The sequence below is a fragment of the Paenibacillus mesotrionivorans genome (genome assembly GCF_046098205.1).
In the GTDB taxonomy this organism is placed as follows: Bacteria; Bacillota; Bacilli; order Paenibacillales; family NBRC-103111; genus Paenibacillus_AR; species Paenibacillus_AR mesotrionivorans.
Map to the genome: position 1 here is coordinate 56,814 of NZ_JBJURJ010000006.1, position 115,343 is coordinate 172,156.

Annotated in this window: 109 protein-coding genes and 1 tRNA gene (1 of these 110 only partly in view); 22 read left to right on the forward strand and 88 right to left on the reverse strand. The window is 48.9% G+C overall.

Annotated elements, in window-relative coordinates; all coding sequences use genetic code 11:
* Positions 1 to 60: the final stretch of a magnesium/cobalt transporter CorA gene (corA, locus tag ACI1P1_RS10240; protein WP_416216289.1), read on the forward strand. Its footprint begins 876 nt before the window's first position; the window shows 60 of its 936 coding nt (coding positions 877-936); its start codon lies beyond the left edge, outside the window; the stop codon is at positions 58 to 60.
* A gap of 654 nt (positions 61 to 714) precedes the next feature.
* On the opposite strand, the gene ACI1P1_RS10245 is transcribed toward corA, so the two are convergent.
* Together ACI1P1_RS10245 and ACI1P1_RS10250 are read right to left on the reverse strand one after the other, a co-directional pair.
* Positions 715 to 803 (reverse strand) — tRNA-Ser (locus ACI1P1_RS10245).
* A 105-nt stretch (positions 804 to 908) separates the two neighbouring features.
* Positions 909 to 1,397 (reverse strand): SprT family protein, encoded by a 489-nt coding sequence (locus ACI1P1_RS10250; protein WP_416216290.1) that lies wholly within the window; start codon positions 1,395 to 1,397, stop codon positions 909 to 911.
* A 145-nt stretch (positions 1,398 to 1,542) separates the two neighbouring features.
* Between ACI1P1_RS10250 and ACI1P1_RS10255 the strand changes: the two genes are divergently transcribed.
* Positions 1,543 to 1,890 carry a hydrolase/acyltransferase gene (locus tag ACI1P1_RS10255; RefSeq protein WP_416216555.1) on the forward strand — a complete coding sequence of 116 codons (348 nt, stop codon included), beginning with the start codon at positions 1,543 to 1,545 and terminating at the stop codon, positions 1,888 to 1,890.
* 73 nt (positions 1,891 to 1,963) lie between these two features.
* Complete coding sequence (cmpA, locus tag ACI1P1_RS10260; protein ID WP_416216291.1) at positions 1,964 to 2,083, forward strand: cortex morphogenetic protein CmpA; 120 nt, start codon at positions 1,964 to 1,966, stop codon at positions 2,081 to 2,083.
* 140 nt (positions 2,084 to 2,223) lie between these two features.
* Here the strand turns inward: cmpA and ACI1P1_RS10265 are convergent, their stop codons facing one another.
* From ACI1P1_RS10265 to ACI1P1_RS10385, 25 genes are all read right to left on the reverse strand, one after another.
* Positions 2,224 to 2,409 (reverse strand): hypothetical protein, encoded by a 186-nt coding sequence (locus ACI1P1_RS10265; protein WP_416216292.1) that lies wholly within the window; start codon positions 2,407 to 2,409, stop codon positions 2,224 to 2,226.
* A 78-nt stretch (positions 2,410 to 2,487) separates the two neighbouring features.
* Positions 2,488 to 4,731 carry a Tex family protein gene (locus ACI1P1_RS10270; RefSeq protein ID WP_416216293.1) on the reverse strand — a complete coding sequence of 748 codons (2,244 nt, stop codon included), beginning with the start codon at positions 4,729 to 4,731 and terminating at the stop codon, positions 2,488 to 2,490.
* A 180-nt stretch (positions 4,732 to 4,911) separates the two neighbouring features.
* Complete coding sequence (locus ACI1P1_RS10275; protein WP_113022859.1) at positions 4,912 to 5,262, reverse strand: type II toxin-antitoxin system PemK/MazF family toxin; 351 nt, start codon at positions 5,260 to 5,262, stop codon at positions 4,912 to 4,914.
* 3 nt (positions 5,263 to 5,265) lie between these two features.
* Positions 5,266 to 5,544, reverse strand: coding sequence for a CopG family ribbon-helix-helix protein (locus tag ACI1P1_RS10280; RefSeq protein WP_113022860.1), 279 nt, complete (start codon positions 5,542 to 5,544; stop codon positions 5,266 to 5,268).
* A 300-nt stretch (positions 5,545 to 5,844) separates the two neighbouring features.
* Positions 5,845 to 7,020: an alanine racemase gene (alr, locus tag ACI1P1_RS10285; protein ID WP_416216294.1), complete on the reverse strand. Its 1,176-nt coding sequence runs from the start codon at positions 7,018 to 7,020 to the stop codon at positions 5,845 to 5,847.
* Positions 7,021 to 7,182: 162 nt separating this feature from the next.
* Positions 7,183 to 8,334 (reverse strand): LolA family protein, encoded by a 1,152-nt coding sequence (locus ACI1P1_RS10290; RefSeq protein ID WP_416216295.1) that lies wholly within the window; start codon positions 8,332 to 8,334, stop codon positions 7,183 to 7,185.
* Between the two features lie 281 nt (positions 8,335 to 8,615).
* Positions 8,616 to 8,990, reverse strand: coding sequence for an O-methyltransferase (locus tag ACI1P1_RS10295; RefSeq protein ID WP_416216296.1), 375 nt, complete (start codon positions 8,988 to 8,990; stop codon positions 8,616 to 8,618).
* A gap of 154 nt (positions 8,991 to 9,144) precedes the next feature.
* Entirely contained in the window at positions 9,145 to 9,480 is a 336-nt protein-coding gene (locus ACI1P1_RS10300) for a hypothetical protein (protein ID WP_416216297.1), read from the reverse strand.
* A gap of 368 nt (positions 9,481 to 9,848) precedes the next feature.
* Positions 9,849 to 9,977 carry a hypothetical protein gene (locus ACI1P1_RS10305; RefSeq protein ID WP_416216298.1) on the reverse strand — a complete coding sequence of 43 codons (129 nt, stop codon included), beginning with the start codon at positions 9,975 to 9,977 and terminating at the stop codon, positions 9,849 to 9,851.
* 149 nt (positions 9,978 to 10,126) lie between these two features.
* Positions 10,127 to 11,533, reverse strand: a complete 1,407-nt coding sequence (locus ACI1P1_RS10310) for an undecaprenyl-phosphate glucose phosphotransferase (protein ID WP_416216299.1) — start codon at positions 11,531 to 11,533, stop codon at positions 10,127 to 10,129.
* Between the two features lie 9 nt (positions 11,534 to 11,542).
* Positions 11,543 to 12,409 (reverse strand): glycosyltransferase family 2 protein, encoded by an 867-nt coding sequence (locus ACI1P1_RS10315; RefSeq protein ID WP_416216556.1) that lies wholly within the window; start codon positions 12,407 to 12,409, stop codon positions 11,543 to 11,545.
* A gap of 147 nt (positions 12,410 to 12,556) precedes the next feature.
* Positions 12,557 to 13,483 (reverse strand): glycosyltransferase family 2 protein, encoded by a 927-nt coding sequence (locus tag ACI1P1_RS10320; protein WP_416216300.1) that lies wholly within the window; start codon positions 13,481 to 13,483, stop codon positions 12,557 to 12,559.
* 100 nt (positions 13,484 to 13,583) lie between these two features.
* Positions 13,584 to 14,411 (reverse strand): glycosyltransferase family 2 protein, encoded by an 828-nt coding sequence (locus tag ACI1P1_RS10325; protein WP_416216301.1) that lies wholly within the window; start codon positions 14,409 to 14,411, stop codon positions 13,584 to 13,586.
* Positions 14,412 to 14,421: 10 nt separating this feature from the next.
* Positions 14,422 to 15,237, reverse strand: a complete 816-nt coding sequence (locus ACI1P1_RS10330) for a sugar phosphate isomerase/epimerase family protein (RefSeq protein WP_416216302.1) — start codon at positions 15,235 to 15,237, stop codon at positions 14,422 to 14,424.
* The gene (locus tag ACI1P1_RS10335) at positions 15,237 to 16,007 is read right to left on the reverse strand and encodes an NAD-dependent epimerase/dehydratase family protein (protein ID WP_416216303.1); all 771 of its coding nucleotides are present in this window, start codon (positions 16,005 to 16,007) and stop codon (positions 15,237 to 15,239) included. The genes ACI1P1_RS10330 and ACI1P1_RS10335 overlap by 1 nt, the downstream gene beginning before the upstream one ends.
* 13 nt (positions 16,008 to 16,020) lie before the next feature.
* Positions 16,021 to 16,998: a glycosyltransferase gene (locus ACI1P1_RS10340; RefSeq protein ID WP_416216304.1), complete on the reverse strand. Its 978-nt coding sequence runs from the start codon at positions 16,996 to 16,998 to the stop codon at positions 16,021 to 16,023.
* Complete coding sequence (locus tag ACI1P1_RS10345; protein ID WP_416216305.1) at positions 16,995 to 18,113, reverse strand: FAD-dependent oxidoreductase; 1,119 nt, start codon at positions 18,111 to 18,113, stop codon at positions 16,995 to 16,997. The genes ACI1P1_RS10340 and ACI1P1_RS10345 overlap by 4 nt, the downstream gene beginning before the upstream one ends.
* A 63-nt stretch (positions 18,114 to 18,176) precedes the next feature.
* Complete coding sequence (locus ACI1P1_RS10350) at positions 18,177 to 18,527, reverse strand: DMT family transporter (protein WP_416216306.1); 351 nt, start codon at positions 18,525 to 18,527, stop codon at positions 18,177 to 18,179.
* Between the two features lie 26 nt (positions 18,528 to 18,553).
* Positions 18,554 to 21,595, reverse strand: coding sequence for a hypothetical protein (locus ACI1P1_RS10355; RefSeq protein ID WP_416216307.1), 3,042 nt, complete (start codon positions 21,593 to 21,595; stop codon positions 18,554 to 18,556).
* 42 nt (positions 21,596 to 21,637) lie between these two features.
* Positions 21,638 to 23,596: an ArnT family glycosyltransferase gene (locus tag ACI1P1_RS10360; protein WP_416216308.1), complete on the reverse strand. Its 1,959-nt coding sequence runs from the start codon at positions 23,594 to 23,596 to the stop codon at positions 21,638 to 21,640.
* The gene (locus ACI1P1_RS10365; protein ID WP_416216309.1) at positions 23,593 to 24,891 is read right to left on the reverse strand and encodes a rhamnosyltransferase WsaF family glycosyltransferase; all 1,299 of its coding nucleotides are present in this window, start codon (positions 24,889 to 24,891) and stop codon (positions 23,593 to 23,595) included. Before ACI1P1_RS10365 ends, ACI1P1_RS10360 begins: the two co-directional genes overlap by 4 nt.
* A gap of 11 nt (positions 24,892 to 24,902) precedes the next feature.
* A complete protein-coding gene (locus tag ACI1P1_RS10370) occupies positions 24,903 to 26,717 on the reverse strand; it encodes a glycosyltransferase family 2 protein (RefSeq protein ID WP_416216310.1) in 1,815 nt (604 codons plus the stop codon).
* Between the two features lie 15 nt (positions 26,718 to 26,732).
* Entirely contained in the window at positions 26,733 to 28,358 is a 1,626-nt protein-coding gene (locus ACI1P1_RS10375) for a class I SAM-dependent methyltransferase (RefSeq protein WP_416216311.1), read from the reverse strand.
* On the reverse strand, positions 28,355 to 29,566 hold the full coding sequence (locus ACI1P1_RS10380) for an ABC transporter ATP-binding protein (RefSeq protein ID WP_416216312.1): 1,212 nt from the start codon (positions 29,564 to 29,566) through the stop codon (positions 28,355 to 28,357). Before ACI1P1_RS10380 ends, ACI1P1_RS10375 begins: the two co-directional genes overlap by 4 nt.
* Positions 29,567 to 29,579: 13 nt before the next feature.
* On the reverse strand, positions 29,580 to 30,944 hold the full coding sequence (locus ACI1P1_RS10385; protein WP_416216313.1) for an ABC transporter permease: 1,365 nt from the start codon (positions 30,942 to 30,944) through the stop codon (positions 29,580 to 29,582).
* Positions 30,945 to 31,115: 171 nt separating this feature from the next.
* Between ACI1P1_RS10385 and ACI1P1_RS10390 the strand changes: the two genes are divergently transcribed.
* Positions 31,116 to 33,614, forward strand: coding sequence for an O-antigen ligase family protein (locus ACI1P1_RS10390; protein ID WP_416216314.1), 2,499 nt, complete (start codon positions 31,116 to 31,118; stop codon positions 33,612 to 33,614).
* 49 nt (positions 33,615 to 33,663) lie between these two features.
* Here ACI1P1_RS10390 and rfbB read toward each other — a convergent pair whose 3' ends face one another.
* From rfbB to ACI1P1_RS10505, 23 genes are all read right to left on the reverse strand, one after another.
* The gene (gene rfbB / locus ACI1P1_RS10395) at positions 33,664 to 34,650 is read right to left on the reverse strand and encodes a dTDP-glucose 4,6-dehydratase (RefSeq protein WP_416216315.1); all 987 of its coding nucleotides are present in this window, start codon (positions 34,648 to 34,650) and stop codon (positions 33,664 to 33,666) included.
* A 5-nt stretch (positions 34,651 to 34,655) separates the two neighbouring features.
* Positions 34,656 to 35,507, reverse strand: a complete 852-nt coding sequence (rfbD, locus tag ACI1P1_RS10400; protein ID WP_416216316.1) for a dTDP-4-dehydrorhamnose reductase — start codon at positions 35,505 to 35,507, stop codon at positions 34,656 to 34,658.
* Between the two features lie 4 nt (positions 35,508 to 35,511).
* Positions 35,512 to 36,072 carry a dTDP-4-dehydrorhamnose 3,5-epimerase gene (gene rfbC, locus ACI1P1_RS10405; RefSeq protein WP_416216317.1) on the reverse strand — a complete coding sequence of 187 codons (561 nt, stop codon included), beginning with the start codon at positions 36,070 to 36,072 and terminating at the stop codon, positions 35,512 to 35,514.
* A gap of 27 nt (positions 36,073 to 36,099) precedes the next feature.
* Positions 36,100 to 36,978, reverse strand: a complete 879-nt coding sequence (rfbA, locus tag ACI1P1_RS10410; RefSeq protein ID WP_416216318.1) for a glucose-1-phosphate thymidylyltransferase RfbA — start codon at positions 36,976 to 36,978, stop codon at positions 36,100 to 36,102.
* Between the two features lie 94 nt (positions 36,979 to 37,072).
* On the reverse strand, positions 37,073 to 37,966 hold the full coding sequence (gene galU / locus ACI1P1_RS10415; RefSeq protein WP_416216319.1) for a UTP--glucose-1-phosphate uridylyltransferase GalU: 894 nt from the start codon (positions 37,964 to 37,966) through the stop codon (positions 37,073 to 37,075).
* A 334-nt stretch (positions 37,967 to 38,300) separates the two neighbouring features.
* Positions 38,301 to 39,644: a sugar phosphate nucleotidyltransferase gene (locus ACI1P1_RS10420; RefSeq protein ID WP_416216320.1), complete on the reverse strand. Its 1,344-nt coding sequence runs from the start codon at positions 39,642 to 39,644 to the stop codon at positions 38,301 to 38,303.
* A gap of 137 nt (positions 39,645 to 39,781) precedes the next feature.
* Positions 39,782 to 39,910 carry a hypothetical protein gene (locus ACI1P1_RS10425; RefSeq protein ID WP_416216321.1) on the reverse strand — a complete coding sequence of 43 codons (129 nt, stop codon included), beginning with the start codon at positions 39,908 to 39,910 and terminating at the stop codon, positions 39,782 to 39,784.
* A 133-nt stretch (positions 39,911 to 40,043) separates the two neighbouring features.
* Positions 40,044 to 41,003, reverse strand: coding sequence for a copper amine oxidase N-terminal domain-containing protein (locus ACI1P1_RS10430; RefSeq protein WP_416216322.1), 960 nt, complete (start codon positions 41,001 to 41,003; stop codon positions 40,044 to 40,046).
* A gap of 46 nt (positions 41,004 to 41,049) precedes the next feature.
* Entirely contained in the window at positions 41,050 to 42,078 is a 1,029-nt protein-coding gene (locus ACI1P1_RS10435) for a hypothetical protein (protein WP_416216323.1), read from the reverse strand.
* A gap of 176 nt (positions 42,079 to 42,254) precedes the next feature.
* Positions 42,255 to 43,136 (reverse strand): glycosyltransferase family 2 protein, encoded by an 882-nt coding sequence (locus ACI1P1_RS10440; RefSeq protein ID WP_416216324.1) that lies wholly within the window; start codon positions 43,134 to 43,136, stop codon positions 42,255 to 42,257.
* Between the two features lie 67 nt (positions 43,137 to 43,203).
* Positions 43,204 to 44,673 carry a flippase gene (locus tag ACI1P1_RS10445; protein ID WP_416216325.1) on the reverse strand — a complete coding sequence of 490 codons (1,470 nt, stop codon included), beginning with the start codon at positions 44,671 to 44,673 and terminating at the stop codon, positions 43,204 to 43,206.
* A gap of 54 nt (positions 44,674 to 44,727) precedes the next feature.
* Positions 44,728 to 45,939, reverse strand: a complete 1,212-nt coding sequence (locus ACI1P1_RS10450; protein WP_416216326.1) for an O-antigen ligase family protein — start codon at positions 45,937 to 45,939, stop codon at positions 44,728 to 44,730.
* 395 nt (positions 45,940 to 46,334) lie between these two features.
* Positions 46,335 to 47,507: a glycosyltransferase gene (locus tag ACI1P1_RS10455; protein WP_416216327.1), complete on the reverse strand. Its 1,173-nt coding sequence runs from the start codon at positions 47,505 to 47,507 to the stop codon at positions 46,335 to 46,337.
* 38 nt (positions 47,508 to 47,545) lie between these two features.
* Positions 47,546 to 48,562: a polysaccharide pyruvyl transferase family protein gene (locus tag ACI1P1_RS10460; protein ID WP_416216328.1), complete on the reverse strand. Its 1,017-nt coding sequence runs from the start codon at positions 48,560 to 48,562 to the stop codon at positions 47,546 to 47,548.
* A gap of 31 nt (positions 48,563 to 48,593) precedes the next feature.
* Positions 48,594 to 49,673 (reverse strand): glycosyltransferase, encoded by a 1,080-nt coding sequence (locus ACI1P1_RS10465; RefSeq protein ID WP_416216329.1) that lies wholly within the window; start codon positions 49,671 to 49,673, stop codon positions 48,594 to 48,596.
* Positions 49,674 to 49,683: 10 nt separating this feature from the next.
* Positions 49,684 to 50,178, reverse strand: a complete 495-nt coding sequence (locus ACI1P1_RS10470) for a glycosyltransferase (RefSeq protein WP_416216330.1) — start codon at positions 50,176 to 50,178, stop codon at positions 49,684 to 49,686.
* A gap of 25 nt (positions 50,179 to 50,203) precedes the next feature.
* Positions 50,204 to 50,674 (reverse strand): PssD/Cps14F family polysaccharide biosynthesis glycosyltransferase, encoded by a 471-nt coding sequence (pssD, locus tag ACI1P1_RS10475; protein ID WP_416216331.1) that lies wholly within the window; start codon positions 50,672 to 50,674, stop codon positions 50,204 to 50,206.
* A gap of 27 nt (positions 50,675 to 50,701) precedes the next feature.
* Complete coding sequence (locus tag ACI1P1_RS10480) at positions 50,702 to 51,379, reverse strand: sugar transferase (RefSeq protein ID WP_416216557.1); 678 nt, start codon at positions 51,377 to 51,379, stop codon at positions 50,702 to 50,704.
* 139 nt (positions 51,380 to 51,518) lie between these two features.
* Complete coding sequence (locus ACI1P1_RS10485; RefSeq protein WP_416216332.1) at positions 51,519 to 52,223, reverse strand: CpsD/CapB family tyrosine-protein kinase; 705 nt, start codon at positions 52,221 to 52,223, stop codon at positions 51,519 to 51,521.
* On the reverse strand, positions 52,198 to 53,013 hold the full coding sequence (locus ACI1P1_RS10490; RefSeq protein WP_416216333.1) for a YveK family protein: 816 nt from the start codon (positions 53,011 to 53,013) through the stop codon (positions 52,198 to 52,200). The genes ACI1P1_RS10485 and ACI1P1_RS10490 overlap by 26 nt, the downstream gene beginning before the upstream one ends.
* 68 nt (positions 53,014 to 53,081) lie before the next feature.
* Positions 53,082 to 55,190 (reverse strand): S-layer homology domain-containing protein, encoded by a 2,109-nt coding sequence (locus tag ACI1P1_RS10495; protein WP_416216334.1) that lies wholly within the window; start codon positions 55,188 to 55,190, stop codon positions 53,082 to 53,084.
* Positions 55,191 to 55,373: 183 nt separating this feature from the next.
* Complete coding sequence (locus ACI1P1_RS10500; RefSeq protein ID WP_416216335.1) at positions 55,374 to 56,135, reverse strand: tyrosine-protein phosphatase; 762 nt, start codon at positions 56,133 to 56,135, stop codon at positions 55,374 to 55,376.
* Positions 56,136 to 56,260: 125 nt separating this feature from the next.
* Positions 56,261 to 57,574, reverse strand: a complete 1,314-nt coding sequence (locus tag ACI1P1_RS10505; RefSeq protein ID WP_416216336.1) for a UDP-glucose dehydrogenase family protein — start codon at positions 57,572 to 57,574, stop codon at positions 56,261 to 56,263.
* Between the two features lie 265 nt (positions 57,575 to 57,839).
* Here ACI1P1_RS10505 and ACI1P1_RS10510 point away from each other — a divergent pair, with 265 nt between their 5' ends.
* From ACI1P1_RS10510 to ACI1P1_RS10525, 4 genes are all read left to right on the forward strand, one after another.
* The gene (locus ACI1P1_RS10510; RefSeq protein ID WP_416216337.1) at positions 57,840 to 58,130 is read left to right on the forward strand and encodes a hypothetical protein; all 291 of its coding nucleotides are present in this window, start codon (positions 57,840 to 57,842) and stop codon (positions 58,128 to 58,130) included.
* 140 nt (positions 58,131 to 58,270) lie between these two features.
* On the forward strand, positions 58,271 to 60,055 hold the full coding sequence (locus tag ACI1P1_RS10515; RefSeq protein WP_416216338.1) for a hypothetical protein: 1,785 nt from the start codon (positions 58,271 to 58,273) through the stop codon (positions 60,053 to 60,055).
* Positions 60,052 to 63,081: a DEAD/DEAH box helicase gene (locus tag ACI1P1_RS10520; protein ID WP_416216339.1), complete on the forward strand. Its 3,030-nt coding sequence runs from the start codon at positions 60,052 to 60,054 to the stop codon at positions 63,079 to 63,081. The genes ACI1P1_RS10515 and ACI1P1_RS10520 overlap by 4 nt, the downstream gene beginning before the upstream one ends.
* 108 nt (positions 63,082 to 63,189) lie before the next feature.
* The gene (locus tag ACI1P1_RS10525; RefSeq protein WP_416216340.1) at positions 63,190 to 63,681 is read left to right on the forward strand and encodes a hypothetical protein; all 492 of its coding nucleotides are present in this window, start codon (positions 63,190 to 63,192) and stop codon (positions 63,679 to 63,681) included.
* Positions 63,682 to 63,986: 305 nt separating this feature from the next.
* On the opposite strand, the gene ACI1P1_RS10530 is transcribed toward ACI1P1_RS10525, so the two are convergent.
* The 16 genes from ACI1P1_RS10530 to ACI1P1_RS10605 form a co-directional block, all read right to left on the reverse strand.
* Complete coding sequence (locus ACI1P1_RS10530) at positions 63,987 to 64,118, reverse strand: hypothetical protein (protein ID WP_416216341.1); 132 nt, start codon at positions 64,116 to 64,118, stop codon at positions 63,987 to 63,989.
* 45 nt (positions 64,119 to 64,163) lie between these two features.
* A complete protein-coding gene (locus ACI1P1_RS10535) occupies positions 64,164 to 64,619 on the reverse strand; it encodes an XkdW family protein (RefSeq protein ID WP_416216342.1) in 456 nt (151 codons plus the stop codon).
* A gap of 3 nt (positions 64,620 to 64,622) precedes the next feature.
* On the reverse strand, positions 64,623 to 66,773 hold the full coding sequence (locus ACI1P1_RS10540; RefSeq protein WP_416216343.1) for a hypothetical protein: 2,151 nt from the start codon (positions 66,771 to 66,773) through the stop codon (positions 64,623 to 64,625).
* Positions 66,774 to 66,788: 15 nt separating this feature from the next.
* The gene (locus ACI1P1_RS10545; protein ID WP_416216344.1) at positions 66,789 to 67,340 is read right to left on the reverse strand and encodes a putative phage tail protein; all 552 of its coding nucleotides are present in this window, start codon (positions 67,338 to 67,340) and stop codon (positions 66,789 to 66,791) included.
* A gap of 23 nt (positions 67,341 to 67,363) precedes the next feature.
* A complete protein-coding gene (locus ACI1P1_RS10550; RefSeq protein ID WP_416216345.1) occupies positions 67,364 to 68,413 on the reverse strand; it encodes a baseplate J/gp47 family protein in 1,050 nt (349 codons plus the stop codon).
* On the reverse strand, positions 68,406 to 68,828 hold the full coding sequence (locus ACI1P1_RS10555) for a DUF2634 domain-containing protein (protein ID WP_416216346.1): 423 nt from the start codon (positions 68,826 to 68,828) through the stop codon (positions 68,406 to 68,408). The genes ACI1P1_RS10550 and ACI1P1_RS10555 overlap by 8 nt, the downstream gene beginning before the upstream one ends.
* Positions 68,828 to 69,103, reverse strand: a complete 276-nt coding sequence (locus ACI1P1_RS10560; protein ID WP_416216347.1) for a hypothetical protein — start codon at positions 69,101 to 69,103, stop codon at positions 68,828 to 68,830. Before ACI1P1_RS10560 ends, ACI1P1_RS10555 begins: the two co-directional genes overlap by 1 nt.
* A 1-nt stretch (position 69,104) precedes the next feature.
* A complete protein-coding gene (locus ACI1P1_RS10565) occupies positions 69,105 to 70,160 on the reverse strand; it encodes an XkdQ/YqbQ family protein (protein ID WP_416216348.1) in 1,056 nt (351 codons plus the stop codon).
* Positions 70,157 to 70,801: a LysM peptidoglycan-binding domain-containing protein gene (locus ACI1P1_RS10570; protein WP_416216349.1), complete on the reverse strand. Its 645-nt coding sequence runs from the start codon at positions 70,799 to 70,801 to the stop codon at positions 70,157 to 70,159. Before ACI1P1_RS10570 ends, ACI1P1_RS10565 begins: the two co-directional genes overlap by 4 nt.
* Positions 70,798 to 72,702 (reverse strand): hypothetical protein, encoded by a 1,905-nt coding sequence (locus ACI1P1_RS10575; RefSeq protein ID WP_416216350.1) that lies wholly within the window; start codon positions 72,700 to 72,702, stop codon positions 70,798 to 70,800. The genes ACI1P1_RS10570 and ACI1P1_RS10575 overlap by 4 nt, the downstream gene beginning before the upstream one ends.
* 223 nt (positions 72,703 to 72,925) lie before the next feature.
* Positions 72,926 to 73,324, reverse strand: coding sequence for a phage tail assembly chaperone (locus ACI1P1_RS10580; protein ID WP_416216351.1), 399 nt, complete (start codon positions 73,322 to 73,324; stop codon positions 72,926 to 72,928).
* Between the two features lie 285 nt (positions 73,325 to 73,609).
* Positions 73,610 to 74,044: a phage tail tube protein gene (locus tag ACI1P1_RS10585; RefSeq protein WP_416216352.1), complete on the reverse strand. Its 435-nt coding sequence runs from the start codon at positions 74,042 to 74,044 to the stop codon at positions 73,610 to 73,612.
* Between the two features lie 43 nt (positions 74,045 to 74,087).
* A complete protein-coding gene (locus tag ACI1P1_RS10590) occupies positions 74,088 to 75,152 on the reverse strand; it encodes a phage tail sheath C-terminal domain-containing protein (protein WP_416216353.1) in 1,065 nt (354 codons plus the stop codon).
* Positions 75,153 to 75,202: 50 nt separating this feature from the next.
* Positions 75,203 to 75,652 (reverse strand): hypothetical protein, encoded by a 450-nt coding sequence (locus tag ACI1P1_RS10595; protein WP_416216354.1) that lies wholly within the window; start codon positions 75,650 to 75,652, stop codon positions 75,203 to 75,205.
* Positions 75,633 to 76,016, reverse strand: a complete 384-nt coding sequence (locus ACI1P1_RS10600) for a hypothetical protein (protein WP_416216355.1) — start codon at positions 76,014 to 76,016, stop codon at positions 75,633 to 75,635. The genes ACI1P1_RS10595 and ACI1P1_RS10600 overlap by 20 nt, the downstream gene beginning before the upstream one ends.
* A gap of 407 nt (positions 76,017 to 76,423) precedes the next feature.
* A complete protein-coding gene (locus ACI1P1_RS10605) occupies positions 76,424 to 76,885 on the reverse strand; it encodes an ArpU family phage packaging/lysis transcriptional regulator (protein ID WP_416216356.1) in 462 nt (153 codons plus the stop codon).
* 222 nt (positions 76,886 to 77,107) lie between these two features.
* Between ACI1P1_RS10605 and ACI1P1_RS10610 the strand changes: the two genes are divergently transcribed.
* The 3 genes from ACI1P1_RS10610 to ACI1P1_RS10620 all read left to right on the forward strand — a co-directional run bounded on the left by ACI1P1_RS10610 (position 77,108) and on the right by ACI1P1_RS10620 (position 79,832).
* A complete protein-coding gene (locus ACI1P1_RS10610) occupies positions 77,108 to 77,416 on the forward strand; it encodes a helix-turn-helix domain-containing protein (RefSeq protein ID WP_416216357.1) in 309 nt (102 codons plus the stop codon).
* 496 nt (positions 77,417 to 77,912) lie between these two features.
* Positions 77,913 to 78,539: an ImmA/IrrE family metallo-endopeptidase gene (locus tag ACI1P1_RS10615; protein ID WP_416216358.1), complete on the forward strand. Its 627-nt coding sequence runs from the start codon at positions 77,913 to 77,915 to the stop codon at positions 78,537 to 78,539.
* A gap of 144 nt (positions 78,540 to 78,683) precedes the next feature.
* The gene (locus tag ACI1P1_RS10620; protein ID WP_416216359.1) at positions 78,684 to 79,832 is read left to right on the forward strand and encodes a glycoside hydrolase family 88 protein; all 1,149 of its coding nucleotides are present in this window, start codon (positions 78,684 to 78,686) and stop codon (positions 79,830 to 79,832) included.
* A gap of 417 nt (positions 79,833 to 80,249) precedes the next feature.
* Here the strand turns inward: ACI1P1_RS10620 and ACI1P1_RS10625 are convergent, their stop codons facing one another.
* From ACI1P1_RS10625 to ACI1P1_RS10685, 13 genes are all read right to left on the reverse strand, one after another.
* Positions 80,250 to 80,792, reverse strand: a complete 543-nt coding sequence (locus tag ACI1P1_RS10625) for a P-loop NTPase family protein (protein WP_416216360.1) — start codon at positions 80,790 to 80,792, stop codon at positions 80,250 to 80,252.
* Between the two features lie 19 nt (positions 80,793 to 80,811).
* Complete coding sequence (locus ACI1P1_RS10630; RefSeq protein WP_416216361.1) at positions 80,812 to 81,417, reverse strand: DJ-1/PfpI family protein; 606 nt, start codon at positions 81,415 to 81,417, stop codon at positions 80,812 to 80,814.
* A 51-nt stretch (positions 81,418 to 81,468) separates the two neighbouring features.
* Positions 81,469 to 82,428 (reverse strand): phosphotransferase family protein, encoded by a 960-nt coding sequence (locus ACI1P1_RS10635; protein WP_416216362.1) that lies wholly within the window; start codon positions 82,426 to 82,428, stop codon positions 81,469 to 81,471.
* Positions 82,429 to 82,442: 14 nt separating this feature from the next.
* Positions 82,443 to 82,922: an NUDIX hydrolase gene (locus ACI1P1_RS10640; protein ID WP_416216363.1), complete on the reverse strand. Its 480-nt coding sequence runs from the start codon at positions 82,920 to 82,922 to the stop codon at positions 82,443 to 82,445.
* 84 nt (positions 82,923 to 83,006) lie between these two features.
* Entirely contained in the window at positions 83,007 to 83,597 is a 591-nt protein-coding gene (locus ACI1P1_RS10645) for a DUF4269 domain-containing protein (protein WP_416216364.1), read from the reverse strand.
* On the reverse strand, positions 83,594 to 84,109 hold the full coding sequence (locus ACI1P1_RS10650; RefSeq protein WP_416216365.1) for a GNAT family N-acetyltransferase: 516 nt from the start codon (positions 84,107 to 84,109) through the stop codon (positions 83,594 to 83,596). Before ACI1P1_RS10650 ends, ACI1P1_RS10645 begins: the two co-directional genes overlap by 4 nt.
* A gap of 106 nt (positions 84,110 to 84,215) precedes the next feature.
* On the reverse strand, positions 84,216 to 85,856 hold the full coding sequence (gene groL / locus ACI1P1_RS10655) for a chaperonin GroEL (protein ID WP_416216366.1): 1,641 nt from the start codon (positions 85,854 to 85,856) through the stop codon (positions 84,216 to 84,218).
* Positions 85,857 to 85,944: 88 nt separating this feature from the next.
* Entirely contained in the window at positions 85,945 to 86,229 is a 285-nt protein-coding gene (groES, locus tag ACI1P1_RS10660; RefSeq protein ID WP_416216367.1) for a co-chaperone GroES, read from the reverse strand.
* A 580-nt stretch (positions 86,230 to 86,809) separates the two neighbouring features.
* Positions 86,810 to 87,589 (reverse strand): twin-arginine translocase subunit TatC, encoded by a 780-nt coding sequence (gene tatC, locus ACI1P1_RS10665; RefSeq protein WP_416216558.1) that lies wholly within the window; start codon positions 87,587 to 87,589, stop codon positions 86,810 to 86,812.
* Between the two features lie 55 nt (positions 87,590 to 87,644).
* Positions 87,645 to 87,893 (reverse strand): twin-arginine translocase TatA/TatE family subunit, encoded by a 249-nt coding sequence (gene tatA, locus ACI1P1_RS10670; RefSeq protein ID WP_416216368.1) that lies wholly within the window; start codon positions 87,891 to 87,893, stop codon positions 87,645 to 87,647.
* Between the two features lie 112 nt (positions 87,894 to 88,005).
* A complete protein-coding gene (locus ACI1P1_RS10675) occupies positions 88,006 to 88,512 on the reverse strand; it encodes a MogA/MoaB family molybdenum cofactor biosynthesis protein (protein WP_416216369.1) in 507 nt (168 codons plus the stop codon).
* Positions 88,512 to 88,979 carry a cyclic pyranopterin monophosphate synthase MoaC gene (gene moaC / locus ACI1P1_RS10680; RefSeq protein ID WP_416216559.1) on the reverse strand — a complete coding sequence of 156 codons (468 nt, stop codon included), beginning with the start codon at positions 88,977 to 88,979 and terminating at the stop codon, positions 88,512 to 88,514. Before moaC ends, ACI1P1_RS10675 begins: the two co-directional genes overlap by 1 nt.
* A 19-nt stretch (positions 88,980 to 88,998) precedes the next feature.
* Entirely contained in the window at positions 88,999 to 89,643 is a 645-nt protein-coding gene (locus ACI1P1_RS10685; RefSeq protein WP_416216370.1) for a 5-formyltetrahydrofolate cyclo-ligase, read from the reverse strand.
* Between the two features lie 341 nt (positions 89,644 to 89,984).
* On the opposite strand from ACI1P1_RS10685, the gene ACI1P1_RS10690 reads away from it, so the two are divergent.
* The gene (locus tag ACI1P1_RS10690) at positions 89,985 to 91,988 is read left to right on the forward strand and encodes an ABC-F family ATP-binding cassette domain-containing protein (protein WP_416216560.1); all 2,004 of its coding nucleotides are present in this window, start codon (positions 89,985 to 89,987) and stop codon (positions 91,986 to 91,988) included.
* Between the two features lie 781 nt (positions 91,989 to 92,769).
* Here ACI1P1_RS10690 and tsaD read toward each other — a convergent pair.
* From tsaD to thiL, 5 genes are read right to left on the reverse strand one after another with little or no spacing between them, the layout of a single operon-like run.
* On the reverse strand, positions 92,770 to 93,831 hold the full coding sequence (tsaD, locus tag ACI1P1_RS10695; RefSeq protein WP_416216371.1) for a tRNA (adenosine(37)-N6)-threonylcarbamoyltransferase complex transferase subunit TsaD: 1,062 nt from the start codon (positions 93,829 to 93,831) through the stop codon (positions 92,770 to 92,772).
* The gene (rimI, locus tag ACI1P1_RS10700) at positions 93,828 to 94,331 is read right to left on the reverse strand and encodes a ribosomal protein S18-alanine N-acetyltransferase (RefSeq protein WP_416216372.1); all 504 of its coding nucleotides are present in this window, start codon (positions 94,329 to 94,331) and stop codon (positions 93,828 to 93,830) included. The genes tsaD and rimI overlap by 4 nt, the downstream gene beginning before the upstream one ends.
* 25 nt (positions 94,332 to 94,356) lie before the next feature.
* Positions 94,357 to 95,292: a tRNA (adenosine(37)-N6)-threonylcarbamoyltransferase complex dimerization subunit type 1 TsaB gene (gene tsaB / locus ACI1P1_RS10705; RefSeq protein WP_416216373.1), complete on the reverse strand. Its 936-nt coding sequence runs from the start codon at positions 95,290 to 95,292 to the stop codon at positions 94,357 to 94,359.
* Positions 95,270 to 95,776 carry a tRNA (adenosine(37)-N6)-threonylcarbamoyltransferase complex ATPase subunit type 1 TsaE gene (gene tsaE / locus ACI1P1_RS10710; RefSeq protein WP_416216374.1) on the reverse strand — a complete coding sequence of 169 codons (507 nt, stop codon included), beginning with the start codon at positions 95,774 to 95,776 and terminating at the stop codon, positions 95,270 to 95,272. The genes tsaB and tsaE overlap by 23 nt, the downstream gene beginning before the upstream one ends.
* Positions 95,777 to 95,789: 13 nt before the next feature.
* Entirely contained in the window at positions 95,790 to 96,869 is a 1,080-nt protein-coding gene (gene thiL / locus ACI1P1_RS10715; protein ID WP_416216375.1) for a thiamine-phosphate kinase, read from the reverse strand.
* 624 nt (positions 96,870 to 97,493) lie between these two features.
* Here thiL and ACI1P1_RS10720 point away from each other — a divergent pair.
* The 8 genes from ACI1P1_RS10720 to ACI1P1_RS10755 all read left to right on the forward strand — a co-directional run bounded on the left by ACI1P1_RS10720 (position 97,494) and on the right by ACI1P1_RS10755 (position 108,155).
* The gene (locus tag ACI1P1_RS10720; RefSeq protein WP_416216376.1) at positions 97,494 to 98,450 is read left to right on the forward strand and encodes a carbohydrate ABC transporter permease; all 957 of its coding nucleotides are present in this window, start codon (positions 97,494 to 97,496) and stop codon (positions 98,448 to 98,450) included.
* 32 nt (positions 98,451 to 98,482) lie between these two features.
* Positions 98,483 to 99,316, forward strand: a complete 834-nt coding sequence (locus ACI1P1_RS10725) for a carbohydrate ABC transporter permease (protein WP_416216377.1) — start codon at positions 98,483 to 98,485, stop codon at positions 99,314 to 99,316.
* 143 nt (positions 99,317 to 99,459) lie between these two features.
* Positions 99,460 to 100,824 carry an ABC transporter substrate-binding protein gene (locus ACI1P1_RS10730; protein WP_416216378.1) on the forward strand — a complete coding sequence of 455 codons (1,365 nt, stop codon included), beginning with the start codon at positions 99,460 to 99,462 and terminating at the stop codon, positions 100,822 to 100,824.
* 121 nt (positions 100,825 to 100,945) lie between these two features.
* Positions 100,946 to 102,748 carry a cache domain-containing sensor histidine kinase gene (locus ACI1P1_RS10735; protein ID WP_416216379.1) on the forward strand — a complete coding sequence of 601 codons (1,803 nt, stop codon included), beginning with the start codon at positions 100,946 to 100,948 and terminating at the stop codon, positions 102,746 to 102,748.
* A complete protein-coding gene (locus ACI1P1_RS10740; RefSeq protein ID WP_416216380.1) occupies positions 102,741 to 104,486 on the forward strand; it encodes a response regulator transcription factor in 1,746 nt (581 codons plus the stop codon). The genes ACI1P1_RS10735 and ACI1P1_RS10740 overlap by 8 nt, the downstream gene beginning before the upstream one ends.
* Before the next feature lie 721 nt (positions 104,487 to 105,207).
* Entirely contained in the window at positions 105,208 to 106,191 is a 984-nt protein-coding gene (ku, locus tag ACI1P1_RS10745) for a non-homologous end joining protein Ku (RefSeq protein ID WP_416216381.1), read from the forward strand.
* Positions 106,192 to 107,136, forward strand: a complete 945-nt coding sequence (locus ACI1P1_RS10750; protein WP_416216382.1) for an ATP-dependent DNA ligase — start codon at positions 106,192 to 106,194, stop codon at positions 107,134 to 107,136.
* Positions 107,137 to 107,231: 95 nt separating this feature from the next.
* Positions 107,232 to 108,155, forward strand: a complete 924-nt coding sequence (locus ACI1P1_RS10755) for a DNA polymerase domain-containing protein (RefSeq protein ID WP_416216383.1) — start codon at positions 107,232 to 107,234, stop codon at positions 108,153 to 108,155.
* Positions 108,156 to 108,162: 7 nt separating this feature from the next.
* On the opposite strand, the gene cls is transcribed toward ACI1P1_RS10755, so the two are convergent.
* The 3 genes from cls to ACI1P1_RS10770 form a co-directional block, all read right to left on the reverse strand.
* Positions 108,163 to 109,590, reverse strand: coding sequence for a cardiolipin synthase (cls, locus tag ACI1P1_RS10760; RefSeq protein ID WP_416216384.1), 1,428 nt, complete (start codon positions 109,588 to 109,590; stop codon positions 108,163 to 108,165).
* A gap of 172 nt (positions 109,591 to 109,762) precedes the next feature.
* On the reverse strand, positions 109,763 to 110,713 hold the full coding sequence (locus ACI1P1_RS10765) for an ABC transporter permease (protein WP_416216385.1): 951 nt from the start codon (positions 110,711 to 110,713) through the stop codon (positions 109,763 to 109,765).
* The gene (locus tag ACI1P1_RS10770; RefSeq protein WP_416216386.1) at positions 110,697 to 111,620 is read right to left on the reverse strand and encodes an ABC transporter ATP-binding protein; all 924 of its coding nucleotides are present in this window, start codon (positions 111,618 to 111,620) and stop codon (positions 110,697 to 110,699) included. The genes ACI1P1_RS10765 and ACI1P1_RS10770 overlap by 17 nt, the downstream gene beginning before the upstream one ends.
* A gap of 442 nt (positions 111,621 to 112,062) precedes the next feature.
* Between ACI1P1_RS10770 and ACI1P1_RS10775 the strand changes: the two genes are divergently transcribed.
* Together ACI1P1_RS10775 and ACI1P1_RS10780 are read left to right on the forward strand one after the other, a co-directional pair.
* Positions 112,063 to 113,283: a sensor histidine kinase gene (locus ACI1P1_RS10775; protein WP_416216387.1), complete on the forward strand. Its 1,221-nt coding sequence runs from the start codon at positions 112,063 to 112,065 to the stop codon at positions 113,281 to 113,283.
* A gap of 63 nt (positions 113,284 to 113,346) precedes the next feature.
* Complete coding sequence (locus ACI1P1_RS10780) at positions 113,347 to 114,042, forward strand: response regulator (protein ID WP_416216388.1); 696 nt, start codon at positions 113,347 to 113,349, stop codon at positions 114,040 to 114,042.
* Positions 114,043 to 114,062: 20 nt separating this feature from the next.
* On the opposite strand, the gene ACI1P1_RS10785 is transcribed toward ACI1P1_RS10780, so the two are convergent.
* Positions 114,063 to 115,250: a class I SAM-dependent methyltransferase gene (locus tag ACI1P1_RS10785; protein ID WP_416216389.1), complete on the reverse strand. Its 1,188-nt coding sequence runs from the start codon at positions 115,248 to 115,250 to the stop codon at positions 114,063 to 114,065.
* Positions 115,251 to 115,343: the final 93 nt, after the last annotated feature.

Here is a 115,343-nt window from a genome sequence, read left to right on the forward strand (position 1 = left end):
CTGATGGTGGCGGTGTCCGTGGGGCTGTATTGGTTTTTCAAACGCCGGAAGTGGATGTAAAGGCAAACCTTGCAATCGGGCAGCTGCACATCGCGGAGTTGCGGCGCTTCTGTAGTTACGGTGGGCGCGACTGGGCTGTGGGCCACGGTAACGGGGGGCTGTACCGGAACTATGCGGCGCTTAGACGCCTTGTGGGGAGCTCGGCTGCTCTAACGGAACTTAAGAGCGCTTAGAGGCCTTTTTGGAGGGGCCAGGTGATTCTAACGGAACTTAAGAGCGCTTAGAGGCCTTTTTGGGAACTCAGCCAACTGTAACGGAACTCAGACGCGCTTAGAAGCCGTTGGCAGCCTCCAGAGGGGCTTTTTTTCTGTCTAAGGGCGTCTCAGTTCCGTTAGTTTTGCATAATGCCCGTTTTCGGCTTCTAAGAGTCAGTGAGTTCCGTTACAGCTCCCGAATACGCTCGTTCTTCCGCCAACCCGTTACCTTATGACCTATGCTCGTTCTTTCGCCATCCCGCTACCTTATGACCTACGCCCGTACTTCCGCCATCCGGCTACCCTTATGACCTACGCTCGTACTTCCGTCCTACTGCCGCCTGACTACCTCCCCATTGGCCCCATCCGCCCTCCCGACACCCCTCTGAAAAGCGCTGCTGCCTCCGAAAATGCAAAAAAGAAACCTGCTGCACGAAGCAACCGGTTTCTTGGTACCATACGGAGAGAGAGGGATTCGAACCCTCGCACCGCTAACGCAGTCTAACCCCTTAGCAGAGGGTCCCCTTATAGCCACTTGGGTATCTCTCCATAATTGTTGGACAATTTCAATTTTAGCGTGAAGTCCGGGCAGAAGTCAAGCGGATGAAAAAGGAGCCTGTACCAGCCCTCTTACAACCAGCAAAACCGACCCGGTTAGCATGGCGCGCAGGACGGTGCCGCTGTATCGGCCAGAACCGTCATCTCCAGCTTGCCTCTGCATCTGCCGCAGGCATAACGGCGCGGGTCCACGCGCCGCTTGCGCAAATATTCCATCCGGCAATTGACGCAGACAAGCCGGTAGCGGTGAGGCTGCACCTTCTTGTCGCCGGGCAGAGGTTTGCAGTAACGGGCGCCCCCCACCATCGCCAGCAGCTTCTTGAAATCGGCATCCCGGTGCCGGTAGCCGCCTTTGGCCAGGTGGAGATGGTAGTGGCACAGCTCGTGTTTGATGATCTTCTCCATTTCCTCCGTGCCGAAGCACTCCAGATGTTTGCGGCTGATCTCAATATGATGGGATTTGGTAAAATACCGCCCCCCTGTGGTCCGCAGCCTGGAATTAAAGGTCGCCTTGTGCCGGAAGGGAATCCGGAAACACGCAAGGGAGACCTGCTCTACCCATTCTTGCAGCTCTTCGTTTGTCATCAGGCATCCTCCCCCTTACCGGGTTACATTCTCCTTCTTGAATTTAAGACCAGCAGGATATACACTGTCAAGTATGAAAACATGGCAGAAGTTTATTCCTTGAACCATATTATGCTGCCATTAGAAGCGAGGGAAAATGATGGAAATGGAGAAACAGTCCTACGGTGTTCTCAAGCTCGGGGAACGCCTGGAGTTTGTGCAAATGCCCGAAAGCCACATGTACCAGCTGACCGCCTTAAACCGCCGGCTGCACAAGGAAATCGTCAAGCTTACCGCAGACAACCTGCCGGAGCTGCCCCGCCTCATTGCCGAATGCGATAATCTGGAGCTTGTGGAGCCGGATTATCCTCTCCTGAACGGACTGGAGTATATCAACCAGCTGGAGCAGGCCTTCGCCTCCATCCGGGAAACCACTTATCCGCTGGTATCCCTGCTGACCGAAATCCGTGCGCTGCAGGCTCAGCTTGAGCAATGGTACGAAGAGAACGCGTAGGTACAGGCACACCGCAGGCGTTTGCCCCATATGGTAAAGTACATCATGCCATAGACTGAAAGGGGCTGGCGGCATGCCGCAATGGCTTAGCAATCAATTACTACGCGCTTTCCAGAGCAAAAACCGCAGACAGATCCAGATGCTGAACGACTGCTGGTTTTTTTACCGGAACAAGTCGGGCGATAGCCGGTGAGGATTCATTCTTTGGCCGCTTCCCATTTATACGTATTTGTCAAAGCAAAACCCGCCAGGAGCACCTGACGGGTTTTGTTGTGTCGAAGGAAGGAATGCCCTGACTGATTCCAGTGCGTTCGGGCATATGAAGGGGAATACTTATCCCGCCGCTTTCATCCCATCGACAAATCCTGCCGCAAAGCTGATCACGGGCACCAAAATATCTATGGCCAGCACGGTCCAGCCCAAGACCGGCACAATCCAGACCTTGATTTGCTTTTTGCCGATGGTAACCGCCCAGATGCCAAGCGCTAATGATAACAAGTAAATGGAAAAAGGCGACATCCCTCTCACTCCTCCGCCCATCTAGATGAGCACTGTACCGGCCGCTCACGGCGGACCGGCAACCCGGCGCTCCACCTCTTAGGGCTGTTTCATGGTCAGACTGACCTTGCCCTTCTTCAAATCCACACCCAGTACCCAAACCGTCACCACATCGCCTACCGAGACTACATCCATGGGATGCTTCACGTAGCTGTCGCTCAATTGGCTGATGTGAACAAGGCCATCATTCTTAATCCCAATGTCTACAAAAGCGCCGAAGTCGATCACATTGCGGACCGTTCCCTGAAGCTCCATCCCCGGCGAAAGATCCTCGATCTTCAGCACATCCGTCCGCAGCACCGGCGGCGGCAGCTCCTCCCGGGGGTCACGGCCCGGGCGCTGGAGGCTGTCGAGAATATCCTTCAGGGTAGGCACACCTACCTGAAGCTTGTCCGCCATGGCGTTAGGATCTACCGCCTGGAGCGAGGCCTTCAGCTCCTCCGTGCCGATGCGGTTGAGGGGAATGGACAGCTCGCGGAACAGGCGGTCCACAACAGTGTAGGACTCTGGATGGATCGGCGTATTGTCCAGAGGCATTTCCCCGCCGCTGACGCGCATGAAGCCTACGCACTGCTCGAAGGTTTTAGCCCCCAGCCGCGGTACCTTCTGCAGCTCCTTGCGGCTGTGGAACTTGCCGTTTTCCTCCCGGTACTTGACGATATTCTTGGCCGTCGTGCCGTTAACTCCCGCCACATACGAGAGGAGCGATGGCGAGGCCGTATTCAGATCCACACCCACATGGTTTACCGCGGATTCCACTACGCCGTTTAGGCTTTCGCTGAGCCGCTTCTGCTGCACGTCGTGCTGGTATTGCCCTACACCGATGGCCTTCGGCTCAATCTTCACCAGCTCCGCCAGCGGGTCCTGCATCCGCCGGGCGATGGAAATGGCGCTGCGTTCCGCCACGTCCAGCTCCGGAAACTCCTCCTGGGCCAGCTTGGAGGCGGAGTACACGCTGGCACCGGCTTCGCTGACGATGCAGTACGCCAGCGACGGCAGCTTCAGCTCGCCGATGAGGGAGCTGACGAACTGCTCCGTCTCCCGGGAGGCGGTGCCGTTGCCGATCACGATAAGCTCCAGCCGATGCTCGGTGATGAGACGCCGGAACACTGCCTTCGCCTCCGCCACCTTATTGTTGGGCGGGGTTGGGTAGGTCACGGCAATCTCCAGCAGCTTGCCGGTATCGTCCACAGCCGCCAGCTTGCAGCCGGTGCGGTAGGCCGGGTCCACGCCAAGCACCCGCTTGCCCTTCACCGGTGGCTGCAGCAGAAGGCTGCGCAGATTGCCGCCGAAAATCTTAATGGCCTGCTCCTCCGCCTTCTCCGTCAGCTCTCCCCTTACCTCCCGCTCAATGGACGGAGCCAAAAGGCGCTTGTAGGCATCCTCAATCACTGCCAGCAGCACTTCACGGACAGCGGATTCCCGCTTCAGGAATTGGCGGGCCATATAGTCGTGAATTTTCTCAGGAGCCACCTCCAGCTTAACCTTGAGGACATCCTCCCGCTCGCCGCGGTTAATGGCCAGAATCCGGTGAGGGGGCAGGCGGCGAACCGGCTCGGAATATTCATAGTACATTTCATATACGGATTCCGCGGTTTTATCCTTGGCCTCCGTAGCAATGACGCCGTTATCGTGGGTGAACCGGCGCAGCCAGGCCCGCAGCTTGGCGTCATCGGCGATAGTCTCCGCCAGAATATCCATGGCGCCGGCCAAAGCTGCCTCCGCAGACTCCACCCCTTTGGATTCGTCCACATACCGGGCCGCCTCCACCATAGCCGCTCCCGTGCGGGGCTGGGACCACAGCCAGGCGGCCAGGGGCTCCAGCCCCTTCTCGCGGGCAACGCTGGCCCGGGTCTTGCGCTTTTGCCGGTAGGGGCGGTACAGATCCTCCACCTCCTGCAGCTTGGCGGAGGCCTCCACCGCAGCGCGCAGCTCGTCCGTCAGCTTGCCCTGCTCGGCGATCAGCCGCAGCACCTCGCGCTTGCGCTCCTCCAGGCCGCGGATATATTGCAGCCGCTCCTCGATATCCCGCAGCTGATTCTCATCCAGCTCTCCGGTCATTTCCTTGCGGTACCGGGCGATAAACGGAATCGTATTCCCCTCATCCAGCAGGCCCACCGTGGTTTTCACCTTGCCGGTCGGCAGTTTTAGCTCCGTCGCAATCTGACGGAGGATCCGCTCCTCCGCCCGCGCCTTCTCCTCAGGAGTCAGCTCCGCTACAGACACACCCTCCGCCTGCTCCAACCCGGTATTGCCAACCTTCTCTTTGGTCTCCTTCGCCATCTGTCCCTTCCACCTCTCCTATGTAATCCCCAAAAGTGACGCTACCCTTCGAAGCTTATTCCGATTACTTTTGGGGGAGCCCCCGAATCCATTCCCCCAATTCCAAAGCCCACTCCAACCTTTTCCAACCAAAATCTGCACAAAAAAACGAGGGCTCCCCCTCGCTTTACTGTTGCGCCGCTAAAAGTCAATAAGGCCCAAACTGATCTGCAGGGCATCGTCTACCTTGCGCATGGTGTCCTCATCCAGATGCGTGATCTTGTCTGTCAGGCGCTGCTTGTCGATGGTGCGTATCTGCTCCAGCAAAATGACCGAGTCTCTGTCGAAGCCATGGGTTTCCGCATCAATCTCCACATGTGTGGGCAGTTTCGCTTTTTGAATCTGGGCGGTAATCGCCGCTATGATCACTGTTGGGCTGAACCGGTTGCCAATGTCGTTCTGAATGACCAGCACCGGCCGTACCCCTCCTTGCTCCGAGCCAACCACCGGGGACAGATCTGCAAAAAACACATCGCCTCGTTTCACAATCAAGCGCTACACCCCGCTAACCAAACGATCCACCGTTGTACCTGCATCCTCTTCCGCATGGAAAGACTCTGAAGCAATGTTCAGGTTAATCTTCGCCATCTCCATGTAGCCGCGCTGCATGGAATCCCGGAGCTGGCGCTTCCGGCGCTCTGTCAGGTACAGCTTCATCGCCTGACGGATCAGCTCGCTTCGATTGGAATTTTCCTGTTCCACAATCCCGTCTACCTCCTGCAGAAGCTGATCCGGCAAACTGATCATGATCCGTTTCGTATTCACGTTGGACACTTCCTCGCACCTCCAAAAGCTACCCGCCCTGACTTCCCCATTATGATACAAATAAAGGCAAATTATACAACATACCCACGCTGGCGCAGGCTTATCCTGCCTAAAACGCCATACGCTAATATATGTCCGGCGTATATCAGGTATGTTATATGGTCGAGCTATCGTTTCCGATATAATCCTTACTTTATATATTTCGGCGGCAACCGGGAAAATCCTTTGCATTTTGGCACAAAAATCCTCAGGAAAGTTTCCCCATGGAAATTCCGAGCTGGCTCAGGAACAAAACCTGCCGCTCCAGTGCTAACTAAACTGATGCTGCAGCGGATTCACCGTGTTCTTCACAACGCCTTCTTCCGTGTACACGCGTGGCACCCGGTGGGAGATCATACACACAATCTCGTAATTCACGGTACCCAGCTTCTCTGCCAGCTCCTCCGCCGGCAAAACCAGACCGTCCTGCTCACCGAACAGCACCACTTCATCGCCGATTTCTGCACCTGTTACGCCCCGCAGGCTGATCATACATTGGTCCATACAGACCCGCCCTACTACCGGAACCCGCTTGCCCCGGACCAAGGCATGAGCCTTACCCGTCAGCATCCGGGAAAATCCGTCCGCATAACCCACCGCAAGGGTGGCGATCTCCTCGCCTTCGGAGGCATGGTACAAGGCGCCATAGCTGACCCCCGCCCCTTCCTCCATACTTTTCAGCATCACGATCCTGGTTTTGAGAGACATCACCGGACGCAGCTTCACCCGCTCCATATCCACTTCATCGGAAGGGTACAGCCCATACATGCCGATGCCCAAACGAACCATATTATAGCTGATTTCCGGGGTATCAATGGCGGTTGCCGTGTTGCCCGCATGGACATAAGGGAAGGAGATTCCTTTCTCCCGGAAATGTCCGGCTACCCGTTCAAACTTGCTGAACTGCTCCCGGGTGTAGGCTTTATCGGCCTCGTCCGCGCAGGCGTAATGGGTGAACAGCCCCTCGACCTCAACACCCGGCAGCGCCAGAGCACGCTCAATAAAGGCAATAGCATCCTCCGTCCGGTTCAGCCCCAGCCGCCCCATGCCCGAATCCACTTTAATGTGGATTTTCACGGAGGGCTCCTCTGGTCCACGCTTCTCCAGGGCCTCCAGCACATCCATGCTGTATACATTAATCGTAATTCTGTATTTAACGGCCAAAGGCACTGCCTCCGCCGGTGTATACCCCAATACCAGAACCGGCGATTCAATGCCTGCCCGCCGCAGCTCCAGCGCCTCATCCATAAACGCCACCGCCAGATAGGATGCACCCTCGGCAATACATTCCTTGGCAATCTGTACGGCGCCGTGCCCGTACGCATCCGCCTTAACCACAGCCATGATTCTCATCTCTGCGGGAAGAGCGGCCCGGAAAGCGCGCAGATTATGCCGCAGCGCGTCCAGCGAAATCTCCACCCACGTAGGACGGTAAAACGCATCCACTGCCCATCACCCTCTTTGAAATCGATAGGGGTACTGCAAGGAAAGAGCTTTCCTCTCCCGCAGTGACCCCTGGCTTGAACTTCTTCAATTATGGCAATCCCCAAAACCCATACGCTTTATGTTACTTGCTCCCCGTAAAGCTGTCAATGAACTTTCCGCCGATTATTTGCCGGACGAGCCTTGAACGGAGATGGCAATTTGGACCATTTCCTTGACGGGAAGATCTCCGGAGGACAGTCTGAACTCCGTGCCTTGGGCCATCCAGAGCAGGGTTTTCTTCTCCCCGCCGGTCAGCACCCCGAAGCTGTACCCCAGATCCACCAGCTCTCCATCCTGGTAGGAAACCGATTTGTCGGAGGGTCTGGACTCCAGTAGCGTATAGTTGTAGGTGCCGGTATATTTCAAAAGAATGGCTGCATTTTCACCCAATGTGGTTTCACTTGCCTTGGGTTTGCCCACCCCGGCCGGGATATAGGACGGCTCGACGAGCGAAACGCCCTGGGACTGGGGAACTGCCGGCGTTCCGGCTGCGTTGGCGGCAGGCTGCTGGGCCCCTGCGCTGCCTTGTACCGGTGTTGTGCCCTGTTTTGTTGTACCCTGTGCAGAAGTGCCGGTTTGTGCCGCTGCGGTTTCCTTCTGCGTCTCCAGCCCCATGGTGGGAAGGGTAATCCGGGCGCTGGTCATGTTGCGCTGCATATCGAAATAATCCTTCTCGAAGGTCTCATTAAACTTGAAGTCGTTGAAATTCATCACCACAACCGGCTTGTTCTGGGCATCATAAATTTCCACTGTCTGGGGAGCGAAGCTCTTCTTGTTGATCCAGATCTTTTGGCGCGAAAGCGAGGAATTCGAGTAGTTGGCCAGCACATCGAACACATACGAATCGCCGTCCGTTGTAAACTGCCGCTCCTTGTCCTGATCGATACTGTTCACCAGCGACTCATACAGGTACACCTGGCCCTGATTCTTCGGCCAATCGCTTTGGAACCGGAAGCTTTTGTTCAGATGAGGCGTCAGAACAAACACACCGTCGTCATTTTTCAGCACAATCTGGGAAATATCCTTCTTGTCATTGGAGAGCGAAATCCGGTAATACGACGGCTTCTGGAACGACACCTCCACCTGATATTCCTGAGGCTCCGTGCCTGTATGGAGGGTCATAGTCCCCGTGCTGGTGTAGCTTTCCAGCTTCTCCACTTGCTTGTCCAAATCCTTCACCACTGCTCCCGCGTCCTTCTTACCTCCGAAACAACCTGCCAGCGCCAGTACCACAACAAGCAGCACCACGCTCAAACCCCATATCCGACGACGCATCCTTCATCATCCCCTCTGCACCTGATTCAAACATTGGTACATGTCTATGAGGAGACTTGACCCATTATGCAGACTAGCATGACAAGCCTGGGAAAAAGTTTGTCCCTAATCGCACCCCGGCAATAAAAGCAAGAAAAAAGAGACTGCCGCGGCAGTCCCCCAGAAATGATACAGAAAATGATCATAGAAATGAAAGATGAGTATAATGAATGAGTTCAAAAAATGGTTTTACCTTAAGACCCTCTTTGTTTAGCCTTATTCGCCCTTATTTCCCCCCTATCTTATTGAGGAGGAAACTTGTTGAACAGATTCGCCATATTGTAGTTCGATTCCAATTGAATGCTTACGTTCAGCACATTCCGCCGCATTGCAAATTCGAAATACATTTCCCCGTATGTCCAATTCCTTTTATGACTCAACGAACCAACCGCCAATTGACGGAATGCCTTAATATGGCTGTCCGACATATGGATCTCGGGAGCAGGCAGCTCATCCCCGCTGATCTCGATGGGCTCATGCTTTACACCATACTTGCCCACCACATCATTGCGGATCTGCACAAAAACCGTCCCTGATGCCAAATAACGCAGTTCATCCTGCATTGTCCGGATCACCAAATCCATCTGCCTTGCGAGAGAAATCTGTTCCGACTGCATTACTAACCTCCTCAGATACTGTTGAAATATGTCATTCTTCTGTATGATTATGTAAGTATTGAGTCCTATTATAGTTATATTTTGTAGATTTATCAACTATTTTGTATTTTGTTCAAATAATTAACACATGTGGTACTTTATTCTTATAAATCTTCTATTTTTGCTCCTTATAATCCACAGAAACCTGAATGGACCCCTTCCGCATCACAAAACGGTAGGACATCATGCCTGTGTTCCAATGGGTCCTCCGCTTCACCACATCTGTCGCCATTTCCCGGAGCAGCTCCACCTGCCGCGGACGGACCGCCACAACCTGGGAATCCCCCTCAGCCCCCGGCTCCACCCGGTTCTCCAACCGATGACGGACGCCATAGGTCTTCACAATCCCATCCTCAATGTGCAGAAACACCGTGCCTTCCTTCAGGCCGCACAGCTCCTCCGTCAAATCCTCCAACACCATATCCACCTGCACCGGCAACGGTATGGACATCAACATTGCTCCATCATCTCCCTTTCGCATTTGCGTCTCTGCGCTAATAGGCATTTCTTCTCTTGCCCTTCTGTTAGCGTAGACAGCATCAGCTTCAAAAAGATAACGGAAAAGTTTTTGAATTCACACATTGTTCACAAAAATCATCAAAAACAAAGAATCTTAGCGTTATTTCGAGTTACTCCGACCAAATTTATTCTATTCGCACCCCCTCCACCTCGTCTAAAACAACGACTACCTCCTTCACTCTGCCACCTCCTTTCCTCAACACTGCCACCCCCTTCCCGTGGAATTAAAAAATGCGCGGAAAGATCCCCTTCGGGATCCATCCACGCATGCTTTGCGACGAATGTTCAATATGCAATTGCTTACCTCAGCCACCAAACAATTCCACCGATAATGCCGGCCCAAATCAACGCGCCCAGCACCACCCCATACACCATTCCTCGGCCAATACCCAACGGATCATCCTGAATCCATGAATCATCCTTTTCCATCGCCGGCCCCCCTGTAAGCATCCTATGCTTGCTCTTACCAGTGTGGGACAGTATGGTTGGAAATATACGCTAATTTTAATGCGGAATGATATGAAAAGTCAACAGGGATATCCTAAATTCCCCAATTTCCCCCATGACCACTTCCGGCATCAATAGGCATTTTTGTTCACAAACCCATTTATAATCGTCTTCAGAATAATCTTAATATCAAATAAAAGCGTCCAATTCTCAATATAGAAAATATCCTCTTTCACCCGTTCGCTGATGGACGTATCCCCACGCAAACCTTTGCTTTGAGCCAACCCCGTAATCCCAGGACGGATATGATGTTTTACCATATACTTCGGTATCTCTTCCTTAAATTGCTCCACAAAATAAGGACGCTCCGGACGAGGTCCTACCACACTCATATGTCCCAGAAGCACATTAAAAAACTGAGGCAGCTCATCCAGGCTGGTCCGGCGTAGGAATTCGCCAACCTTCGTCCGCCGCGGATCATTCTCCACCGTCCACTGCGTATTGGACATCGTCTCCGGCATAACCTTCATCGTACGGAATTTGTACATAAAGAAATTCCGTCGGTTAAACCCAACCCGCTCCTGCTTAAAAATCACAGGGCCCGGCGAGCCCAGCTTCACCAACGCGGCAACCAGCAGCATCACCGGCAGCGTAATCAGAATCGCCAACAGCGAAAAGCTAATATCGAATCCCCGCTTCAGAATTCGATTACCCAGATCATCCAAAGGAATACTCCGCACATTAATTAACGGCATCCCCGCAAAATTATCAAAATACGGCCGCGCCGGCAAATAATCAAAGAAGTCCGGAATAATAAGCGTGCGGACCCCCATCTTCTCACAGGTTGCAATAATTTGCCCGTACTTCAGATGCGCGGTTAACGGCAGAGCGATTACAACCTCGTCTACAAGCTCCGAACCAAGGACATGTTCCAAGTCCTCCAGCTTCCCGATAATGGGCTTGTAGGACCCGCCGTCAGCCTCAGAATCCGTGCTGTAATCATCTAGGAACCCAATCACTTCATAACCCAGCTCTTTGTATTGCTCCAGGTTATTGGAGAATCGTTTACCCAGACTGCCTGCTCCGAGGATAAGGACAAATTGTTTATTATACCCCTTCTTCCGAAGCTCACGGGTGGCTATTTTGACGGAGTAGCGGAATACACATTGACTCATAACACTGAACGACACGAATATCGCAAGAAACTCTCTGGATATATGAATCTCTTTATAAATAAATAAAAAGCTCAGAAGAATTAATAGGCTAAAAAAATGAATCTGCAAAATCTTAACCACTTCAAATGAAAAACGCTTCTTTCGTTTAGGCACATAAAAATTTAAAAAGAACCCCAACACCAACGCGAGCGCTCCATAAATCATAGCCCATATAAAGTACGTTTGAAGTGGCAAAAATCCACCAGAGCTAAACCAGCCTGATTCAAACTTTATCCACCAGGCTGCGGAGAAGGAAAACAAAAACAACACATAATCGCATATCGCAATCAGTTGAGAAAGAATATGCTGATTTCTGCGAATCATCGGTTACCTTCACCCCAAACGTTTCATGCCATTTTTGATTAACGCCATGAGTAGTTTAATCCCAATTCCAAGGTAAACCAAACCATTCACCAAAGGCAAGTACTTTTTTTTGTAATGCTTCCGATGAAACAGCCACATCGCCCGATGAAACTCATACACAATCTTAAAAGGCTTACGACGGCTCGATGCCCCTTTATAGTGAGTAATGGAGGTCTTCGGGTAATAATAGATCTCCCAGCCGGCTTGCTTTATGCGGTAGCACCAGTCGATGTCCTCACCGTACATAAAAAACTCCTCGTCCAGTCCCCCCACTTGATCGATTACTTCCCTGCGTACCATCATGAAAGCACCGACCAAACAATCAACGGGATACGATTCATCCGGATCCAGATATCCCAATTGATATTGATTGAAGCGTGGAACATTAGGGAAGAGCTTGGAAAAGCCAAAAGCATAATAAAAGGAAGCCGAAGGCGTAGGGAAGCCTCTTCGGCATGCTTTATCCAGTTCTCCGTTGGGAAGAACAACCTTGCAGCCGCTTGCTCCTACAGTAGGATGGGCATCCATAATAGAAACCATAAATTCAATCGTATCCTGACAGATAACTGTATCCGAATTTAACAGGAGGATGTAACGTCCACTAGCTATAGAAATACCTTGGTTATTTGCTTTAGCAAAGCCAACATTATTCTGATTTTCAATGGTAAGTATTTGAGGATAATTATTAGTTGCAATCTCAATAATTCCGTCAGAAGAGTTATTATCTATAAGTATAACTTCATATTTTCGCTCAGTAACAGATTGAAATACCGACTTAATTGCATCCATGGTTAATCTGAGAGTCCTATAATTAACGATAATTATACTAATATCTATAAGTAAATTTAGTTTTTGAGGTTTCATTTTTTGTCCCGAGGCTCCATTATCTATTTGTTTTATATCTTTACAAGGTAAACTCTGTAGCAGCAGGACGATACATTAATTTATAACATCTGTCTATGAATAAAAATTAAAAGTAAAATCTTATTTTCTTTTTTGAAATAATATTTTAGCTAGAAGTCCAAGGTTACGAAGAAAACCAATTTTATAAAATGAATGAGTAAAAATGATTTTAACAGCGTGTATTCTGTTTACGTATGATAAACGAATAAAGTCATTCAGCATTTTTCGTTGGCTTTCACTTAGTTTATCGGAATATTTTAAATAAAAAGCCTCAGCCTGCCTTGTATATTTTGACATAACGAAAGGCTCGATTAATTTCTTCATTGAAAAAAAGTATTCCTGAGCACCTATAGTATTTGAACTGTGTTGCCTATAATAAACTAGCGGCTCATTGATTGATTCAATTATCCCAAAAGCACTGGCGGTTAATGCAATCCACCAGTCATGCATGACTGCTTCTTCAGGTATAGGATATACCATTTCTGCCAACTTTCTATTTATTCCAATTGTACAGCCCGTGACAACATTTTGAATGAGTATTTGGTTTAAATTAATTGAATCTGAGTGTAAGTATTGGTACTGCCAAAATGATTCAGATATAATATCTAAATTCTCATTGACTACATACAGATCGCTGTGGACAAGTTTAGGCTTTTGAAGATCATTAGCTTTCAAGGAAGTTACTAGTTTATCAATCTTAACATCTAGCCACTTATCGTCTTGATCGGCAAACATAAAATAAAAATGATCACCCTCTAAAGATTTCTTTAACAAAAAATTAAATCCTGGTAAGATTCCAATATTTTTACCAAAATAAACTTGAATATTATGTTTATATTTAGCTCGGTATTGTTTCAGTATTCTTATTGTATTGTCTGTAGAACCATCATCTCTAATATATAAGAACAACGATTCAAGATGATTGGTAACAAGTATAGAATCCAACAACTCTTGAATAAACTTTTCACCGTTATATGTGGTAAGAAGAATTGCGATTTTTCTTTTCATTTGGTCACCATTATCACTACATTAATTTTTTAATTAATATAATAAATAATCCGGATTAATTAAATCCGGATAAAAACTAGTTAAATGTTAAACATATTAATTAACTGGACAAACCGTTATTGCCAGAGTCCTTATGATTTATTGGATCATATACCCCAAGCATTGTTCTCCAAAGAATTTTTATTAATAATAAGTTACCTTTCCATGGGCTTATTTTTGTAGGAATTTTACCTTCGGGGTAAATTCTTGATACTGGAATTTCCTTAACCTTATAACCAAGCCGCGGTGCTTTTACAGTAATATAGGCTAAAAGTTCATATGAATCAAAGATTGACCGAAATGGCTGTAAACGGTGATCCAATAGAAATCGAGATGAATGCCCTCTAAATCCATTTGTTGTATCTGTATAATGATGGCGAGAGAGTAGAGATAAGAATGGTGCATGCATAATTTTTATTGCAAGTTTTCTGCTTAGTGGAGTATTTATTTCTGTACCTCCTGGAATATAACGAGAGCCCTGGACAAAATCAAACCCCTGTTCCATGCTTCTTACAAATTCAGGTATTGCTTCTACTCCATCTTTGCCATTACCATCAACTGTTATAATACCCTTGTATCCTTGCTGTAACGCAAAACCAAACCCCATCCGAAGTTGTGCGCTGAGCTTCCCCTTATCTTGTTTTGTTAGCAATGCGCGAATTCCATTTTTCATAAGAAAATCGGGATTAAGGGAACCGTCAGTGCTTCCTCCATCCAATATAATAATATCAACCCATTCAGAAAACGGACTCATTCGAAGAATTTGTTTCTTAATTTTCTCACCTTCATTTATTACAGGTACACATACACAATAATCTTTTGATTTACTTTTAAACTCATTGATGGAGTGCAGTGGTATTTCCCAGCCTCGATCTTTATAATCAATCATTACGTTCTCCTTAACTTTGGTATAGCTCAGCAACAAAGTGGATTGCTTCATTGACGGCTTCGTAATTATTCAATTTTATATTATTCTTCATTTCAATTGATATCCAATTGCTATATTGATATTCCTTCAAAATAATAGAAATTTCTCTGTGAATGGACGTATTTGAGCCAATTAAATCGAGAAAAGGTTCGCTGATGTGGAAATGCTGAATGTAAGGCATACACTGTTCCAAAATATTAGCTGGACTTTCATTATTTATAATCATCGTCCCAGTATCCAAATGAAGCCCAAAGCCGGGATGATTTACAGCCTTAACTAACTGCAATGCTTCTATAGACGTTGTAACAAAATCACAACCATATTGTAAAGGGTTAGGTTCTATGCAGAAAACAACTTCCTTTTTATGAGCCAACTCCCCTATTTTCTCGAATAAAGAAACAGCTTCACTAAAAACTTCTTTTTGATCCCTGCCTTTAATTAAACGATTTTTGGGAGAACCAAAAACTAACTTTTGAACGCCGAGAACTTGGGCAATAGTAAAGATATCCCCAAAATAACCAATAGCTTCTTGCTGCTTTTCTTTAGAGTCAAATAATATAATATCCGGTCTACCAAACAGTAAAGATTGCATAGCATTCAACTGGATTCCATTACTGTTCCAAAAATCTCTATATTTTTGGAGCTGATCTTTTGTAATGGCTGATACTGGATTATTTATTTTTGTGGGTGCTACCTCAACCCCCAAAAATCCATACTCTTTTAATATCGGCAGGATTTTAGTATCCTCTTCTTTTTCCCAAGCAATGTTCGAAATTGATAATTTCATCAGTTCTTCACTCGCTCTGCTTCTATAAAGTCAATAATTTGATGAAGTACTTCTTCTTTAGTATACATATATTCCTTACTTTTATTGAATAATGATGCATATTTACTTTTCATATCGTAATATGCAGGGTTATTGTGAGGAATATTATTAAAAGGAACACCAAAACATTTCTGCGAAATTTCAGAGGCCGTAACAGGCTCACATGAAAAATTGATTAACTTAATATCTTGACTTAAAGAAAGTTCTATATCTCTCCATAAATTTTTTAAATCATAAAATTGAAACTGACTGTCTTTATGTTGCAAATCTAAACAATTATTATGAATCATATCATATATAAAATTCTTTTTTAATCCTTTTCCAAAAAGCCCCGGAAGTCTCACAATAGATACATCGCTAAAATTGCTCTTTGTAAATTGTTCAAGATAAAAACGGTGTTTACCATAAGGTGTATTTTCTTCCGGTATAATTTTCGAATCTTCATTTACCTTAACCGGCACTGGATAAACATCTACTGTAGATATCAAAACTAATTTTTTACAATAGACTTTTCTAAGATTATTCATTAGTCGGTTTAAATTCTGCCAATCTTCATCAGGATCCTGATTAGCTTTCCATTTTACAGCAGGAGCTCCCGCACAAATTAAAAGATCGAACTCTTTTCCACTAATCTGTTCAATATTTTTTGAATTAAATGTAGAGTCAAAGTATGTTTGATCCATCAGCGATGAACCAACGTAACCAGTATAACCAATAAGAGCTTTACTCAATGCATCTTCCTCCTCAGATACTATTCGTAACTGCAACCTCAGCTTCAGCATTATTTTTCGCACCTGGTTTTTCTTTATACAGTTCTACTGACTTGGTGCTGTAAAAAGGTCGATTTTGAGATTCAATGAGTATTCTAGAGATGTATTCGCCAAGCATGCCTATAATAAAGAATAACCCCGCAAAACCGGTTGAAATTAAAATCATAATTGTTGTCCAGCCCTCTACTACATTTCTATTAAAAACATAATTATAAACTGAATAACCTAACATAAAAATCGAGAAAAAGAAAAACAAAAATGAAAGATAATGCGATATTCTTAATCCAAAGTTAGAAAATGAAACCAACACATCCAAGGCCAGTGCTACATTTTCTCGATTTAGTTTCTTTTGAGGATAATTTCCTGTTGATAGAAATTCTACTTTTGCTTTTGCGTAGCCAGTATATGCGTATAGAGCCTTGCGGTACCTAACTTTTTCTTTTAAACAAAGCATAGCATTGAGCGCTCTTCTGGTGACCAATCGAATTCTTTCGGTACCCAAATCCAAATCCAAATATGAAATACGATTAATAACCTTGTAAAAAAGTTTTGAAAATGATGAAGATAGTTCCGTGGAAGCTGAAACAATGTCAAACCCAGTAACAGCCTTTTTGTATAATTGCGGTATTAGATCAATATTATAATCGATAATAGCGGAATCAAATTCATAAACAAAATCACCCATAGACTTGTTTAATCCGGCCATCATCGCATTTTCTACACCATGCTTCCGGGATAAGTTTATAACAATAATATTGCCGCGAAGGCTTGGAATTGTATTTCTAATAATTTGAAGTGTTTTATCTTCACTAAAGTCATTCACAATAACTATTTCATAATTTATAAAGGTCTTATTTAAAACAGTATCTATGCTTTCTAGTGTTTTTGAAATCTCCTTCTCATTATTTCGTGCATAAATTATTGCAGATACGAAAACATGTTCCTTCATCATAAAAGAGCGTCCTCCAGATCATAAATGGTATTAAATTTTCCTGAAAGAACTGAAATAAACGAGGGTAATTCTTCAAACTTTCTAATAACAGTTGGTCTGGAATCATCAAGCTCTGCTGCATTCATAATGGCCTTAACAGACCAGAGGGAGTCTATATAACTAATTTCTATATCCGGCACTAAATATTTTTTGGATAGCTGGTGCATTCTTGTCCATGCGGATTCCGGTTTTGCGGGACAAAGATTACAGTTTTGAAGTTGCGTTGGAGTACACATCTTGTTTTTACTTTGACAGCTGTAAGTCGGTAACGAATTATATGAAGTTTCATGCGGCGTATGACCAACCGAAGTAAGTGAATGTGTTCCTGAAAATCCAAAGGGCATAACCGAGAAAAAGGGTCCATCCATAACTGTAATTCCAACATTCTTAAGCTTTGAATTAACTCGTGTTAGAATTATTTCACATATTTCATATTTAATATTAAATAGATCATATTTAAAAAAATTCAAAATTTGATTTATACTGGCATAAGTTGCATTCAGCACACGAGGAGAAGAAATCTCTATTTGATTTTGAAAATTAACACAAAAACAATCATTGTCTTTTTGAAAATTCATTAATCTCATACCATAAAAAACATCAACATTTGTTAGTTTCTTCAGTTCCTCAACGAACCACTTTCTGATAATGTTTGCATCATAAGTAAATTCGGTTGTTTCATACGCGGCTTCAACAGTTCCTTTATTAAAGTAGTTTTTACTATTTATCTCTATAGCTGGAATATTGACATACTCACAAAAATTTTCAAACTGCTCCGAATTAGTAAGGGAATCTGTTGCTGAAATAGCATAAACCTTAAGAAACTCTTTATTTACTGCAAATGAAAATTCCTCACTAAACCGTTGGTAATAGTTTGCTGATTTTGCAGCTGTCGAGACACTTCTTGGGTAATGATAACCATTATGCACACGCGCTTGATTAATATAACTGGCACGGATTAAAGGTTCTTTATCGAATTCAATTAAAGCTACTTTTAAACCCTTTTCAGCCAAAAATTTTGTTGCATAGAGTCCATAGATACCAGCACCAAATACAAGGTAATCATACTTTTGCACGTTAGAAACTCCATTCTATTTGACTTTTCTAACTAACTTTAAATAACTATTTTAGTATACCATCTACAAGAAAATTACGATAGTTCCTCCCACTAATAGTAAAATACCAATTATTTTAAATAATGAAAGCGGCTCATTAAATAATAAAACTGACATCGCCACTACTCCCAATGTGGTGAGTGCTTGAGAAACAGGAGAGATTTTGCTTAGGTCGCCGCGGGATATTGCTAAAATGTAAAATAAAAAACTTCCTCCATATAGCAAGGCTCCTATCCAAATGGAAGGCAGGGTAAATAGTTTAATCAGCTGATATAAATCAAAACCTTCAAATTTAAATCCCAAGACTCCATTTTTCAAGAAGTACTGAGCAGTAAGATTAAAAATCATGGCAATTATTAAAAGTAAAATGGTCATTTAAATCTCCTTGTCTTATTAGTACATTAGTCTTCAATAAGTATTGCTAGATTTTCTTCTTGTTTAAACATTATTGGTCGGTCTAAAAATACGTGTATATAGGTGTCACCAAAATAAACGATGTCTTTTATTTTTGCCATACTTTCGTCATACTTTAATGTTCTACCTGTTTTTAGATAATACTGATTAATTGGATTTTTTTCAAACAACAAAATATCACCATTTGAACTAACTCCTCGCGACCAATTATCATCATTTATATCAGAAAGATTCAAATTTGCACTTCCTAAATGTTGACTTTGAAAATTTGAAAACTTGTCATCATATTTCCATACTATATTAGTTATAGAAATTGGGATTGTAGTTGAAAAGGTAAGGAATTCAACTTCTCCATTCCACCACTTTAAATCAGTACTTAGTAAAATTGCATATTGGTGCTTACCTTCTTTAAGATAAAAATTAAACTGTCCTAACAAATCTGATTTTGACTTTAAATTAATAAGCATATTGTCTTTTTTGCTACTATCAATTTCAATTATTAAAAATGTTGGTGTATTCTTACTATATTGCTTCACATTTAGATCGACTTCGGTTACCTGTTGAAACTGCTCAAATTGTGGACTTTGGGGGATATTGTTCATGTCATTAGCCCACAACAAAGGAATGTATCCAAGTTGTCTATTCCATACTTCTGGTTGCTTATCAATAAAATTGAAAGAGAGTTTTTGGCCGTTTAGACTTTTTTTGAACGATTCAGTTTTTGATTTTATACTGTACAAATCAATATTGTTTAATCTAATAAAAGGTTCATAATTCTCATAGATATATTCTGAGATTTTATAGTATTTATAATCAATAGAAATACTATCAATAGTATTCATGGATTTTCCTGGAATAGGCATTATAACAATTGGCGAATTGCTATTTTGGATCTGCTCAATTGTATAATTTTGCGATTTATCTCCGCTGATTAACAATGGTGACTGATTCACATATACCGGGTTTTTCCGTTCGACTAATGCATAATAATAATTGACAGAAGCAAAATCGAAGTAAGTTTCTTCTGGGGCCAAAATTGTATTTAAGATTTGTTTAAGATGATTTGCATCAATTGGTATACTTCCCTCCAACCTGGATCCCAAAAATCTTTTGGGTTCTTCATATTGCTCCTTATAACTGAGAGAATGAATAGCACTTTCATAAAAGGATTTATGAGTTTTTAAGTTCCCAGTGAAGAGCACAAATATCATTGAAACAGCTAAAAAAATTAGCAGCACTTTTTTATTTTGAGTAAACAAAAATATAAATGCTAATAAAGCAAATGAAAAAGTAGAAAGAACAAAACTCAATGAGCCTTCTAGAAGTGAATGTCTTACAATTCCCCTGGGAAAATTAAAAAAATAAAAACCCAGAAAAAACAGAAAGCTAATTATTTGAATTTGATTGTTTTGTTTAAATTTTCTTGACTGTAAACATTTCATTGAAACCCAAATTAAACCGAATAACCCCGAAAGCGGAATAATAAAATATCCTAATATAAACTGTATAGAACTGGGATCTCCGTAACTTGAATAAGCCCAATTTTGATTCGAGTTAGATATTTCCAAAAATTCAATAATCCTATTTATAGGGGAAATACCTTTTAATAAGCACAGTAAAGTAAATATCGATAGCCCGCCTAATAATGAAATAAATCCTGAAGTAATTATATTGAAAAAGTTAAATTGCTTTTTATCATAAAAGAAGCATAGGTAACAAAAAACTAAAAGCCCAGAAGCAATGGAGGAAAACCCTAAATCAAGTCTATATAAACATAATAAAATGGAAGACATCCAAAAAAGATAATAAGGTAGCTTCTTACCTTTAAACTTGATTAAAACCATAACCATTACATAAGAAAAAATAAATAACTGATTAAATAAATTAAAAAGCAAGGGGAAAGTTAGTATTAAAAAAAAGGACTTTTCATGACCTATAAATTTATTAAGAAAAGAATATAATAAAAGAATATGGAAAATAATGACCAAAGGGTCGTACAAACTAAATGCCCATGGTTCATAACCATTTAAAGCCGAATAAATATATCCAAAAATTTGATTATACAACATATGTGCATCATAATTCTCGATGAATGGCAAAGATCCATAACGAAATAAATGATCAATCGCTAACCCATGATTGGCGATTTCAAACATTTCTTCCCCACTTTTTATTGTTCTAAAGGGCTGAGCTAATAAAAGGCCAAAACTAATTAAATTTAAGGGGATATAATATGAATGAAATTTTTTCACTATTCCTTCTTCATCAATTTCTTGCTTATTTTTTTGTTTTTTGTATCTAAAAAATGATGCCGCCATGGCTAATATCATGATTATTGAGTAATTTATAACTGGAATATCTAGAACAATGTCTGCTCTAATATTGATAATATTATATACTTCCAACATTATACTTTGAAATATGCTGGTAAAAAGCAGTGGTATTGATGCTGTAATTAGTACTTTTTGATCGGATATAAACCTGAGCCCTATTATTAATGCTAAGCAAACAAAAAAATAAATTAAAATAAAACTTATTGATAAAATTACTGACAAGTAAGTTGCAAGAGGGAAAGAAATAAAAATAACCCAGTAATATGTTGTTCCTGCAGTTTGAAGTTGTTTCCGAATTAAGAATCTTATAATTATAACTACCGCAATAATCAGAGGAGCTGTCTCTAAAGAACTCGTGGAAGAAAAGTAACTTCCAATTATACTTGCAATACCAATAATTGCAAAATCGTTATATTGCTTATAATCCTCCAATAAATCTTTATTCATCATTTTGTTTATGATAAAAAACAACATAAAATTTAATAGAATGACGCATAAGAACAAAATATAGAAATTAGCGATCTTACTAGAGATATTTATATTTTCAAATGTTGCATTGGACATAATGTGTTTAGAAAAATTTTTAATTGTTGAATTGCTGTTATTTAAAAAAAACTTTGTGAAAAAAGAAGAGATTAATAAAGTAAAAAAAATGCACAATGAAAATGCTCTAAAATAGCCATTTTTTATATTCATTTTTCCTCCTGGTAAAATAAATATTCTTCTAGGTGTAAACTATTATTTTTCTAATGATATCCTATCTATAGAGAATTCACTTACGTTCTCAATATCTAGCCTAATTTCATTTATAAATTTTGAATTTACCCATCCACTTATTTGTCCCATTGGAAGGATGTATACTCCCTCAATAGAAACATCAAACAAAAGAGACATTTCTTCAGTGAACCCCGATCCATTATTCCAAAACAATTGCCCTTTTGCAATTTGATTTTCTTGGAGTTTAGTGAAAGTAATCAGTAAATAATCATACATTGAAGTTGTATGCTGGGGAATTTCAAATGTAAAATGAGGATCCTGATTGTTTACTAAAAAATTGATACCTCTATCATTATTTTTATTCACAGTTAAACTGTTTAACTTCAGATCAGCTGAATTTGAAATGAGATTCTTCATTCCTTCAAAGTTTATAAAAGAAATTGATTTTTCACCCAAATTATATGGAATATTATTTAAATTATGAACATCCAACATTCTTTTAAATTTTGGATCACTAAAATTCTTTGAACTAATCGAATCCTTCAGATGAGCAGTAATTATTTTATCCGGTATATTATTGGATGAATTTAAAAGTGTATGGATGTTATAGGAAGATAATAAACAAATAAAGATTAATAAAATAGCTAATACTAACCTTTGGTATTGAATCAGCACTACTTTTGTAATAAATAAATATGTTAAAAAAACAATAGGAAGAATAGAAATATACAAATACCTGCCTATCATAACACTAATATTTGTCGAGTAAGTTCCAAGTACTAGCATAGCTATATTACACAAGAACACTATTGAAAAAAAAGTCTGTATTGAAAGAGACTTTCCATAAATAATATCTTGTATGCCTGAAAAACACTTTGAAAAAGCATACATAAGTACCCAAAAGAAAAAGACCACTAAGGTTAAAGCGAAAAATAGGAATGGGTCTTTTCGTGGAATAACTTCTTGGGGACTCCAATAGGTCATCAAGAAATCAGTTGTATACTGTAATATAGACCCAAGATTCAGATCTTGGGAAGGCAAAAGACCTCTCACGAATTCTACATGTAACTTTGTAGCTGTGAATGCATGGTATTGATGCAAGTTAAAAAGTATCCATGGAGCTAAAATTAAAATACATATGGTTGAAAAAATCACCATCATCTTTACCTTTTTCTTCAATGCGGTATCCATGGTTAAAAGATAAAGTAAAATCACCGCGGCGATAAAGATGGTTGTTAATTTTGTTATGATAACCATACCTGTCAAAACACTAAAGCTAATAAGGTGTACAAATCGTTTATTAAAATGAAACTTAATCCAAAATGCAAAAATTCCAGTACACAACAAAACCGCCAAATGTTCATTACTTATTGTGATCATTCGTGTGATTATTCCTGGTGACATAAAAAACAGAATGAGAATGCCGTAAAAAAGAGGTGCATTTTCTGAAACAACTTTTTGTTCAACTAATTCCTTATAACTTTTAATGATTAGATAGATTGTTAGTCCAAAACATATAAGCCCTAACATTCTAATCATATAGAAGGAGACAGTTACATGACTAGAAAATAAGGCTATTACTGCAGCCATTAAATAATATAAAGGAGGATGGACTGCTTCATATTGAATTGTACCTGTAGGAGCATTAATGAGATTTGAAGTCTGAGAAATATAATCTAAATCTATTTTATCAAATAGTGTTGGAATATCCCGGTGTCTAACAATATGCATAATGTAATCAAAATGAGCATCCTCATCAACTGGTGAAAACGATGGGATAAAAATAAAATATACACTTGCAATAAGCAATAAAAATATAATGATCATTTTCATGTCAGTTTTCATTAAACATTGAGTAATACCAAACAAAAAAATGGCTGATGCTAATATAAGATAATTAATGTTACTATCATATAAAGATAACAATAAATAAATAAAAATAAGGATAAAAGAAAAAGCCATCCAATATTTCCTGCTCATTCCACGACTCCTTTTGGAAATAAATCTAAAGAATTTAAAAACAAGAACTGTGGCGAATTATTTAAATAATCATTCTGTTCAGAGTCACTGTGTTGAGATTCCAATTCATGATTTGCATCAAAGTCAATACAAAGCTTTGTTAACTCATCTGCTAAAGAATCCGGATCGTATTTTTGCATTGAATGAATATTCCTATGGTACACAGACAAATCTTTATTCTCGTAATTGTTGGTTAAAACATTCAACCCGAAGTAAGCCATCTCTAAAGGAGGATAACTTGGGTGAGGAGAGATCATTAATGAGATGCCAAGAGCAGAAACCTTAAGCGTATTTGCATACTCATCTAAAGTCATCTTTCCCTTTGATAAAAGACTAATTCCATTTCCCAACTCTACTTCAGGGTGGGCCTCTCCAGCTGATATAAGTGTCCACTCCGAAGCTGTGGGGCATTTCCAAACCCACAACCTTAATGCCTCAACTATTAGGTTAAACGCATTTCTCGGTACAGATGGTCTCCCATATATAAGAATCTGCTTGTTCTTCTTTAATTTATCTTTTTGTTCCAAGAGGATTTTTCTTAAATGATTATTTAGTTTTGGTTCAAAAAAATACTCCTCAGTAAAGGAAAAGTTATGATTGTGGAAATAATCACGAAGCAATGAGGAGTTAAATATTGCAATTTGCGGTCCTTCATAACGGTAAGTACTTTCAGCTAATGCATATTGGCTAGACCATTGATAAAACCCCGGTTCAAAATCTTGAATAAAATATATTACCTTATTAATATTTTGTTGGTACTGTTCGGCTTGCCAACCAGCTACCCTTTGTGCAGCATAGGCTGTCCACCATGACGTCGCCAAAAAAATATCCTCTTTACCTACAGGGATTGTTTTATTATATCGATCATTAAAAGGCACGATCAGCTTCATTTGATTTGGGTCTTCATCACATTGGCTAATAATGAAATCCTTAAACTTTTCTTTATCATAATTAGTGGGTCCAGCATCAGTAAGGATAATTCGCATCTTGCATCCTTCAATGTTTTCAACTAATTCCTCGAAAAATTTGATAGCAGTTGAAATCCCCCCAAATACATGCTCTAAATTTATTGAAGGAACTAACAAATTCAAACGCTTACCAGATAGCTGACTCATCCTTGGTGAAAAAGGAGTAATTTCTCCTATATGAGTGTTAATAACATTATTTATGACGGATTGTTTCGCTGTTGAATAAATTTTATTTAAAAGCGGATTTCTTTTGACTATCCGTCTAATTATTTGATAATAATCACGCATATTTATTACTCCTATTTTTGTATTGGAATTACTGAAGAGAGCGAAAGATTTGCATTAAAAAATGGATCTCCCTCTTCGCGATATGGGCTATAATATTTTTCCGACATAATAAAATCAATCTCAGGAATAAAGCTTGTTCTGGTTTTCGATTCCAAATGATAAAGTTTAACATGAGGATCATAAATATTATTTAAGCCATTTTTTATTGCCCTCAAGCTTAATTCTACATCACTTCCGCATATAATAAATTCTTCATTAAAGCCACCAATTTTGTCGATCGTTTTCCTAGATACGGCTAAACATGCACCAGTTGAAGCAGCAACATTTCGGGTGAGCATAGGGGAAACAAAGGGAGAACCAAAATGAACTGGCCTCATCCCCTTAAATATATGATCAGCCCATCCCCCCATCCCCATTACCACACCAGCATGCTGAATCGTATTATCTTCAAACAGCAATAAACCACCTACCGTACCCACATCGTCTCTCAAGGCCTTTTCAGACATTCTTTGCATCCAATCGCTGCTTAATATAACCGTATCGTTATTTAAGAAAATAAACACATTGCCGCGGGACTCTCTGATACCATGATTATTTAATTTAGACCAATTAAATTCATAATGAGCTTGAATTACACGAATATTTGCATATTCGCCTTGTATTTTTGCAAACCAATTCTTTGATTCTAATCTTTCAGAATTATTATCAAGAATGAGAATTTCGTAATCGTTTCCCTCAGTTACAGATAGTATGCTTTCAATGCACGGCTCGAGCAACTCGAGTTTGTCCTTAGTGGGAATGATTATGCTTGTGAAAGGAGCCTCATCTTCAATTTTATAACGTGCATCATAAACAAAATGAAATTCGTCTTCAACCGCCCATGCCTTTCCTTTACCGAATACACGGACTAGATGTTCATTAAGGGCCTTTAGGCCCGCCTCATGTGCGTAAGGTTTAGAATCTGGGTTACTGGCGGTAGATGTCTCTATCTCTCTCCAAGAGTACAAAACTTTAGGTATATGATGAATAAGGATTGCTTCTTCACTCATTCTTAAAGCTAAATCAAAGTCTTGTGCTCCTTCATAACCTAAACGAAACCGGCCCACTTTTTCAAACAATTTCCTTTTAAAAGCAAAAATATGCCCAATATACATTTGTGAGCGCAATAAGTCAGGTGACCAATCCGGCTTAAAAAACGGAAATCTATGATTTCCATTTAAGTCAATCTTATCCTCATCTGAATATATAAAATCCGCACTGGTTTGGTTAATAGCTTTTACAATTTCATAAAGCGCATTAATATGCAATTCATCATCATTATCTAAAAGAACAATATATTCTCCTTTCGCAATAGAAACTGCTTCATTTGAAGCTCCTGAGATGCCTTGGTTATTAGTAAGAAATTTCACTTTTACCCTTATATCATTAATTCCCAATAAATACCCTTTTATTTCTTGCTTTGTCGAGGCATCATCGACAATGCAAAGCTCCCAATTATAGTATGTTTGAGAAAAAACAGATTGAATAGCTAAACTCAACCACTTAATCTCAACATTATAAACAGGCATAATAATAGATATCAATGGTTTTTCAGAGAATGCACTTATTTCTTTTTCAATATCAGTATAATTAAGACTTCTACTATTTTCTGGAGGATTATATGTTTGATTAGAATAGAGAGCCCCTATCATTTTTTCTTTGAACTTTACAAAACCATTTTTCTTAATTTCATTTAGACCTTTTTTAATAAAATCTGGTTTTTTCCAAATGAGCTTTAAAAGGTGAATTGCTTTCCTTATATGACCAAATATCCTGCCAGCTTTCAAAGAATCATCACTCCATCATGATTTTCTAAATACTTTTTTTAGGAACCTTATAATGCGCCATGATCTTGAGGTATGAATACTATTTATTTCTTCCAGTGCTATTTTTAATTCTTTTTCAAATTTTTCATATTCTGATTTTTTCCATTCATTTTCCAATCTCAAATTCCCAGTTTCGTGAATTAACTCACTATTTTCTTGCACTAATTTATCAATCCTTGTCTTACACGCATCAAATTCTAAATTTACTTTAGTGATGTTTTCTACTAATTCAATATTGTTTTGCTTAATATCCGTTATTTCTGCTTTCAAGGCACTCATTATATTCGCTTTATTTTCAATATCACTTTTCGCCTCTTGGAGTTGCTCTTGCGTCCAAGTTAAGATAGATTTTACTTCATAAATTAACATTCTGAAATCAAGTGAGTAGCAAACAACATCAAATTGTATTTCATTTATTTGAGAATTACTAAAAGTAATAATACAATTGGGGTCATCATGTTCGAACAACATTAAGTTCATCCAAACGAAACTATAATTTCCCGATTGTTTCTGACACTCCACAGGCTCACCGTTATTATTAATAGCTTTTATATTTGTTATTTTATAGGCACCTGCGAAATCGGATGGGTCAATTCGTACTGAATTAATTGATCCAATTAATTCAGGGACTTTTATGGAACAATGACGGTAAATATCTTCTTTGTTAAAGTCCAAAGTTAAGCTATTGTTTTCTGAATACTCTCCATTCTGTCCAAAAAAAATCTGAATTCGATCTTTTGGGACATCTGCAATAGATACCTGATTTTTTAATAAAATAAACACCGTGGCCAACTGATGAAAGAATGAAACCATATCGTCAAATTGAGTTATATCTAAAGACTGCAAACTTTTTGTATTGGCCTTGGTTACATACTTTCTCAGGTTACTATTATCTTTTTCAATAATAAATATTTTTCTGTATGAATCCTCTACTGGAGTGTAATCTATTGTAAATAAGTGCTGGTTATAATAATCGTCCAAATTTTGGCGGTACTCAATTAATGAAGGATGAATAATAGAGATAAAGTGTAAGCCCATTAACTTTTCCCATATGCGAATATCACCGTGACTTAATACGTTGTAATTCATATTATTTTTTTTCAAATACTCTTCGAGATCACTCTGCAAGGGCAGGCCATATTCTTTATGTTCCCATAACCACGTATAATTTTGATTAAACAGTGTTCTAAATAGCGAGTTTAACCGTTTTTCGGCTTGAACCACTTTTAATGTTTGAAACGGGGCAGAAATGATAAATCCCTTTGCGCTAACTCTATAAAGCTCATCAATAAAGCTGTTTCTTCTCTCAGGGGGAATGTGCTCGAATACATCGAGAGCAATAATGATATCAAAAGCTTCGTCTTCAAAGTTCATTTCAGTAGCATCCCCTAGGACGTACTTGGGGTTATTTAGCAACTCTTCCGGAAGCTGTATATCCAAATACTTAATGTCATCATTAGGTAAAAAATACTCAAGATTCTGATGCTCATTTGCACCTACCTCTAATATCCGAAAAGATTCACCTGGATGTTGACGAGCATTATTAATTATTTCAGCGGCGTTATTATATCGCTGGTATTGGTCAAAAGGAACAGTCCTCATCTTTGCACTTCCCATCTATGCTCCATATATACTAAACCCTCAGAAAAGTAATTATTAGTTACTGTGAATCGGGCAGCTTCCTGTTTATAATTTAAACACACCAAACCCTCATTATTAAATGCGCCTACATCAATACAATATGTTCCGCCAAGAAGGTATAGCTTCGGAATAATATATTTCACCACATGTCGTCCTCGTTGCCGCGGAACTTGCACCTTCTCCAGATATGTGTTGGGTCCAAAGATGTACTCCCTATCAGGTGTATAAATAGCTACACCAATAAGAAAATCATCTATCTTCTCTTCATAAATATCATATACTACATCTACCTCGAGTGCATCGAATGTTTTAAAGTTGCCTTTATTTAAAGTTACATTTTGGACACTCGCCAGCAGATCACAATTTTCCGGGATTTCAAAGCCAACTTCAGGCGCTTCAGCAATTGGGGAAGACAACCCTTCGTCTTTCAAAAAAGTATCATATTTCATATAATCTTCATACAAATCAACAACCTCGCTAGCTTCCCCATCGGCCACCAACTGACCGTCCTTTAACCATACGGCTCTATTACAAAAACGTTTTACTTGCTCCGTGGCATGTGAGACGAACAGAATAGTAGTTCCTTTCGCCTTCAATTCCTTCATTTTATCAATGCATTTGGTTTGAAATCGTATATCCCCAACAGCAAGTGCCTCATCTACGATAAGAATATCAGGATCTACATTTATGGATACAGCAAAGGCGAGTCTAGCAAACATGCCGCTGGAATATACTTTCACAGGCTGCTCAATAAAATCACCGATATCAGCAAAATCTATAATTGCACTCATTCTTTCATTTATTTGTTCACGAGAATAACCCATCATTAATCCATTTAAATATATGTTTTCTCGGCCTGTATATTCCGGATTAAATCCTGCTCCCAGTTCAAGAATCGCGGATATTTTCCCATTTACCTTTAAACTACCGCTTGATGGAGATAACACACCCGTAATCAACTTGAGTAAGGTTGATTTCCCCGAGCCATTTTTCCCGAGTATGCCTAACGCTTCTCCTTTCATAACAGATAAACTTATATTATTTAGTGCATTAAAATCATGGTGGTATTTCTTTTTTGACAAGGAGAGGGCTTCTTTCAACCTATCCAGCGGCTTCGAATATAACTTATATGTTTTACTAATACTCCCTAATTCAATCATTGCACTCATTCAGTAGTCACTCCTATAGGACATCTGCAAAGTGCGGCTTTAGTTTTCTAAAAATCACAACACCAGCAGTCAGTATGGTCAAACAAGCAAACCAGAAATATAAAGTTTCTATAGGTCTTTGATAAAATAAAATGTGATCAATAAATGAATCCCTGTACCCTTGGACAATGTAATACATCGGGTTTCCTTGGAACAAAAAACGCCACTTATCAGATAATATAGAGAGGGGCCAACCAATAGGAGTAAACCAAAAACCTATCTGCAGAATAATCGCAATTATTTGATTGAGATCTTTGAAAAATAGAACAACAGCCGAAGTAAAATAACTTAATGAGACGACCAGTATAAACATGCAAAAAAGATAGTATAACACCTGAAAATTATATAATGAAGGATAATATCCATACAACGAATATACTATTAAGATAAAACCAAGGAAAAAAATTTGTACAAACAAAACTGATACAATTTTAACAACCGGTAAAAGCTCAATTTGGAATACTACTTTCTTAACTAAATAACCATACTCTGATAATGCATTGGTTGCACCAGAAAAAGCATCAGCAAAGAAGAACCATGGCACAATGCCTGCTATAAACCATAAAATGAAAGGGACTTCCGAGACGTTACCGCTACGTAAGCCAATCTGAAATACAAACCAGTAAGTAATTACAGTCAAAATAGGTTGGATAAATCCCCAGGTGACACCCAAATAAGAGGATGCATATTTTGTCTTGAAGTCGTTTCGGGCTAGACTTAATATCAATTGACGACCGGTGAATAGAATTCTTGATAGCTTGACAGTTATCTTTAAATATTTGAGAATAATAGAAGAAATAAAACATATGAACAAGACTATGATAATATCTCCAATTAGGTCTTTAGTGGATACTGTATTGAATGAATCCAAAATATAGGGGCCGATATTAACTAAAAAAAAAGGATCCTCCCCCTCTGTAAATAGTTCATATGAGTTTTCTTTGGTAAATGATAATTGCATTTGGTTTAAGGTTACCTCAAGCTGGTTTAGTGGAATCTTTACCTTAACATTCCCGGACACTTGGAAATCAACAAATTTAATTGAAGCTGGTTTAGTTCCAACGTCAACTCGAACTAGTTGTGTTTTTTGCGGCAAATCAAATACCAATTCTTCCCATTCTCCCACCTTACTGTAAAGAACGCTAATGGATCTTTCTTCCGCCCATTGTTGACCATCCGCAGCATAAAAAACCTGGTACTGATCGGACATCCCTGATTGTACTTGAAAGGATAGCTGCACAGTTTTGCCTTGTCTCTCATGATGATAAAAAATAAAAAAGGCCGAAAATCCAATGGTCAGAATTAAAACTCCAAATATAATTTTCTTCAAAAATTTCACAATAACTTCTCCCGCTATATGGAATTTTCGGTACATAATCAAGTAATATAAGGAAATGGAAGGATTTTATTTACCAAATAAGTATACGAGAAAATATGATCATTGTCGATAAACCGATAATTTGAGAAACTGCATTTGTTCTCACCAAACCAGAATGAAGGAGCTTTTCTTGTGAAAAACAAAAAAACGACAAAAAAAAATCTTGTGCTAAAAAGCGACCAACAATCCATTTTGTACTGGATCGTTATGTCAGCACTTATCTTCATTTGCTTCTATGCGGCGTTTCATACTGCGTTATTTAATGGTTATTCTACTATTTTTGATAAAAATATCAATACAGCTTTAATGCTTTCATCTCTTGCCTTAATAATGATTTCTATTAAACTTTTCTTCAAGTGGAAACTAGAGGATAATCGGGATTTAATCAGTATTTATGTCTGGCTAATCCCATTAACTTTTTGGATTTCCTCATTTAAAGCCGCTTCGCCGGATCTTGCTAAGAGCATGACCCATATACATATGATGTATATTACATTATTTCTTGCGGGTGTTTTACTAAACCGCCGCGAATTCGGAGCAAAGTTCTTGCAAGCTACTATTACCATAGTGGGCTACTTAGTAACCCTATACGGCCTAGCCTGTGCCTTCGGAAATATGTACTCTCAAGACGCGGTTATGTTCGACCAAGGACTTCGCCTTACTTCCGTATTCCAGTACGCCAATGCTTACGCAGCTTTCCTTATGGCAATTCTATTATGCAGTCTCTACTATACCACTCATTCCAGAAAGTGGTATGTGATTTTTGTCAACGGAATGATGATTGTGCCGATTCTTCTCTCATTTTGGCTCACGTTATCCCGCGGGGGCATTGTAGTAATGCCTTTTATCTTTCTCGCTGTTCTCCCGCTTATGACGATGTCCAGACAATTGATGTTCGCTCTTTATATGATGATTGGCGTGATAGGCTCTTTCCCCATCACCGGTTATATAACGGACAAGTCCACCCGCATAGTGAACCAATTGCTTACGACAGTCTCCCCTGACCGGAAATCCGCCCAAACCTTAAGTTGGTTTAATGGAGATAGCTTAAGCGGTTGGGCCGTGGTAATTGGGGTTTCTGTCGTATCAGGGGCTATCATATGGTTGCTGCAGTCCTATGTGTTCTCTCGCCTGGATAAGAAGTTGTCCGTTTTCTCCTCCCGTAAACGAACTCGACTGGTGCTGCCGGCTGCGTTGGTTGTTGTAGGAGCATTGGGAGCTGTGTTGTTGCTTGCGACTCCTGTAAAGTCCCTTCTTCCCGATAACCTGGAGACACGTTTAGAAAACATTAACTTCAATCAACACAGTGTTCTGGAGCGGGGAACCTTCTATAAGGATTCCATTAAGCTTTTCAAGGATTATCCCATACTCGGTACAGGCGGTGGCGGTTGGGCCGTTTTATATGAGAAGTATCAGAATAACCCCTACACAAGCCGTCAAGCACATAATTTCTTTCTTCAGTATTTGAACGAAGTGGGCATAATCGGACTTGTGGTATTTATGGGCCTATTAACAATCGTGTATACCTTATTTGTAAGAAAATCATTTTCAGAACACGTTGAGCATACGGAAAAACGCCTTATTTTCTACATGATATCCGTATCTATTCTCGTTCATAGCATTTTGGATTTCGAACTTAGTTATGTGTTTCTGGGAAGCTTAGTCTTCTTGTGTTTGGGAGGAATGGCCTCCATCCTGGACGGAAAGCCCAAATGGATTAGCAAGCTGTCTATACTTTCATCCAAAAGATTCATCTACCCGGCAGTTGTTGGTATTCTGGCATTGGTATTCTTCATCTTCTCCGTTATCAGAATCAACGCCAATAACTCATACGAAAAAGCCATCGCATATGCACAACAAGGCAAATCCTTCAATGAAGTTATGGCTCAGGTAGATTCGGCTATTAAAGCTAACCCTAAGCCTGACTTTTACGGGCTCAAAGTTGACTTTTTTATGCAGGTGGCTTCCCAAACAAAAGATCAACAACAGCAACAGTTTCTCGATCAAGCTGCTGCTACCTTAACAGAAGCTAGAAAGAAGGAGCCGAATAACCGAGCTTTATTAGAACGGCAATATTCCCTTTATATGACCGAACAAGACTATGCCTCTTCTATTCAATTATTGCATGAAGCATTACAGCAGTATCCGTGGGAACTCAGCTTCTATGAACGCATTGCTTCCATATATAATACGCAGTGGAATCAAGCCAAACAAGCTAACGACAAGGTGAGGATGGACCAGACGTGGGCAGCCCTACTAGACATTTATGACAAGGTTCAAAAAGGTGTAGATCATATCGCTACATTACCAAAAGAACAGCTGTCAGGCAGACCTTTTTACCATAGCCCCATCATCCGCTATTCAGTAGGACAAGTGAACATGGTGAATGGCGAGTATGAAAAAGCCTGGTTGCAGCTGCAGCCTGCCGGAGAAGAAGCCTTTGGGCTGCTAGAGAGTGTCAATCCGCAGGCAGACCCGGCCTCCTTCCAACAAAACCAGTTAATTGTCCAATGGTACCTGGCTCTCGTGAAAAAACAGGGGACTTTAGATCAAAACAGATACAACAGCTTTATAGGGAAGTATCCTGACTCAAAGGCGCAGATTGACAATATCGTATCCTCGCTGAAATAAAATTAAAGGTTGGACCTCCATCCCGGAAGTCCAACCTTTTTTCATTCCATCACACCCGCTTCAGCAACGGCCTCCACCAGTCCTCATTCTCCTGATACCACTGGATCGTCTGGGCAATCCCCGTTTCGAAGGAATATTGCGGCATCCAGCCCAAGGCCTCCAGCTTGGTGGGATCGATGGCATACCGCTTATCGTGGCCCAGCCGGTCGGTGACAAACTCAATGAGGTCCTCGCTCTTCCCTAACGTCCGGATAATCGTTTTGACCACGTCCAGATTGGTTCGCTCATTATGTCCCCCTACATTGTACACCTGGCCGCTTACACCTTGGTGCAGCACCAGGTCAAGCGCAGAGCAATGGTCCCAGACATGCAGCCAATCCCGGATATTTTTACCGTCCCCATATACCGGAACCTTCTGGTCATTGACAACCCGGGAGATGGTTAACGGAATCAATTTCTCGGGGAAATGATAAGGCCCATAATTATTGGAGCAGCGGGTAATGTTCACCGGCATGCCGTATGTCTCATGATACGCCCTCACCAGAAGGTCAGAGGCGGCCTTGCTGGCGCTGTAAGGGCTATTAGGCTGTATTGGTGTTTCCTCTGTAAAGAATGTCTCAGGGTCGAAATCTAGCTCTCCATACACCTCATCTGTAGAAACATGCAGAAACTTCGTGATTCCTGCTGCTTTGGCTGCATCCAGGAGCACTTGTGTACCTAGTACATTCGTACGCACGAATACTCCCGGGTCCGTAATCGAGCGGTCCACATGGCTCTCCGCCGCGAAGTGAACTACGTAATCGAATCCGGTTTTGCTGAACAGCTTGTTGATAACCGCCATATCGGCAATATCCGCCTGAATAAAGTGATAGTTTTCCTTATCCTCTATTGACTTGTGCTTCGCCAATTCTCCGGCATAAGTCAAGAGATCCAGGTTATAAATATCATAATCCGGATACTTGTTCACCATGTATTGGACGAAGTTGCCGCCAATAAATCCCGCTCCACCTGTTACCAGTACCTTTTTACGTGTCAATACGCTCATCCCTTCGCGTTTAGCTCTTCCAGATACCGCTTCAATGCATCCTGCCAGTGTGGCAGCCGCTGGAAGCCGCAAACCTCCAATTTATCCTTGGACATCCGGGAGTTCTTGGGCCGGACCGCCCGGGTAGGATATTCCTCGGTGGTAATATGGTTTACTTTCACGTCTTTCTCCGCTTGCCGGAAAATCTCCTCCGCAAACTCCGCCCAACTGCAGATTCCCTCGTTGGTAGCATGATAAATACCATATTGTTCCGATTGAATCATACTCACAATTAGCTTAGCCAAATCTGCCGTATAGGTTGGAGAACCGTACTGATCGCTAACCACATTAAGCTCAGCACGGGATTCAGCCAGTCTAAGCATGGTTTTGATGAAATTATTGCCATTGATACCGAAAACCCAGGAGATACGGATAACATACCAGTTTTCCAAGATTGATTGAAGAGCCAACTCGCCCTCATATTTCGTTAATCCATACTGACCGATTGGCGCTGGCTTGTCAGTCTCCTTGTAGAACTCCAAACCCTGACCGTCGTAAACATAGTCCGTACTGATATACATCATCTTGGCATTGATAGTCTTAGCTGCTTCAGCCAAATAACGGGTACCGTCCACATTCACCCGGCGGCACAGGTCCACCTCATCCTCTGCCTTATCCACGGCTGTATATGCTGCACAATGGACAATCGCATCCGGACGGATCCGGCTGACTGCCGCATGAACCGCCTGCCCATCGGTGATATCCAGATCATCTATGCCAACACCGACCATCTCCAGCCCCTGCGATAACCCCGCTTTTACCACATCGTAGCCTAACTGCCCGTTATAACCTGTCACCAGTATCTTCATTCCATCATTCCCCATACACAAAGTTATGCTCCACATCAGTAAGACGCGGCGCCTTCTCATCCTTGGCGGACAAAACCGGTTGAATATCAAGTGGCCAGTCAATTCCTAAATCGGGATCCGACCATAATATTCCTCCGTCACATTCCGGAGCGTACAATTCATCCACCTTATACTGAACCTCAACATCCTCGGTGATGGTCATAAACCCATGAGCAAATCCTTTAGGAATCAATAATTGCTTCTTATTCTCTGCGCTGAGCTCTATTCCGAACCAAGCGCCATACGTTGGACTTCCACGGCGGATATCCACGGCCACATCATAAATGGCACCCTTTGTGCAACGCACCAGCTTCGTTTGAGCTTTAGGGTTTAACTGATAATGCAAACCTCTTAACGTTCCTTTGGCTGCCGAGAAGGAATGGTTATCCTGTACAAACTCCAGCTTTAACCCTTCTCCAGAGAATGCCGCTTCGCTATACGTTTCCATAAACCAGCCGCGATGATCTCCGAATACCCAGGGTTCAACAACCAGCACACCTTCAAGGTTGGTCTTGGTAAATTCCATGATGCCGACTCCAATCTTTTAGCAAAATTAGTATTGAATTTGTCCGTTGGCAACCTTGATCAGGTATTGCCCATAACCGGTTTTACTCAGCTTCTCTCCACAGCAGCGCAGCTGCTCCCGCGTAATCCACCCATTAATATATGCAATCTCCTCAGGAGCGGCTATCTTAATACCCTGATGACCCTCTACCGTTCTGACGAAATTGGTCGCATCCACCAGGCTTTCGTGGGTACCAGTATCCAGCCAGGTATATCCGCGTCCCAGCAGCTCCACATCCAAGTCTCCAAGCTCCAAATAAGCTTGATTAACGGAGGTTATTTCCAATTCCCCTCGTTCAGACGGCTTAACCCGCTTGGCAATATCTAGAACACGGTTATCGTAGAAATACAGACCCGTTACAGCATAATTGGATTTGGGCTTTTGGGGCTTTTCCTCAATACTCAGTACCTTGCCGTCTCCGTGAAATTCCACCACACCGAACCGCTGCGGATCCTGGACATGATAGCCGAATACTGTAGCCCCTTTTTCCTTCCCAGCCGCCTTCAGGAGCCTCTTACGCAATCCGCTGCCATAATAAATGTTATCCCCGAGAATCATAGCCACGGAATCTTCTCCGATGAAGGATTCTCCCAATATGAAGGCCTGGGCCAATCCATCTGGGCTAGGCTGAACCTTATAGCTTAAGGAAATTCCAAACTGGGAACCGTCACCCAACAATCCTTCAAACCGGGGTGTATCCTCAGGTGTGGAAATAATCAGAATCTCCTTGATCCCCGCCAGCATAAGAGTAGTCAAGGGATAATAAATCATAGGCTTATCGTAGATAGGCAACAATTGTTTGCTCGTCACCATTGTGAGGGGGTAAAGCCTTGTTCCACTTCCACCTGCCAATACAATACCTTTCATGAACCAATAACCTCCCAATAAAAAAGCGTGGAGTCCGAAATGATACAATACTAGTGTATTATACCATTCTTCTTCCAACGCCGGAATAGTTGACTCACATGGTAGAGCCTATCGTTCTTTCCCCAATCAACTTCACTAATTCTTCCATCAACGGCCCCTTCAGCTCATCGTTAGCCAAAGCAAACTCCAACGTTGTCATGATGAAGCCCAGCTTCTCTCCCACATCATAACGTCTGCCCTCGAAGTTATAGGCGAATACGGGCTGCTCCAGGTTCAACTTCTGAATGGCATCCGTAAGTTGGATTTCACCACCCGCTCCTACCTCTTGAGAATCCAGAAGCTCGAAAATCCGGGGGGTCAGGATATACCGGCCCATAATGGCCAGGTTAGATGGTGCTGTACCTTTGGCAGGTTTCTCTACAAAATTACGCACTTGATAAAGCCGGCCGTTCTGTCCATCAGGATCCACAATACCATAACGATGGGTCTCCTGGAACGGGACTTCCTGCACGCCAATGATGGAGCATTCAGTTTTATCGTATTCCTCCATCAGTTGTCTTAGACATGGCTTCGGCTCTGCCTTGACAATATCGTCACCTAGCAGAACGGCGAAGGGCTCATCTCCGATAAACTTGCGCGCACACCATACCGCATGGCCCAAGCCGCGGGGCTCCTTTTGGCGGATATAATGAATATCCACCAGGTTAGAGGCACGCTGCACCTCCTCCAGGAGCGCCAGCTTCTGCTTCTCCAACAGGTTATGCTCCAATTCGAAATGGTTATCGAAGTGATCCTCGATGGCACGTTTGCCTTTGCCGGTCACGATGATGATATCTTCAATCCCTGACTCCACCGCTTCTTCCACAATATATTGAATGGTCGGCTTATCTACTATCGGAAGCATTTCCTTGGGCATAGCTTTGGTCGCCGGCAGAAAACGTGTGCCTAAACCGGCGGCTGGAATAATTGCCTTCTTTACCTTCCTCATTCAGCACTTCTCCTCCACCTAATCATCTATCTTTGCTGGAATGCTCATGCACTTGGCTTTGACTTAAATAGAGGCTTCCGGGGATTGGAACGAACCTTGATCCACAGGCGGGCCTCTTCATCCCGAAAGACCTTAATGCCAATTAACAGAAACGGAGTCCGAATTTCCTTAAAATAACGGCTGGCCATATGAATCGTTTCCCCTATTATAACAGTTTCTTTCTATTATAATAGATTTGCGGAGAAATGTAAGGCCCTTGGAACTATATTTACCAAACTCACCACCATCATTCCACCATTAGACCCAATTCGACTTTCTTCTTGTTGCAATTCTTCTATTCGACTTTCCAGGGGTCCTCAAACCGATAAATATCCGTTTCAGATAAACTGCTTCCAATTTGCGTTTCGATCATCTGCAGCTCATGATGGGCCAGGATAGAATGACGGATTCCCTGGGGAATACGGATGACATCTCCCACATGAACCTCCCTGCGCCTGTCCTCCAGCATCACTTCGCCCTTGCCTGCCGTAACCGTCCATACCTCTTCACGTTGTTTGTGCAGTTGGTAGCTTAGACTCTTCCCGGCCAGAATACATACACGCCTCACCAAAACCTCGTCTCCCCGGTCATTCGCACCGTACTCCAGCACCCGGTACCATCCCCAATACCGTTCCACATACATAGGACGGGGTTGGTCATCTGTCAGAATCTCCTTAATCCTGGGGCTTTCCTCCTTGTCGGCAATCAGGATACCATCGGGGCTGGCCGCTACAATCAGATTGGAAGCCCCTAAAACAGCGACCGGAATATCCAGCTCATTCACAATATGTGTATTCGTACTGTCATGGCTGCATACCCCTTTCCCGCTGATGGACTCGGTCATTTCTTCCGTTAGGGTGTTCCATGTGCCCAGGTCCTTCCAATAGCCTGTATAAGGAATAACACTGATGTCCTTCAAATGCTCCACAACCTCATAATCGAAGCTGTTCTTTCGTATATCATGATAACGATCATGCAGAGACTCATATTCCAACGGCAATTCCCGATGCTGCAGTAGCTCCATGAAAAACCCCAGCTTCCCAGCAAAAACACCGCAATTCCATAATGCCCCCTGCTCGAGAAAAAACCGAGCCACCGCTTCTTTGGGCTTCTCTGCAAAGCGCTTCACCGTTCTGACCTCGCCGGTACTCTCTTCCGTCAGTATATATCCATATTTTTCGGAGGGGTGCGTAGGCGCCGCGCCGATAAGTGCTAGAGAGCTTCCTGTGGATTGCAGTACCTCATCCAGCCTTTGAATAGTCGTAAAGAACTCCAGCTCCACATACGGGTCCACTGGCATCACAACGATGGTTTCATTCGAGTCAGCCCCCATGACCGAATTCACATAAGAAGCTGCAAGTACAATGGCAGCGAAGGTATCCCGGCGTTCGGGTTCAATAATAAGAGGGACTTGCTCGCCGATTTGGCTATGTATAATTTCAGCCTGGGCATTCCCCGTGACAATACAAGCATGAGAGGCAAGTCCAACCTCCCCGATTTGCCGCCATACACGTTGAACCATGGACTCTCTTCCACCATCCGGACCGGGAAGAACCTTCAGAAATTGCTTGGAACGGGAGTCGTTGGATAAAGGCCATAAGCGCTTGCCAGAGCCGCCAGACAGCAATACAAGTTTCACAGATTCACAACCCTTTTTGGTAGAGTGATAAATAAAATCCATATATAGCTATAGTAGCAAATAGCGACTCTCAAAACAAAGAGGCAATAGACAGGAACAACAGTCCCTATCTACTGCCAGATCCAAACCACAGCGGGTTACGAGCGCCACCGCCGCCGCGGCCGTGAACCCACCTTGATCCACAGGCGGTCATCATCATCCTTAAAAAACTTCAGCCGGAACAAGGAGAGCGGAGTCCGGATTTCCCGGAAATAATAAGCGGGCATAACAGCCACATCCCTTATTAACCATTTTGACTACAGTATATAGTCCAAATGCCGTGGGGGCTGTCGATCCTTCTTGTCGGCTTGACTTTTTTTATTTACAGCTTCAGCAGCATTCCCGCATAAATCGACGTGGTTATTGGCCAATCTCTGCTTTCTTCTGATCCACTTTGTCCTGGAAGGCATTCTTAAGCTCGTTCACGGAGGAGGTGTCATACCCATTCTGATTCAGCTGCGACTCATACGTATTCACCCGGGAATTAAATTGGCTCTCCACCTCGGAATAATACGCCCGGGCCTTCGCTTCAATAGCCGCCTTCTCCTCTGCCGTTTCGGCCGCAGCATAGTCCGTCTTGTAGCTATCCATAGTAGACTGGGCTTTGCGCTCCATCGCTTCTAGGTCCAATACAACCTGGAAGAAGAGAGTGCTTTGGCTAGGTTTGGAGACACCTCCTCCGCCTCCAGTCCCTCCGGCAGGTGCAGGCGTTGCCGATGGAGTCGGCGTTGGAGAGGGTGATGTCGATGGTTTGGGGGAAGCTTCAACAATAGCAGCTTTTACCGTATAGGTAGCAGGATCCCACTCAATCTTACGTCCCACGGACTCAGAGACGAACTTCAATGGAACATAGACACTTCCTTCAATAATCATACCTGGAAGATCGTCAGAAGGCTGCTTGGATGTACCATCAAAAACATACTTCACGTTCTCAAAATAAACAGCAAGAGAAGTTGGATGCAAAGCACTCAGATCAGGGCTGCCATTCAGCTTCTCGGTCTTGCGGTTCATTTTATACTCATCAATGGTGACCTGCTCCGCCTTACCGGGTTTGCGGATGGTAACCGTATAGGTATCCGGGTTCCACTCCACGGCCTTATCCAGGGCATAAGCCACAAACCGAAGCGGCACATAGGTTGATCCCTGATAGATAAACCCACGTTGATCGGAAGGCGGCGCCAGATAGCTGCCATCGAATTCAAATTGCACAGGAGCGTAATAGGCTTCAATAGTTGTCGATACCTGCTCGGCTTTCACTGTGTTGAAGCTTGGCATGGCAATTGCTACGGCCAAACCCAGTAATGCAATAGTCTTTTTCATATTCTCTCTCCTACTTTACGTTTTTTTACGAGATGATAGATTGAATCTACTTGGACATTATAGACATGAGCGAGTTCAAGGCTTCACTCTGAGCATTCCGTTTTGCTGTCTCATATTGGCTTTTCCAGTTTTCAATATCTTGTAGCGGCATTTCTTTCTCTTGATAAGATTTCGATGCATCATTCATCAAATTATTAAACTGACTATCACATTCCTTTTCTGCGGCTTCAATCCTAGGTAAAAACTTGGATTGTAATGATGCGATGGAAACTCCTTCTTTACTGGCTTGTCCTGCTTTGATCTCTGCCGAAAGCTCTGAAGCAAGTGAGCTAACCTTATTGGTACAGCCGTTCTGCAGTGAATCCAGCTCGCCTTGGTAAGTGGTGCGGAGTGCGGTCTGTTCTGAACTTAGAGTTTCATTCGGTATTGTTGGTGTTGCTGATGGAGGTGGAGATAAGAATGAATCTTCAGTGGGAGTAACTACACTCGTATTGGGTGAAGCGATTGTTGCAGTTGCTTGAGATTCGTTTTTAGCTTCTAATTCTTTCCTGATCCGAGTTTGCTCCGCCTCATCATATACACCTACGAGTTCAATAGGATATTCGGGGTCCAAAATAACTAATTTCTTCCCATAGTCATAGGTAATGGCCCGTAAAGCTTTTATTTCTTCCGGGGTCAGCTTCTTGAGTAGCAGATCGCGGATTTTTTGTTTTTCATCATTAGAAAGTTTATCAGTAGACTTACCTGTCAGGTAGTACATTTCCTTCATGCTTAGACCAGACTTTAGAAGGATAGCTGCTACATCCAGAGCATCTTGTGGGTCGATGCTCTTTGTTGTCAGGGATTCAGCTTTATCGATTGTACTATCCAGAACCCCAGGGATTTTGGTTGTACCATTATCAGATTGGGCATCTTGTTTACGCTCTTCGATTCTCTTTTCAATACCCTCAAGATCAACCTGATTAATCGCATAGTAGAGGAAACCACCGATTCCTATAGCCAGTAATAGAAACAAGGATACCCCCGTTATAACGAGCTTTTCCCATGTTTTCTTCGATTTCCAGTGAAACTTCATGAGAAAACCTACTTTCCTTTATTATACGATGATTATTTGTGTCTAGTAACTTTGCAGAAAAGTGATATATTCCGTCTTAACAGATAGTACACATAGAGAGGGTCATAAACGCCTTCCTAAATCATGCATTTCCAATTGCTACATCCCTCATAAACTTTTGATTTGAGTCTGTATTTTTATTTCCTTCTTTCTCCAAAACGCTTGTGATAATAATCTGTATAGGCCTCAAGAAATGTTTTAAACATAACTTTTTTCTGTAGAACTTTTTTTATATATTTAAGAATGTAATATACTCTTGCATAAGTTTTTCTTTTGGAATATCTTTCAGCAAGAATATAACTATTTCGCATCATATAATAATTTTGCAAATCGCTCCCGTTTCCTGTTGACGCACTAATCTTATGATATATGCGTGATTTTCCAACAAACAATATTTTTAGACCAAAATTCAAAACTCTTAAACAATAATCAGTATCCTCACAATATAAAAAGTAATCTTCATTCAATAAGCCCACGTTTTCTACAGTACCCCTTGGAACCAACCACAAACATCCTGTTGCAAAACTAACCCATGAATTTTGATGATATATCTCACTATCAAAATCCATATACCCGCAATGCTTAGTTGCAATATTTCTAAAGTCTATCTTACCACCTGCGAACCACAATCTATCTCTATTATCATAAAAATTTATTCTTCCACAGACAATTCCAGCGTCAACATTCATAATACTAGCTTCTACCAAAATACTCAAAAAATCTTTTTCTACAATAGTATCATTATTGAGTAACAGATAATAATCGGGATTATATTCTTTAGAATGTTTTATTCCGATATTATTTCCACCTGAGAACCCCAGATTTTGGCCTCCTGCAATATATAACGAATTACTTTTAATAAACAATAGCTCTGAATCATCAGGTTGCACTGTTGAGCCATTGTCAACTACAATAATTCGATAGTTATCGTAACTAATCTTCTTTAGACTTTTTATACACTCAACAGTGTCGTGAAACCCATTATAATTTACTAACACAATACACACTAATGGAGACAAAATTTTCACCTCACAAATTATCAACCGTTAAACTAAAACTCAACACCTTCACCCTCAATTCTGAAATCTAAATTCCCTTCCTTACTAATTTTTGCTTTACTTTATTTAATGCATTTCCAAATATTTCTGTTACAACTTCATTCTTTGTTGCTATTTGAAGAACAAAATATACAATCGCAGATAGGCCTACTTTCACTATTATGCGAACAATGATATTGCCCCCCATTGAAGAAAGTAATAATTGAACTACAATAATTCCTATACTTCCCGCAATTGTTTTTGTGAAAGTGGCCATTCCGTTTAGGTGGGTAAAATATTTTTTTGAAACAGAATAATATAGAAAAAATACTGTAGCCTCTGCTAGCAATGTCGTTAGTGCAGCGCCATTCTCCTGAAATAGTGGGATAAATACAAGGTTTAGAAAAAAATTTACACCTGCTCCTATTACTGCCCCTCTTAATGTAATTTTCTCGCGATTATTTGGAATCAATATACAACTGCTATGTGCTGTTGAAAATAGAGCAAAAAATAATGAAATACTTAAAATAATCATTGAAATATTTGCACTTGCATATTCTTTACCTGCAATAAATTCTATTATATCTGCACTCATGAATGCCATTCCCGTCATACAAGGAATTACAAATGTCATTAACATATTAAAACTTTTAGACAAGAAACGATTTATGCTTTCTACATCATTATTATTCGCTAGGATTACTGCGCGAGTTTGTAATACAGATGAAACAGCTAATAAACAATACTTCACCATATTATATACTTTTGTTGATACACTATATATTCCAACATTATAATCAGAACACATGAATCCTAACAAAGCTATGTCTGTCTGATTATAAATCATTATTGAGAGATATGCCGAAAACAGCATAACAATTGGTAAAAAGTGTTTTTTCCAATTTACACTAAATACAATTCTTAAATCACAATATTTTTTGCTATAGAAAAATGATATTAAACTCGAACCACCTGCTGATAAAACAGTAATAAAAGCATATATATACACATCTGATGCAGTCTTAACAAATAAAAACATTGCTACAATAGACAAGATATTCACAACGACACTCATCATAGTACGAAATGCATAATCTTCGTATATTACAAATATCCAGCTCATTCCAATCATCGTCAATGGAATGGTGATACTGAATATAATAATAAGACTTGTATATGCTTCTAATACACCTAATGAAAATGCTGATGTATATAGTATTATTAAAGCTGCAGCAGAAGAAATAAGGCTAATCGAAAGCATTTCACTCATGAATTTACTTATTTCAGCTCTGTTCTCACGTACTCTAGCGCCTTCTCTTGCCGCATATGTTGGTATACCTAGCATTGCAATGATGGCAAAAATCTCAACAAAATTTTTGGCAAAATTGTAATTCCCTAATAAATCAACTCCAAATATCCTTGATATATAAGGAAATGTTATCAAAGGAAAAACGACACTTAGAATAGACTGCAGCAAACTAAAGACAGCATTCATTTTAATTGACTTCTTCGCTGCCATTGCATCCTCCGCTTTTATTAACTTAATATCTTGTATAACCAACCATAGAATGCACTAGTATCTTTTCTGTTCCTCTGGTTGCAGATTCAAATCCATCAAAAGTAAAAATAAAGCTATGTTACTCTGTCTCCAAAGATCTGTTATTATCATTGAAAATCCTGTCACAAATACATAAACTACCAGACCCAATTTATATGGCATAATATATCTCTCTTTCCAAGCTCTTTTAAATAAACGAATAAAAATGAATGCATACATCATTAAGCCAAAAAGACCAAACATCATATAGAAGCTAAAAACCCCAACATCATCGTAAAAATATACCCCCCATGGGCCACGCATAATATAATTAAGATCATATAAACCATTGGAGGTAGCATTGGGGTTAATAATTCCTAAGCCCACAAATTTATTATTTTCGGCCATTTGTATGTAATGAGATATCGCACCTGTTCTTGGTATAATTGAATTATCAGTTCCAGCAATCACTCCTAAAACATTTTTTCCCAAATAATCTTGAATAGATGGAATCTGCAATATTACTAGTAAAGTAATTATTCCGGCTACTACAATCAATACTTTTCGACTAAGATTTTTTACGCAGAACACTATCATCACAACTATTGCAAGCCCAATACCGAGCATAGTCATTCTAGTCTGAGTAACTAGAACGATATAGATTATTGCAATGCAAAAAAATACGCAATCATTTAACGACATTTTTCGATTTATATTTTTTATATTAACAAATCGTCCAAAAACTACAATTATTACAAATGAACAAAACATCATACCGACCGTCATTCTTAACATACCATCTCTAGATAAGTAAACTGTGGAATCTAAAAATTTTATTCCCATATAATAGAAAAAAATGGAAAATATAAGTGATCCAAAAATTAGTCTTCCTATTTTGTTAAATGCTTTATAATACCATATATCATCATTAAATGCTGCAAAATAAATATATAGTAAAATACTATATATATTTGCTATATAGTATGCGGTTTTTAAAAAATCTTGTTGATATCGATTTAAACTAACCAAGATTTCTATACTTATGTAAAATAAAAAAACAAGAACCTCAGTTTTATAAGTTGCTTTTGATTTCTTCAATATTCCTATACAAGGAATTATTAATAATGTCACAGCTGCAGCTAATTGTTGACTACTAATTTCCTGGGATCGTAAAAAGAAAAAACTAAATAAAGCAATTATGTATATTAGAAATATCATTCGATGATATAAAAATTTTTTATATACCAACTTACCACACTCCCTCGGCAATTATAAATGAGCCTTCCCCATAATAAATTATATAAAATTAAATACTTTTCTTAACCTCGAAACTATCTTTTTGAACTCCCTGTTGTTACCTCACCCACAAAAATTTCGAGTTTTAATAATAAAGTCTGCCGAAATAGCCTTGGCTCCGACGATAATACCATTTTGCATTTCCACATTCTCTAGTATTTACGACCAGTTACCATGGTCATTAAAATTGCTTTACACATATAATAAGGTCCAAACTGAGCCTAAACATTGCTCGCATTCGATTAATAATGGAAACAAGCCCAATTATTTTCCAAATTGATAAATGCAATTTGAATTTTTTGTTAGATCCTATAAATTTCCAATATATTTCCCTACTTAGTTTGCTTTCAATGCATTTTTCCTCCATTAATATAATTTTTAATCGCTAAGCTTATAGCTAATTGAGCATAAGATGAAGAATAAAACTCTTCAAATATACTCCTTACTTGTGGATTATACCTAAATATCTCTTGCTTTGACGTTACCAGCTTATTGATTATATTTACATATTCATCAGCAACATTAGCTTTATAAAAATACTTATCCCAATATTCAACAGGAATATTTTCGTTATACCCTTCATAGCTTTCATTCGAAGCTATAATAATTTTCCCATACGCCATTGACTCAGCAACTTTAACCTTCATCCCTCCACCCTCAAATATAGGGCTTAGAACAACATCAGCTTCTTCATACAACGTTGAAGGACTTTCAACTCTCCCCAAAACAATTACATTATCAGGGTAGTTATTTTTCTGCAATTGCTCCATACCTCTTCCTGCTATGGTTAACTCCACATCTGCACCTAATCTTGGCATTACATTTTTTACAAACCAATCAATTCCACGTTTGTTCGGTAAATATGCTCCGCCAAAGAATAGAAGCTTTAATTTTTCATGTTCTTGAATGTTTTTTGTCTGTTTACTAGGCTTGGGTATATCCATATAGACACTTAGTTCAACCTCAGGCTTCTTCTTATAAAATTTTTCAAAGAGTTCGCTTTCTCTACGATTAAGTGTAAAATTGATATCACAATATTGTGCAGTCAGCTTCTCATTTTGTATCATAGCTTGGTAAATTGGCTTTTTATATAAACGCGACTCTTTTTTCCACGCCGCGGCCAAAGATGCTTTTACATCATGATAAAATGATGCAACTATTATATGTGGAAAACGTTTCTTTATTTTTTTAACTAATTTTCCAAATATAGAATTGTCTATAAATACAAATTCAATTTTTTCTACTTCTATAATAGAAATAATCCTTCTCATTCCGTGTTCATTTAAATAAGTAGAATAACCTAATAAACAACCTAAATACAAGGCAATAGAATTTTTGTAGCCAGTAATAGTGATATGTCCTTCTACAGTTTTCTCTGGAGCGTTTGCTCCTGGTAATGCAATGACCACGACATCTTTCTGATCAAATATTTCATTTAATGTGTTTAAATGCGCCCTAGCTAAAACCTTTGCTCCGCTATCAACAAAATAATAAAAATCTGTAATATATAATGTTTTCATTCTGTTCCACCTTGAGCGTATCAGATACTTAGTTCATGTTATGCAGTTAGTATTTTAGTCAGAAAATCTACCTGTTTTTGTTGCAACAAATCAAGATCATTCACTTTCATTGGTTCTCTAGTGATTTCTTTAATACCAACATTCCCAAATAGTGCTCTTCTAGGGCTATCAGACAACAAAACTGCTTTGTTCCCAAAAGACAAGGTGGGGATACATGCATGGACCCGATCAGAATAAACGGTATCTGCGTTTCTATAAATCAATAAATAATCGAGTGGATAATCAGAAATAATTGTTCTGCCCTCCTTAACCATTTTGCTGACCTTGGTATATGGAAAAGGTTTATGGTTAGTGAAAATTATATTTTTATTTTCTTCTCTAAGTTTCTCTACCAGTTTCGCTTTTTTATCGGCATTTTTGGGTTCCTCAATGTTAACAACAAAATAAGAGTCAAATTCAGTTTTGACTCTAGGAATATCAAGGTGGTTTGCAAAAAAGACGTTATCGATTCCATTATATACAAATTTGCTGTACTTATTATAATGACTAAATGCTATACTGTCCCGTGTTATTATGGCATAAGGTTTCAGCTTCTCCAAAAATCTCGATACAAACTCCACCTCATAATCTGTATAAAAATTCCCACTTACCCCAAGGAAAACAAGCTTGCACCCCTGTGAAACCTTCTTTTCAAGAAGACCCCCATAAATAGTAAAAAAGGGGACGGTTAATACACAACCTGGTATAATTAAATAATCAAGATCCACCATACTTACTGGCGAAAAAACATCTAATGTTTCAATAGCATTATAAGATTTATCATGCAGCTTATGAGCAAATTTTTGCATCGTATGTGTCCACACCCAATTAACAGCAGGCTTTTCCTTAAGCATAAAGAATCTTCCCATTGATGCAGCAAAATTTGCACACTGACTGATTTTTACTAATCCGCTTCCCTCTGGCAAAGCTTTCTTTATTGTTGCTTCGGCTCCTAAATCGATAAATGCATTACCAATATTGTTAAAGTAAACTGAAGTAAATAAGCCAACATTCATAACTATCCCACCTGTACGAGTTTTTAAAAATTTATCCTTCTAAGTATATCTTTTTTAATATTGCAGAAGAATCCCTTATATCAAATCCAGCTTCTTGCATTTTAAAAATTCCAATCCTTGCTCTTTCCTCACGATTATTATTTTTTGCTTTATCGATAATTCGAGTTGCCCAGACAGAAGCTCTTTCATTTAATGACATAAATTCCACTGCATCTGTTATGGCACAATCCTTTGTAATGGTATCAGCTAATAAACATGGCAAACCATTAATTTGCCACTCCAGAGCAACTAGAGGGAAACCTTCGAATAGTGAGGGCAACAACATCCCATCCATTGCCTGTAAGTAATCAGCAACCCTATCAGTTGTACCTGTGAAAATTACATTTTGCATTATGTCAGTTGCATCAAGCTCCATTCTTTCCTTTAACGGTCCATCACCGATCATAAATAACTTAGCCGTCGGTTCTTGTTGTAAGATAGCTCTATAGACTTCCAATAAAAATTTATGATTTTTCTGCTCAAAAAATCCCCCAACATGCCCAATCGCTAATTCATTTGAAATTCCATACTGATTTCTTACAGCATCTCTGGTCACAGAATTAAAAGCAAAGTTACCTATGTTTCGTCCATTCGCAAGTACGATGAACGGCTTATTATTAAATAGCCATTTCCCAGCCTCTACACCGCACGCTACTGCCTTTGTATAATTCAAATATAAAATGGGACGTAACATTTTATCAGCCATTACCTGATCACAACGGGTATTATGGGAGTGAGCAATTCTGTTATTACAACCCCCTAGCCAACCTGCTAGCATTTCAATGGCAAGAGTACCGCTATTTCCATGAGCGTGAATAACATTAACATGGTTTTGCCTAAGGAATTTTACCAAACTAAAAAAATAGTTAAAAGTATTTTTTCTCCTAGAGGGAAAATCAACAATTTTGAATCCTTGCTCCTCAAGTTTCTTCCTTATGCTTGCTTCAACTTTTATAGTACCGGCAATATATATTTCTATGTCTGATAATTCCATAAACTGTAGATATGATAAAATTACACTTGTAATACCATCATATATAAGACCTACGGTACTTACTATCATCACCTTCATGCGTATCTCCTCAATATAACTCCTGCACAATCTTTTCAAAATCACTACAGAAATTCTTATTGTTACTACCGATGCTCTTTTTCATATCAGCAACAATATAGTCATAATTTTTAATTGTCTCAGCAAGCTCTTCTATATCAACCACTGGAATAATAGATCCCAGTCTCTCGGCTATTTTCATCGAAAATTCTACTTGATGGTTATTGACATGTTCATTGAAATCAAGTTGTCTCGGAACTACAATTGGAATTTTGCCCACTTGAAGCGCCATAATAAAGCTTGCCGGCCCACCGTGAGTAATAACAATCCTTACATCTGCTACATTCTTCTCCATCTCACTGTAAGGAATCAATTTACTCCACTTGCAGTACTTGGGTTCATATGTACTGTAGCCAGTCTGAATAAACACCTCGTCATGTATTTTCCCATCTCTTTTTAAGTTATCTATATATTCCACAATGCGATTGAAGGGTTGTTCATGTGTACCCACTGTTACGAAGATCATCTTTCCTCACCCTCTGTATTCTACGCTAAAATATGCTTCCCAGGTTTATTGCTTTCTTATAAACTTGGGTCTGTTCTTTCCACTGGACAATGAATTTATCTGTAATCGGATATACCATTCTCCCCGTCAATGTTGGCTTATCGATTCTGTCAAACACTTCTATATAAATCGTTTTTGCACCGAACAGCTTACCCAAGTAGAAGAAGGGTACTGCTACTGCAGCACCGGATGAAATAATTAAGTCAGGTTTTTCCTTTCTCAACACCTTAATTGCTAACCTAGTATTTTTCAGGAGTGCCTTAAGGCTTCTATTGGTGGGATAATAACATGGGTACATTTTTTCTCCTTTTAGAAGACTTTTCGCATCCTCTTTATCAAATGTCACCCAAAACCGTTCTTTATTTCCCCAAAATGGTTTCAGCATATACAAATGGGACAAATGTCCTCCCGAAGAACCCACCAGACACACTTTCAGTTCCATTTTGTCCTTTTTCATAGCAGCACACCTACTCCCTTTTTCCCTTTAAAAGGCATCCTTAGATTTAATCATTACATACGCTGTGCGGAAAATAATTAGGACATCTTTTCCAATAGACTGTTCTCTTATGTATTTCAGATCGAGTTCTACCATTTCACTGAATCCGACACTGTTACGAGCACTGACCTGCCAAAGTCCAGTACAGCCAGGAGTTACAAGAAGCCGCTGCTTCTCGAATTTAGTATATTCTTCAACCTCACCCGGCAGGGGGGGGCGGGGGCCTACGAGACTCATGTCGCCGCGTAGTACGTTCCAGAATTGAGGAAGCTCATCAATGCTGGTTTTGCGGATAAATTTGCCTACCTTAGTAATCCGGGGGTCATCCTTAATCTTGAACATTGCTCCATCTACTTCATTCAAATGCATGAGGCTCTCCAGTTGCTGATCCGCATCACAGACCATGGAGCGAAATTTGTACATCCTGAACTCCTTGCCGTTCTTCCCTACCCGTGTCTGCTTGTAGAAAACCGGTCCTCGAGGGTCTTCCAGCTTATTCAAAACAGCCACAATTAAAAAGATAGGGAGAAACAGCACCAGCCCGAATGCTGCCCCCCCGATATCCATCACTCTTTTGGCAATCAGATAACCTGTCCTGCTCTGATTCACTATTTCTTGTTCTAATGGCAATGCTTTAGGATACGTTGTTTGTATCTCGGCATCCATGTGCACCTGGGGTAGGCTCATGGTGCTTCCACTCCCTCCCTGACTCTTATCCTCCTACAATTCAAATTCAATTTTACATCAAATTGCAATTAAAATTTGTCGAAACGTGCCAATTGGACTATGTCTTTTATATGAACATCTACTCCTCGCGGGAGCCGTAATAATAATAGTAATACCCTTCGCCGGATTTCCGGTCTACGTTATTGAGTACAGCGCCGATCACATTGGCTTTCACATGATCCATATTCGCCTTTACCTTCACAATGGCATCACGCTTAGTGCTTCCGGCGTAAATAACCAGAATCACTCCGTCACATTTGGTGGCCATGATTTGGGCATCGGCTACCGCCAATGCAGGAGGGGTATCCACAATTACCAGATCATACATGCCGCGCAGCTCGCCTAATACGGCGGTCATGCGTTTGGACGCAAGAATTTCCGAAGGATTGGGCGGGATCGGTCCCGACGGAAGAACATGCAGATTGGGAACATGTGTCTCGGAGATTACGTCGGAGAGCAGTGTTTTGCCGGTGAGGACATTGGTCAGACCCCATCTGTTGGACTTATTGAAGGTGTGATGCATGGTGGGCTTTCTCAGGTCCGCATCCACAATCAGGACTCTCCGGTCATTCTGGGCATACACCACGGCCAAATTCGTAGCGGTAGTGGATTTGCCTTCAGCAGGCCCGGCAGAGGTGAGCATGATGGTCTTCAACTCTTCGTCAATATTGGAGAAGTCAATATTGGTCCGGAGGGTCCGGTACGCCTCGGATATGGGAGACTTGGGATTTACATCTGCAATAATGGGACGTTTACTGTTAGTGGTTAATGGTTGCGTTGGCATGCTGAGCAGCGCCCTCCCCTATGCTTTTATTGGCAGATGCTTTTTCGTATTGCAAATCCTCAGGTTTTATCTTGCTGATCATAGTCAAGGTGGGAATGCCTAAGAGATGTTCAATATCCGCTTCGCTCTTCACCGTATCGTCCAGGTATTCCAGCAGAAATGCCAGGCCCACAGCGGCCATAAGGGACACAATCAGGCTAAGGGCAAGGTTTAACATTGGCTTGGGACTAACAGGTGTCGGAACCGGGGAAAGCTTGGCTTCAGTCAGGATAGATACATTGTCCACCTTCATGATATTGGTGATTTCCCGTTGAAAAATATGTGAAACAGCATTGACGATGCTGACTGCTTTCTCATAGGAGGGATCTTGCACAGCCAGGGTCATAACCTGGGTATTGTTTACGGAGCTAACAGATACTTTTGCGATCAGTTGCTCGGCTGTCATCTGGAATTGGGGGTACTCGGATGCCACCATCTCCATAATATGCGTGGTTTTGATCACTTCTTTGTAGGTGTCGATAATTTTGATGTTCAGGTTCACATCATTAATATTCAGCGCATTCACACCTGTAGCATCATTGGGTTTGTTCACAATGAGCTTGGTTGAGGCCTGGTATTGCGGCGTCAGCATAAAATAGCTCACAAGTCCGGTTGTGATGCAGGCAACCAGCACAATGGCGATGATTAGCCAAAGCCGTTTGCGGATAATCTTGAGATAGTCTTTCAAATCGAGTTCCATGGTTTCCCTCCACCGGTTGTATTCCCCATAAGCAGCAGTCTTCTTGAACAAAACAATAAGATCCTCCTCTCATTCGAGAGACTGAGAGGAGGATCTTATTGGACTAGCGGTATTACACCTTATTTATTCAACAGACGGTAAATGACTACTGCAGCTTCCGCACGGGTCGTAGCAGCGTTGGGGTTGAACTTACCGGCATCTTGCCCTACAACCAGAGCTTGTTCCGCAGCGAAGGCAACTCCGGACTTCAAGCTGGTGTTGACTTCATCGGCATCCGTGAAAGCGGCAAGTGCGGTGTCTACAGCTTCCACAGCCTTGTAGGATTTCACCTTGGTCAAAGCGCGGGAGGCGATGGTTGCCAGCTCAGCACGGGTGATGGTTTCATTCGGTGCGAAGATTCCTTCTGCACGGCCGTCAATCAGACCGGCTTCGGATGCAGCCGCTACATAAGGTTGGTACCAGTCGCCGACATTGACGTCAGTGAAGGCTTCCTTGGCGGTGGTGCTCTCCAGACCGAAGGTCTTGACGATGAGCTTGGCAAATTCAGCACGGGTTACATTGCCTGCAGGAACGAATGCCCCTTCTTCACGGCCATCGATAATGCCCTTGGCTGCGGCAACCGCAATTTGGCGTCCTGCCCAATCCTTCACACCGGCGATATCGTTGAAGCTGATCTTGTTTTCCAGAACCGCATAGGTGGAGAAGGACTTGTTAGTTACAACAAACAGCTTCTTGGCCGCGTCGTATTTGCCGCCCTTGGAGATCAGATTGCTGCCGTCAATCTTGGTAAAGGAAAGCAGCTCTTGATCCAGTCCGGATGCTGTAATTGGCAGACGGATTTCAACGGGCTTGGTGAAGGTAGTGGCGGCTTTGCCATCTACTTCGAAGGTGAAGCTGTATACGTCGGAAGCTGCAGCCAATGCTGTGCTGGGGAGTGCGGAAGCAGCCAGCTTGTTAATGTTGATGGCAGCTGCAGCGCCCAATTGGTCAATATCCAGCGCCAGTACAACACCGTTCACCTTAACAGCCAGAGCTTGAACGCCGGCTTCCTTGGCCTTGGCCAGAACATCCTTAGCCAGGGGGATGCTTACAGAGTCAGCCTTCACGGTACCCAGGTCAAGGGTAGCGATTACCTTCACGGAAGGGGCATCAGCCGCAGCAGCCTTCAGGTTCTTGTTGGCAGTGTCGGCCAACTCCTTCACAGTCTTGAAGATATCTCCCAGTTGGGAAGCATTCAAAGTAAGAGCTGCTTTGCCGTCCGTAATTTTCACAGCTGCGGATACATCGATGGTAGCCGCTTGAGCTAATGCTTCCTGGATGGCCGCTACTGCTTTTGCCAGGCCGGCGCTTTTGTCTTCCAGCAGCTTAGCGAGATCCTTAGCCGCATCATTCAAAGCTGTAGTTGCTGCAGCTTTGTCCGGGCCTTTGGGGGAGTCGGATGGAGCTCCGCCACCGCCGCCAGGAGTCGGGGTTTCCGAATCTTGTTTTTGATCGGTCAACACTTTCAGATAGGCTACAGCCAAATAATAATCGATTTTGTCAGCGCCCTCTACTTTTTTAGCTGCTTCCTTCTCCAGATTCGTCTTTGTGGAGATGATGGCATCGCTGGTTATGCCAATATTTTTTAGAATACCAGCGACTCTTGTTGTGCTATTGTCAATTACATCCTTAATAGCTGCTTTAACGAGTGTTGGCGCATTCTTAATGTCAGTTAGAGAGGTTGATTTTTTAATTTCGGCTAATGCCTTATCTTGCAGTTCCTTACCAAACTTTACAACATCCGCTACATCATCATTTGCATCAAAATTGCCGCCTACGATATTGTAAAGCTTCTCGGCAATATCCTTCAGGAATTGGTCGGCCATCAACGCTTCCAAACCGGTGAAATCCTTATCGTAATCGATGGCAAATGCTTGGATGAGTGTAAAAAGATCTTTTTTGGTAATTGTCGGATCATTATGATGGACTGCCAAATCCTTGGCGTGAACAATTTCCCAAATTGGATTGATCAATTCCAAGTTTTCATCAATGGGAGCAAGGTTGCGGACTGCATCCCTGGCATCGCTAATGATTTTTACTTCGTTAGGATTCAAATTTGCATAAATTTTGTTCAGCGTATTTGTAACTTCACTCGGCACCGACGCCGCGTAAACCGGTACACCTGCTAAAGAGCCAACCACCAGAGAAGCGGCCAGAGTTGTCGTTATCGCTTTCTTCTTCAATTTCATGCTTTACACTCACCTCGTCTTTAAATTTGGGGAAACGGATAATTCTATGTATAAATAGTAAAATATAAAACTCGTAAGTAAGATTTAACAAAAGCGCGATTACCACTTTATTTAAAAATGATCGATTTATGAAGAAAATTTTATCATAGATGGAAACCAGGGGTCAACGTAAAATGGGTGAAGCTACCAGAAAAGAAAGCGTTTTTTATTATGTACGTTGTGTGAAATAGGAATAATTTCCTGGTTATAAAGAACCCTACTAGCATTTTCCTTATAATAGGAATAGGTCCCTTCTCCTAATTTCTTCATTATATAGGTTGCGGCAGTTTGCAAGAAAAAAGGTCGTTCCATGGGATTGTGCGCATCAGATGATAGGAAGTGAATGAGATTGGAGCGGCACATATCCAAAGAGATGGATTGAATTTTGCGGCCAAACAAACCGTTAATGGAATGGGTCGTCATTTGGGCCAAAGCACCTCTGTCAATTAAGTCCGCCAATCTCGAGAGATTACCGACAAGCTCCATGTTCCGTTCCGGATGGGCGATAATGGCTGTAATTCCCGCAAGACTCAACTCATGCAACAGATCCTCGATTCCCTCCGGAACCTGTCTAGAGGGAAATTCCAGCAGCATATAACGTGACCCCGCGAGAGTAAGCAGCTTGCCGGCATTCAGATCATCCAGCAGCTCCTTGTACACCCGGATTTCCTGCCCAGTGTGAATCTGAAGGTTCACTCCCTCTTCGGATAGGGCAAGATTCAATTGTGCGGCAGCTTGACGAACCTTCTCTGCTTCATTCTGATACCGCCCGTTAGCATGATGAGGAGTGGCAATAATATGATGGATGCCTTCCTTAACTGCCAATCTCGCTAATTCCAATGATTCTTCCAGGCTCCTGCATCCGTCGTCTATTCCCGGCAGGATATGATTATGGATGTCTATCATTTTGGGCTCCCATTTTTGTCGAATTGATGTCTGTATTGTACCTGAGAAGATTTACTAAAGTCCATGGTACATAATGGCTAAAAATGAAAATGACCCCCGAAACCATCCAGGGGCCTATCTCTATTTTATCTTTTCACCCCAACGCTCTCCCGCCCAATCGAATGATACTCTATCCCTTGGGAAACGGCATACTCCAGGCTAAAACAATTACGCCCGTCGAAGAATACCGGAGACTTCATAAGCTGACTGGCCATAGGTATGTCCATCTTTTTGAATTCCGGCCAATCGGTAATGATAAATACACAGTCTGCATTGGTAAGAGCGTCCTTCAATGTCTGGCATAATGCCACTTCCGGAGGAAGAAGCTGCGCTGCCATTTCCGGTTGGATAGGGTCAAATGCTTGTATTCGGGCACCTTCTTGCACCAATTGCTGGCTGACCACAATGGAGGCAGATTCCCGCATATCGTCCGTCTGTGGCTTAAAAGCCAAACCCAGCAGTGCAACGGTCTTGTCTTCCAGGGATCCGAAGCGGGCTTTGGCCTTATCCACCAGCAGCTGCTGCTGTTTGTTGTTTACCTGAATCACTGATTTCAGCAGATCGAATTCATGCTCCACGTTTCCTGCTATTTGCACCAGAGCCTTGGTATCCTTGGGGAAACAAGAGCCGCCATAGCCGATGCCTGCCCGTAGGAATTGACTGCCGATGCGCTTATCCATGCCCATACCTGCAGCCACATCTTCCACATTCGCTCCAAGCTTTTCACAAAGGGCCGAAATTTCATTAATAAAGCTGATCTTGGTAGCCAAGAAAGCATTCGAGGCATATTTAATCATTTCAGCGCTGCTGATATCCGTGTGGTACACAGGAATGCCGAAGGGTTTGTTAATCTCTTCCACGACCTGAGCCGCCTTGGGATTATCAGAACCGATCACGATCCGATCCCCTTGAAAAGCATCCTGTACGGCAGTACCCTCCCGCAGGAACTCCGGATTGGATACAATGTCGAATAAGGCCCGGCCTTCCACTCCCGCGCTAATCATTTCTTTAATCCGATAATTGGTTCCAACCGGCACAGTGCTCTTGGTAACCACAACCGTGTAGCTGTCGATATGAGCAGCAATGCTTTTGGCTACCTCTTCCACGTAGGAGAGATTAGCTGTACCATCCTCTCTCGGGGGCGTGCCAACAGCTATGTAGATAGCTTCCGCATCCTGAAAGCCTTCTTGATGGGAGGTGGTGAAAAACAACCGGCCAGCTTCGATATTCTTTTGCATCAGCTCGTCGAGGCCCGGTTCATAGATGGGTGAAACTCCTGCACGCATTTTGTCTACCTTTGCTTCATCCACATCAATGCACGTAACCTGATGGCCGATTTCGGACAGACAAACACCAGTAACGAGACCTACATAGCCTGTCCCTACAATGGCTATTTTCATAGGATTATCCTTCTTTCTTTTTCGGATGCCAGTAAGTGTACTGACCTATCACACTGTTCTCTATTATAGCATATGTACAATTTTGCGGAAATTGACAGGAGTGCACTTCTTTATGACTGCGCTCCTATGGTACAATAATCTTGCGCTGACAGAAGCCCGGATACAGAGCCTGCCCTTGCTCTTGTTGGTTAGGCGTATTACATTTCCACAAGGAGCGGATGCGCCGATGGACAAGCTAGATCTTATTCTCGAGAAGCTGTAGCAGATGGATGCCCGGCAGCCCAGATTTGAGCAACGGTTGGATAATCTGGAAGCAGGTCAAAAGGAGCTGAACCAGCTGACGAAGGCCATTATTCATCGGCAGGAAATGACCGATGCGAAGCTGGAGGCCTTGACCCTGGACGTACACAAAATCTACGGCATGATGGTATCCTTCCAGGCCAGTAAGGAGCGGCAGGATAAAATTCTGGAGATGCTGTCTCTCCGTTCCCTGGAGCAGGAAGGCGAAATTCGCGATTTGAGGCGAGCCATCTATGCCAAGTCGGACCTTTCTTGAGTTAACGTTAGTTTAAGCTGGATATCTCCCCTCCCCGATCTCTTCCGGAACGGGGATTTTTGGCGTCCGGCACGAAGTAAAGAAAATGGTCCAAACATGTTATAATGACACCAACAAACATTATGTACGAGGTGTACAATATGGCGGTATCTTCGATCCCTCCGAAGGCGATGCAGAATCTGAGGGCGTTTATAAAATTGAATATATCCAGTGAGCAGCTGGAGAAAGGGTATACCCTGTTCCGTCAGCCGGGGAGTGTGGAGTGGGTGTTTGCCGATGACGAGACGATGATTGCGGCTTGTTGGGAAGGCGACCACAGCTTCCGTGTGGAGCTTGATCCTTCCGCAGCGGACGAGCCTGTGTTTTGCAGCTGTGGGGACCGGTGCTGCCGGCATGACCTGGCGGTACTCCTGGATGTTTTGCGGGTGGCCGGCAAAATGCCGGAGATGTTCGTGATGGAATGCCATGCTGCGGCCAAGAACCAGCTCCGCCAGGAGACGCACAAGGAGCTGGCCGCGGCGGACGAGCCTCCCGCAGCTCCCTCCGCTCCCACTGGGCAGAAGCAAACCGCAGAAGCAGAGCCTCTCTCCTGGGAGCCTCTTTCGCCGGAGCCACTGGCAGCGGTGGTGTCTCTAGCGGAGGCCCGTATGGATAAAACCCGCGGCAAACGGGGAAAACTGACATTTTCTCAACCGGTCTTTCCCGAACCGGAGGAATCCGCTGCACAATGGCGCGCCTATTTCCGTGACAGGTTCCACAAAGCACTTATGCATTCCCGCCCGGGCAATTACATGTTTGGCCTGGGATCGGAGCTGAAAGGCTTCTATTATCACGTCGTGGAGGAAATGGCGGATGAATCCAAAGGGTGGCCGCCCACGGTTCGGGGACTGTTTGTGCTTCATGCCCAGCTCTATGCGATGGAAGCCCTTGAACAGTTTTTTGCCCAGCCCTCCTTTAACCCTAGTCAAATATACGGTTTTTCTCAAATAACGAAGGAACTGGCCAGTGCCGCCTCCCAGCATATAGAAGAGATTTTGGCCGTTATCAACATGGAGGAAGTGCAGACCCGTTATAACGAAGCGATGAAGGAAGCGCTTGAGCTGCTCCGGCTGAATACCTTCACCCCCACTCCTCCCCATCTGGATTGGAGTGCACTGTACCAGACTCTGTGGGGAAGGATCTTCCTCTTCTCCGGTGAATGGGGAGCAGAGGAGCGAACCCGGCTGGAGGAGCTGCAGTCTCAGACAAGTAACGACAGTCTGTTAACCCGCGTCCGGACAAGCCTGGCTCTTTTTGATTTTTTGGACGGCAAGGATGAAGCTGCTTTGGCTATCCTAACGGCCCACTCGTCTCTTCCCCGGGACCGGTATATGTACTATGTGAACCATCTCTACGATCATCAGGCTTGGAGCCGGCTGCTGGTATGGCTGCGGGGGCTGACGCGTTTTTTGCGAAGAGAGTCCTATTTGTTGAACCATGAAATCTTTCCTATGTGGCTGAATGCGGCGGAATCGCAGCCCGAAGAGCCGGGCTGGATCGAATGGATCAAGCTGCTGCTGCCCCAATCCCAGGATATCTATACCATCTATCTGATCGAAAACGGTGATGCCCGGCAGGTGGCCCATATGCTGCTGTCGCAGGGGCACCCCATTTATTATATAGACCGGGATATCCTGCGGCTGTTGGAAAAAACCGACCTCCGGCTGGTCCTTCCCCTCTACCACCAGGATGCGGAGCGGTACATTCTGGAGAAAAACCGGCAATCCTACAAACAAGCGGTCCGGCTTCTGAAAAAACTCGCCGGTTTCTACAAGAAGCTGAAGGAGCAGGACCGCTGGCAGCTTTACATCGGACAGCTGGCGGAACGGCATTCGCGTCTGCGCGCCTTCCAGGAAGAGCTGCGGAGGGGGAAATTGATCCAATGAGCATGTATGCACTTGTTGAAACCGTAACCTTGGATGCCGTACCAACAGATAAAGGACTTTTGCTCATACCAGTTGGCCGGCAGCCTCTCCCGATTGAACATGTGAAGCACCGGCTGTTTGCTTGGCATGAGGCCAGCTTTTACGGCACCCTGCTGGAAACCCTAAAGGGAGATTACAAAGGTGAGGATGCCATTGTCCTGCCCGAAGGGATGTCTTTTCGTTACCTGGCGAAGGACATTCATAACGCCGCTATTGAGATGGAATATACCCCGCGCCTGACCTATCTGATCCAAGCTGCTCCTATTCTGCTCCGCTGTCTGGAGGAAGGGCGTTTTGCCCCGGATTATGAGAGTTGGCGGGAAGGACGGCTGGGCTGGCGGCTTTTACTGGAGGATGAGGAGTCGGCAGAATGGGAAACCCTCCTGGAAGAGTCGGCTGAGGAGGGAATGAAGCCCCTTGTCGCAGAATGGCCTAACCGTGTGCTTGACGCCTGGACGAAGGAGCACACAGAAGTAAGCTCCGCTTGGGAAAAGCTTTTAGAGGCGTATCCTTTGATCCAGCCCACCCGCTTGTCCGGTCAAAACAATGACCCCACTGACGCTCCTGCAGAAGGACTTGTGGCAGATGAAGAGGATTGGCAGATCCTTACCGGTTGGAAAAAGGACGAGGTGCCCTTCCGGGTTACCCTCCGTCTTACCGAGCCAGGAACAACAGATGACCATGGTGAGGTTCGGGAGACTTGGCAGTTGGATACGGTGCTGCTGGACCGGGATAATCCAGCCTTTCGGGTGCTGTGGCAGGATAGGCTGGAAACCTCTGCGGCCCCCCTCCTCCCGGAAGCATGGCATGTGGAAGCGGGGCCCCGTGTGCAGAAGGAGCAACGGCGCTGGCTGACGGCGGTTCCCGGATTGGACGGCGCTGGCGGAACGGTGAAGCGTATTTTGCCGGATGAGGAGGTATGGCGTTTCCTCACTGAGGACAGTGTCCGTTTGGCTGAGGCGGGGGCTGCCGTGCTGCTTCCTGCCTGGTGGGAGCAGGTCCGCAAGCAGCGGGTCCGGTTGAAGGCCAAGGTCCGCTCCTCTGTGGGAGCGGCCGGCAGCATGTTCGGCATGGACGCGATTATTGAATTCGACTGGCGGGTAGCCTTGGGAGAGGCGCAGCTTAGTGAGGAGGAATTCCTCCGGTTGGCCGAGCACAATAAACGTCTGCTCCGTGTGAACGGGGAATGGGTCCTGCTGGACCCAACCATGCTGGAGGCCATCCGCAAGATCATGAGCCGCACCCGCAAGAAGAATGGTCTGACCTTCCGCGAAGCTATGGAGCTGCATCTGTTGGGCGGAACGGAGCTGGAGCATGGGGAGACGGATGAGCCAGGGGCGGATGATCCGGACGAGGATGAAGGCCTGCTCCGCTTAGAGGTGGAATTGAACGAGCATCTGGGCAGGATGCTGGGGCAGCTTCAGGAAACGGCGACCATTCCCCTTTTGCCGGATCCGGCGGGGTTCCAGGGAGATCTCCGGCGTTACCAGCGGGAGGGCATGTCCTGGATGACCTTCTTAAGCCGGTTCGGACTGGGCGGCTGTTTGGCCGACGATATGGGTCTGGGCAAAACCGTCCAATGGATCTGTTACCTGCTCCATCTCAAGGAGAGCGGCCAGTTGACAGCCCCTGCCCTGCTAATCTGTCCCACCTCCGTTATCGGGAATTGGCAAAAGGAGCTGGAGCGTTTTGCGCCGGGGATGAATGTGCTGCTGCACTATGGGGCCCAGCGGGTCAAAGGGGAGGCCTTCCCTGCCTCTATCGAAGGTGCGGATGTGGTCCTGACCTCGTATACCCTGACCCAGATGGACGAGGAGTCTCTGGCCCAGGTGGAATGGAGCGCCCTCTGTCTGGATGAAGCGCAGAATATCAAAAATGCCTACACCAAACAAGCGGCTGCCGTCCGCAGGCTGAACGCCCGCCATCGGATTGCGCTGACGGGTACTCCGATTGAGAACAGGCTGACGGAGCTGTGGTCGATTTTTGACGTAGTGAATCCAGGTTATCTGGGTTCATTGGGTGAATTCAGGCGGAGTTTCGTGAGCGAGGTGGAAAAAGGCAACACCGCCCGCATCGGCCAGGTGCAGCAATTGATCAAACCCTTCCTGCTGCGCCGCGTGAAGAAGGACCCTGCTATCCAGTTGGATCTGCCGGATAAGAACGAAATGAAAACCTTCGTGCCGCTGACCGCGGAGCAAGGTGCCCTGTATGAATCGATTGTGCAGGACATGCTGAACAAGGTGGAAACCCTCTCCCCTATGGAGCGTCGCGGCCTGATCCTGGCTACCCTTACCCGGCTGAAGCAGGTGTGTGATCATCCTCTTTTGCTGGTCAAAAAAGGAGAAGAGGTTTCTTCGGAAGCAGGTTTGTTGGAGGAAGAAGAGTCCTCGTCCGGTGTGGGACGGGATCGTAGCGGGAGCGCCCGCAGTGTTGGCATGGCGGGTCAATCCGCCAAGCTGGCGCGTTTGCTGGAGATGATCGAGGAGCTTCGGGTGGAGGGTGATAAGTGCCTGATCTTCACCCAATTCGCCCAGATGGGGCGGCTGCTTCAAGAGACGCTAGCGGCGGAGCGAGGCGAAGCCGTCCTGTTCCTTCATGGCGGCGTGCCCAAGGCCAAACGGGATGAAATGGTGGATCGTTTCCAGGAGGATGCGGAGACGGGGATTTTTGTCCTGTCGCTGAAGGCCGGGGGAACGGGGTTGAATCTGACGGCGGCCAACCATGTGTTCCACTTCGACCGGTGGTGGAATCCGGCGGTGGAGAACCAGGCTACGGACCGGGCCTTCCGGATCGGCCAACGCCGGGATGTGCAGGTGCATAAATTCATCTCTCTGGGCACCCTGGAGGAGCGCATCGACCAGATGATCGACAAAAAACAGGGCTTGAGCCAGCAGATTATCGGCAGCGGGGAAAACTGGATTACCGAGCTGTCCACCGACGAGCTGCGGGAGCTGTTCACCCTGCGGCGGCAGTGGATGGAAGAGTAAGACTTGTTGAGGCAGGATCAGCTTTATAAAAAGGGACCAGCCTATCCGGCTGCTTCCCCGGTCAATGGTGGCAATACTAGTGATGGAGGTATAGCGGAGATGTCCGGTATGGAGAGGAAAAACGTAGAAGACGCTACGATAGAAGATACAGCAGCATCCCCTGAGGGGGAGGCTGGCGCTGTGCAGGCGCCAGCACCCAAGCGGCGCGGCCGCCCGCCGGGAGGCGGAAGGAGCGCCGCCGGTGGGGTGAAGGCGGCGGGTCGAGGTGAGGCGGCGGGGGAAGCTGACCGGGGTGGCGTGAAGCCTGCCGTGGCAGGCTCAGCCGGGACGAAGGACGCGGGGGCAGTCCGAGGCGGGACGGTTGACGTAACAGCAGGTACAGCTGGAGGGAAGCCTGCAAAGGCGGGCCCCGCTGGGGCGACGGAGATGAAGGCAGCCCCACCCCGCCGCGGCAGCAAGGCCGCTGCCCTGGCGGCCCAGCAAGCCGAGGAAGAGGCGCTGGAGCTCCAGCAGCTCACCGCCCCCCACATCCCCGACTGCTCCCCGGAGTGGCAGCAGTTTTATTTGAAGGTAAGGCGGGTAGCCGTAAGGGAGAAATAAGCGAATTGCTATAGCAGGACTGGTTGTGGCTGGTTGGGGCGTTTGGCTGGTTGGGCTTCTCCCCCGTTAGTGTTCTGTATCGGAACTTAGAAGCTCTTAGAGAGCTAAAAAGCCCATGGAAGTCCTGTAACGGAACTAGGAAGCGCTTAGCAGTGAAAAAAAGGTGGCGGAGAGCCAAAGGAGGCGTCTATGGAGCACTGAGTTCCGTTAGAACAAAAATTAGTCATTTTCGGGTCGCTAAGCGCTTCTGAGTTCCGTTAGCGGCTCGAGTACCTAAGAGCGCCCCCAATAAAGACTAACACTCTCTACACTTCAATGAGATGCTGCAAACCTTGATCATTCAAAATCTCTGCCACTCCCGGCTTAAGCGTAGCCGGGATGTCTTTGTATGCCATCTTGCCAATAATTACACGCTGTGCAAAAAACCTGGCCATCATCACGAAACCCTCCCTTCTTCTTTTTTATAGGCCTCAAAACGATGATTACGGATACACCTTCATCGCCATTTCGGCAATCAAATCCTCGATAAACTCCGCGCGCTCAGCCAAAAGCTTATTCTCCGCTTCCAGCTGACGAATGCGTTCTGCCTCAGTAAGCGGCTTCGGTTCCTCCGGAAGATCCTTGATCGCGTTCCACGCATGCTGAAGCTCCTCCTCTGTGGGTTGGGGTTCCGGAAGGTTCCAGACGGCGATATACGGACCGCGCTCGGCAAGATCATAATCCACGCCCAAAGTCAGGCGGTTGTAATCCGTCGCATAATGGTAATGGATGCCTTCCACTTCCTCTGTCTCCCCCTCTCTCATAGGTCGAATTTGGAAACGGAAAAGGCCGTCTACGCCTGGACGTAAGACAGGGGTGGGGCCATCGTCACGGACAACATAATCCTTCATGACATCAGCCTTCGGTTGAATATGCAGGATTGCTCTAGCGATATTCATTTTTCAACCCTCCCGATGAATAAATAAATTGGTTTTCGTGGTGTCGTGGAATAGTCCAACGTCTACAGAGGAGTATTGTATCACGTATATTTCCATGTATTGCCCGGCTAGAAGTAAAATGGGCTTGTTAATATGAAGCTGCAAGTCCTGCTGGACAGTATTTTGGGCAAATGATGTTAGATATTGTTCGCCATTAATCCATATAGAGAGATACGCACCTACACCTGCGGCCATACCCAAAAGCAAGGCTGATGCACTAACATGGTAAAATCCGGTTTGTAAAGCTATAAATCGGTTAGTAGTATGGTCGTAGTTGTTTAGCTGATCGTATATTTCCCGAACATAGTTGACCTTCACCCAAGTTGCCGGAGCAATGGTCTGCGACGCCAGAAGACATACCAATGCGTATGGCCTACTGCCTGCTGTGTTATCTCCCCATGGATTGATAACTCCATTTTCCTGTAATGTAATACCACCAGTAACTACCTGTTCCAAGGCTGTTCCTGTCGGCATCCCATTTGCCTTTGCAACAATAGAACCGGAAGCGGATGAAAACACTGCCGTATTTCCTGATCCTGCATTATTACTTGCTGTAACCCGACTTCCTTGCTCGGCTACAATAGCCACCAATTTGTTGCTGATTGTACTGTTATTGATATAGCAAACTGCTGAAACTGCATAAATACCATGTTTGTTTGATGCAGACTGGACGATGGACATATAGCTTAATCCAGCATACTGAGCTCGTACCACAGCAATACTTTGATTGCTTGTCGTTGTCGTTATATTAAACCCTCGGGCAATGACAGCCACGACACAATTGGAAATGGTTAAAGATTTGATTGTCCTCGATGTACTGACAATGGTATCGCCAAGCAAATTTATTACAGCGTTTTTACCTGTGTACCCATCCAGTATTACATCCTCGTCATATGCGCCCGGCCCAACATTGATTGTCACCGTATGATTAACTACTTGTGGAATCATACTGATTGCCTTGCCAATCGTCTTAAATGCCCCGGCTGCTGTGTTTACTGTGCCACTATTACTGTCGTAACCGTCTGTGCGGACGTAGTAAGTCACATCCGTTCGTGTCATCAACCGCTTATCTGTAAGTATCTCTGTACTGCTCCAATCGTCGGCATTATCAAGCCGGATATATACGCCTTTTTCATTTCCTCCAAGCGTGTATAGCTGGACTACGGCTTTGCCGTCATTATTGGTGTACACGCCGCGAAAACCAATATCTCCCCCGGCTGTTGCCTCAGTCGGTTTTTTTAAGTTAAGGGATTCACCAGCACCATATTTAAGAGCAGCGTCCCACCATCCCCCTAACTTACGCACGGCTCCAACTTGGTCAGCAGTCACGGCATGAGGGTTATCTGTCCGACTTGCATGAGCGTCCACCGTATCCTTACGCGCAATATCCCCCGCTGCCGACGGGGCGGCAACCTGCGCCCGGCCGGAGGCATCCCGCTTCATCAGCGTACTTGGCGTGCCTAAATTTGTCGCGGCGTCCAGCACGGTCTTGATGGCAGCGATGCTCATACCCGGCAGCGTCCGCCAGGTGGCGCCGCCGGTGATGGCCTTTACCATGTTGGCGAGCCAGCCGAACAGGGTGGTGACGGTCCCGGTGTCCCCGGTGGGAGCGGTGGTGTCGGAGACGGTGCGGCTGCCTATGACGGCGTCGGTAGCCGAGGCGGCGCCGCCGGTTTTTTCGAAGGTGATAGCCGTGGTGTCCAGGGTGACCGCTCCGGTATTGGTCATTTTCCATTGGGTTTTCCCGTTGGCAGCCCCCTCCTCCACGTACACGCTGATGCCGGCCGCCAGCTTGGCGGTGCTGTTGGCATCCACCGCCCGTGTCCACGGCCCCGTCGCTACGGTATAAATTCCGTTTTCCTTCCCGGCCGTCTGGTTTTTCACCAGTACCCGGTTGCCTGCGCTGAGGGCAATGCCATCAATGGTTTGGGCGCCGCTCAGCACGATATTCCCCGTTGTGGCTGCCCTTACGTCACCGGAGACCGGGACCAGTCCAAGAGCTTCATCCAATTTTTCCACAGGGTTGTTGATCATGGTGTCGATATTAAAGGTCTGATTGCCGTCCGTTGCCGGATCGGCCAGCTGAATGTTGAGATTCGGCGTATATTTAGGCATGGGCCCTCTCCTTTCTTAAGCGGGGATGAAGGGGGCAAAATCGTACAAGGACCGCCCCTCCAGCTCCCCGATGGTCATCACATTATGAACCTGGTTGATCAGCAAATATTTGTACACATACACCACTGCCAAATGCGCTGGTTTGACCGCCTCCACCGCTGCCTTTAGATCAGTCAGATTAGGCGGCAGTCCGATAGTGCCGGCAAAACGGATGGTCAGCTTGTACAGCTCCGGCTCCTCCATCACTTCGATTTGCCCATTGTCATAAGCCTGGGCCACACTCTGGAGCAGCTCTGCCGTTACCGTCCCCGAACCGCGGAGCTGGGAGCGGATCACCGCGCGGCGGTCATTTTCGTTTTTGGCGGTATCGGTTGGCAGCCCGAGAAAGCTCTCCCAAGCGGCTAGCCCCCAAGTGGCCGTGTCCACAAACAATTGGTTCAGCACGTCAGCCATCCCATTTTCCAAGAGCTCCAGCTCATCGGCTCCGGCATTCAGCACAGACCCGCAGGTCAGATCCTCCTGATACAGCGGGGGGATATATCCCGCTACTTGCTCGCGCAAGCTCATGTTGTCTCGTCTCCTCTCCTACCCTATCCGACCGTCAAATTGCCCGGAACTGCCACCGCCTTATCTGCGATGGAGATATTAACGGCCCCGCCATTCACGGTAAGGGCGGAATAATCCACCACCCCGGGGGTATCCAGGATCATATTGGCGATCCGGGTGTACCGGACCACCGGGTCCTTAAAGGCCAGCCCCTGCAAATACATCTGAATGCCCGCCGCAACAGCTGCTTTTACCCCGTCCCGGGTGTAACCGGAGCTCAATGTCACCTGGACCGAGACATGAATGGCCGTTTCCTGGGCTGCTTCTACGGTGACCGTTGCCCCCACAGGGCGGGTGGCTTCAATATGGGCCTTCACCGCATTCACCAGCTCTGCTGCCGGAGCCCGTTTGGCCAGGTCCAACACCACCACCTTCACCGTCCCGGGACCGTTCCACAGCGGAAAAACCCGGGCATCCCCGATACCCTCCACTTCCATCGCCCACAGCCTATAATGGGCTGCGTTGCCGCTGGTGGCCTGATTGCGCACCCGCTGCAGAAGCCGCTCCAGAAGGGACGCGTCACCCTCGGCATCGGCTCCCCCTGTCACCGCAGCAGCATTACTCACAGCAGATACACCGGACACCGATACGGGAATGATGGTAATCGTCCCGGAGGCTGCATTGCCGGAGATCCCTGCCTTTTCCGCTTCCACCCGAACCACAGCCCTGCCCTCCGCAGATAGCACCGCACCGGCCGTACTGACATACCGGACACCCGCTCCCGTGGCAAAAACCGTACCCTTCGGCACCGCTGCACCTGCCGAACCCGTCACTACCACCTCGCCGTTGGCCTTAACGGCACTGTGGCGGGTAACGCCATGCTCATCCGCACGGCGGTCCAGATATATCCCGGAGCTCGTGGCGGCAAAGCCCAACCGCAGCACCCGCTCCAACTGGGCATAGGCAATAGCCATCTCCACAGAAAGCGCCGAGGAAACGTCATACGAAAACGTCCCCTCCTGCTTGGCGATACCGGGCTCCAGCCGTCCCAGCATGGATTTCAAAAGCTTTTCCTGGCTCTCCTGCTCAAACATCCACCTTCACCTCCCCATAAATCGTCTCCACACGCACTATTCCCTCCAACCGGTCCCCTTGCAGATTGGCTTCCACCTGAGGAACTCCCGTAATATATGGATTCACCAGCAAAGCCTCGCGGATGTACCGGGTCAACTCTAACTGGGTGGCTCCGGTTGTGTAGGAACTGCCGATCAGGGCCTCCAGCTCTGTGCCGTAATACGGGCTATAGCCCAAATATCGGTAACGCGCCGTACGCAGCGCCTTGTAGATCCACACCCGAAGCGCCTCCTGCCCTTCGACCACCACTGGAGCACCGTTCACCAGCTTCATTTGGCCGCTGCCGAAATCCCAGGCGTATTCCCGGAACAGGGGCAGCTCTTTTTTGCCAAGTGTGTCTGCCGGTACCTCCATAAATGGAAAAATGCCCGCCATCAGCTCTTCACCACCTTGCTTACCGCTACATATTGCTGCTGGTTGTCCAGCCCCAGGACCAGAATCGTGTCACCGGGCCTCACTGTAGGTTCATCGCCGGAAGCCGCAGCCAGCAGCTCCGGCGTTGCCAGCACAAACGGACTGCCCAGCTCCACCCCCGACAGCCAGATGCGGAACGGATCCCCGCTGGCCAGCTCAGCCAAAAAAATACCGGAAGGGCGCGCCTTCACCGCCTCATTCCGGATGAAATTCACCAGCCATGCCGCACTCTGCATGTTAGCCTCCCTTGTACTCCTTCAGATACATGAAAATGTCGTCCTTATCGGCTCCGGATGGATCTGCGTCCTTCACAGGCTGTTCCGCCTCCTGCTCATCCATCACGTTCTGGAAGTTCAGCTCCAGCGCCACCATGTGCTGCCCGTTTTCGAAGGTATGGGTATCCTCATCTATATAAAAAAGCCCGTTGAGCCCTGTATAGGACTCCCGGACTTGAACCGCATTTCCGGCGAGCAGGTCATACGCATCCGGTCCCCCCAACAGCTCGACAGATGCGTTTTTCCGGTAATCCTGAAGCAGGGATTTGGCCATGGTTGCCATATCCTTGCCCTCCTCCTGCTGGTAAACCTTCTGCAAAAGTCCATAAGAGGAAACCCATTCCGGACGGGAAATATGGCCAAGCGCATTGCCTTTTTCATCCGCCAACAGCACCGTATTCACCATATCCTCCAGATTTTCGCCATAACTGGACTCCGTCAGATGCACCGATGCCAACACCTTGCGCCGGGCCACCTCAGCACCTTTTTCCACAACATCCAGCTTGCCTGCATTCATGCGGGGCATATAACGTTTTCCGTTTTGTCTGCCTGCGGTGGTGTATGCGGTCATAATCGCCTCATAGCCTGTTTTGGCCAGGTGGGGAAAGCTCTGGGGGATGCCTGTGTAGGCCATCTCGCCTGCCAGAATCTCCAACTCCCGGCAAACCACATCCGCAATTTGCTCTGCTGTCACCTGTTGGAACTGCCTGGACAGCTCCGACTTGATGAGATAGATCATCCCGTCATAGGCGTTAATGGTCAGTCGGTTGCCGGTTAGGGTTTTAGACTTGCCAAACACATAACCCCGGAACAATTCCTCCCCCTTACCGGAAAATAACATCAGCACATCCGCCAATTCAACGGACGGAGATCGCAGCCAAACATCCGTCACCGATACTGCCAGCTCCACCTCCAGCTTCCTGGCCGCCTCCTGGTAGCTGCCGCTCCAGGTTATCCGCTGGACCAGATGGGTAAGGTCCGTCCGGCTGCCTTCCTTGGATAGATGCAGAAGCTTCATAACATCAGCGCCTTTCCTTCAGGCAGCACCAGCTCATCGGGCAAAGCATTCCTTCGGCGGAGCTCCTCGGCCCGCAGCGCATTATGGTAGAAGCGGCGCGCGATGGCCCACAGGGTATCTCCCGGCTTCGTGATATAAATGCTGGGCACCGTACGCTCCACCGGCCGGGTGCCGGTATATTCCTGCAGCAGCGCCAATGCGTCCGTTGTTCCGTTTCCATCCAGCTCAGGAGGCAGAAACCGGTACTCCTTCAGCTCCAGGGTAAAATAAATATCCTGCGGCCCCGGCTTTTGCGAAACCTGGAAACTTTCAATGGACATCGCCTCATTCACCTTCAGGCTCTCGCCTACGATCAGGAGGCGGATGGGCTTGCCGGATTCCCGCCAGCGGCGGATCATATCGAGACAGGCGGCCGGGGTGGGGAACCCGGTGTACTGGCAAAGCGCGTCCGGACGGACGGGAAAATACGAGGACAAAGTCACCGTCTTCAGACGCGGCTTGCCGATAAGATTGATCTCCCCGATTTCACTGTTGTTCACCGTGGTATTATTCAGGCCGGTGGACATCTCGAACTCACGGGGAGGTACGGGAAGCCGCAGCTTCTCTGCCCCGTTGTTGAAGGTCAGCCAATATTCAATCATGCCGTTGCACCTCCCGGCGCCATATTGAAGCCTGCAGCCTCGACTGCTTGTTTAAGAGCAACCATCAATCTGCCGATATCCGGGTCAGCGGTTCTTCCGGCCGTCAGGTTAATCACCACAGGTGAACCCGACCGGTCCATACTCCTCGCCTCCTGCGCCGTCAGCACCCGCTCGTTCTGATGGAGCATAGCGGGATAGTTGTCATAGGGAACACGGGGAAGGCCGATGGCATGGTTATAATAAAGCGGAAGAGCAGGCGGCGGTCCGGGGGCTGGAGTAGGTTGCAGGTAAGGCATTTGTATGGATTTGGGATTGTAAATGACGCTGGGAGCAGATGGAGGCTTTGAACCAACTCCAGGTGTTGACATTGGACCGGTTCCCGGCGCCTCACTGGAGTCCTGCTTGGCCGGTTTGGATGATTTAGAAGAACCCCCATCCATCCAATTCAGCACTAGCGATTCAAGCAGGCTCGCCCCAGCCCCGGCAGCAGCCCCAAGAACAGCGCCGCCTGGACCCAAAATTGCGCCTATTCCCGCTCCTGCAACACCGTATGCCAAGGCAGAAAGAATGGGATGATCCTTAATAATCGTCTCCATTCCTCGGGTAATCCCGTCGCCAAGGCTTAATACCATTTTGAGGCCAATGGACGAAAAGGTCGAAGTCACTGCCGCCATAAAGACACTTCCTTCAGCGCCAATACTTGTGATCATGTCCTTGCCCTCCTTGCTGAACCAATTATCAAAGCCTGTCTTGATTTTATCCAGCACCATTGTGATTTTATCCTTTAGATCCAGCTTCCCGAATTCCTCATTGTTGAAAAATGTGCTCTCCAGCCATCCTCGAAGCTGCTCGGAGCGTTGGGCCACCCCTTGGGCCAACCCGCTCAATAATTCGGAGCCGGCCGTTAACATCTTTTGAAAACCATCGCTTCTTAAAAAAACAGCCCAATTCTTTAATTCCGGCTTTAAGGCATCCAGCGTTTTCCGCCCCATGTCTCCAATTCCGTCCTTGAGTGCATTGGTGATGGATTTCCAAAGGCCCTCTGCGGATTCTCCCGCTTTTTTGCCACCGCCCGCGAACATATCAGCCAACGCTACTCCATTGCGGCTTGTGACCTTGCCCATGTTTTTCCCAGCGGCCTTTATCTTGCTTTCTGTAGTCTGGAAGCCAAAATCCTCCATGGCATCGGCCTCACCCTTTTTCAGCTCGGCCAGCGCATCCAAGGCATCCTCAAGGGATTTCCCCGGTGTAACAGCCGCCATATCCCCGGCAAGCCGCAAGAGATTATTGGCTTCGACGGTATCCCCCATGGCAATGCCAATAGCCCGGGTGCCCGCCTTTTGGACCTCCCCCGAATCGAAGCTGGCCAGCTCCGGGGAGCTGCGGTAGGTTTTCATATAATCGGCTGCGCGTTTTTTCACAGCCTCTGCAGGCAAGCCCTTGTTGTTGGCGGCAATCAGATGCTCGACACTGAGAACATTGCGTTCCATAGCGGCTGCACCTTTGAGGGAGGCAGTCACCAGCTCGGCGGTATGGCTCAGAAGCTTAAGGGGCTGGAACATCAGTTTGACCACCTTCATAAAAGCCGAAAGAATGGTCGTAGCCACCTTCGCTCCGGCTTTGATCAGCTTCTCCTTCCAATCCGAGCCCTTGGGCTCCTTGAGCTGAAGGGAAACAAACAGGCTGGTGTGATCCATATCCTTCAGGCTTTTCTGCACCTTTTTCAGATCAGTCGCCGCTTCCTTGGTGTTCATGTTGACCTCATACTTCTGCCCGAAGGTTTCCTCCAGCGCCGTCTTCGTTTTAACCGTTTCGTCGCGGAACTCCTGGGTTTTTTTGATGGCCTGCTTCAGCGTGTCCGTGTAGTTGTCGGTGAGGCTGAGCACGGCGGTGAGCTTCATAAGCGATCCTCCCCTCCTTGCAGCTCTTACATACAAGCTCCTTACATCAGCGGTACGGTGGGCCATGCCTGCTGGCGGATCAGCCGGTCCCGCTCCATGATTTCGTATTCGAAAAATGCCCGCACCAGCAGTTTTTCGCCGGGGGGCATGGTGTAGACCTGTGACGGAAGGAGCGCCTTGCGGCTCCAGCAATAATAGAGGAACGCAAGCTCCCCGTCCGTCTCTATCCGTTTTTTAGCTCGGTTACCGCATTTTCACTGTAGCCGGATAGTTCTGAAATTTGGCTATACAGATGGGCGATTTCCCCGGATTGCAGCAGCTTGCTGGATTCCAGCAGCTCCTTGGGAGTGGCGGCGCCGTAACGCTCCAAGAGCTTGGGGGACTTCAGGTCGGGAGTCGTTACCCCCTTCAGCAGGGTAAAAATCCGCACAGCCACCGGGTCCTTCACACCACCCTTATCGCAAATTTCGCTGATTTCCTCCTCCTCGGACAGGGTCAGCGCCTGAATGGTAAACACTACCTTCTCACCGGCCGCTTCGCTAAGGCGGGTCAGCTCCACCTGGCGCACCGGGCGCTTCAGCTTGGTTGGGTCCAGGCCCAGCAGCAAATCCAATGTACTCATAGGTTCGTTCTCCTTTTTATTGTTGATGTGTGGAAAAAGTCCGCTGCAGCGGAACCCTATGTTCCGCTATTCCAGCAGCGCAGACGCCAAAACCGGGATAGCGGAAGCCAATTCTCCGCTATCTCCTCTCCAGCACCCCCTCACCGGGGGAAATGGTCCAAATAACGGAAATTTCCCTTCCGTTAAGGCGGGTCCAGCCGCTCACGGCAGGGAATAGCGGAAGAGCTCCTTCCGCTATCTGCCTTCACCCGCTTCTGCCCCCTCCCCCGCCGCTCTGCCTCTATCTTAGTTAGACCCCACCAAATCCGTGGTCTCCCAATCGGTGAAGGTGAACGGGCATTCCAGCTCGCCGTTTTTGCGCAGCTCCCAGTCGATGAGGGTCATATCATCGAAGCTGGCGTCCTTGATGATAATGCGCTCCGCTCCGGCGGCGGAGGGGTCCTTCACCTGCGAGATAATCTGGAAGCGGGTGATGGTTCCGGCCTTGATCAACTCGCTGAGCTTGGCGATCATGCGGGAGTTGGTTTTGTACATACGCAGGGTGCCGGTGCCCTTGTACCCCATAAACTTGCTGTCGGTGGCGTATTTGCCCGCGACCGGAATGTCCTCTTTTTCAATGCTAACCTTGGCCTGGAGGCCCTTGACCTCCGCAATATATTCCCCGTCCAGCCATACCTCGCCGAACGTGCCGTTGATTACCTTTTCCCCTTGCATGGCCATACATCAATTCCTCCTTGGAAAATGGGTTTATAAGACCTGTCGCTTACAGAAAAATATCCAGCTTGATATCCTCAATGGCATCCAACGGCTGCACCGTGGCCTTCAGGAACACCTGATCGTCGGTGTTGGCCTCCTTCAACTGCTGCTCGTTCATCCCGGTTACGTTAACCCCCGTGGACTGCAGATACACACGCTGCGCTGCCACATCAATCGCCGCCCGGTTTTTGCCCGGATCGAGAATGCCGCTTTGCTCCAGACCCTCGAAATAAGCATTCATGGCCGAAACCAGCAGCAGCTTGTTCATATAGCTGTTGTTCATTTTGCCGATGTAGTTGTCCTCCGCCGTTTTGCGGATATCCGCATACAGCTTGTTGAGCACACGGACCACCTTGATCTTTTTCCAATCGGCACCCATGGCTTGGGTGGGGGTGACGAAGGAGGTGACGCCGCGGGCGATCTTCACCTTTTCCCCGTCGTGGTAGAGGATCAGCTTGCCGGCATCCACAGCGGCATCCGCCTGGGCCTTGGTCAGCTTCGGCACATTGGTCACCTCAGGCAGCACCTGGTAGGTAGGCGAAACCGACAGGGGCAAACCGGCGATCAGACCGGCAATCCGTGCGGTAAAATCCGAATTGGTGTACGTAACGGTCCCCACCTTGATGGTGTCCGTGGTGAAGTTCACCACAGCCGGATGATCTGCCGCCACAGAGGGCAGCACCGCCATAATCTTGCGGAGCTTGGTCTCGAACAGCCCCTTGGCCCACACACCCATGGCAGCCGCATCGGCAGCGGCAATGCCGGGCACGGCCAGCACATTCCATTGGATGGTTTCCAGATACTCCTGGGCGGCGGCGTAATCGGTGGCATTGGCGGGAATCACCACCAGCTTCACCTGGGCAGGCGCTCCGGCCAGAGCCAGACGGGCGTAGTCCTTGTTGGCGGACGTCAATGCCGCCGGAATATCACTGACTGTGTAGAGCTGGTGCTCCACCACTCCGCTGGCTGCAGAGGCGTCCTTCAGAATCAGCGCGGCAATGCCTGTTGCGCCTTGGGTGACGGCGGCAGCAGCCGCTTGTTTGAACACGATTTGGATACTCGGTAATGGCATGAATAATTCCTCCCGTTAAATAAATGGACTTGCAGCGTACAAAATCTTGCTCAGATTCCCTTCCAATGCAGCTCCTGCACCAGGGGCGCCTCCGGCACAGCGGCGCTTGGGGTATATTGGGTGGAAAGGGTGACGGTCAGAAACATGCCTGTTTCCCCCGTCCCTCCAGTGAAGGCCTCTACCTGAAACACGGTGCCTTCGGGTGCAGTCAGCACTGGCCCCCGCATAAACGCCTCCCGCAGCCGATCCGCCACGGTGAGCTGGGCAAGCCCGTCCGGCACACCTCCGGCGGGCATCTCCGGCAGAACCATCACCTGCCACTGGATCTCGAAGCGGACGGTGGACACACCAGTCGTTTCCGCACTGCTGGCTTGATGCTCCAGATAAAATGCCGGAACCATAAGCTCCGCAGGCAGAGCCTCCACATAAATAGGCCAGCTGCTTTCACCCATCACCTGTCTGATGGTTGCCTTCATCACCTCAAGACTGCTTCGATACATGAAAACCCGCCGCCTTTCCTGCAGAATGGTAAAAACGGTCGGCCAAAGCGGGCAGCTTGCCTGCCGTCTGCTGCAGCGCACGTCCCATAATCCGGGGAGCACCCAACCGGGATGCATTGGGCATGGCTGTTCCCGCCGCTATGGCATAAGGCCCTTTTTCCTCCAGCACCCATTCTCGCTTGCCTTGGTAGGCCGTCCGCCGGAAGGACGCCGCCAGCCTTGGGGATACCCGGACGCTTCCTTCAGCGCAAGCATCCATAAACTCCTCCGCCATGTCATATCTCAGGCGGTTATAGAACCTGCGGTTGGCCGAAGCTCCGGCCATCTGCCTCATAGCCTTATCCAGACTCTGCACAGTCAGCATGGTCCGTCTCCTCCTTTACGCAATGGTGGGGTTTGCTGCAGAATTGCGCACTCCCCTCCCAGTTGCCCCACAGGCAGTCCTTGCATCGCGCCGGCTGAACAGCCAGATAGCCTTGAAACTTGGGAACCCGTTTACGAAACCACTTCATCGCCTCTCTCCTCTCTTGTTCGGGTAACAAAAAAGACGCCTCCTGAAGATGCGCCTTTGGGTGCGTCTTGTCCGGCCTGTGACAGCTCGTCCGGATCAAGCGGATGCGGGTATGCGGTTGGTGTTTTGCAGCCTTGTCTTGGTTGGCTACGATATCAATATACCATGGCGGCTGTCCAATGGCGGGCCAACTTCTGGCCATCCTCCGGCCGTGGAGCGGCCACATGTGAGCTTGTCTCTTTTGCTGGTAAAAAACGCTGCTACTCTGCAAATTTCCACTCCTCCAGCCGCAAGGCCAGCGCCAGGTTGACGATAGCCTTGGCCTTCACTCTCCGGTACGTCCGTTCACTCAGATGCACCTCCTGGCACACCTGAAAATCCATTTCTCCATCCAGGCTGCTTAAATACCGCAACCGGATAATCTCCCGCTGTTTATCCGGAAGACTGCCCACTGCCCGTTCCACATCCTCATAGGCATTGCGCATCCGCTCCTCCTGATCCGCATTCCACACCGCTGCCGCCTCCGTCGCTTTGCCGATGCGGTTGGTTGTCCCATGATACCGGGGCTCATTGCCTGACGTCATCCGGACCTCCCTGCGCACCATCCCCAGGAACTTATAAATCCGCGCCGTCTCCAGCTTCTCCTCTACCTTGCGTCTGGTTTCGTCCATATGGATTTCCATCTGGCCGATGCGGAGCTCACCCTTGTTCATTTTGCTCATTTGTAAAACCTCCCCGTATTTGCTGTTTCAACAAAAATATCGTATAATAAGCGCTATAAACTTAATATTTTTGCTAAAACAGCAATTTATATACCTTTATACTACTGGCTAAGTAAAATGTTGTCAACGAAACTTTTGCTGAATCCGCAAAAAAATCGTTTCCCACACCGTCAAAAATGGTATAATAATGGTGTGTTGTTTAAAAGGGAGTTGGTGAGGAAGATGAGAATTGGAGACCGGATCCGCAGCCTGCGGGAGGAGAAGGGCTGGACCCAGCTGGAGCTGGCCCAGCAGCTCGGGATCAACAACAGCGTGCTGTCCCGGATCGAGGCCAATAAACGGCCTGTGGAGGATGTGCTGGTGGCCGCCTTCGCTGATGTGTTCCAGGTGAATGCGGATTCTCTTCTCGGACGGGAGCCTCTGGGCGGCCGGGCCTTCTTCGGCGGAGCCCACTCCTATACGGAAGAGGAGCTGCGCGTAGCAGAAGCTGCGGTGGAAGCCTACCGCCGCATGAAAGGACTGGACAGATAAGCACCATGTCCCGCCTCCAAAGATAAGCCCCAAAGGGCTTTCTTTTTGGCAGAAAAAGCGAACATACATTCCGTAAAACCTTGATATACCTCCCTTTTCGCCCGAAAACGGACTTTCGGTCGGTTGCTTCATTACTCAGCGTGTTGCATAATTATGGATATAGATATAGAAGTGTGGAAAACAGCTGGAACACATTCCTCTGGCCGCCATTACCCGGAGAGATTGTATCCATTGAGCTTTTTAGGGCCAGGGCAAGATACTGGAGACTTTGATCATCGGGAAGCTGACCGATCCGGTCCGTCACGAAAAACGTCAGTAAACCCTTGATCAGGCGCCATATATGAACAAAACCCTCCTGGATGATATAAATAAAGCCCTTGGCTTTATTTCCTCCAGCCAAGTAACCGACATTTTTCGCCCGCTCGGGTTTATGGACCCGGAGGGCATTCTTTTTCGCCTAAAAATCGAACATACATTCCCTTTTGAGGTGGATTTTATGATACTTAAGAATTATAAGACCTGTGGGCTGGAGGAATGGATTAATGCCCGGTATATACATAGTGGCATCCGTACACCCGGTGATTTGGACCCGGAGTCGGTGGCGCAGCTGTTCGGAGCGGATTTGGTTATGTATTTAGGACCTTCCTTTGCTGATTGGCGGGAGGGTGGATATTCGGTGATTTTTTTGGACCGCAGATTGTCCGACGATGAGCGGCGGGCTGTGTTTTTTCACGAATTATGCCACCCTATCCGCCATGTGGGCAAGCAGATGGAGCTGCCGCAGCTGTTTGCCGAGCTTCAGGAGATTCAGGCCGGGCTGTTCCAGCTGTACGCGGCAATGCCGATTTATATGATCGAAGGGTTTACCGAGCATCTGGAGGAAGCCCATGCAGTCCAACTGCTTGCCCTTGAATTCCGGCTGCCTGCGGAGCTGGTGGAACGCCGCCTTCAGCAAATTGCCGCCCGGCTGCGTAAAAGTGAGGAGGAGGCCGAAATGGCCAAGGACCTGCCGGCTATACCCGCCACACAGATTATTGCCCATTCGCCGGAAACGCTGAAGCTGCTGAACAAGCTGCTGTGGCTATCCGCCCAGAAGGGGCGCAGGGTGAATCGGGGGAAATAGGTTGGCGTAAATCATAATACAGCAACATTATCCCGTAACCGCCCTACACTATGGAGACCCTCTTTCCGTTATGCTGGTTGGGAGAGATACAGAAGGATTCTGAAGCATGGAAGAAGCATACTACCAATTGGAGGATGATCAAATATGGATTCGAAGCTGCCGGATTTGGGGCTGAAGCTGGAGGAATGGCTGCCTGACGCTTGGAACAGGCTGACCGTCAAAACCAAAACGATGATCGGACAAATCGGGGACAAGGTGCCTCATGTCGCCGGGCAGGACGGCAAGTATGATAACAGCAGTCTGGACTGGTGGACCTCCGGCTTTTACCCGGGGCTTCTGTGGATTATGCATGAGATGACCGGAGATGATGTGTACCGTGAAGCAGCCTGGAGCTGGGATGAACGGATCGAGCAGTGTACCCTGCGGGATAACCGTTTCCATCATGATGTGGGCTTTCAATATTTGCCTACGGCAGTGATCAAATATAAGCTCACCGGGGACGCGGACGCACGCCGCCGCGGACTGGCCGCCGCCAATTTCCTGGCGGGCCGGTTCAATCTGGCAGGCCGTTTCCTGCGGGCCTGGAACGGTGACCACACCGGCTGGTCCATCGTGGACTCCTCGCTGAATCTGAGCCTGCTCCTCTGGGCAGCCGCGGAGCTGCCGGATCCCCGCTTCCGCCATATTGCCCTGGCCCATGCGGATACGGTGCTCACTCACTTTATCCGGGAGGACGGCTCGGTGCGCCATATCGTCTCCTTCGATCCGGAAAGCGGCGCGTTCCTGGAATCCCTGGGCGGACAAGGAGCCGGACCGGATTCCGCCTGGAGCCGCGGCCAATCCTGGGCACTGCACGGCATGGCCAATGTGTACCGCTTTACCGGGGAGGTTCGGTTCTTGCAGGCGGCGAGAAGGGTCGCCCACTTCTTCCTGGCCAATCTGCCGGAGAATCATGTGCCCCATTGGGACTTCCGCGCCAACAACGGCGTGCTAGACGGCGAACCCCGGGACACCTCCGCTGCCGCCTGCGCCGCTTCCGGACTGCTGGAGATCGCGGCAGCTGTGGGTTCCCCGGCGGAGGCAGGCTTGTACGCCCGGGCAGCGGAGCAAATCCTGGTCTCGCTAACCCGGCACTATGCCACCTGGGAGCAGCCGGAGCATGAGGCGATCCTGGTGGAGGGAACCGGCCACAAACCGGCCGGGCAGAATATTAACGTGTCCCTCATCTATGGGGACTACTATTATGTGGAGGCGCTGGCCAAGCTGAAGGGCTGGCAGCACCGGATTTTTTAGGGCTAGGCCCCTCTCCCATCAGGGGAGGCCGTGATGCAGGCCGCTGCCCCTTCTTGTTGGGAGCAGCTGTGATGTAAGCTGCCCTACGTGTGAAGTAGTCATGACGCAAATCGCCGCTCCCTTCCCCCTTTTCGGGGAAGGGCGGCGCTCTAACGGCGGTGAAAGCCTTTATTTCTGCAAAACACTACCTCAAAAAATCTAACGGCGGCCAGCGCCGCTATTCGTGTCAAATGACGGGTTACCGCCCCCATTCTGGCCAAATAGCGTCTCCTGCTTCCGTTAGATTTTCCATACCCCGATTTTGGGGCAAATAGCGGCTTTCACCGCCGTTAGAATTCACAGCCGCCACACGTCCTCAACTTAAACCCAACTGCTGTGCGTATTCTCTACTTAGTCTTCCGCCGGTACACCCCCAGCTCAAGCCCCCCGCTGCTCCACACTCGCACCCTCAGCCTGGTCCTTCTCCCACATTAAGCTGCCCATCCAAGCAGCCAACTCCTTGGATCCCGCCGCCACAATCCGCTTCGCCGCAAACTCCTCCGTCAGCCTGAGAATTTTGGCGGGGTCATAGCCGTGATTCCACTCCACCACCATTTTCACCAGATTGGAAAAGGACTGTTTATAGTTCCACTGCTCCAGCCCCGTTCTGCTCCGGATGAACCGCCGGATAATCCGGTAATCCCGCACCAGAACATGGGGATGCAGCACCAGCACCCAGTCTGCCTGGCGGAAGCTCTCCATGGTCCACCCGTGCTGCACCCCCTCGAGAATCCAATCCTCTGACTCCAGGATCTCCTGGAACATCCGGTTGCGGACCGCTTCCGGGTGCCGGACGTTCGGCACGCTTCTGTCCCACATCAGGTTATCGATTTCGTGATAAGCAATGCCAAATTGCCGGGACAACATCCGGGCAACCGTCGATTTTCCGCTGCCGCAGGGACCGATAATCCGTATCTTCATCTTGAAGCTCCTTCACTTGTCACTCCGGCGGGGCACTGTCCGAATCCATATCCACAACCCCCTGCATCCGGTAGGGGTAATCAATCTGCTCCTTCACCTGCTCGGCCGCTCCCCCAGAAACCAGGAGTTTGATCATGTACAGCCCCAAATCAATGGAGGATGCCACTCCACCTGCCGTAATCACATTCCCGTCCCGGACGATGCGGGCAGGAACAACCTCTCTGCAATACGGCTCCAGCAGCTCGTAGGCCCGGGGATGGGTAGTGGCCCGCTTCTCCTGCAGGAACCCTGCTGCCCCCAGAAGAAGGGAGCCGGTGCAGACCGAAACAAGATAGTCCGCTTTTTCCGCCCCCTTCAGCCACCCCACAAAGGCTTCGTCATACCGGAGCTTCCGAGTTCCCATACCACCCGGCACAAACACCATATCGTATTCCGACAAGTCCGGTCTGATCCGCGGCACCTTAACCGTAAGGCCCAGTTCATCGGCAATTTCCCCGGACAATCCGCATATATCCCAGGTGGTGTCTTGGGTGCGGTCGAAGCCCCTGAGACGGTAAATTACATCATAGAATCCGATAAAGTCCAGAAACGTCACTCCGTCAAAAAGCACAAGCGCAATCTTCACCCCAATCCCTCCCTCAACGGTATGTCAGATGATATGTACGATCCCGGCAGATTATCCGAGAACTTCTTGAATGCGCTGCCAAGCTTGGGCCAGCCAGTTTCGTGTCCTTACTCCATGATTGACGGAGGCAAACTGCCGGTACGGCCGCTCTACATGCAAGACCAAATTCAGATAAAGATCGTACAGCCTCCTGCGGATTTCCTCAGCTGGTGTAAACGGCACTTCCACCCCATACCCCTGGCAGAATGCCTCCGACAAGCTTCCGCTGCGAAAGTAAGCCTCCAGAAGCGGGTCTCCCCACAAGGCCCGCTCAAAATCGATCAGCCCCGTAATCTTTCCCTCCTGAACAAAAACATTCCCGTCCCACAAATCCCAATGAACCAACCGAGGCTCCTTGACCGCCTCCAGCGGATCCCGGCAGCGCTCCACCAGCGCCAGGATCTCAGCTTCGGATGCTGGCATATCCACATCCATCTCCTTGCCATCCTGGAGAACATCCTCCATCATTCCCTTAAACACCTCGAACCAGCCCGTTCCCGCAGCAACCGGAGCCACATACGGCCCGAACCGGTCCCCACGGATATCGTTCAACACCCGGTTATATTGCCCCAGCTTGTACTCCACCGCATCCTGCTCCTCCCGGCTCAGCGACGGCTTCAGCTTGTTGTAGGGTGTGCCCTCCAGATACTCCATCACGAAATAGTCTGATGGCACCAGCCTGCGGCTGTTATCATACACGAATACACGGGGTACGGGCAGCACCCCTTCCAGCCGCTGGAGCAATTCCACCTCCGTCTGCATCAGCTTTACCTCATACCGCATTTGCTTCACATCCGGCAGAGGAGCCAGCTTCAATACCGCTTTTCTACCGTCCTGCAGGCGGATCAGATAGGCTGTATTGGCCCAGCCATCCGACAGCTCCTGCGTCTCTGCCGGATCGGCACCGAAGGTCTCCCGTACAAGCAGCTCCAGCGCCACCTCGTCAAGCTTCAGCTTAGTCGCACTTTCCATGGTTACCCACTCCTTTATCCTCTGTTTAATATAACCCTGCTTTCGACTTCACCGGCAATCTGCTTCCAGCCGAAGCTGTCGAACCATCGGCCCTCCCGGTAATTAACGATAGCCCGTGCCACATATGGAATCGTATTGGCGGGGAGCTGATCCAGAGGAAACCATGCCAGCTCATCGCATTTATCCGGCTCCCGGTTTACAAGCTCTCCCTCCCACGCCTTCACATGCACAAAAAAATCCACCCTCTCGTCGTTGGACAACCGGTGCATCACCCCCACCGTCTCCACATCCTTCCGGCGGATGATCACGCCCGCTTCCTCGAAGGCTTCTCTCGCCGCAGCCTGCCAAACCTCCTCACCGCCATCCAGATGCCCCGCCACCACACTGTAGTTGCCGTCCTCATAGCCGGTATTGTAGCGCCGCAGCAGCAGAATCCTCTCCTCCCGGACAAAAAACAAATGCACCGCCGGAATTAGCCTGAACCTGATCTTCAATCCAGCCCCTCCTCCACATAATTTTCTGTCATTATAGCACATTTGTTCGGGTCGAGGTTACATATTTTAGAAGAAAAACGTGTCTCACTCCGTTAGCCTTGCCGCCAATGCCCCCAGCTGTTCAGGGGACCAAAGATACATGTCCCGAAGCTCCTTGTAAGGATCGCCCTCCAGACGCAGCAGCCGTGCAAAGGCCGGCTCTGTTTTGAACCCCTGCAGCTTCAGACTGCGGATAGCTTCCCGTCCCTTGTCATCCAACAGCTCCAACAGACGGTGCTCCACCACCATATGCCGGTAACCATTCTGTTCCTCCACAGGCAGCGGCTGTCCGAAAATCTCCACCACCCAGCCCTCATACCGGAACCGGCCTACCTGCCGGAGCAGCCCATCCACTTCTCTGGCGGCATACTCGAAATCCTCACAGCTCCCGAATGTCCCTTTCAGCAAAGCCTCAAAAACCTCTCTCCTCTCCTGCTCCACATGGCAAACCACATCCAGATCACTTCCGGGTATATCCACATCCAGAGGAACTGTTCCCACCAGCACAGGCTGGTACGGCCCCAGCACCTCCATCACGCCAAGTCTGCAAAGCGCCCGGTAAACCTCCTGCTGCCATGGATTACCCTCGATCAAATAATCGATTCCCGCCAAAAAATCCTGCTCCCGGCTGCTCAAAGCACCTTCTCCGTTTGCCCCGTAGCGTATTGGCACAGCGCAATTTCGATACCGTCAGGCATCACCCGGCGACGAACCTCCTCAAAGCCATGGTTCAGATACAATGTAAGCAAATGCTCCCGGTCAGCATAAAATTCAATGCGCACATGCTTAATCCCCCGGCGCTCCGCCTCCAGCTTGACCCACTCCAGAATCCGACCGGACAAGCCTGTTCCGGCATAAGCGCGGCTTACCCCCAGCTTTTTCAGAAACATATCCTCGTCTTCCCGAGCCTCCGGCCACCAGAATTCATTATGGGATTTCAGCATAAAAGCCCCTGCCGGCTCTTCCCCACAATAAACAAGATACAGCTCCGCATCCCCATTTTCGGCAAGGAACCTCTCCTTCTTAAGACCCTCCAGACTCCACATCGGCTGTCCGATCTCCTCCAGCCACAAGGCAATCTCCCGCAGCAGCGTCAAAAACCGCTCTGTTTCCTCCTCCGTCCCAATCCGTTCCACCCGGATTTCCATAGTTATCTGCTCCTTTTGTTATTGATTATATCGCTTTATAAGGCCAAAAAAGAGACCCCGGAGGGTCTCTTCCTTAAATTTCGTATAGGGATGGAGCAGAGGTGGATTAGAATCCGCCCATACCGCCCATGCCGCCGCCTGCCATAGCATTCATTTCAGCCATGCCTGCTTTTTTGTCTTCCGGCTTCTCGGCTACAACAGCTTCGGTAGTCAAGAACATCGCTGCAACGGAAGCAGCGTTTTGCAGAGCGGAACGGGTTACCTTGGCCGGGTCAACGATACCGGCTTGGAACATGTTCACCCACTCATCGGTAGCGGCGTTGTAGCCAGTGCCGATTTCTTCCTTCTTCAGACGCTCAACGATTACGGAGCCTTCTTGGCCTGCGTTGGTAGCGATGATGCGGATCGGCTCTTCCAAAGCGCGCAGCACGATGTTTACGCCAGTCTTTTCGTCGCCTTCTGCAGCAACTGCAGCAACTGCAGCATATACGTTCACCAGGGCAGTACCGCCGCCGGATACGATGCCTTCTTCCACAGCCGCACGGGTGGAGTTCAGGGCATCTTCAATGCGCAGCTTGCGTTCCTTCAGCTCGGTTTCAGTAGCAGCACCAACCTTGATAACCGCTACGCCGCCGGACAGCTTAGCCAGACGCTCTTGCAGCTTCTCGCGGTCGAAGTCGGAAGTGGTTTCTTCCAGCTGCGCACGGATTTGGCTGACACGTTGGCCGATGTCCTTCTTGTCGCCGCTGCCGTCTACGAGGATGGTATTTTCCTTGGTTACACGCACTTGACGGGCGGAACCCAGTTGAGCCACAGTAGCGGACTTCAGTTCCAGGCCCAGCTCTTCGGTGATCACTTGAGCGCCGGTCAGAGCAGCGATGTCGCCCAGCATAGCCTTGCGGCGGTCGCCGAAGCCAGGAGCCTTAACAGCTACGCAAGTGAAGGTGCCGCGCAGTTTGTTCAGAACCAGGGTAGCCATTGCTTCGCCTTCAACATCCTCAGCGATGATCAGGAGGGGTTTGCCTTGTTGTACGATTTTCTCGAGAACAGGCAGAATTTCCTGGATGTTGGTGATTTTCTTGTCGGTGATAAGGATATACGGGTTATCCAGAACAGCTTCCATCTTGTCGCTGTCGGTAACCATATAAGCGGACACATAGCCGCGGTCGAATTGCATACCTTCTACAACTTCCAGCTCCGTTACGAAGCCCTTGGACTCTTCAACGGTAACGACGCCGTCGTTGCCAACCTTTTCCATAGCTTCGGCGATCAGTTGGCCCAGCTCTTCGTCAGCAGCGGAGATGGAAGCAACTTGTGCGATGGATTGTTTGCCTTCGATGGGCTTGGAGATCTTTTGCAGCTCTTCAACAGCAGCTCTAACAGCCTTCTCGATACCCTTGCGGATCACCATCGGGTTAGCGCCTGCAGTTACGTTCTTCAGACCTTCGCGAATCATGGCTTGAGCCAGAACGGTTGCAGTAGTGGTACCGTCGCCTGCAACATCGTTAGTCTTGGTAGCCACTTCCTTAACCAGTTGGGCGCCCATGTTTTCGAACGGGTCTTCCAGTTCGATTTCCTTGGCGATAGTTACACCGTCATTGGTGATCAGCGGGCTGCCGAATTTCTTCTCCAGCACCACGTTGCGGCCCTTGGGACCGAGAGTAACCTTCACTGCATTCGCCAAAGCATCCACACCGCGAAGCATGGAGCGGCGGGCGTCTTCACTGAACTTAATGTCTCTTGCCATGTTATGGAAACCTCCCGAATAAGTATAATTTGGTCATGCTATTTATGTTTGGCCAAGCCTGCCGGTCGCCGGCAGCGCTTAAGGAAGCTTATTCGCCCAGTACGGCCAGGATGTCGCTTTCACGCATGATCAACAGCTCTCTGCCTTGATACTTCACTTCAGTACCGGCATATTTGGAGAAAAGAACACGGTCGCCTTCCTTAACCTCCAAAGCTACGCGCTGTCCATCCTTCAGGTGTCCGCTGCCTACAGCAACAATTTTGCCCTCTTGCGGCTTTTCCTTGGCAGTATCGGGAAGAACGATGCCGCTCGCCGTGGTTTCCTCCTTCGCAATGGCTTCAAGAACTACGCGGTCGCCTAACGGTTTGATCATGGATCAAATGCCTCCTTGAATAATGGTTTAGTTGGTGTAAGGTTGCGCTGTTGCGCTCTGTTAGCACTCGAACCAACTTAGTGCTAACAACAATTCTTATATTAATCAGTTTGGGAACAATTTGCAAGTCTTTTGGGCCAAAAAATCTTCAATGTCCCAGGCACTTTCCTCATTCTCCCCACCGGGAGGAAAAATATTCCGGAGCGGTGGCACCATGTCCAGGCGGGAAGCGGGGCGACGGGCTGTAACGCAGGGAAGTGGACGGGCGGAGTTAATGGAGTGTACTCGTGTACTCGGTTTTTCATACCCAATTTTCGCACAGCTCCCATTTGGGGCAATTGTACCCGGTTTTTCATATCCATTCTGCCCGTTTGCCTGTGCCGGGGCTGATTATGTATGATTTTTCGAGTATAAAGCCTCCAATCCCGCCATTCTGCAGAATTATGGTCGGTTTTTCATATACACCTATCCTCCTGGCTCCAACATGCTCCATAAACAGCAAAAAACCGCCGCCCTCCCGGACCACGGTTTCTATTGGAGGAGCCGCATCTGCTCCGGAAAGCTCGCAGCTCGCGAGACGTTACACGGGATGCTCCTGCTTCTTGCCGTAGAATTCCTCTTCCCATGCCTTGTCCTTGTCCAGCTGCTTGCGGTATACCCTGGCGGACAGCAGCACACTGAACTCATAGAGCAGAATCAGCGGAACCGCCACCAGAAAATCCGAAATAAAATCCGGCGGTGTAATCGCTGTTGCCACAATCACCAGCACCAGATACGCGAAGCGCCGCAGCTTCTTCATCATCCGGGGATTCAGAATCCGCAGCTGGGTGAGGAACATAACCACCACCGGCAGCTCGAAAAGCAGCGACACCGGAATCAGAATATTGAACATAAAGCTGAAATATTGGCTGACCCCGTAAATCTCCGTCAAACCCAGCCCCCGGTTCACCTTGGTGGTGAAATAAACCGCCATCTGGAACACAACGCCGTAGGCGAAGGCCAGACCCACCACCCACAGCACCACCGAAAAAGGGATAAACCGGAGCGCCGCCTTTTGCTCATGCTCCTTCAGCCCCGGCTTCACAAACGCCCACACCTGATACAAGGTGAACGGCAGCGCCACCACCAGGGAAATGCCAACGGCAAACTGCATATAGATACGGATGCCATCCCAAAGGGATATGGCATGCCAAGCCATGGATTTGGCCGGCTCCACACTTTTGATAAAATCAATGACATACGAGGAGGCAAACAGCCCCCCGATCATGGCAACCACAAAAACCGCCAGCACCAGGATAACCCGTTTGCGCAGCTCCGTGATATGCTCCACCAGGGACATGTCCTTGTCCTCATCCTTCATCTCCTGCATACCACCACCTGCCGATCCGTCGAGTCTGTCTGTCTGGGAAGCTTACTTAATCCTGCAGCTTCGTGGAGCTTTGGGTGGAATCGGATTTGGCGGAAGGCTGGACTTGAACCTCTTCGTTACGGATTTCCTTGCGGGGTTTGGGTTCCTCGTCCATGATGTCTCTGGCGCCTTCCTTGAATTCACGAAGCGTGCGGCCGAACGCCCTGCCCAGCTCCGGAAGCTTGTTGGGCCCGAACAATAGCAAGGCGACCAAAATAATCAATATGATGCCCGTTGCGCCAATTCCACTAAACATGAGGCCATCTCCCCTTTTATGAATCGTATGCAAGCGTTTTATTATTCCGCCGGCAGTACCATTGTACCGCTTTATCGCCGGGCCATCAACGGGCAGGTTGGGCTAAATAAAATCAAGCCCCCTCCCCCTCGTCTACGCTCTCCCGTCCCTCCAGCTGGTTCAAGGCTGTCGGAAGATAACCCATTACGGCCTTCATGCTTTCATGGACCCCCTTGGGGTCGGCGGGCAGGTTCAGAATCAGCGACTGACCCCGCAGGCCGGAAATCCCTCTCATACACAGCGCCTCCGGCAAATTCGCCGCAATCATCGCACTGCGGATGGCTTCCGCAAAACCCGGCGCAAGACGCTCCACCACCTCCAGCGTCGCCTCCGGTGTCACGTCCCGGGGCTTCAAGCCGATCCCTCCGGTGGTGATAACCAGATTCGCCTCATAATAATCCGTCATTTCAATGAGGGCCGCCATAATTTCATGCTTCTCATCCGGAACAATCCGGAACTCCACAATTGCGCCCATCAGCTCTTCCTCCACCAGCTCGCGGATGACCTGTGCGCTGGTATGCTCCCGTTCCTTGCGCGCGCCGCGGTCGCTGGCGGCCAGTATGCCTACTCGAAAACCCATTAGCGGTTCCCTCCCTCTTCTTGGAATGCGGATTGGCCGGGCCTCTGATACGGGCCGCTTTTGCCTCCATGTTTGGCCAACAAACGTATCGGCCCAATCTCCATATCCTTATCCAGCGCCTTGCACATATCGTACACCGTCAGCCCGGCAGCGGAAACGGCAGTCAACGCTTCCATCTCCACACCGGTTTTGCCGGTGGTTTTCACAGTTGCTTCTATATATAGCGTATCCCGGTCGTTATCGGAAAAGCGGATGTCCACTCCCGTCAGCGCCAGGGGATGGCACATAGGAATCCAATCGGAGGTTTTTTTGGCCGCCATGATACCTGCGATTTGGGCAACAGCCCGTACATCCCCTTTGGCAATTCCTCCGGTTTTGATCTGGCGGAGTGTGTCGGGGCGCATCAGCACCGCCGTTTCGGCTACGGCACTGCGCTCCGTTACCGTCTTGTCCGTCACATCCACCATCCGTGCTCTTCCCTGTTCATTAAAATGACTGAATTCCCCGGAATGCTCCGACACCCTCTCCATCCCCTCTCCTCACGTACCAGCCTGCTTCGGTTACTACCGCATCCATCTTTATATCATGGGCCTCCAATTCAAGACCCTCACAAAGCTGCATCTCAAAAGCCGGGGCAATGGTAATCGGACGGATTCCCTGCCCATCAAGTCCGGCCAGAAGCCGGTCGTAATACCCGCCTCCATAACCTACCCGTCCCCCATTCCGGTCAAATGCCACTCCCGGCACCAGAACAGCAGCCAGCAGCGCCGGGTCAGCCGGAACCGCCCCTTTGGCTGCATCCGGTTCAAGAATCCCCCATAACCCCGGAGTCAGCTCCTCCATGCTGTGGACGTTGAACAGCTCAAGCCGCTTCTCCGCCGGAACCGTCTTGGGCACTGTCACGGAACCGCCAGCCTTCCAGCAGTGTTCCGCCACCGGATGGATATCCACCTCATGGCCGAAGGGCATAAAGGTCAACAACCGGCTTTGGCCCCGAAGAGTGCCCTGGCGTTCCAGCATGTCCACAATCCTGCTGCAGATAGCGGCGGATTTCAGCCTTCTCTCCTCCGCTCCCAGCCGTTCCCGCTTGTCCAGCACAGTGCGGCGGAGCTCTTTTTTCCATTGGGACATGCCTGATGCACACTCCTTTAAGCCGACGGTTTCAGTTGGGAAAATCCGTTCTGTTAGGTTAGTTCTATTGTAGCATATTATTCCAGACCGCGAAAAACAATCCCCCCCGGCAAAACATCTTCAATAAAATTGATCAGCCGCCAGCCATCCCATAAAATCATTCCCTTCAAATGGCAGAGCCAATGCGCGGTTCACAAAATAATCCAACCTGATCCTTTAGGACGTTGGACTTTTTGGCTATAAATATTTCGTGGGATGAGAAAAGGGACCCGGATATGTTACACTATGTACACAAATCTTGATTTTAAGCGTGAAATTTGGAGGGACGAAGGACCATGGCCATTTTGCTTCAGGCCTCAAACATCAGCAAGAGCTACGGCACCCGAACCGTGCTGTCGAATATAAATGTACAGGTGCAGGACAGAGAGCGAATCGGCCTGGTTGGTGTCAACGGGGCGGGAAAATCCACGCTCCTGCAAATTATTTCCGGGGAAATGTCGCATGACAGCGGCGAAATCTTCAAAAACAAGGATATTCGTGTCGGTTACCTGGCACAAAATAGCGGCCTGCAAAGCGAACGGAGCATCCGGGCGGAAATGCTGGACGTATTTGCCCCTCTTTTGCAAACCGAGCGGGAGCTTCGTGAAATGGAAGAGGCCATGGCTGACCCGAAGCTTCATGAGAACGAAAAAGCGTATGAAGCCCTGCTCCACCAATACGCCGCCAAGTCCGAGCAGTTTAAGGAAAAGGGCGGTTACAGCATGGAATCCCGCATGCGCAGCGTGCTGTCGGGGATGGGCTTTGGGGATTTTGCCCCGGATACGCTGATTTCCACTCTGAGCGGAGGCCAACGGACCCGTCTGGCCTTGGCCAAAATGCTGCTTCAGGAGCCGGATGTGCTGATGCTGGACGAACCTACCAACCATCTGGACATCGCCACCCTGACCTGGCTGGAAGGGTACCTGCGCTCCTATCCCGGCGCCATTCTCGTGGTATCCCATGACCGGTATTTCCTGGATGCCCTGGTTACCGCCATTTACGAAATCGAACGCCATCAATCCGTCCGTTATACCGGCAATTACAGCCGTTATGTGGAGCTGAAGGCGCAAGAATACGAAATCCGAATGAAACAATTCGACAAGCAGCAGGAAGAAATCGCCCGGATGGAGGATTTTATCCAGAAGAATATCGTCCGTGCCACCACCACCAAACGGGCCCAAAGCCGTCGCAAGGCCTTGGAGAAAATGGACCGTCTCGACAAACCCCAGGGTGAGCTGAAAAAAGCGGCCTTCTCCTTTGAGACGGCATATTCCTCCGGACGGGATGTGTTGAATGCTGCGGACCTGGCCGTAAGCTACGACGGCGAAACTCCGCTGTTCCAGCATGCCAGCTTCCAGCTGTCCCGCGGCGATACGGCTGCGCTGATCGGACCCAACGGCGTCGGCAAGTCCAGCCTGTTCAAGGTGCTGACGGAGCAGCTCAAACCTTGGAGAGGGACCTTCTACTGGGGGACCCGTGTCCAAATCGGGTACTATGACCAGGAGCAGTCCCATCTGAACGGGGCCAACACAGTCTTGGATGAGGTTTGGAATGAATATCCCCATATGGAGGAGGCCCGGGTACGTACGGTTCTGGGGAACTTCCTGTTCAGCGGCGAGGATGTGTTCAAGCGGGTCTCTTCCTTAAGCGGCGGGGAAAAAGCCCGGGTGTCCCTGGCCAAGCTGATGCTCCAGAATGCCAATATGCTGATTCTGGACGAACCAACCAACCATCTGGATCTGTTCAGCAAGGAAGTGCTGGAGGCCGCATTGATGGATTACGAAGGTACCCTGCTGTTTATCTCCCATGACCGGTATTTCCTGAACAAAATGGCGGACCGGGTATTGGAGCTGGACAAGGACGGCATTACCGCCTATCTGGGGAATTATGACGATTATATCGAGAAGAAGCTGGAGCTGGAGGAAGCCCGGGCGGAGGCGGCCGACGCTTCCTCTAAAACCGCTTCCCGCACGGAAAGTGGAAGCGGCGCCACCGGAGCAGGCTCCATCCGGAACCCGGCCTCCGCTAATGGGAGTGCCAAAGGCGTTGCTGCAGCGCCTGCGGCCAGCAGTTATGAAGCGGACAAACAGGCCAAACGCGAGGAGCGCAGCCGCCAGCGCCGGCTGGAGCAGCTGGAGCAGGAGATCAGCCAGCTGGAGCAGGACATTGCCGGGCTGGAGGAGCAGCTGACCCTCCCCGAGGTCTACAACGACTATATTGCCGTCCAAGGCATCAACACCGGGCTCGACGCTAAGCGGCAGGAGCTGCAGGAGCACTACGAGGCCTGGGAGCAGTTAATGGCATAAATGGTTAGCTGCAGGCGTTATTCCTAGTAGACCGGGCGCATGATGCGTCCGGTTTTTTGGGTTTTGGAAGGGGCGGGTGAGCCAACGGACACAGGAGCCGTTATTCCGCGAATAAACGGTTGTTTTCTAATGTAACGGACTCAGGGGACGCTATTAGCTCAAAAGCAGCCTTTTTGCGCAACCGGAAGAGGAAATAAGGTACTGTGAGTCCGCGAAACTCCTCGAAATGCATTTTTCGGCGAAATAGCGGCTCCTCAGTCCGTATGGAGGACCGGCCCATGTAACGAGGCTCCTCCTGGCTCGTTCGAAATGCAAAACAGGCTGCATGCTGAATAGTTTTACTCGCTCCCCTAGCCTCCTGTGGGCAAACTTCGACTGTTCCAACTGAATTTAACATGTTCATACTGGCGATTGAGGCTTCGCACTTATCCACATGTTTGCAAATGTCGTCCCCCTCCGAAAATGCAGCTTATTCCCAGGGTTTCGTCACTTAGCCACAATCTTATCCCCATTATCCACAAGCTATCCCCATATATGTGGATAAGTTATTCTGCGTGAAATGTGCATAATATCCCCGCGCCTAATCGGGCTTTTTTTAACTTATACACATTACTCACAGGGCATGTGGATAACTTTATCCACATGCCTCTGTGTATGAATTCATGACACTACTCATATTGGCGGCTGTGGAGATCCTGTTGAAATAACCAGTTCTGCCACCAGTTTATCCACATCAAAAAAAAGCAGCCCCGATACCGCAGGCTGCTCTCGCTTTGCTCTGTTATGATTTCACCGACCATTCCTCCAGGGAGAGGACGGCCTCCGCCTTCAACGTCATCGGCGCGAACTCCCCGCGCTCCCACTTCAAGTGCGCGGCCGCGGCGATCATCGCCGCATTGTCCGTGCACAGCTCCAGGGGAGGAACAACCAGCGGCAGCCGGGACTGCCGGCACCGCTCCGTGAGGCTCTCCCGGAGCCCTTTGTTGGCCGCTACGCCTCCGGCCAACAACAGCTGCTTCGCGCCGAACTGCTTGGCGGCGCGCATAGCCTTCTCCGTCACCACGTCGATGACGGAGTCCTGGAACCCCCTTGCCACGTGGTCTGCAGCAAGGTCAAGCCCCTTCATCCGCGCCGTATTCAGCGCGGCCAACACCGCCGATTTCAGCCCGCTGAAGCTGAAATCGTAGGAATCCGGCTCCAGCCAGGCGCGGGGCAGCTGCACTGCCCCGTCCGCGGCCAACGCGAGCCGGTCCAGATGGGGGCCGCCGGGATACGGCAGCCCCAAGGCCCGGGCCACCTTGTCGTAGGCCTCGCCCACGGCGTCGTCCCGGGTCCGCCCGATAATGCGGAATTGGCCCGGCCCCTCCAGCACCACCAGCTCCGTGTGTCCGCCGGACACCACCAGTGCCAGGCTGGGATACTCCAGCTCCTGGACGAAGCGGTTGGCATAGATATGACCGGCAATATGGTGCACCGCAATCAGCGGCAATCCCAGGGAAAAGGCCAGAGCTTTGCCGGCCACCAATCCCACCAGCAGGGAGCCTACCAGACCCGGCCCCTGAGTTACGGCCACGGCATCCACATCCTGCAGACGGATGCCCGCTTTTTCCACAGCCTCTTCAATAATCCACGTAATGCTCTCCACATGCTGCCGCGACGCCACCTCCGGCACAACCCCGCCGAACTTCTTGTGGGTTTCGATCTGGGAGGAGATGATGTTGGAGCGGATGATCCGCCCGTCCTCCACCACTGCCACCGAGGTTTCGTCACAGCTGGTTTCGATCGCCAGAATCAGCGATGGTGTGCTTGGAGGCACAGCCGGAAGCTTCATTTTGTCCATCATGATGTTTTCCACCGCTCCTCCGGAATATCCGCCCACATGATCAGCGCATCTTCATTATTATCCGTATAATAGCCCTTGCGCACGCCAACGGAACGGAAGCCCAGCTTTTCATACAAATTTTGCGCTATCCGGTTAGTGACCCGCACCTCCAGGGTCATCCGTTTGGCCCCCCGCGAGTTGGCCTTGCTGCGCAGCTCGGTTAAGAGTCGTTCGCCCAGCTTTTTGCCGCGGTACATGGACCGGATGGCGATGTTGGTCACATGGGCCTCATCCATAATTACCCACATGCCCGCATAGCCGGCGATGTCGCCCTCCACCTCCATAACCAGATAATGGGCAAAATGATTGTTGGACAGCTCATTTTGAAACGCCCCGGCCGTCCAGGGCGTGGGAAAGGCTTCTTTTTCAATCTCAACAATACTCCCGATATCCTCAACCCGCATCGGCCGGAAAACCGGAGACAACAGAGGCCCCAAGCCGTCTGCTACAGGAAGCTCCATGCCGCTCCCTCCTGACTATATAATTTCATTTGGTTTGTTGTTTTTCAGCAAGTTTGACCTCGGCTTCGGCCAGCTGGGCATAATTGGGCAGCAGCGTGTGCGCGTCGTCTCCTTGACCGGAGCGGAAACGCAGCTCTCCCAGATACCCCGTATATTCGGCGTGGATATCACAGGGAATCGCCTCTGTCCGCACATTGTCCCCGGAAACCTCCGGCGCAGCTTGGGCAAACCGCTCCGTCACCGCTCCAAACTCTTGGGGCTCACCCACAAACAGCACCGCCTCCGGAGGCTCCTGCTCCTGTCCCAGCAGCTCGAGCAACCGGTCCGCCCAGGTCTCCATCAAACGGATGCCGTCTTCCTCGCGGCACAACCAGCCTGGTGAAGAAACCGGCCACATGGCAGGCAAAACGCTCCCGTTCTCCTGAGCATCCTTCGCCCCCACCGTTTCGCGTTCCCGGAGCTCCAGCAGCGCCGTAAAAGCCTGCCCCCGCCGGGCATTCAACATAGGCACCACCCAAACACGGCTGCTTGCGCCACCTTGCTTCCGCCATTCGGCCAAGGCTCCCGCCGCCAGCGCCTCCAGACTGGATACCCCTGCTACAGGCAGCTTCAAGGTCCATGCCATCGTTTTGGCTACCGTAATTCCGATACGTACCCCGGTATAGGAGCCAGGTCCCTTGCCAACGGCAATCCCCTGCAAAGCGCCCAGGGAAAGCCCCGCCTGATTCAAAGCCTCTTCAATGGCAGGCATCAAATAAACGGAGTGATTACGCTCGACCAGCGAATTCACCTCCGCCAACAGCTTTCCCTTCTTCACCAACGCCACGGACATAGCCGACGTCGCGCTGTCGATGGCCAGCAGCAGCCCTCCCGACACATCCTGGCCGGAAAGTTCACCGGATGCCGGTTGGGGATCTCCTTTTATTTCCACATCATGCTCAGGATTCCTGTCGTTCATCATGAATAATTCCCTGCTCCTTTAGATCCGAACACCACTTCTTGTAGACGGCCCCCACGGGAGCCAGCCGGAACCGGCGCTCCGTCCACCCGGTGTTCTCGATATATACGGACAGATGCTCCTCCGGGATCAGGTCCCGGATAATGGATGCCCACTCCACCAGGGTCACGCCGTCTCCGTAGAAATAATCGTCCAACCCTATATCCTCCGCCTCCTCCTGGGAGATGCGGTACACATCCATATGATAAAAGGGCATGGTGCGCCCCTCATACTCTTTGATAATGGTAAAAGTAGGGCTGTTGACGGTTTCCTGCACCTCCAAGGCCTGTCCCACCGCTTTGGAAAAGGTGGTTTTGCCGGCGCCCAGATCCCCGTCCAGCCCGATCACCGAACCCGGTATAAAAAACCGGGCCAGCTCCTTGGCCAGCCGGTAGGTGTCCTGCTCCTCCCGTGATTCGTACCAATAGGTTGTGGAATGCGCATCCATAGCGGCTGCCTCCTTAAGCATCGGCTGATTGGTCTTCCTTAAAATGATTGTACCCCCGCTTCTGCAGCGGACTAATACTACCGTCACGGCGCTTCAGCAGCACGCCGGGCGTCGCGGAATCCTCATCGGCCAGCACATGGCCCACCACATGGAATTCCAGTCCCTCCGCATCAAAAAGAGCCTGCACCGCCGCCGCATCCTCTCCCCGCACGGTGCCGGTGAGGCGGTAATCCTCCCCGCCGTACAGCATCAGCTCCAGCGGGTTAAGCCCGGCTTCGCGGGCATAACCGGAGAGAGCGGAGTCCACCGGCAGCAACGTCTCCTCCAGCCGGATGACACAGCCGGAGGCCTCCGCCAGCTCCCAGGCCTCGCTGGCCAAACCGTCGCTGACATCGTTCTGCGACCGGCCCAACCCGCTGCGCACCAAAATCCGCCCCGCCTCCACCTGAGGCTGGGGGAACTGGTGCGCCCGCACCAGCCGCTGCCGCTCCTCCGGCAGCCCGGCCAGATCATACGCGCTCCGGCCTGCGGCCAGGAGCAGGTGCAGCCCGGCGGCGGAGAGGCCCAGGGGACCGGTGACGAACACCGTGTCCCCCGGGCGCGCGCCGCTGCGCAACAGAGCACGGTCCGTCTCCACCTCGCCGATGGCGGTGACGGACACAGTCATATCCCGGGGACAGGAGGTGGTGTCCCCGCCGACCACCGCCACGCCGTAGCGGTTGGCGCAGGCATAGAGGCCATCGTACAGCTCGCGGAGGGCCTCCGTTTCCATATCCGCCGGCACGGACAGCGCCACCACCGCGAAGCGGGGAATGGCCCCCATCGCGGCCAGGTCGCTTATATTGGATGCCATGGCCTTGTAGCCGATGGCTTCATAGGTCATTGTCTCGGGTTTGAAGTGAATGTCCCGGACCATCGTATCACAGGTAACCACCCATTGAAAACCGCTCCGTCCATCCAGCACGGCCGCATCGTCTCCGATGCCGACGGCTACACCGTCCCCGGTTCCTGCAGGGCCTTGTTCCACACGCGCCGGATTGCTGCGGCCTCCCGTAAGCAGCCGGATTAACCCGAATTCATCCACCCGGGGCATACATAAACTCCTCCATTCCTTATTCTACCTATTATAGCACAGCCTCAACAGATTAAAACCCGAGTCTTCTGTCCCTGCACCCGCCTTTTGCCTATATTATCTCAGTACCCTCTCCAACGAGTAAGCTCCTGTATCGTGTAGTTTCATAAATAGCGGAACCTGATTTCCGCTAGTTTCCGCTCTGCAGACGAAAAGCCTTAATAGCGGAAGGGGATCTTCCGCTATCCGCTCCCTTTCCCCGCTGAGACAGGGGCATTTCCCTCAATAGCGGAAAAAGCACTTCTCTAATCGGGCCAATTGGGGCTCCACAGCACCAATAGCGGAAACAACCAAGGCGTTATTTACTGGAAACCCCAGAACGGTTCGACTCTCCCTCACCACGCCATCTTCACGCCGGTCACCATCCATCCAGCTCCGCCCCTCTCTCCTCATCCTCACACGACCCCCTACCTCCCGCACCTTCCTCCACTCCATCCAACACCAGCCTCCCCCCCCACCCAAAAAGTACAATTTTGACTCCAACAGGTTGGAATCCGTCCTTATGCCGCCCCGTCCCCAGCCCGTACAATAGCCATATACCCGGCTTACGAGCCTCTATCCTATATTCCGAGGTGACGACAACCCATGAAAAACCGGACCGCCGAGGCCCTTCCCCTGACCCGGACGCCAACACCGGCGCTTGCGCCCAAACGCCGCCGCAACCTTCTCCAGCTGCGGGAGGACATTGCCGGCTACGCCTTTATCAGCCCGATGCTCATCGGCCTCCTGGTGTTCACCCTGTTTCCCATCCTGGCCTCCTTCTTCTTAAGCTTCACCAACTGGAACTTCGTCTCCGGCTTCTCCAAAACCAAATTCGTCGGACTGGACAACTTCCTGCGGCTGTTCAAGGACGACATCTTCCTGAAATCCCTGGAGAACAACCTGATCCTGATGCTGGTGGTGCCCATCACCCTGGCTATCTCTCTGGTGCTGGCGGTGCTCATCGACCAGAAAATCTTCTTCAAGGACCTGTTCAAGGTGGTTTACTTCATCCCGTACATCTCCAGCATCGTAGCCGTCGCCATCGTCTTCCAGGTGCTGCTCCATCCCTCCTACGGCCCCATCAACCAGGTGCTGATGTCACTGGGTATGGAGGACCCGCCGAAGTGGCTGGGGGACACGGATTACGCCCTCTACTGCGTCATGGGGCTGATGATTTGGGTGAACATCGGCTACAACATGATCATCTTCATGGCCGGCCTGCAGTCCATCCCCAAGGATCTGTATGAAGCCGCGGAAATCGACGGCGCCAGCAAGCTCCGCCAATTTTTCCGGATCACCCTGCCGCTGTTGTCGCCGACCACCTTTTTCCTGCTGGTAACGGGGATTATCGGGTCCTTCAAGGTTTTCGACCTGATTGCCGTGCTCACCAACGGCGGCCCCGCTAACTCCACCACCGTGGTGGTATACCGGCTCTATGAAACGGCCTTCGTCAACCTGCAGTCCGGTTATGCCTCCTCCATGGCCATTGTGCTTCTGTTCTGCGTGCTCCTGGTGACCCTGATCCAATGGTACGGGCAGAAGAAATGGGTGAACTACTGATGCGATTTGTTAGGAAAGGAGCCGAAGCCCCCATGCGCCACAAATCCGATTTGGCCAAAAAAATTCTGCTGACCCTCATCATGACCGTGCTGGGCATCCTGTTTATGACCCCCTTCTTCTGGATGATCTCCACATCCATGAAGCCGGAGGCGGATGTGTTCAAATACCCCATCGAATGGATTCCGAAAAACTGGAACGCCGTGGAAAATTACAAGGAGGTCTGGACAACCACCAAATTTCCGCTGTACTATTGGAACTCGATTAAGGTGACGCTGTTCACTACCTTTTCCTCGGTGCTGTTCGCGGCCATGTCCGCCTATGCCTTCGCCAAGGTGAAGTTCCGCGGCAGAGAAGCGGTATTTATCCTGGTGCTGGCCATCTACATGGTTCCCCAGCAGGCTATCCTGGTGCCGCAGTTTCTCCTGTTCCGCTGGATGGGATTGTTCGATACCCACCTGGGTTTAGTGATGCTGGGTGCCTTCAGCGTTCTGGGCACCTTCATGCTGCGGCAATTCTACATGGGCATCCATGACGAATATATGGAATCCGCCAAAATCGACGGCGCCGGACATATCCGCATTTTCCTGTCCATCTGCACACCGCTGGTCCGTCCGGCCATCGCCACCTATGCCATCTTGCGGTTTATCTGGACCTGGAACGACTACCAGGGGCCGCTGATTTTCCTGAAGACCAAAAGCCTCTTCACCATCCAGCTGGGCATCCGCTCCTTCGCCACCCTGAACGGGGAACTGTATTCCCTCATTATGGCCGGGGCCGTTTCCGCCATTCTGCCATTGCTCATCATTTTTATTATCGGGCAGAAGCATGTGATTGAAGGCATCGCCCTGGGCGGAGTCAAAGGCTGAGGGGACTTGGGGTTCCACAGGTTATAAATTGAACGTTTCCGGTTAATAAATTGACTCATCACCGGCAGGACGGTTTGGTACCATCGGGTTGCAAGAGCCTGCAAGGGCTTTCAAGCCATTATCCATTATTGGAGGGGTCAAACATGAGAAATACGCCTTTTGTGAAAAGAAGCCTGCTTGTGCTCACCGGCACACTGGCGGCAACCGCTGCTCTGGCCGGTTGCGGCGGCGGGGGAACGGACACACCTGCTGCCGGAGGATCGGCCGCTCCGGGCGGTTCCGCAGCCGCTCCGGTTACCATCAAGGTCCAGGCCTGGTACACCGAGCCCCAGGGCAATTGGAACGCCACGGTAGCCGCCTTCAACAAAACCCATCCCAACATCAAGGTCGTCTATGAAGGCCTGTCCGAAAAGGGCGACTCCCAGGAGGGCATGAAGAAGCTGGACCTGCTGGCTGCCTCCGGCGACCAAATGGACGTCATCATGTATTCCGCCGCCCCGGACTATGCGCAGCGTGTAGGCGCAGGTATGCTGGAGCCTCTGGACGAGTACATGAAGAAGGACGGCTTTGATCCCAAGGCCGAGTTCAAGATTGATACCAGCGTCAACGGCAAATACTACGCCCTGCCCGGCAAAATGATCGAGTGGCTGGTGCTCCTGAACAAGGACAAGCTGGATCAAGCCAAGCTCCCGGTGCCTACAGAATGGACCTGGAACGACTATGCCGAATACGCCAAAAAGCTGACCAGCGGCGAAGGTGCCAACAAGGTGTACGGCTCCTACTTCCACACCTGGAAGGATTATGCCCAGTTGGCCCTGTCCAACGATCCGGAGCTGCCCTTCTTCGTGAAGGAGGACGGTACTCCCAATGTGGATAACCCCAAGTACCGCTTCTCTCTGGAGCTGCGCAACAAAATGGAGAATGTGGATAAGTCCTCTGTGCCCTATTACGATGTCGTCTCCCAAAAGATGGGCTACCGCGATGTGTTCTACGCCGGCAAAACCGCCATGCTGCTCACCGGCAACTGGATGGTAGGCGAGCTTGCTCTGAACGGCAAGTTCAACACCGTGTTTGCTCCGTATCCCAAATTTGACGCCAAGGACCCCAACGGCTACACCTCCATCAATGCGGACTTCGTAGGGGTTGCGGCCTCCTCCAAGAACAAACAGGCTGCTTATGAATTTGTAAAATGGTATACCACCGAGGGTATGCTGGAGCAGGGTATGTTTTTCTCCGGCTGGAAAAAAGCCGACCTGAACAAAAACGTCGAAGCGATCCTCAAAAGCGGCAAGCCGGAGCTGGCCAAGTTTATCGACAAGGACTCTCTCCTGGCTACGCTGAAGGTGAACAAAGCCACCAAGCTTATCGTTCCTCCCACCTTCTCCCTCCAGCAGGAAAAAGAGCTGCTGAGCCAGGTGGAGCTGTATCTGACCGGCAAACAGGATCTGGAGAAAACCATCCAAACCACCACCAAGAAGCTCAACGATATCAAGACCAGCAGCAAATAATTTATCAGTCCGGATATGTCCGGCGATTAGGTATAGATTGTCTGTATAATGGGAGAGGAGAGGCAGAAAGCCCCTCTTCTTTTCCCTTTTTCCCATCCAACAAGAGAGGGGGGCGGTTCCTGTGCTGCGCTGGTTCCACAAGCTGTCGCTCCGCAACAAGCTCATGCTCACCATTCTGATTTGCCTGGTGCTGCCCTCCCTCGTGTCCATGCTGGTGTCGAACTTCCTCACCCGGGATGTGGTCCGCACTCAGGTGACCGACAATTCACGGGAATCCCTGCGGATTGTAAATCAGGTGGTGGCGGGCCAGATCAAAAATCTGGTCTATGTAATGAACTTCGTCCAATTTGACAGTGATATGCAAATTTCCATCCGGGAGCTGGGGCGCAACGATCTTGCCCTAAGCACCGGGGATATGCTGGCCCACAAGCAGAAAATCAGCCTGCGGCTGGAAACGGTGATGAACTCCTTCGGCAATATGTACGCCACTGTGCTGCTGCCAAACGGAGAATATGTAGCCAGCTATAGCACCTTCGGCTTTCATCCTTCGTATTTTACCAAGCGGGACTGGTTCGAGGGGTTGTCCGGGGTTTCCGCCTATGGCGTACGCTGGGTAGGGGCGGAGCCCAATTATCTGGTAAATCCGGGCAGACCTTATCTGCTCACGGCGGCCAAACCCCTGCGCTCAGCGGATGTGGTATACGGTTATGTAATCGTCAGCCTGGAGATGGACGTGATCCAGCGCTTATTTGCCCAGTCCAAAACCAATGAAACCATGCTTCTGGTAGACCGCAACGGTCAGGTGCTGGTGGACCGGGAGGGTTCGGCGGGCATCGGGACACCCTTCCCCTATTACGATAAGCTGCCCCAGGACGGCGGGGTATCCTTCCTGAAGGTGGCGGGGGAGGAGTTCATTATGCTGGCGGAGCAGGTCACCCCGGAATGGCGCTTGGTGAGCATGAGCCCCTACAAACAAGCAGCCAGCCGGATCGAAAGCTTCCGCCGGACGGATTTTGTGATCCAGCTGGTGTTTCTGGTGCTGTTCGCCATTATTCTGCTTTCGGTGGTGGGCACCCTGACCAAACCCATCGGGCGGCTGGTCCAGACGGTGGTCCGCATCCAGAACGGGCGGCTGGGGGAGCGCTCCAACATCTCCGGCCCGGATGAGGTGGGACGCCTCGGGTACGTGTTCGACCGGATGCTGGACCGGATCGAGGCCACGCTGGAGGAGAACCGGCGGGAGCAGGAATTGAAGCGCAAGGCAGAGCTGGCGATGCTCCAGGCGCAGATTAATCCGCATTTTTTGTTCAACGTGCTGAATTCCATCCGGCTGAAGATCTTAATGAAGGGCGACGAGGAAAATGCGGAGCTGATCAGCTCCCTCTCCTCTCTCCTGCGGATGACCATCAACCGGAATAATGAGTTTATTCCGCTCCATGAGGAGCTGGATATTATCCAGAATTATGTGAGGCTGGTGAATTCCCGCCACGGCGGTGCGGTACGGCTGGAGGTATCTGCGGCGTCGGATACGCTTCTGTGCCAGGTCCCCCGGTTCATCCTGCAGCCGCTGACGGAGAATGCCTACCAGCATGGCTTGAAGCGTAAGGAGGGTGTTATCGCCATCACCAGCAGGCTCACGGACGGGGGTTCGCGCCTTCTGATTGCGGTGGAGGATAACGGCGCAGGCATGGACCCGGAGCGGCTGGAGCAGCTGCGGCGGCATGTGTTTTCCAATGAGCCTGAGCCGTTGACGGAGAAACGCACGTCGGCCCTGTCCGGCATCGGGCTGCGCAATGTCTACGAACGGCTGCGGCTGGTTTATCCCGCGGAGAAGGTGGATTTTGCCATCGATTCCGGGGAAAATGAGGGCACCGTGATTCGGCTTATGATCCCGCTTCGGGAGGAGGAAACCCCTTATGTATAGTGTAATGCTGGTGGATGACGATCTGCCGGTGCTGGAGTTTTTGGCGGGTGCGGTGGATTGGAACGGGCTGGGCTTCCAACTGGCGGGGACCTTCCAGAGCCCGTTGGAGGCGTTGGCGGCGGCGGGTGAGGCCCCGCCGGAGGTGCTGATCACGGACATCGGCATGCCGGAGATGGACGGGATGGAGCTGATCCGGGTGCTCCGTACAGAGGAGCCAGGTTTGAAGACGGCAATCCTCTCCTGCCACGACGAATTCGGCTATGCCCAGATGGCGGTGAAGCTAGGGGTCAGCGAATATGTGCTGAAGGAAACCATGACGGCCAAAACCATCACGGAGCTCCTGATCCGGCTCAAAAAAGAACTCGACGGCGAGGCGGTGGTCCGGCACAAAAGCCGGGAGCTGGAGCAGAGCTTACGGCGCAACCGCAGCGACCTGAAGCGGATTTTCCTGCGGAACACACTGGGCGGCCCCCTGCTGGACCCGGCGGAATGGAGCAGGCAGGCGGCGGAGTACGGTGTGGAATTCAGCCGGGGCACCTCGTATGTGCCTGTTCTGGGGTTTCCCTGCCGGATGCGGGAGGCGCTGCGGCGTTTCCAGACCCGGGAGCTCCTGGTGTATACGGCGGAAAATATCGCCGAGGAGCTGCTGGCACCCGGTGAGCGCCCGGAGCACGGGAAGCAGACGGATAATGGGAAGCTGACGGAGCACGGGAAGTTGCAGGAGTATGGGAAGTCGCAGGAACACGGAAAACGACAGGATAACGGAAAGCTGCCTGTGGCCGGAGAAGCGGCTGTGTTTTCCTTGGAGAGCGGCGAGCTGGTGCTGCTGTTCCCGCATTTTTCGCAGCTGCATATCAATAACCGGCAGCGGATGGAGGACACCCTGCGCAAGCTCCAGCAATGCCTGCTGCAGTTCGGCAAAACCCCCTTCACCTTCGTGACGGGCACGCCAGTGGCGGACGGCAAGGAGCTGCGGGAGGTGGTGAACAAGGAAATTGCCGCAGCTCAGAGCCGCTTCTATTGGCCGGAGGCCTCCATTCTGCGGCTGGAGCATCTGCAGGGCAGCTTCGGCTCCGGGGATCTGCTGCTGGCGGAGTATGTGACCGCCCTGGAGGAATTCCGCCGCGCGGTGCTGGAGGAGCAGGCGGAGCAGGTGGAGGCATTTATCGCCAAGTGGCTGGCCTTTATCCAGTACCACCGGTTTAATCCGGTGGAGGTGAAGGAATGGCTGCTGAAGATTATCCTGGATATCCGGATGCGGTTGAAATCCCTGCAGCATTACCAGTCCAGCTATGCCTCGGAGGTGCTGCACCATGATGTGATGGAGCTGACCAGTCTGGGAGAGCTGGAGGGGTGGCTGCGCTCCTACATGCTCCAGGCGGTGGAGTGGGCCGGCCAGGTGTACCAGGAGTCCAAAAACCGGGAGATTATGGAGTGCCAGCGTTATGTGTCCGTCCACTGGAACGAGCGGATCACCCTGGAGGATGCCGCGCGGCATCTGCACCTGCATCCCAATTACCTGAGCCGCCTGTTCAAGCGGGAAACCGGGGAGAACTTCGTGGAGTTCGCCACCCGGGTCAAAATGGACAAGGCCCGGGAGCTGCTGAAGCTCACGGACAAAACCGTGGAGGACATCTCGCTCCTGTTGGGCTACGACAACAAGCAGTATTTCACCAAGTTGTTTAAGACCCACACCGGCCAGCTCCCCAGCGCCTTCAGGCTACAAAAGGACAAGTGAAGGGAGCGCTCGGCGATGCCGGTGTCACCGTATCTAGAGTGCTCCAATTGCTTTCTATTAACTAACGCTCTCTTAGTGCGCTCCCATGCTGCTTGCTTCCGACTAACTCTATTGGTGCGCTCCCAGGCCACTTTCTCCTGCTTACCTGCGCTCTCTCCCCGGCTTATCTTGCAAAAGTGCAGTTATTTTGGGCCGAATCGGCGTTTTGGCCCTCCATCCTGCAAAAGTGCAGTTATTTTTTGTGAAACCCGCCAAGTGGGTTCATTTTGTGGATAATAAATGCACTTTTGCATTTGGGGCATCCTCGGGATTCTGCCGCAGAAGAAATAGATGCACTTTTGCATTTGGGCTTGTTGCAGCGGGTGATTCACCACGCCCACTCCTATCAGAGCATATCCCACTTCTACCAGTCCGCCCCCTCCTTTACCCGTTCGCCCACTCCTCTTTAAAACCGCCCCATCCCTCCCCCTAACTCCTCCCCGCTTAACCGTTACTTGTCTTCAACTAATCCATTTTCTCCTCCTCTTAACTGTCCCTTGTCCCCCTAACCCGATTCCTGCCCCATTAGCTCGCCTCATCTCCCTTCTAACGCGTTTTCATGCTAGCCTCCCCCCAGCTTCTCCTCTCCTCCCCCCGGCGCATGGGCAGCCGCCTTAAAGCAAAGACTATGGGCACACTTACTTTGCACCCCGCAACTACGCAAAACACAGGAGGGATTCCCATGCATACCGTCTGGAAAGGGGCCATCAGCTTCGGCCTGGTTCATGTTCCGGTGAAGATGTTCTCGGCGACCGAGGACAAGGATATTTCCATGCGCATGATCCACAAGCCCTGCTCCACCCCGCTTTCGTATGTGCGCAAATGCCAAACTTGCGAAACGGAGGTGCCCTGGGAGGAGATCGTCAAGGGCTACGAGCATGAGCCTGGCCGCTTCGTCATCTTCGATAAGGAGGAGCTGGAGCAGCTGAGCGGGGAGAAAAGCAAGGAAATCAAGATTCTGGACTTTGTCCAGCTGGGGGAAATCGACCCGGTTTATTTCCAGAAGACCTACTACCTGGCCCCCGCGGATACCGGCTCCAACGCCTACAATCTCCTCCTTCGATCCCTGACGGAAACGGGTAAAATCGGCATCGCCAAGGTGTCCATCCGCTCCAAAAGCAGCCTGGCCGCCATCCGTGTGGTGGACCGCTGTTTGGCGCTGGAAACCATCTTCTATCCCGACGAAATCCGGCCCATCAGCCAGGTGCCCAATCTTCCCGAGCAGGCCAACGTCAACGACAAGGAGCTGACCATGGCCAAAATGCTCATCGACCAGCTCTCCACTCCTTTTGAGCCGGAGAAATATACCGATGAGTACCGCAGCGCGGTCTATGAAGCCATTTCCCGCAAGGTAGCCGGCGAGGAAATCCAAGTGGCACCGGAGCAGCAGCGGACCAATGTCATCGACCTGATGTCCGCACTGGAGGCCAGTCTGGAGGCGGCGCGCAGCGGAGCCAAGCCCGGAGGCACCGCAGCTGCCAAGACCCCAGGTACAACAGCGTCTGCCAGAAGAAGCGCGTCCCCAAGCCCGGCCTCGGCCCCAACCGCCGGTGAACCGGCCTCTCCGGCAGAAGCAGGAGGGATGACGGGAACGGAGGACGCCAAGCCCAAACGCGGCCGTCCCCGCAAATCCTCAAAGGACGTCCCGTCCAAGGAGACCCTCTAGATGGACGGCACAACCAATACGGCCAGTCCCATTCTTCTCCCGGGAGAGCCCATGATTCCCGTATCCGAGGACATCATCCCCACGGGAGAGGACTGGGGTTACCAGCTCAAGTGGGATGGCGTACGGCTCCTGGCCCGCATCCGTCCGGGCAGCGCCGAGCTGTTCTCCCGGCGGCTATTGCCAAAGAACAGCGCCTACCCGGAGCTGGCTGCCCTGCTCTCTACCCTGGAGGAGCCCTGCCTGCTGGACGGAGAGGCCTTCGTCTTCGATCAGGGGCGGCAGCGGCCGGTCTTCCGCAGGGTGCTAGAGCGGGAGCGGCTGCGTAACCCCGCAGTCATCGCCAAGGCGGGAGCCGCGGAGCCGGTTCGTTATGCCGTGTTTGATGTGCTGTATTCCCGGGGCCAAGACTGGCGGGGACGTCCTTACCGGGAGCGGCATGAGGAGCTGCTGCGGCTTCTTCCCGTGAAGCAGGAGCGGCTGTTCGTGACGGACCTGTTTACGGATGGTGCCGGATTGTGGAGCTGGGTAGAGGCCCAGGGCTGGGAGGGGATTGTCTCCAAGCGGCTGGACAGTGTGTATAAGGAAGGTAAGAAGCACCGGGACTGGCTGAAGAAAAAAACCTCCATACAGGAGGATGTGGATATCGTTGGCTTTACGTACAATGAAGGGCGGCTGGCCAGCCTGATTATGGCCTTCGAAGGAAGCTATTTCGGAAGGGTGTCCCTGGGTCTGGATGAACAGCAAAAACGCCGGCTCTCCACCCTGCCGGTCCGGGTTCCGCCTCCCTCCGGACTGCCCGGCCCGTTTCCGGTTCTGCCGCCGGACCTGAAGCGGATCAGCCTGGCTTGGCTCCTCCAGCCTTTCCGCTGCCGGGTGACAGGCCTGGAGGTCACCGACGCAGGCCTCCTCCGCCATTCCAAGCTGGTAACCCTGCCCATTCCTTGACTTAACCGACCACTGGAGGGCTTCTTTCAATGCTTTTCGTCCTAAATGTCCTTAATTAGAGTTTGCAAACACGCCCAAGCAGGAGGAATGCCCGTATGCCGCCTTCCACCACGCGGCCGAAGCCGCACAAAACCGTAACCGGCACGGTGACCATCGAAGGCCACGAACTGACCATCACCAACCCGGACAAACCTCTCTACCCGGAGATGGGGGTCACCAAGCTGATTTATCTACAGAAGCTGATCGAGCTTGCCCCATACCTCCTGAGGTATACGAGGAACCGCTATTTAACCACCATCCGCTATCCGCATGGAGCAGGCGACCCTGATTTTTTTTACCAGAAAAATGCCCCGGAGCCCCTGCCGTCCTTCGTCCCTACAGCGGAGCTGTCGGGTATCCGGTACGTGGTGCTGGACTCCATCCCCACGCTGGTCTGGCTGGGCAATCTGGCATGCCTGGAGTTTCACCCGTCCCTGCACGAAATCGGATCAGAGCTTCCTGCGGAATGGCTTATCGACATTGACCCCAGCTTAGAGGAGGAGCCGCGGATTATGGAGGCCGCTTATCTGGCAGGTCAGGCCCTGGAGCGGATGGGCATCCAATCTGTCCCCAAAACCTCCGGAGCCACAGGAGTCCAGCTCTATATTCCGATCCCGCCAGGACAATATACCTTCGCCCAATTGCGGGAGGCGGGGTATTTCTTGGGGAAATATCTGGTGGAAAGCCACCCTAACCTGTTCACCATCGAACGGCTGAAGAAAAATCGCGGCGACCGGATTTATGTGGATTATCTGCAGCACTGGTACGGCAAAACCTTATCCGCTCCCTATACCCCGCGGGCCAAAGCCCACGCTACCCTTTCCACCCCGCTCTTATGGAGTGAGGTTGAGGCCAATTGCAGCCCGAAGGACTTCAACCTGTTGACCATCGGCCCGCGGCTGGCCCGGATGGGGGATCTAATCCAGAAGCTTGCGCCCCAATCCCTGGACCAGGTGCTGCGGTTCCTGAACAAGCTGTAGCAAGCCGTCAGAACAGCGGAGCCAGGAGTCTGGCGAGGCCTTCCCTGACTTTTTTCCAGCGGGGAAGCCCCTTGAATTCCGAAGCCTCCAGCTCCCGGCACCGGCGCAGATCCAGTTGGAACCGGCCTGCCAGCCTGGCCACCAGATGGCGGTCGAACAGCACTGCATTTTGCTCGAAATTGCTGAAGAAGCTGCGCATATCCATATTGGCCGTACCCACGGTAGCCAGCTTGTCGTCTACGATCAATACCTTGGCATGGATAAAGCCGCCCTGGTACAAAAAAACCTTTACCCCCACCTGCAGGAGCTCCTCCAGGTAAGAGAGGGAGGCCCAATACACTACCCGTGAGTCAGGGATGGCTGGCAGAATGATTCGCACATCCGCTCCGCTTAGGGCCGCGGTCTTCAGAGCCAGCAGGATGCCTCCCTCGGGAATAAAATACGGGGTAACCATCCACACCCTCCGTTCCCCTGCCGCTATTGCGGAAAAATACAGCTCCAGCATGGCGTCCCATTTGCTGTCGGGGCCACTGTTAAGAATCTGCACCAGCTCCTGGCCCTTCTGTTCCTGCTCGGGCAGAAAACGAGCTCCCTCCGGCAGCTGTCCCTTCGCTAGAAACCAATCCCGCAGAAAGGTGTATTGCAGACGGTACACCGCATCCCCATCCACCCGCATATGGGTATCCCGCCAAAAGCCCAGCTTCGGATCCTTCCCCAGATATTCGTCGCCAATATTGAAGCCTCCGAGAAAGCCGGTTCTGCCGTCTATTACTGTAATCTTGCGGTGGTTGCGGTAATTCAGCCGTTTGTCCAGGAGGGCCACCAGGGGCGGCAGGAAGCATCCCGTCTCCACACCCGCTTCCTCCAGACGCTCTATATACCCCTCGGCCAGACCCACACTGCCGATGCCGTCATACAACAGGCGGACCTCCACGCCTTCCCGGGCTTTTTTGATCATCATATCCCGGAACGCCCGGCCGATCCCGTCATCCCGGATGGTGTAATATTCCATATGAATATGGTCTTGTGCACCGTCCATAGCTTCCAGGAGCGCAGGAAAAAACTCCTTCCCTTCATGGTAAAATTCCACCGTATTGCCCCTGGTAATAGGTGCCCCCGGCAAATTTCCCAGCAGCCCCAGAAGCCGCGGCGCCCTCCCGATTTCCCGCGATTCCTCCGGATCCGGCCGGTAAAGGTCGGACAGCCGGTCCATCTCCCGGTGCAGCCTCTCCCAAGCTCCCTTGGGCAGCTGCTTGATCCGCCGCTTGTGCCGGTATTGCCGGGCGAGGAAATAATAAAGGCCAAGCCCCGCTACGGGCAGCACCAGAAGGATGACCATCCAGGCCAAGGCTTTGGCGGGGTGGCGGTGTTCCACAACCAGCAGTAGAACTGTTTGGAGAAGATACAGGCACAGCAGAAAGATGACCCAGAACAAAATATCCCCTCCCTATCGATTCCGTTCCGCAAGCGGTTCCCTGACAGAGTCGCCCGTTGAGGCCAGACTTTTAGTATTCCCCGCAGGCCGCAGGAGCAAACCATAAAAAACCGCCTCCGGCAAACGGAAGGCGGTTATCTGAAACAAGGTTTCGCGGGCGGAGCGTGTCGCCTCAGGCAGCCACGTCCCTTTTTTGGAAGATGGTCCAAGAGAGGAAGTTGAACAGCAGGAAGTATGCTACCAGCACAATAATGGAAAAGGTCATGTTCATGCCCTCCATCAGCGGCTTGCCCTCGATATATTGGGTAAGGTCCGTATTAGCGAACAGCCAGAACCGGCCCCAGCTCCAGTAGCTCACGAAGTTGGTGATCGCCTGCCCCAGGAATAAAAATAATAGCGACATGCTAATCGCCAGCGAGCTGCTGCGGAATACGGTGGAAATCATGAAGGCCAGGGTAACGATCATAATCAGTTCGATGCATTTCAGCCCGTATGTACTCATCACGTGCAGCACCATGCTGCTTTCCTGCACGGTCATATCCTTGGCCACATGGAGGTAAGGAGAGCCGATATCCGAGAACTGGTACAGCACACCGTTGACCAGGAAGGAGGAAACAAACAGCACCACCAGCAAAAGCAGGGAGAACATACTTACCGATATGTACTTGGACAAAAGAATTTTGGCCCGGCCCGCCGGACGGATCAGCAGCAGCTTGATGGTGCCTGTGGCGAATTCGCCCGCTACAATATCCGCTGCAATGACCACTGTAAAAATCGTAACCAGCTGAATCAGGATGGACATGGACAGCACCATACCCCACAGCGTGTTCTCCGACGGGGGAATATCATGATCCAGACGGTACTGGTCCAGCACAATGGAGCGCCTGATCTCCTCCTGCGCCAACACCGGAAGTCGGTTGCTCTCCTCCAGGTAAGCCTGGTTGGATTGCAGCCTGGCCTGGGCCCGGACCTCCCAGCCCTCATTGGTCCCCGTATCCGTCATTCTGCTGATAATGGAGAAGGAGCAGGAGATGGCCACGAGAATACCGATCAGTATCCAGGTGCGGAGACGGCGGTAAATCTTCATATTTTCATTTTGAAGCAGGCTAAGCAATTTGATCACTTCCCGTCATTTCCAGGAATTTGTCCTCCAGCGAAGTGGTGACCGGATGGATTCCAAAAATCTTCACCCCCGCATGGACCAAAAGAGCGGTGACATCGGCGATTTCCTCCCGGTCCAACTGCAAAACAATGCCCTCCTGCTGGAGCTCCGCCGGGTAGGCCCCGTCTTTCTGGGCCAGCACTTGATGCGCCAGCTTGGTGTCCGATACCTCGAAGACCACGGTGCCGCGCCCTCCCTCCTGGACCAGCTCCTTGGTGGTGCGCACATCCACCAGACGCCCGTTCTGGATAATGGCCACCCGGTCGCACATCAGCTCCATCTCCGAGAGGAGGTGGCTGGACACGATAACCGATACTCCTTCATCACGGGAGAGCTGGCGGAGGTAATCCCGCAGCTCGCGGATTCCGGCAGGATCAAGACCGTTGGTGGGTTCATCGAGAATCAGCAGCCTTGGCTTATGGAGCACTGCCTGGGCAACGCCCAGCCGTTGGCGCATGCCCAGAGAATAGGTTTTCACCTTGTCATGGATCCGGTTCTCCAGCCCCATCAGCTTGACTACCTCGGCAATCCTGTGATGGGTGATGCCGGGCACCATACGGGCATAATGGACCAGGTTGTTCCATCCGGACAGAAACTTGTACATTTCCGGATTTTCCACGATGGCTCCTACCTGCTTGATCGCCTTCTCAAAATCAGTATGGATGCTGTGCCCGCCGATGAGAATATCTCCCTCGGATAAGGACATCAGCCCCACCATCATCCGGATGGTGGTGGTTTTACCCGCTCCGTTAGGTCCCAGGAAGCCAAAAACCTCCCCCTGGGGAACCTGAAAGCTTAATTTATCGATGATCGTTTTGCCGCCGATTCTTTTGGTGACATTCTGCAGCGTAACAATGGGTTCGTTCATGTCTACCTCCTGTGTCTCGATTGCCTGATGGGATGCGCCGGTTTCCGGCTAAGGAGCTGCGAGGAAATTAGTACCCGCTTTTGCTTACAAAATCTCCACGGTTTTGGGAGTTTTGTCGGCAAATTAGCGGTACTTTATTTCGTCACAGTCTCTATCCTTGCCGCTCCGGCACGCCTGCCTTGCAACCGTATATCCATCTCAAGAAGGCACAATCTCTCGCTGTGGAACGGTTTTACCAATTGCTGTCATCTATCATAGCGCGTTATCGTCTTTTTGCATAGTCTCCTTTCCCAACAGTGGCCCAGTCCGGTCACATGACCGCGCTCACTTCAGGTTTAGGCCGGAATTTAGTACAATGGTGTAAAAACAATCCCCCAAAAGTGACGCGATGCTTCCAGGCAAATCCGGACATTTTGGGCGGGTTCCCCGGGAGAATACGCGTATGGTGATCGAAAGACGGGCCTGGCAGTGGCTGGACTGGGTGATGCTGGGTGTGCTTACCTCCGGTCTGGCCATAGGGCTTCTATATGTAGCGACAATTCCGCAGCTGACCGGATTTCCGGAGCGGGCCGGATATATGCTGGCGCTTATGGTCTGTTATTTTGCCCCGCTTTTGTTTTGGCACCCAGGCTACACCCATCTGTGGGCGCTGCCCTTCAGTGTACTGGTTACCAGCGGCCTCTTCAGTATATTCGCCACGTTTAAATACGGGGAAATGACCAACTTGGTTACAGTCGCTCTTTTGCTGCTGGGTTTCCATTCCCGCAACTGCTATATCCTGGTGGTGAACATTTTTCTGTATGTGCTGGGCTTTCCGATCCTGCTGTTATGGATGGCTTATCCGGACGGCTTCGACCTGGCCACCGCGATTACCGCCTGCCTCAATTCCGGCATCCTGCTGGGATTAGGTCTGGGCATTCATAAAATCTGGTACTCCCATTACAGCGTCAAGCAGCTATACGAGGAGAATCTCCGGGTTTACCGGCTGGTCCAGGAGCAAAACCGGGTTCTGGAGCAATACTCCAGCCAGGTGGAAAAGCTGACGGTCGCCGAGGAACGCAACCGGATGTCCAGGGAGCTGCACGATACGGTAGGACATACCTTCACTACGGTTATTATGGGTATGGATGCCGTCTCCTACCTGCTGGAGGTCAATCCCGCCGTGGCCCGCGAAAAGCTGGATGTGCTCCGGCAGGTGGCACGCAACGGCTTGGAGGAGGTCCGGCGCAATATCCACCAGATGGCTCCGCCGGAGGAGGAGGGCAGCTTCGCCGCCCAGCTGGAACAGATGGCCAAGGACTTCGGTGTGAATACCGGGACGGAAATCCATCTGACCACCTCCGGAGAGGGTTACGAGCTGCCCAGACAGGCGCAGCTGACCATGATCCGCTGCCTTCAGGAGGCGCTGACCAATTCCAAACGCCACGGGCAGGCATCCTCGATCCGCATTCACGCCGATTATGCCCCCAGCCGCTATACCCTGACCATTTCCGATGACGGCATCGGCAGCGGGGACGTGCAGCCCGGGTTTGGGCTGTCGGCCATGGAGGACCGGCTGTCCGCGCTGCAGGGCCGTCTCCAGGTGCTGCCCTCGGCCCAGAAGGGCATTACGGTGGTGTGCAGCATTCCCGTCCTGAGAAGCCCGGGCCCAGACGGATTGTAAGCTTACGGTATCCGGCAGGACGTTAGCCGGCGGCCTATTACATCAATAAGGAGGCGCAAGGCCATGAACGAGATCAGATTACTGCTTGCGGACGACCAGGATTTGATCCGGGAGAGCCTGCACATTGTGCTGGACATGGACCCGGAGATTCAGGTGGTGGGATTGGCCGAGAACGGAAGCAAAGCGGTGGAGCTGTGCGCAACGGCCTCTCCCCACGTGGTCCTGATGGACATCCATATGCCCGAAATGAACGGTGTGGAGGCTACCCGGCTGATCAAAGCCCAGTATCCGGAAATCCGCGTGATCATCCTGACCACGTTTCAGGAGATCCACTACGTGGTGGACGCCTTGGGAGCAGGTGCGGAAGGGTATCTCCTGAAGGCCATCCATCCCCGGGATCTGATTTCCGGGATCAAGTGGGTCCACAAGGGCGGGACCCTGATTCCCCAGGATATCGCCAAGATGATGGTGGCGCATCTCCAGGGGACTGCCTCCACGGATAACCGCGGAGCCGCCCATGCCCCCTCTGCCTCCGTCCATGAGGAGCAAAGCCGCTCAGGCACTTCCTACGGGCTCAGCGACCGGGAGCAGCAGGTGCTGGAATGCATCGCTGACGGGCTGAACAACCGTGAAATTGCGGAGCGGCTCTATTTGTCCGAAGGAACAGTCAAAAACTATATTTCCAGCATTTATTCCAAAATGGATGTGCGCGACCGGATTCAAGCGGCCAAAAAGGCCCAAGACGAGGGAATGGTTTAGGACGTGTTTGCAAACCCGCCCTAGGCCTCGTCCAGCACCGGCTTCAGAATATCCACCAAGGCCCGCTCCAGATACGGCTCCGCATGCAGCATATCCCGGAAGGCCAAGTAAGACCGTGCCTGGGCCGCAAGCTTCTTGCGGTCCGGCGAAGGCTGGCGCACTGCGCGGATCAGAATATTTTTGGGCGTGTGCTCCATATCAATGAACTCCAACAGCTGCGTCCTGTAGCCGGCCAGCTCCAAGAGACTGGCCCGCATGGAATCCGTAGCCAAAGCCGCGAAGCGCTCCTTGACTAGACCATGGCTCAGCATGGGCGACAGCAGCTCATTCTTGATCTGCCGGTTCAGCTCATGCTGGCAGCAGGGCACGGACAGGATCACGCCGGCGTTCCAGCGCACCGCTTTTTCCAAAGCCGCATCTGTTGCTGTGTCGCAGGCATGGAGGGTGACCACCATGTCCGCCTGCTCCGCTCCTTCGTATTGGCTGATGTCCCCGGTCTGGAATTGCAGACCGGCATAGCCGAATTCCTCAGCCAGCGCCGAGCAGTGGGTTATAACATCGGCCTTCAGGTCCAGACCCACAATCTCTGCCTTCATGCCGCGAACCGCCACCAGATAATGATACAAGGCAAAGGTCAGATAGGACTTGCCGCAGCCGAAATCCACAATCCGGACCACCCGGTCTTGGGGCAAATATTCCACAACGTCCTCAATCATCTCCAGGTAGCGGTTGATCTGGCGGAACTTGTCGTACTTGGGGGCCAGAACCTTGCCCTCCTTGTTCATCACCCCCAGCTTCACCAGGAACGGTACCGGAACACCCTCCTCCAGCAAATACTGCTTTTTGCGGTTATGCCCCAGCTCCGCCTGCTGCTTGGTCGCTGCCTTGCGCAGGATGGTCACCTTGCCCCGTTTGTCCACCAGCACCTGGTAGTCCGCCTCCGCCGTTTGCAGAAGTCCCTGCTTAAAATGCCCCTCCAGCCACTCCGCCAGGTTGGCCGCGGCTTCATCCGGGGTCACATTTTCATGATAGGCCTTGGGCCCGATGGTTTTCTCCAGCTGGACCATCCGCTCCCCCTTCAGAAGCACCGGCTTTGCCTTCAGCTTGGAGGGTAACCCTTCCGCTTTGTTCCGGGGATTGCTGAGTACCGCGTGAAGCAGCTTGCCTTCTCCGCACAGTTCCTCCGTCAGCTTTCTCAACTCTTCCATTCCAGCACGTCCTTTGTATGTGTAAGCTTATGTAGCGCATTTTTGTGGGGGCTCCCCCAAAAGTACCTGAAATCACTGCAAAGCAATACATCA

Excerpts from the sequence above, each read along its gene's own strand:
- ACI1P1_RS10250 (WP_416216290.1), bottom strand. The coding sequence starts at position 1,397 with ATGACAAACGAAGAGCTGCAAGAATGGGTAGAGCAGGTCTCCCTTGCG.
- ACI1P1_RS10255 (WP_416216555.1), top strand. The coding sequence starts at position 1,543 with ATGGAGAAACAGTCCTACGGTGTTCTCAAGCTCGGGGAACGCCTGGAG.
- cmpA (WP_416216291.1), top strand. The coding sequence starts at position 1,964 with ATGCCGCAATGGCTTAGCAATCAATTACTACGCGCTTTCCAGAGCAAA.
- ACI1P1_RS10265 (WP_416216292.1), bottom strand. The coding sequence starts at position 2,409 with ATGTCGCCTTTTTCCATTTACTTGTTATCATTAGCGCTTGGCATCTGG.
- ACI1P1_RS10270 (WP_416216293.1), bottom strand. The coding sequence starts at position 4,731 with ATGGCGAAGGAGACCAAAGAGAAGGTTGGCAATACCGGGTTGGAGCAG.
- ACI1P1_RS10290 (WP_416216295.1), bottom strand. The coding sequence starts at position 8,334 with ATGCGTCGTCGGATATGGGGTTTGAGCGTGGTGCTGCTTGTTGTGGTA.
- ACI1P1_RS10295 (WP_416216296.1), bottom strand. The coding sequence starts at position 8,990 with ATGCAGTCGGAACAGATTTCTCTCGCAAGGCAGATGGATTTGGTGATC.
- ACI1P1_RS10300 (WP_416216297.1), bottom strand. The coding sequence starts at position 9,480 with ATGTCCATACCGTTGCCGGTGCAGGTGGATATGGTGTTGGAGGATTTG.
- ACI1P1_RS10305 (WP_416216298.1), bottom strand. The coding sequence starts at position 9,977 with ATGGAAAAGGATGATTCATGGATTCAGGATGATCCGTTGGGTATTGGC.
- ACI1P1_RS10310 (WP_416216299.1), bottom strand. The coding sequence starts at position 11,533 with ATGATTCGCAGAAATCAGCATATTCTTTCTCAACTGATTGCGATATGC.
- ACI1P1_RS10320 (WP_416216300.1), bottom strand. The coding sequence starts at position 13,483 with ATGAAAAGAAAAATCGCAATTCTTCTTACCACATATAACGGTGAAAAG.
- ACI1P1_RS10325 (WP_416216301.1), bottom strand. The coding sequence starts at position 14,411 with ATGATTGATTATAAAGATCGAGGCTGGGAAATACCACTGCACTCCATC.
- ACI1P1_RS10330 (WP_416216302.1), bottom strand. The coding sequence starts at position 15,237 with ATGAAATTATCAATTTCGAACATTGCTTGGGAAAAAGAAGAGGATACT.
- ACI1P1_RS10340 (WP_416216304.1), bottom strand. The coding sequence starts at position 16,998 with ATGATGAAGGAACATGTTTTCGTATCTGCAATAATTTATGCACGAAAT.
- ACI1P1_RS10350 (WP_416216306.1), bottom strand. The coding sequence starts at position 18,527 with ATGACCATTTTACTTTTAATAATTGCCATGATTTTTAATCTTACTGCT.
- ACI1P1_RS10355 (WP_416216307.1), bottom strand. The coding sequence starts at position 21,595 with ATGAATATAAAAAATGGCTATTTTAGAGCATTTTCATTGTGCATTTTT.
- ACI1P1_RS10360 (WP_416216308.1), bottom strand. The coding sequence starts at position 23,596 with ATGAGCAGGAAATATTGGATGGCTTTTTCTTTTATCCTTATTTTTATT.
- ACI1P1_RS10365 (WP_416216309.1), bottom strand. The coding sequence starts at position 24,891 with ATGCGTGATTATTATCAAATAATTAGACGGATAGTCAAAAGAAATCCG.
- ACI1P1_RS10375 (WP_416216311.1), bottom strand. The coding sequence starts at position 28,358 with ATGAGGACTGTTCCTTTTGACCAATACCAGCGATATAATAACGCCGCT.
- ACI1P1_RS10380 (WP_416216312.1), bottom strand. The coding sequence starts at position 29,566 with ATGAGTGCAATGATTGAATTAGGGAGTATTAGTAAAACATATAAGTTA.
- rfbD (WP_416216316.1), bottom strand. The coding sequence starts at position 35,507 with ATGAAGATACTGGTGACAGGTTATAACGGGCAGTTAGGCTACGATGTG.
- rfbC (WP_416216317.1), bottom strand. The coding sequence starts at position 36,072 with ATGGAATTTACCAAGACCAACCTTGAAGGTGTGCTGGTTGTTGAACCC.
- rfbA (WP_416216318.1), bottom strand. The coding sequence starts at position 36,978 with ATGAAAGGTATTGTATTGGCAGGTGGAAGTGGAACAAGGCTTTACCCC.
- galU (WP_416216319.1), bottom strand. The coding sequence starts at position 37,966 with ATGAGGAAGGTAAAGAAGGCAATTATTCCAGCCGCCGGTTTAGGCACA.
- ACI1P1_RS10425 (WP_416216321.1), bottom strand. The coding sequence starts at position 39,910 with ATGCCCGCTTATTATTTCCGGGAAATCCGGACTCCGCTCTCCTTGTTC.
- ACI1P1_RS10430 (WP_416216322.1), bottom strand. The coding sequence starts at position 41,003 with ATGAAAAAGACTATTGCATTACTGGGTTTGGCCGTAGCAATTGCCATG.
- ACI1P1_RS10435 (WP_416216323.1), bottom strand. The coding sequence starts at position 42,078 with ATGAAGTTTCACTGGAAATCGAAGAAAACATGGGAAAAGCTCGTTATA.
- ACI1P1_RS10445 (WP_416216325.1), bottom strand. The coding sequence starts at position 44,673 with ATGGCAGCGAAGAAGTCAATTAAAATGAATGCTGTCTTTAGTTTGCTG.
- ACI1P1_RS10455 (WP_416216327.1), bottom strand. The coding sequence starts at position 47,507 with ATGAAAACATTATATATTACAGATTTTTATTATTTTGTTGATAGCGGA.
- ACI1P1_RS10460 (WP_416216328.1), bottom strand. The coding sequence starts at position 48,562 with ATGAATGTTGGCTTATTTACTTCAGTTTACTTTAACAATATTGGTAAT.
- ACI1P1_RS10465 (WP_416216329.1), bottom strand. The coding sequence starts at position 49,673 with ATGAAGGTGATGATAGTAAGTACCGTAGGTCTTATATATGATGGTATT.
- ACI1P1_RS10470 (WP_416216330.1), bottom strand. The coding sequence starts at position 50,178 with ATGATCTTCGTAACAGTGGGTACACATGAACAACCCTTCAATCGCATT.
- pssD (WP_416216331.1), bottom strand. The coding sequence starts at position 50,674 with ATGAAAAAGGACAAAATGGAACTGAAAGTGTGTCTGGTGGGTTCTTCG.
- ACI1P1_RS10480 (WP_416216557.1), bottom strand. The coding sequence starts at position 51,379 with ATGGATGCCGAGATACAAACAACGTATCCTAAAGCATTGCCATTAGAA.
- ACI1P1_RS10485 (WP_416216332.1), bottom strand. The coding sequence starts at position 52,223 with ATGCCAACGCAACCATTAACCACTAACAGTAAACGTCCCATTATTGCA.
- ACI1P1_RS10495 (WP_416216334.1), bottom strand. The coding sequence starts at position 55,190 with ATGAAATTGAAGAAGAAAGCGATAACGACAACTCTGGCCGCTTCTCTG.
- ACI1P1_RS10500 (WP_416216335.1), bottom strand. The coding sequence starts at position 56,135 with ATGATAGACATCCATAATCATATCCTGCCGGGAATAGACGACGGATGC.
- ACI1P1_RS10505 (WP_416216336.1), bottom strand. The coding sequence starts at position 57,574 with ATGAAAATAGCCATTGTAGGGACAGGCTATGTAGGTCTCGTTACTGGT.
- ACI1P1_RS10510 (WP_416216337.1), top strand. The coding sequence starts at position 57,840 with ATGGATGCCCGGCAGCCCAGATTTGAGCAACGGTTGGATAATCTGGAA.
- ACI1P1_RS10515 (WP_416216338.1), top strand. The coding sequence starts at position 58,271 with ATGGCGGTATCTTCGATCCCTCCGAAGGCGATGCAGAATCTGAGGGCG.
- ACI1P1_RS10520 (WP_416216339.1), top strand. The coding sequence starts at position 60,052 with ATGAGCATGTATGCACTTGTTGAAACCGTAACCTTGGATGCCGTACCA.
- ACI1P1_RS10525 (WP_416216340.1), top strand. The coding sequence starts at position 63,190 with ATGGAGAGGAAAAACGTAGAAGACGCTACGATAGAAGATACAGCAGCA.
- ACI1P1_RS10530 (WP_416216341.1), bottom strand. The coding sequence starts at position 64,118 with ATGATGGCCAGGTTTTTTGCACAGCGTGTAATTATTGGCAAGATGGCA.
- ACI1P1_RS10535 (WP_416216342.1), bottom strand. The coding sequence starts at position 64,619 with ATGAATATCGCTAGAGCAATCCTGCATATTCAACCGAAGGCTGATGTC.
- ACI1P1_RS10540 (WP_416216343.1), bottom strand. The coding sequence starts at position 66,773 with ATGCCTAAATATACGCCGAATCTCAACATTCAGCTGGCCGATCCGGCA.
- ACI1P1_RS10545 (WP_416216344.1), bottom strand. The coding sequence starts at position 67,340 with ATGAGCTTGCGCGAGCAAGTAGCGGGATATATCCCCCCGCTGTATCAG.
- ACI1P1_RS10550 (WP_416216345.1), bottom strand. The coding sequence starts at position 68,413 with ATGTTTGAGCAGGAGAGCCAGGAAAAGCTTTTGAAATCCATGCTGGGA.
- ACI1P1_RS10555 (WP_416216346.1), bottom strand. The coding sequence starts at position 68,828 with ATGGCGGGCATTTTTCCATTTATGGAGGTACCGGCAGACACACTTGGC.
- ACI1P1_RS10560 (WP_416216347.1), bottom strand. The coding sequence starts at position 69,103 with ATGCAGAGTGCGGCATGGCTGGTGAATTTCATCCGGAATGAGGCGGTG.
- ACI1P1_RS10565 (WP_416216348.1), bottom strand. The coding sequence starts at position 70,160 with ATGAAGCTTCTGCATCTATCCAAGGAAGGCAGCCGGACGGACCTTACC.
- ACI1P1_RS10570 (WP_416216349.1), bottom strand. The coding sequence starts at position 70,801 with ATGATTGAATATTGGCTGACCTTCAACAACGGGGCAGAGAAGCTGCGG.
- ACI1P1_RS10575 (WP_416216350.1), bottom strand. The coding sequence starts at position 72,702 with ATGAAGCTCACCGCCGTGCTCAGCCTCACCGACAACTACACGGACACG.
- ACI1P1_RS10580 (WP_416216351.1), bottom strand. The coding sequence starts at position 73,324 with ATGAGTACATTGGATTTGCTGCTGGGCCTGGACCCAACCAAGCTGAAG.
- ACI1P1_RS10585 (WP_416216352.1), bottom strand. The coding sequence starts at position 74,044 with ATGGCCATGCAAGGGGAAAAGGTAATCAACGGCACGTTCGGCGAGGTA.
- ACI1P1_RS10590 (WP_416216353.1), bottom strand. The coding sequence starts at position 75,152 with ATGCCATTACCGAGTATCCAAATCGTGTTCAAACAAGCGGCTGCTGCC.
- ACI1P1_RS10595 (WP_416216354.1), bottom strand. The coding sequence starts at position 75,652 with ATGTATCGAAGCAGTCTTGAGGTGATGAAGGCAACCATCAGACAGGTG.
- ACI1P1_RS10600 (WP_416216355.1), bottom strand. The coding sequence starts at position 76,016 with ATGCTGACTGTGCAGAGTCTGGATAAGGCTATGAGGCAGATGGCCGGA.
- ACI1P1_RS10605 (WP_416216356.1), bottom strand. The coding sequence starts at position 76,885 with ATGAGCAAAATGAACAAGGGTGAGCTCCGCATCGGCCAGATGGAAATC.
- ACI1P1_RS10610 (WP_416216357.1), top strand. The coding sequence starts at position 77,108 with ATGAGAATTGGAGACCGGATCCGCAGCCTGCGGGAGGAGAAGGGCTGG.
- ACI1P1_RS10615 (WP_416216358.1), top strand. The coding sequence starts at position 77,913 with ATGATACTTAAGAATTATAAGACCTGTGGGCTGGAGGAATGGATTAAT.
- ACI1P1_RS10620 (WP_416216359.1), top strand. The coding sequence starts at position 78,684 with ATGGATTCGAAGCTGCCGGATTTGGGGCTGAAGCTGGAGGAATGGCTG.
- ACI1P1_RS10625 (WP_416216360.1), bottom strand. The coding sequence starts at position 80,792 with ATGAAGATACGGATTATCGGTCCCTGCGGCAGCGGAAAATCGACGGTT.
- ACI1P1_RS10635 (WP_416216362.1), bottom strand. The coding sequence starts at position 82,428 with ATGGAAAGTGCGACTAAGCTGAAGCTTGACGAGGTGGCGCTGGAGCTG.
- ACI1P1_RS10650 (WP_416216365.1), bottom strand. The coding sequence starts at position 84,109 with ATGGAAATCCGGGTGGAACGGATTGGGACGGAGGAGGAAACAGAGCGG.
- groL (WP_416216366.1), bottom strand. The coding sequence starts at position 85,856 with ATGGCAAGAGACATTAAGTTCAGTGAAGACGCCCGCCGCTCCATGCTT.
- groES (WP_416216367.1), bottom strand. The coding sequence starts at position 86,229 with ATGATCAAACCGTTAGGCGACCGCGTAGTTCTTGAAGCCATTGCGAAG.
- tatC (WP_416216558.1), bottom strand. The coding sequence starts at position 87,589 with ATGAAGGATGAGGACAAGGACATGTCCCTGGTGGAGCATATCACGGAG.
- tatA (WP_416216368.1), bottom strand. The coding sequence starts at position 87,893 with ATGTTTAGTGGAATTGGCGCAACGGGCATCATATTGATTATTTTGGTC.
- ACI1P1_RS10675 (WP_416216369.1), bottom strand. The coding sequence starts at position 88,512 with ATGGGTTTTCGAGTAGGCATACTGGCCGCCAGCGACCGCGGCGCGCGC.
- moaC (WP_416216559.1), bottom strand. The coding sequence starts at position 88,979 with ATGGTGGATGTGACGGACAAGACGGTAACGGAGCGCAGTGCCGTAGCC.
- ACI1P1_RS10685 (WP_416216370.1), bottom strand. The coding sequence starts at position 89,643 with ATGTCCCAATGGAAAAAAGAGCTCCGCCGCACTGTGCTGGACAAGCGG.
- tsaD (WP_416216371.1), bottom strand. The coding sequence starts at position 93,831 with ATGATGGACAAAATGAAGCTTCCGGCTGTGCCTCCAAGCACACCATCG.
- rimI (WP_416216372.1), bottom strand. The coding sequence starts at position 94,331 with ATGGAGCTTCCTGTAGCAGACGGCTTGGGGCCTCTGTTGTCTCCGGTT.
- tsaB (WP_416216373.1), bottom strand. The coding sequence starts at position 95,292 with ATGATGAACGACAGGAATCCTGAGCATGATGTGGAAATAAAAGGAGAT.
- tsaE (WP_416216374.1), bottom strand. The coding sequence starts at position 95,776 with ATGGATGCGCATTCCACAACCTATTGGTACGAATCACGGGAGGAGCAG.
- thiL (WP_416216375.1), bottom strand. The coding sequence starts at position 96,869 with ATGCCCCGGGTGGATGAATTCGGGTTAATCCGGCTGCTTACGGGAGGC.
- ACI1P1_RS10720 (WP_416216376.1), top strand. The coding sequence starts at position 97,494 with ATGAAAAACCGGACCGCCGAGGCCCTTCCCCTGACCCGGACGCCAACA.
- ACI1P1_RS10725 (WP_416216377.1), top strand. The coding sequence starts at position 98,483 with ATGCGCCACAAATCCGATTTGGCCAAAAAAATTCTGCTGACCCTCATC.
- ACI1P1_RS10730 (WP_416216378.1), top strand. The coding sequence starts at position 99,460 with ATGAGAAATACGCCTTTTGTGAAAAGAAGCCTGCTTGTGCTCACCGGC.
- ACI1P1_RS10740 (WP_416216380.1), top strand. The coding sequence starts at position 102,741 with ATGTATAGTGTAATGCTGGTGGATGACGATCTGCCGGTGCTGGAGTTT.
- ku (WP_416216381.1), top strand. The coding sequence starts at position 105,208 with ATGCATACCGTCTGGAAAGGGGCCATCAGCTTCGGCCTGGTTCATGTT.
- ACI1P1_RS10750 (WP_416216382.1), top strand. The coding sequence starts at position 106,192 with ATGGACGGCACAACCAATACGGCCAGTCCCATTCTTCTCCCGGGAGAG.
- ACI1P1_RS10755 (WP_416216383.1), top strand. The coding sequence starts at position 107,232 with ATGCCGCCTTCCACCACGCGGCCGAAGCCGCACAAAACCGTAACCGGC.
- ACI1P1_RS10770 (WP_416216386.1), bottom strand. The coding sequence starts at position 111,620 with ATGAACGAACCCATTGTTACGCTGCAGAATGTCACCAAAAGAATCGGC.
- ACI1P1_RS10775 (WP_416216387.1), top strand. The coding sequence starts at position 112,063 with ATGGTGATCGAAAGACGGGCCTGGCAGTGGCTGGACTGGGTGATGCTG.
- ACI1P1_RS10780 (WP_416216388.1), top strand. The coding sequence starts at position 113,347 with ATGAACGAGATCAGATTACTGCTTGCGGACGACCAGGATTTGATCCGG.
- ACI1P1_RS10785 (WP_416216389.1), bottom strand. The coding sequence starts at position 115,250 with ATGGAAGAGTTGAGAAAGCTGACGGAGGAACTGTGCGGAGAAGGCAAG.